Below are 111,006 nucleotides of genomic sequence, written 5' to 3'. Positions count from 1 at the left end.
GCCGTGGGGGTTGCGGAAGAGGTCCTCCAGGCTTCGGTCGGCCACCGCCGCGTCGCACGCCTCGACCTCGGCGCGGAAGGCGCTGAACGCCGCCTCCGCGCCCGCCGGATCGACGTCGTCGAAATCCGCGTCCGGATTCGCGTCCGTGCAGTAGCGGGCAGCGATCCGCTCACCGGCGAGACGCCGCCGGAACCAGGCACGCTCGACTTCCGTCATGTGCCGCACCACGCCGAGCAGAGTGAGGGTGGACGGCGGGGAACTCGCCTCGGCCAGCTGCTCCGGGGTGAGCCCGGCGCACTTGGTGAGCAAGGTGTCACGGTGCCAATCGAGCCAGCCTTGCAACATCTCCCGTTCGGCGGCCGCCGCCGGAAGGTCCCTGCGCTCGATATGTGGTGCGATCCATGTCATGAGGGCGAGTGTGACCGCCCCGAAGGGCTCGGCGCCACGGATTTACGCAGTCCGCGGGGCCGTGACCTGCGTCGCTGCGGGTGAGGGGGTGTTGACCTCGGCACCTGACACGGATAACTTCGCTATACGGATTGTTGATTCCGTTAGGCGGAAAACGCTCGATCGTCGGGCGTGAGCACCGGGAGGGTGTCGAATGGGGCAGCAGGAGACCGTGGCAACGAGCCTTGCGCACACCGTACGTGAGGGAATCGGAGCCGCTCTCGCCGAGGTCGACGCCGATCTGGCCCGGCGCTACCCGGGAGACCCCGGCACCCGCCAGCCCGTTCACACCGTCTACGTCCCCGGCGATGTCTTCACCGCGGGCACCCTGCGCTCCTGGGGCGACCAGGCCCTCGCCGCCCTCGACGAGCACGCCCCGGACGCCGGCGCGCTCGCCGCTGTCCTCGGCCTCTCCGACGAGCTCGCAGGGCCGGTCCACGACCGCGTCCGCGCCAAGCTGGAGCGCGAGCCCATCGAGGACCTGCGCATCGACTTCGAGGACGGCTACGGCCCCCGACCGGACGCCGAGGAGGACGAGGCGGCCGCGCGCGCGGCCGCCCTGGTGGCCGCCGCCTTCAAGGACGGCACCGCGGCTCCGTACATGGGCATCCGGATGAAGTGCATGGAGGCCGCCGTCCGCGACCGCGGCATCCGCACCCTCGACATCTTCCTCACCGGCCTGATGGAGGCCGGTGGCCTGCCCGACGGCCTGGTGCTGACGCTTCCCAAGGTGACGTACGCCGAGCAGGTCACCGCCATGGTGCGGCTGCTGGAAGCCTTCGAGAAGGCCCGCGGACTGGAGAGCGGCCGGATCGGCTTCGAGATCCAGATCGAGACCACCCAGTCGATCCTGGGCGCCGACGGGCGTGCCACCGTGGCCCGCATGATCGAGGCCGCCGAGGGCCGTGCGACGTCCCTGCACTACGGCACTTTCGACTACAGCGCCTCCTGTGGCGTCAGCGCCGCCCACCAGTCGCTCGACCACCCCGCCGCCGACCACGCCAAGGCCGTGATGCAGGTGGCCGCGGCGGGCACCGGCGTCCGCCTCTCGGACGGCTCGACCAACGTCCTGCCGGTCGGCCCGACGGCCCAGGTGCACGACGCCTGGCGGCTGCACCACGGCCTCGTCCGCCGGTCGCTGGCCCGCGCCTACTACCAGGGCTGGGACATGCACCCGGGCCACCTGCCCACCCGTTACGCCGCGGTCTACGCCTTCTACCGCGAGGGCCTGGAGCAGGCCGCGGCCCGTCTTACCGCATACGTGGCAAAGGCCGGCGGCGATGTCATGGACGAGCCGGCCACCGCCAAGGCGCTCAGCGGCTACCTGCTGCGCGGCCTCGACTGCGGCGCCGTCGACACCGCCGAGGTCGCCCGCCTCACCGGCCTGACCCGCGCCGACCTGGACGCCCTCGCCGGCCGCGCGGCCAAGACCGCCTGATCCTGGGCCGGCCCCTGGGTCGGTCGTTGCCCACTGCCCCGGTCGAAGCCCTCTGGCGCTGCGGCCGGGGCGGCGGCTTTCCGTGAGTCGGGGAGGGGAACTGTCGTGGGAATGCTGCCGCGTAGCGAGCGACACGGGTCGCCGACGGCCCCCCGCCTGGCCAGGGGCCGCCGACCCGGATCTGACCGCCCGTGATCCGCGCGCCGTCCACCCTCCCGCGCAGCGATCGGGTCGGGCCTCGTTCCCCGGCCGGCGGCGGGCCCGGCTGCTCCTCTGCCCGGCCGGGCCGCGCGTTTCCCGCCGCGGCGGGACGCTCGCTGTGAGGCGCGTCGACCGGGGGTGAACGCTTCACCCTCGCCCTACGTCTCAGCCCTACGTCTCAGCGAAAGGTCACGCCTGACGCATCGTCAAATGAGGTTGCAGCGAAGGTTCTTGAGGGTCGATTTTTTGCCGGCATCCCGCCCCCACGTCTTTCTCGCACGCGACGGTGGCGTCGGCGCTCTCCCTCCGTCAGCTCTCGACGCGCCGTCCGCGCTCCCTCAGCTCCCGGCGGGGCGCAGCTCGCCCGAGCCGCGGGCGATCAGCCGGGTGGGGATGTCCACCCGCCGCGGTGGGTCGTCGACGCCCTCCAGGCGGCGGAAGAGCAGCTGGGCGGCCGTCCGCCCGAGGCGGGCGGCGTCCTGTGCGACGACCGTGATCGCCGGCTGGACGAGATCGGCCAGCTCGAAGTCGTCGAAGCCCACCAGGGCGACCTGGCGCGGTCGTTCGCCGAGGACGCGTACGACGGTGACGGTGACCCGGTTGTTGCCCGCGAAGAGTGCGGTGACCGGCTCGGGGGAGTCCAGCATGTCGGTGGCGGCGCCCCGGACCCGCTCGGGGTCGGTGGGGCCGAGCGAGACCCAGGAGTCGTCCACCGGGAGCCCCGCCGCGGCCATCGCCGTGCGATAGCCGCGGAGCCGCTCCCGCGCGGTGTGGATCCGCGGCTGGTCGCCGATGAATCCGATCCGGCGGTGGCCGTGCGCGATGAGATGTGCCACCGCGTCCTGGGCGCCACCGAAGTTGTCGGAGAGCACGACATCGGCGTCGATCCTGCCGGCCGGGCGGTCCACGAAGACCGTCGCGATCCCGGCCGCGATCTCCGGCTCCAGATAGCGGTGGTCGTCGCCGGCCGGGATGACGACCAGGCCGTCCACCCGCCGCGCGCACAACGCCAGCGCCAACTCCTGTTCCCGGGCCGGGTCCTCGGCGCTGGAGCCGTTGATCAGCAGTGCGCCGTGGCTGCGGGCGACCTCCTCGACGGCGCGGCTGAGCGGGCCGTAGAACGGGTCGGCGAGATCTTCCAGCACCAGTCCGATGCTGGCCGTCCGCCCCTTGCGCAGAATGCGGGCGGAGTCGTTGCGGCGGAACCCCAGGGAGGTGATCGCTTCCTGGACGCGTCGTTCGGTGTCCGGAGTGACGCCCGGTTCGCCGTTGACCACGCGGGAGACCGTCTTGAGCCCGACCCCGGCGCGCGCCGCGACATCCTTCATCGTGGGCCGGGTGCCGTAGCGGCGGGAGGTGCCCCGGGCGGTGTCGCTCACGGTGTGCGGTCCTGTTTCTGTCGGCGTCGGGAGGTGCCGTCGAGCATAGCCTCTAGACAACGTTGTCAACAGGAGGAAGACTGGGTGTTCTCATGCCGGGCCGGCACCCCCGGCCCCCGGGCCCACCAGGAGATTCGACACCGATGCAGATGGACCTCAGCGCAGCGTTGGACATTGGCGGCACCAAGATCGCCGGCGCTCTGGTGGACGGACGCGGCAGGATGATCGTACGGGCGGCGCGGCCCACGCCCGCCGACAGGGACGGGGCGACCGTGATGCGCGCGGTCGCCGAGGTGGTGGCGGATCTGGCGGCGGGCCCCAACTGGGCGCGGGTGGCGGCGCTGGGTATCGGCAGTGCGGGCCCCGTGGACGCCTCGGCGGGCACCGTCAGCCCGGTCAACATCCCCGGCTGGCGCGACTTTCCGCTGGTCGCCGGTGTGCGGGCGCTGGTCGGGGAGCTTCCGGTGGTGCTGGTCGGCGACGGTGTGGCGATGACCGCGGCCGAGCACTGGCAGGGCGCGGCGCGCGGTCGTGCCAACGCGCTGTGCATGGTGGTCTCCACCGGCGTCGGCGGCGGCCTCGTCCTCAACGGCCGCTTGCATCCAGGCCCCACCGGAAACGCCGGTCACATCGGGCACATCAGCGTCGATCTGGACGGCGACCCGTGTCCGTGCGGTGGCCGAGGCTGTGTCGAACGGATCGCCAGTGGACCCAACATCGCCCGCCGTGCGCTGGCGAACGGCTGGCTGCCGGGCGCCGACGGTGACACCAGCGCCGCCGCGGTCGCCGACTCGGCGCATGCCGGCGACCCCGTCGCGCTCCGCTCCTTCGAACGGGCCGCGCAGGCGCTGGCCGCCGGGATCGCCGCCACCGCGACGCTGGTCGAGATCGACATCGCGGTCATCGGTGGGGGCGTGGCCGGCGCGGGAGACGTGCTCTTCGCCCCGTTGCGTGCCGCTCTGCGGAGTTACGCGACGCTGTCCTTCGTGGCGGATCTGACGGTGGTCCCCGCCCAAATGGGCACCGACGCCGGGCTGGTGGGCGCTGCCGCGGCCGCCGCGCAGCAGTCCCGTCTCGAAGCCTTCGCGCCCATGAGCTGAGCCCGCCCTCCAGAGGCCGAGGAAGCCTCGGGATCGGATGTCTTGGTGATGATTTGGGATGCCGGATGCTCACCGGGCGGACCAGGTCGTCTACGTTTTCCCCTGCCGCACTCATCACGCATGTCCACGGGGGAAGAATGTCCGCTCAGGAAGTCGACGGATCCCGTCCCGCACCGCCGGCCCGTTCCGGGCCCGCCGCCGCGCTCGGCTGGATCCTGACCATCGGCCTCAACGTCGTCGCACCGATCGTCACCTACAACGTGCTCACCGACCACGGCTGGAGCAACTTCTCCGCGTTGCTGCTCAGCGGCGCCTGGCCGGTGCTCGACAGTGCCGTGCACCTGGCCTGGCGCCGCCGTCTCGACGAATTCGCCGTCGTCACCCTGGTGTTCCTGGTCATCACGGCCGCCGTCTCGCTGATCGGCGCGCACTCGGAACGGGCGCTCCTCGTCAAGGACTCGGGTGTGACCGGGCTGTTCGGGGCCCTCTGCCTGGCCACCCTGCTCGCGCCGCGTCCGCTGATGTTCTACTTCGGCCGCAAGTTCGCCACCGACGGCACCCCGGAGAGCACCGCCTGGTGGAACGGCATGTGGCAGTACGACGGCTTCCGCCGCACCATGACGGTGATGACCGCCGTCTGGGGAGTGGCCTACCTCCTGGAGGCGGGGGTGCGGATCGCCCTGGCCTTCGTCGTGGACACCGGCACCATGGTGGTCATCAGCCCCGTCATGGCCTACGGGGTGCTCGGTGCGCTGAGCGTGTGGACCGCCCTCTACGCCAAGCGCTCGCAGGCCGCGGGCGAGCGGCGCGCCGCAGAGGCAGCGGCCGCTCAGGCCGCCGCTGCCTGACCGGAAGACATCGGGGGCCGGGCGAGAGGCAATCGCGCCCGGCCGCCGCGGAGGCGCGGGCTCTCCCGTACGGGGTGCCGGGCCGAATGGCGGTCCGGCCGTCCGCCGCGCTCACCGAAAGCAGGTGGTACGACGTTGCCTCCCGCGCGCGAGCGGAAAGTCTCTAGGCTGTAGCCCACGACGACGGGCAGTGCACGGGCTACGAGGGGAATCGGCGACGGTGACAGCGGGGGAGCGTGAGCAGCGCGGTGCGGATCAGGCCGGCGGGGCGGACGGCGTGAACGAGCCCGGTGCGGCGGGCGGTGCACCCGGGCCACAGGGCGGTGGCGCACCCGGTGCCGCCGCCGCGAGCGGCCCCCGGCGGGGGAAAGACGCCGATCTGACCGGCCACGTCCTGGGCGGCAGGTACCGCGTGACCGGCCGGATCGGGCGCGGCGGTATGGGCGTGGTGTGCCGCGCCGTCGACGAGGTGCTGGGCCGCGAGGTCGCGGTGAAGGTTCTGCGTGCCTACACCGATGCCTCGGCCCCGGAGCTGGCCGACCTGCGCACCCGTATGCAGCGCGAAGCGCGTGCCGCGGCCCGTATCCGGCACTCCGGTGTGATCACCGTCCATGACGTCATCGACGAGGACGGCCGGCCCGTCATCGTGATGGAGCTGGTGGACGGCCCGTCGCTGGATGACGCCATCGGCAGTCGCGGCGCCCTCGAACCCAGGGAGATCGCCAGGATCGGCGCCCAGGTGATGGACGCGCTGGACGCGGCCCACCGGGTGGGTGTCCTGCACCGCGATGTGAAGCCCGGCAATGTCCTGCTGGACAGCACCGGCCGGGTGGTCCTCACCGACTTCGGCATCGCCAGCATCGAGGCGCCGGGCGACGGCGCGTCGACGAACATCACCCGCAGCGGCGAACTGGTCGGCTCCCTCGACTACTTGCCGCCGGAGCGGGCGCAGGGGATGGATCCCAGCCCGGCCTCGGACATCTGGTCGCTGGGCATGACGCTGTACGCCGCCGTCGAGGGCAGCGGCGCGCCGTTTCGCCGGACGTCGGTCTGGTCGACGCTGACCGCGATCGTCACCGAGCCGCTGCCGGAGCCACGGCAGGCGGGTCCGCTCGCGCCGGTACTGCACGCGCTGATGGCGAAGAACCCGGCCGAGCGGCCGTCCGCCGCTGCGGCGCGGAGCATGCTGGAGGCGGTGGCCGAGGGCCGGGAGCCGGCGCCGGTGCCCGGGGCGGCGCCGGTGCCCACCGCGACGGATATCCGCGCGACTCCCGTGCCGCATCCGCCGCAGGACGCCGGCTCGCAGGGTGGAGAGCCGGCGGGCGGGCAGAGCGGGCAGGGCGCGGGAGACCCGGCCGCTGGGGGAGTGGCCGCAGGCGGTAGCGCGCCCGTCGGGCCGCAGAACGGTCAGGCACCGCCCATGAGTTGGCTGTCAGGGCCCGGTGCGCAGGCCGCGCCGGGGAGCCCGGCCCAGCCCGCGCCACCGCCCGCTCAGCAGGCCGCGCCCGGCGGCCGGGATGCCACGAGCGGCTCAGCTCTCGCCGGCTCGCCGACGGTCGGGGCGGGCCATTTGCCGGCGCCTCCCGCCACGGGCGCTCCCGACGGCGTTCCCGCGGGCCCGCCTGCTGCCGGAATCGGCTACGACCCGCCGGGCGTGGTCAGCGGCCCGCCCGTCGGCAGCACGGGCAGCTACCCGCACCCGTCCGGTCCGTCCGGGCAGGACACCGCGCGGTTGCCGGCCCGGCGTCGTCGCCGCGTGGTGTTCGCCGTGGCGGCGGTGCTCGCCGTGCTGGCGACCGGTGGCGGGACGTACGCGCTGGTCGGCGGGGACGCGGGGGAGAGCGTCGCGGAACGGGGCCGGCAGGCGGCGGCGTCGGCGGGGAAGCCGGCGCCGGCCAATGAGCAGAGCGCGACGGCCGACAAGGACGACGCCAAGGACACGGACAAGGGCAAGAGCCCGTCGCCCTCCGCGTCCGGGAAGCCCGCCGGTGGCGGGGCTTCCGAGGACCCCGAGTCCGGAGCCGCGGACGGCAGTTCGGGCGGGAAGGACGGCGGATCTGGCGACGGCGGTGACGAGGGCGGCACGGACGGCGGCGGCACGACCGGCGGTTCGGATGGGGGCAGCAGCACGTCCGGAGGTGGCGGCGACAGCGGCGGTGCGAGCGGCGGCAGCGGCGGCGACCCCACCGAGGGGCCGTCCTGCGTGGGCATCGGGGGCGGTAAGGCCAACTGCCAGGTGTGGCGGACCGCCAGCTCCTACACCGAGTCCTTCCAGCAGGTCGGCACGCTCAACGCGGGCACCAACTACTTCTACTGCCAGGCGAACCTGGGCCGCCGCGAGACGTACGGGAAGTGGACCAACGTCTGGTGGGCCAAGACCGACGACGACAGCGGCAACTCCGGCGTCTACGTCAGCGTCGTCTACCTCACCGGCGGTCAGAACGACCAGCCGGTCCCCGGGCTGCGCACCTGCTGAGCGCCGGGCGGGCCGTGGGCCCGCCCGGCGGCAGCTGCCCCCTCAGCAGCTGAACCTGGCGTCGCCCCAGTCGGCGTGGTCGTGGTCCACCCCGTCCCCGCCGTCGGTCACGACGAGGCGGACGGTGCGGGCCCCCGAGACGTCGGCGGCGACCGACTCGGCGGCGTCCTTGCCTGTCAGCGTGCCGCTCTCGGTCAGCCGCCTGCCGTCGGCCCAGACCTCGAAGCCGGCCGAACCCTTGTCGCCCGACTCGTCGTCGATACCGACCTGGGCGCGGAACGCGGTGCACCGCCCTCCGGTGTAGAAGCTCACCTCGCTCGGGGCGTGCGTGCCCAGGCCCTTGGCGAAGGTGGCTCCACCGATGGTGAGTTGCCTGCCGTCCCCGGCCGCGCTCTCCCCGACGCTGGTGTTCCGCTCCACCGGGCCCCAGCCGTTGGCGGAGGTCAGCCAGGGCAGCTCGGCGGCGTACGCCGTTCCGGCAGGCGGGGGCACCACCACGTGGGCGGAACCGGGCAGTGTCGTGGTGATCCGCTGTCCGCCCGGTGCGCGGTAAGCGGCGGTCAGCGTCAACTCGTAGGCGCCGGGCCGCGCCTGGCTCGGCGCGGTGATCTTCCAGTCGGTGCGCAGTGTGGCGCCACCGGGCAGCGCGCGGGCGGTGGCGGGCGAGGTCGCCTTGAGCTGCCAGCCGTTCGGGGCCTTGAGCGCGACCCGTACGTCCCTGGCGGTGGTGCCGCCCAGGTTGCCGACGGTGGAGCGCAGGCCGGTGGGGGCGCCGGTCTCGACCAGCGGCGTACCGTCGGTGCCGGCCTCGACGGCCGGCGGGTAGGTGGCCCAGCCCCGGTCGACGGAGATCCGGTAGACGGTGGTGCCGTGGGCCGGGACGGTGGCCGAGACGGTGCCGGTGGTGTGGAAGTCGCGGTGCTGCCACAGGTCGCGCAGGCGGTAGCCGTCCGCCTGCGGGAGACCCACCTCGCGGGCGCTGGTGGTGATGCGCTGCGGCTGCCCGGTCTCGTTGAACAGCGCGACCGCGCGGTCACCGTTCGCCAGCTCCTTGACCACAGTCCAGCGGCCACCCTCGGACGCCAGGACGGTGGCCTGCTTGCCGAGCGCGTCCTGATCCAGCGCGATGAGGTCCTTGTTGCTCAGGATCTCGAAGGTCTCCGGCGTCGCCTTGCGCAGATCGGAGCCGATCAGCAGCGGGGCGGACATCATCGACCAGAGCGCGAAATGGCTGCGGTACTCGGTATCGGTCATGCCGCCGTTGCCGACCTCCAGCATGTCCGGGTCGTTCCAATGGCCGGGGCCCGCGTGCGGCGCGAGCGGCAGGTTCTGCTTCAGGATCCCGAGCATGCTCGACCAGCTGTCGCTGATGTCGCCGGTCGTGCGCCACAGATGACCTACGTCCGACGCCCACTCCCAGGGCCTGTTCTCGCCCCATTCGCAGATGCTGTAGACGATGGGCCGCCCGGTGGCCTTGAGGGCGTCGCGCATGGCGCGGTAGCGGTACTCGGCGTCCACGCCCTGGTTGTTGCAGTTGTCGTACTTGAGGTAGTCGACGCCCCAGTCGGCGAACTGGCGGGCGTCGGAGACCTCATGCCCCAGTGAACCGGGGAATCCCGCCTCGTTGCAGGTCTTGGTCCCCGCGCTCGTGTAGATGCCGAACTTCAGGCCCTTGGAGTGGACGTAGTCGGCGACGGCCTTGATGCCGTGCGGGAAGCGACGGGGGTCGGCCACCAGCTTGCCGTTGGCGTCCCGCTCGGGCAGCGCCCAGCAGTCGTCGAGGTTGACGTACTGGTAGCCCGCGTCCTTGAGGCCCTTCGCGAGGAAGAGATCGGCGATGCCCTTGACCATGTCCTCGTTGAACTCCGCCCGGCAGTGGGTGGAGTTCCAGTTGTTGAAGCCCATGGGTGGCGTCTTGGCGAGCCCGTCGGGAAGCCGTGGTGCGGAGGTGGCGCCGGGGGAGCCGGCGGTGCCGGTGGGGCGAACGGTGTCGGTGGACACCTGGGTGGAGACCGGTGTGTCGGGCGTGCGGGCCGCGGCAGGCAGGGCGGTTACCCCTGCCGTGCAGAGCAGTGCGGCGGACAGCGCTCCGACGATTCTTCGATGACCTCGCAGTGGGGTGGTGCGGATATGAACGCGCATGCTTCGCGTCCTCCGTCCTCGCGAGAGGTGTGGGGAGTCGGGTACCGCTCACTGACGGGTGTTTACGGTAGGGCTTGTTGGACTCTGTTGTAAGGGGAGCGGTAACGGTTGTTGCCTCGCCTGCAAAAACCCTTGACTGGGCCTGCCGTTGAGAGTGAGATCCCACCACTCGCGTTCGGTTCTGTTGGTTCCACCCCTGAGGAGGGGGACATGGCCCAGTCAACGTTCAGCGGCTCAGGCTCATACGGGGAAGCGGCAGGACGTCGGATGTCCCGGCGGACGCTGCTGCGAGGTACGGCCCTCGGCGTGGGGGCGGTCGCCCTGCCGTCCGTCCTCGCGGCCTGCGGCAGCGGGCCGGGTGGCGTCTCGGTCGGTTCCAACGCCTCGGACGCGGTGCCGAAGAAGGCCTTCGCGGACGTCTTCCGGGCGTACGAGAAGAAGTCGAAGAAGACGGTGCGGGTGAACACCGTCAATCACGAGAATTTCCAGGAGAACATCAACCGCTATCTCCAGGGCACACCGGACGATGTCTTCATGTGGTTCGCGGGAAACCGCATGCAGTACTTCGCCCGCAAGGGCCTGCTCGCCGACATCAGTGACCTGTGGCGGGACTTCGACGGATTCTCCGACGCGCTGAAGAAGCAGTCGACGGGCGCGGACGGAAAGCAGTACTTCGTGCCGCTTTACTACTACCCGTGGGCGGTCTTCCACCGCAAGAGCGTCTTCCAGGAGAAGGGGTACGAGGTCCCCAAGACCTTCGACCAGTACCGTGCCCTCGCCCGGCAGATGGAAAAGGACGGGCTGGTGCCGTTCGCCTTCGGCGACAAGGACGGCTGGCCGGCGATGGGCACTTTCGACTACCTCAATATGCGGGCCAACGGCTACGACTTCCACCTGGCGCTGATGAGCGGCCAGAAGTCCTGGAACAGCCCGCAGGTCAAGCAGGTCTTCGACCTCTGGCGCGGCCTCATGCCGTACCACCAAAAGGGCGCCAACGGACGGACCTGGCAGGAGGCCACGCAGAGCCTGGCGCAGAAGAAGGCCGGTATGACGGTCCTGGGGCTGCCGCACCCGGGCCAGCAGTTCAGCGCCGCCGACCGTGCGGACCTCGATTTCTTCCCCTTCCCGGAGATCGACCCGTCCTTCGGCCAGGAGGCGGTCGAGGCGCCGATCGACGGATTCCTGATGTCGAGGAAGGCCAAGGACACGAGCGGGGCGAAGGACCTGCTGAAATACCTCGCCACTCCCCGAGCGGAGGACATCTATCTTCGCTCCGACCCGAACAACATCGCGGTCAACAGCGGTGCCGACACCGGCGCCTACACACCACTGCAGAAGAAGGCCGTCGAACTCGTCGCGGGCGCCCGGCAGATATCACAGTTCATGGACCGCGACACCCGCCCCGACTTCGCGTCGACCGTGATGATCCAGGCGATCCAGCAGTTCCTCAACAAGCCCGATGACATCGACGGATTGGTGAACGACATCGAACGCCAGAAGAAGCAGATCTTCGCGGCGGAATGACCGCCGGCCAGGACAGCCGCCGTATGACCACCACTGACGGGCCGCCGCCAACTAGCCACTGCCGCCGGGTCACCGCCGGGTGACCACGGACACGACGGGGAGCGAAGAGCCGTGCCGAACACCCGCACACCAGCCGCGCCGCACGCCCGCGTACGCCTCGCGCCCCGCACCCGTGTATGGCGCGCCGGGCGGCGGGGGCCACGTCGGTACACCCGCCGCGACCTGGCCGTTCTCGGTCTGCTGCTGGGCATTCCGATCCTGCTCGACCTCGCCCTGATATGGGGACCTACGCTCGCCTCCGTCGGGCTGTCCTTCACCGACTGGGACGGGATCGGCGACGTTCGCTGGGCCGGCCTCAAGAACTACGACAACCTCTTCACCAACTATCCCCAATTCTGGCCGGCGGTCCGGCACAACCTTCTCTGGCTGGTCTTTCTCGGATTCCTCGCCACACCCTTCGGGCTGCTGCTCGCCGTCCTCATCGACCGAGGTGTCCGCTTCAGCCGCTTCTACCAGTCGACGCTCTACATGCCGGTGGTGCTCTCGCTCGCCGTCGTCGGATTCATCGCCCAGCTCATCCTCTCCCGCGACCAGGGAGCGCTCAACGCCGTGCTCGGCGGCGACAATCCCACCGACTGGCTGGGAAACCCGGACCTCAATATCTGGATGGTGATGCTGGCGGCCTGCTGGCGGCACACCGGATACGTCATGATTCTCTATCTGGCCGGCCTGAAATCCGTTGACCCGAGCCTCAAAGAGGCCGCCGCCATCGACGGCGCGAGCGACCGGCAGACCTTCTTCCGCGTCGTCCTGCCCACGCTGCGTCCGGTGAACGTCATCGTCGGGGTCATCACCGTCATCGAATCACTGCGTGCCTTCGACATCGTCTACGCCATCAACAAGGGCCGCAACGGCCTGGAACTGTTGTCGGTGCTGGTGACCGACAACATCATCGGCGAGGCCGGCCGGATCGGATTCGGCTCGGCGATCGCCGTCGTCCTCCTCCTCGTCTCCATGGGATTCATCGTGACCTATCTCGTCCAGGAGCTGCGAGGGGAGAAGAAGCGATGACGGCCCCCGCCACCGCCCCGCCCCCTGCCGCACGGCCGGCGCCCGCCGTCGCATCCGCCCCGCGACGCCGCGGCCGCTTCGGCGTGCACGCTTTTCTGTTCGTCGTCTCGCTGGGCTTCCTCGCGCCGCTGCTGCTGGCCGTCTACGCCTCACTGCGCCCCTACGAGGAGACCGCGAAATACGGCTACTTCTCCCTCCCGCGGCATCTTTCCTTCGACTACTACGTGCAGGCATTCGTCGATTCCGGCATGACCAGGTACTTCATGAACTCACTGGTCATCGCGGTGCCCGGCGTCCTGCTCACACTGTTCCTGGCATCCTTCGTGGCATTCGCCGTGGCCCGGCTGCGGATGCGCGGCGGAATCGTCCTGCTGATGGTCTTCACCGCGGGGAACCTGCTGCCCCAGCAGGTCATCGTCACTCCGCTGTACGTCCTGTTCAACAAGATCCCGCTGCCCTATTGGATGTCCGACTCCATGACGATGTACGACTCCTTCTGGGCCGTCATCGCCGTGCAGATCGCCTTCCAACTCGGTTTCTGCGTGTTCGTGCTGGCCAATTTCATGCGGACACTGCCCCTGGAGATCCTGGAGGCCGCGATCGTCGACGGCGCGGGCGTCTGGGCGCAGTACTGGCGCGTCACCCTTCCGCTGTGCCGCCCCGCACTCGCCGCCCTGGGAACCCTCCAATTCACCTGGATGTACAACGACTTCCTCTGGGGCCTGGTCTTCCTCTCCGACGGCGACAAACTGCCCGTGACCTCGGCCCTGAACAATCTGCGCGGCCAGTTCTTCACGGACTACAACCTGCTGGCGGCCGGCTCCGTCCTCGTCGCGCTCCCCACGATCCTGGTCTTCCTGCTGTTGCAGCGGCACTTCATCGCGGGGCTGACCCTGGGGGCGAACAAGGGGTAGCGGAGCGGCCGGCAAACGGCTGGTGACGGCGTGATGCGCCGCCGTCATATGCGACGGACAGCGGGGTGTCCAGGGGGCCAACTTCGTTGTACGGATGGGGGTTTCGGTGCGGAAGGGGTGGGGGAGCGCTTGGTTGCCGGGGGCTTCGCGGCGGGGGATCGGTGACCGGCATCCTCCGTCGTGGCGCAGTGCGCGATCGGCGCGTCCACGGAGCCGCGAGGTCTCCCTGGCCGGGCCGCCCGTCGCAGATGTGCCGTCCCCGGTCGCGCCCGCGGCCCGTGGTCCCGAGGGGTTTCCGTGGCAGGGTGTTGCGGGCAACTCACCTGGGTCCTAGGGAAGAGGGGAAACCGTGATCGTCTGGCTGAACGGCACGTTCGGTGCGGGCAAGACCACTGCGGCTCATGAATTGCTCGACCTGCTTCCCGGAAGCACGCTCTACGACCCCGAAATCCTCGGCAGCGGACTGCGGCTGATGCTGCCCGCCAAGCGATTCGAGGAGATCGACGACTATCAGGACCTGCCGGCCTGGCGTCGGATGGTCGTGGACACCGCGGCCGCTCTGCTCACCGAGGTCCCGGGCCCCCTCGTGACACCGATGGCCCTGCTGCGCCAGGAGTACCGCGACGAGATCTTCGGCGCTCTCGCGGCCCGCCGCATTCCCGTGCGGCATGTATTCCTGGATGCGGAGGAAACGATCCTGCGGGAGCGAATATCCCGCCGCGCGAACACTGCCCCGGAGCCGGCGGCCGGCGCTTCGGCACACCAGGGACATCCCGGGCACCCGCCGTACGCCACCGCCCCCGACTGGATCAAGGACGACGCCCACGTCGTCGACACCACCCGGCTGACGCCCCGGCAGGCCGCCGAGCAGATCGCCGAGGCCGTACGCGTCGGCGCCGGCGCCTGCGACATCGTCCAGACACCCGAGCCGACCGCGGAGACGCTGGCCGCGGGTGTGCTGCTCTTCGACGACCAGGACCGGGTGCTCCTCGTCGACCCGACATACAAGCCGGGCTGGGAGTTCCCCGGCGGCATCGTGGAGCCCGGCGAGGCACCCGCCCACGCCGGAGTGCGCGAGGTCGCCGAGGAGCTGGGCATTCAACTGCCCCGCGCCCCCCGGTTGCTCGTCCTGGACTGGGAGGCGCCCAAACCCCCCGGCTACGGCGGCCTCCGGCTGCTCTTCGACGGCGGCACCCTGACCGCGGACCGCATCCGCGAGGTGCTGCTGCCGGGCGCGGAGCTGCGCGACTGGCGGTTCGCGACCGAGGCCGAGGCGGAGGACATGCTGCCGCCCGTGCGCTGGAACCGCCTCCGCTGGGCGCTGCGCGCCCGGGAACAGGGCTGCCCGCTCCACCTGGAGGCGGGCGTCCCGCTCGGCTGAGACGGCAGACCGGGCGCCGCGGCCGACGGGCCGCGGCGCCCGAACCCCCTCCGCCGACCCCGGGGGCGTCAGGCCCGGCTCTCCGCGTACCGCCGCAGGAACAGTGCCTCGGCCAGCGACAGCCGCTCCAGCTCCTGCGGCGAGACACTCTCGTTGACGGCGTGGATCTGCGCCTCGGGCTCACTCAGCCCGATCAGCAGTATCTCCGCCTCCGGGTAGAGACCGGCCAGGGTGTTGCACAGCGGGATCGAGCCGCCCATGCCGGAGGTCTGCATCTCCTCCCCGTCGTACGCCTCGCGCAGGGCGGCCGCCATCGACGCGTACGCCGGGCTCCCGGTGTCCGCACGGAACGCCTGGCCCTGCCCGATCTGCTCCACCGCGACCCGCACACCCCACGGCGCGGCGTTCTCCAGATGCGCCGCGAGCAGCTTCGTCGCCTCCCCGGCGTCGGTGCCCGGCGGCACCCGCAGGCTCACCAGCGCCCGCGCCCCCGCCTGCACGGACGGGGTCGCGCCGACCACCGGCGGGCAGTCGATGCCGAGCACGGTGACGGCCGGGCGCGCCCAGATCCGGTCCGCGATCGAGCCGCTGCCGATCAGCTCGACGCCGTCCAGCACCTTGGCGTCCTTGCGGAAGTCCGCCTCCGGGTACTCCAGCCCCTCCCAGGTCGCGTCCGCGGCAAGCCCATTGACCGTCGTCGAACCGTCCTCGGCGCGCAGCGAGTCCAGCACACGGATCAGCGCCGCCAGCGCGTCCGGGGCCGCGCCACCGAACTGCCCGGAGTGCAGATTGCCCTCCAGGGCGTCGACCCGCACCCGCACCAGCGTCATGCCGCGCAGCGTCGCGGTCACCGTCGGCAGGCCGACCCGGAAGTTTCCGGTGTCACCGATGACGATGGCGTCGGAGGTCAGCAGCTCCGGGTGTGCCTCGGCGTACCGCTCCAGGCCACCGGTGCCCTGCTCCTCAGAACCCTCCACGATCACCTTGACGTTGACCGGGACGCCGCCGTGCTCCTTCAGCGCGCGCAGCGCCGTCAGATGCATGATCAGGCCGCCCTTGCAGTCGGCCGCACCGCGTCCGTACCAGCGGCCGTCGCGCTCGGTCAGCTCGAACGGCGGCGAGACCCAGGCGGCCTCGTCCAGCGGCGGCTGCACGTCGTAGTGCGCGTACAGCAGAACGGTGGGGGCGCCGGCCGGGCCGGGCAGGAAGCCGTACACGGACTGGGTGCCGTCCGGGGTGTCCAGCAGCGCGACGTCCTCGAAGCCCTCCGCCCGCAACGCGTCGGCCGTCCAGTTGGCGGCCGCCTCGCACTCGCTCCTGGGGAACTGGGCCGGGTCCGCGACGGACTTGAAGGCCACCAGCTCGGCCAGCTCGGACAGGGCCCGGGGCTGCAGCGAGGCGACGGTGTGCGCGAGCGGGCTGTCAGACATGGAACGCTCCTTGTAGGCGCGGCGTTGTGTACCTACGGGCCGTCCGGCGGGGTGTGCGGACGGGCCGGACGTACGGGTATGGGTGCTCCCGATCTTCCCACAGGCGGTCCGCGCGACAGCGGCCCGTAGGATGCGGGCGGTACGCGCAGCCAGGCATCGAACAGGAGCAGAAGCACAGGTGAGCAGCGAGCAGGCAGCCGAGGACAACCAGCAGGTGTGGGACGTGGTGGTGGTGGGCGCGGGACCCGCGGGCGCCGCGGCCGCGCACGCCGCGGCCTGTACGGGTCGCCGGGTGCTGCTCCTGGAGAAAGCGGACCTGCCGCGGTACAAGACCTGCGGCGGCGGCATCATCGGCCCCTCGCGGGACTCCCTGCCCCCCGGTTTCGAACTGCCGCTGCGCGACCGCGTCCACGCGGTCACCTTCTCGCTGAACGGCAAGCTCTCCCGCACCCGCCGCTCCAAGCAGATGCTCTTCGGGCTGATCAACCGCCCCGAGTTCGACGCCGCGCTGGTCGAGTCCGCGAAGGACGCGGGCGCCCGGATCCGTACCGGCGTCGCGGTCTCCCGGGTGGAGCAGCACGGCGCCGAGGTCCCCGACCGGCGGACCGTCGCCGTGGTGCTCGGCGACGGCGAGGTGGTGCTGGCGCGGTCCGTGATCGGGGCGGACGGCAGCGCCGGCCGGATAGGCGCCCACGTCGGGGTCAAGCTCGACCAGGTCGACCTCGGCCTGGAGGTGGAGATCCCGGTGCCCGAGACGGTCGCCGAGGACTGGGCGGGCCGGGTGCTCATCGACTGGGGTCCGCTGCCCGGCAGCTACGGCTGGGTCTTCCCCAAGGGCGACACCCTCACCGTCGGCGTGATCTCCGCCCGCGGCGAGGGCGCGGCGACCAAGCGGTACCTGGAGGACTTCATCGGGCGGCTGGGGCTCGCGGGCTTCGAACCGAGCATTTCGTCGGGGCATCTGACGCGCTGCCGCGCGGAGGACTCGCCGTTGTCCCGGGGCCGGGTCCTGGTGTGCGGCGACGCGGCGGGACTGCTGGAGCCGTGGACCCGCGAGGGCATCTCCTTCGCGCTGCGCTCGGGGCGGCTCGCGGGGGAGTGGGCGGTCCGCGTCGCCGAGGCGCATGACGCGGTGGACGCACGCCGGCAGGCGCTGAACTACGCCTTCGCCATCAAGGCGGGCCTCGGCGTGGAGATGGGGGTGGGGCGGCGGATGCTGCAGGTCTTCTCGCGGCGCCCCGGCCTGCTGCACGCCGCGATCACCGGCTTCCGCCCGGCCTGGCACGCCTTCGCGAAGATCACCCGGGGCATGACGACGCTGGCCGAACTGGTCCGCACCCACGCGATGGCGCGGCGGGCGCTGGAGGCGTTCGACCGTTCCTGAGGAGGTCCCGGTGCCGGGTCCGGGTGCCGCGGTCGTGAGGTGGGGGTGTGCGGCGGGGCGTCAGGCGGGGGCGTCGGTCGTGGGTTTCGGCCGTGGGTTTCGGGCATCCGGCGGGGGCGTCCCGCCCGGGGCCGGGACGTTTGCCTGTCGGGGTTGCCGGGGGCGGGATATCGATCCGGGGCGCGTGTTCTGTGGTGCGTGCCGGTGCGTGCCGGTGCGTGCCGGTGCGGATGTGAGTCGCAAGCGCCGTTGCTCCCCGTTTCGCCGTTGGTGAAGTCGACCCCCGGAAGGGTGCGGCGGGCGGGCCGCCAAGCCGCCAACGACGCGCGCTGGGCAAGCGGGTGCGAACGGCGGGCGTAGCCGGAGGTGGGACTCCGGCGTCCGCACGAGCACCGGCGGGTTCGCCGGCGCTCAGGATTCGGTGATCCGGAAGACCGGGTGGCGCGGGGCCGCGGCGAGCAGTTCCTCGTCGGTGGAGTCGGCATTGATCTCACCGAAGAAGGACTTGACCTCCCAGCCCCAGCGCGCGAGATACGCCCGCAGCACCGCCGGGGTCTCGGCGGGCGGGAGCTCGACGGCGGTGAAGGGGCGGGTCCGGCGGCCGACGCGCAGTTCCCCGCCGCCCGCGGCACGCATGTTGCGCACCCATTCGGAGTGGCCGCGCGCCGAGACGAGATAGCGGCCGCCCTGGAAGGTCATCGGGTTCACGGGGACGCGGCGCCATTCCCCGCTCTTGCGGCCGCGGACGGCGAGGTCGGCCGCGCCGGCGAGGCTGATACCGCGGCGGGCGAGCCAGCCGATGGTGCTGTTGAGACGGGCGGCGAAACGGTTTGGCTTGAGGTACTGGGACATGGGTCCTCCTTCTCGGCGCCGACGTGGTGTGAGCGCCATTCCCATTCGAGAGCGGTGCTCTCGCTTATGAGCAGTGTGAAGTAGAGGTGTACTTCAAAGCAAGAGCACTGCTCTCGTTTTTGTGCGGTGCTCCGAAAGGTGGCAGACTGCTCCTCATGACGGCGATCCGAGGAGCCAGGGAACGGGCCCGCAGCGAAATCACCGCGGCCATCAAGGACGAGGCCCGCAGACAGCTGGCGGCGGAGGGTGCCGCCAAGCTCTCCCTGCGCGCGGTGGCCCGTGAGCTGGGCATGGCCTCTTCTGCGCTCTACCGCTACTTCCCCAGCCGTGACGACCTGCTCACCGCGCTGATCGTCGACGCCTACAACGCGGTCGGTGAGGCCGCGGAGACCGCCCGGGACGCGCTGCGCGGTCCCGGCGCGGCCGCCCCCGTCACCCGCTGGCGCACCGTCTGCGGCGCTGTCCGCGACTGGGCCCTGGCCCATCCGCACGAGTACGCCCTGATCTACGGCTCACCCGTCCCCGGCTACAGCGCCCCGCAGACCACGACCGAGCCGGCCGCGCGGGTCGGCCTCGCCTTGATCGGCGTGATCCGCGACGCGTACGCCGCGGGAACGCTCAAGGAGCCCGCGGAGCCGGTGCCCGACGAGGTGCTGGGGGAGGCGCTGACGCTCGCCGCCGGGCTGGGGGTGGAGCTGCCGGGAGCGGTGATGGTGCGGCTCGTGGCGGCCTGGGCGCAGCTCTTCGGGCTGCTGAGCTTCGAACTGTTCGGCCAGTTCAACGGGGTCATCGAGGCCCGCACGGAATTCTTCGACCAGGCGGTGCTCCAGCTCGCCCGCGGCGTCGGCCTCCCCACCCCCCGCTGACGGGCCGACGGCCCTGACGGCGGGTGCCGATCCGTCCGGGCCGCCACCCGCCGTATCCGCCTCTCCGCCCCACGCCGTTTTCTCGCCGCGCGCGATACCCGCTGCCTCGGTAGCCGCTGATCTTGTTCGCGCGACGGAGTTCGGCGCAACCGCTGCATGGCCCGGGGGTGCGCGGACGTGCGGCCGGGCTGCGCCCGCCGTTGGTGGGGTCGGCAGGGGCGCGTGCGCGGGCTGTCATGGGGGCGGGTCGCGACGGGCTCCTGGCGACGGGGCCTGTCTGCCCGGTGCGCCCGCTCGTCTGCCCCGACCGCAAGCTGCGCCCGTCCGCCGCACCCGCCCCTCCGCCCCACACCGATCCCTCGCCGCGCGCGATACCCGCTGCCCCGGTAGCCGATGACCTTGTTCGCACGACGGAATTCAGCTGACCGCCGCTGCATGGCCCGGGGGCGCCGGGAGGCGCGGCCAAGCTGCGGCCGGTGTCGGTGGGGTCGGCAGGGATGCCTTCGACGGCTGGGGGCGGGGCGCGACGGGGGCGTCTGCGCAGCGCGCCCGCCTGCTGCGCCCCGTCCGCCCGGCGCCCGCCCTCCGCGCCGGTCCCGCCCGCGTGGCCACCCTCCGCGCCCGTCCGCCGTCGTGCTGATCCGCCCCGCCGCGCGCCCACTTCGCGCAGCGCGTGAAATCCCCCCGGCCCTGCCGCTCCGCTGGCGGGGTCCGCAGTGGACCCACCGCCGGCGTCGCACGGAACTCGTCGCGACCGACCGCGCGGCCTCCCACGCACGCCCGGCCTCCCCACGCGCCCCGCGCCTGCCGCCCACCCCCCCTGCCGCCCACACCGCCTACTCCCGCAGGAGTACGGCTGATCACTGCGTCGGGGGGACGCCGTCGGGTGCCGTCCGGTCTAGCGTTACCGGCATGGACAACGCACGGCCGCCGTGGGCGCGGCGCCCCCTCGGTCGGCTGCGGGGGCGGTGGCCTTCGCCCGCCCAGGAGGAACCGAGAGGCTGGGTGGGCACCCGGCTGCCCTGGCTCTCTACTCTCGCGGTGACGGTCTTCGTCCTGGTCGGCTCGGGCTTCGCAGGGCACAACCAGCCCGATCGCGTCCCGCTCGATCCGCTCGGGCGGGCCCTGCTGGTCGTGGGTGCGGCCCTGCTGCTCTTCCGGCATCGTTTCCCGCGCGCTGTCTGTCTCGGCGTCGCGGCTTCCGTGGCGGTGTACTTCGCCGCGGGCTATCCGTACGGGCCGGTCTTCCTCCTCGTGGCGCTGGGGACCTTCGCCGCGATCGTCGCCGGGTACCGCATCGTCGCCTGGGGCGCGGTCGGCGGGCTCTGGCTCAGTCATCTCCTCGTCGCCCACTGGCTCTACCGCTGGCTGCCGCCGCACGACGGTCCGGCGCCGTGGAGTCAGGAACTGTTCATCGCCGTGCTGGTGGTGGCCGTGGTGGCCGTCTCCGAGCTGGTGCGGGTGCGCCGCGAGCAGCTCGCGAAGGCCCGGGCCGAGCGGGCCGCCGCCGAACGGCGCCGGGCCGATGAGGAACGCCTGCGGATCGCCCGCGAACTGCACGACGTCCTCGCCCACAGCATCTCCGTCATCAACGTCCAGGCGGGGGTGGGGCTCGCGCTCCTGGACAGCGACCCCGAGCAGGCCAGAAGCGCGCTGACCACCATCAAGGCCGCGAGCAAGGAAGCGCTCGGCGAGGTCCGGCAGGTTCTGGACACCCTGCGTGCCCGCGGGGCGGCGCCGCGCGCGCCCGCCCCCGGCCTGGATCGCCTGCCCGAACTCACCGAGCAGGCCACGGGGGCGGGGCTCGCCGTGAGCGTGCGTACCGAGGGCAGCCGCGTCGCCCTGCCGCCCGGAGCCGATCTCGCAGCCTTCCGCATCGTCCAGGAAGCGCTCACCAACATCGTCCGGCACTCCGGCTCGCGCACCGCCCTGGTCCGGCTCGGCTATGTCCCGTCGGCGCTGGAAATCCAGGTCGACGACGACGGGCCCGCGACCTCCGAGGCGGGGGAGCCCGCCGGTGGCGGAAACGGCCTGGTCGGGATGCGGGAGCGGGCCGCGGCGCTCGGCGGAACCGTCGAGGCGGGCCCGCGCCCGGACGGCGGCTTCCGGGTCGTGGCGCGCATTCCACTGGCCCCGGCGGAGAGCCCGCCCGGGGGCGCGGCTGCCGGTACGGTGGCTCCGACCGCCGAGGAGGAGTCGTGATCCGGGTACTGCTCGCCGACGACCAGTTGCTGGTCCGCGCCGGTTTCAAGGTGCTGCTTGACGCCCAGCCGGAGATCGAGGTGGTGGGCGAGGCGGCGGACGGCCAGGAGGCGCTGGCCGCGGTCCGCGAACACCGCCCGGACATCGTGCTGATGGACATCCGGATGCCGGTGGTGGACGGGCTGGTCGCCACCCGCCGCATCACCGAGGATCCGCAGCTGTCCGATGTGAAGGTCGTCATGCTGACCACCTTCGAGCTGGACGAGTACGTCTTCGAGGCGATCCGCTCCGGGGCGTCGGGGTTCCTCGTCAAGGACACCGAGCCGGAGGAGCTGGTGCGGGCGGTGCGCGCGGTCGTCGACGGTGACGCCCTGCTCTCGCCCGGGGTGACCCGTCGGCTGATCGCCGAGTTCGCGGCCCGTTCCAAGGAACCGGCGGCGGCCGACGCGCTGTCCGTACTGACCGAGCGGGAGCGCGAAGTCATGGCGCTGGTCGGGATCGGGCTGTCCAACGAGGAGATCGCCCGGCGGCTGGTCGTCAGTCCGCTGACCGCCAAGACCCATGTCAGCCGCACCATGGTCAAGCTGGGCGCGCGGGACCGCGCCCAACTGGTGGTGCTGGCCTACGAGTCGGGGCTGGTGCGCCCCGGCTGGCTGGGCTGACCCCGCCGCAGCACCCACACCAGGCGCAGGACGCCCACCGCCCCGCCGAGGGCGCCGCTCGCCGTCAGCCAAGGGCCTTTCCACGGCGGCGGGAGTGCGCCCCACAGCGCCGGGCTGCCCATCGCCAGGAAGCAGATGCCGCCCGCGAACGCGGCGCTGAGCAGTGCGAAAACGATCTCGACGGTGAGGGCGTCCTTCTCGGCCTGGCTGCGCGTGGGTGACATGTCACAAGTTTGCCCGCTGCACACCCATTGCCAGGGGAAGTGGCGCAAACCTAGCCTGTGTTCGTCATTTCGGCCAACGAGCGGCTGACCGAACGAAGGAGGGGGACGCACATGGGACGACTGGTACCCGCGGTGACCCGAGCCCTGGACGTGCTCGAACTGTTCCTGGAAGGCGACGGGACGCTGTCCGCCCCGGAGATCACCCGCAAGCTGCAACTGCCCCGCACCACCGTGCACGAGCTGGTCTCCACCCTCACCGCGCGCACCTACCTGGTGCCCGTACCGCAGCAGCCCGGACGCTACCGGCTGGGGGTCCGCGCCTATCAGCTCGGCAGTCGCTACGCCGAGCAGCTCGACCTCGCCGCCGAAGGGCAGCGGGTGGCGCGTACGGTCGCGGAGACCTGCGACGAGACCGTGCATGTCGCGCTCCTCGAAGGCGCCGATGTCATCTACGTCGCGAAGGTGGACTCCACGCACGCGGTCCGCATGGTCTCGGCCGCCGGCCGCCGGCTGCCCGCGCACTGCACCTCCGTCGGCAAGATGCTGCTGGCCTCGCTGCCGGAGGACGAACTCGCCGCCCGGATCCCGGACGGCGCCGAGCTGACCGCCATGACGGAGAACAGCATCACCGACCCCGCCACGCTGCACCGGCACCTCGCCGTGGTCCGCGAGCGCGGAATCGCCGTCGAGCAGCGCGAGTCCAACGCCGATGTGAGCTGTGTGGCGGCGCCCGTGAAGGACTCCGCGGGGCGGGTCGTGGCCGCGCTCAGCATCTCCGTACCGATGGTGCGCTGGAGCGAGGAGCGGCGGACGGAGCTGGAGGAACTGGCGGTGAAGGGCGCCGGGCAGCTCTCCGAGGCGCTCGGGCACCGGGGCCGGCGGTGAAGCCGTGGGAGGTGGCGGTGGCCGCGGGGGCGCGCCTGGGGGAGGGGCCGACCTGGGACGCCGCGGCCCGGCGGCTGATCTGGGTGGACATCCTCGCCTCCCGGGTGCACACCCTCGACCCGGCCACCGGCCGCCGCACGGTACTGGCCACCGAGCAGCACGTCGGTGCCGCGAAGCCGCGCGCCGGCGGCGGCCTGGTGGTCAATCTCCGTGACGGCGTGGCCTGTTACGACGCCGACGGCGCGCTGCGCTGGCTGCACCGCGAGGTGGTGCCGGGCCGCCGAGGCAACGACGCCGGCGTCGCCCCCGACGGATCGCTGTGGGCGGGCACCATGCGCTACGACGAGGCGCCCGGCGGCGGCACGCTGACCCGCATCGCGCCGGACGGCCGGGCCACGCCGCAGCTGTCCGGCGTCACGGTCAGCAACGGCATCGGCTGGAGCCCGGACGGCCGGCGCATGTACTACATCGACAGTCCGACCCGCCGGGTGGATGTCTTCGATATCGGGCCGGACGGCGAGCCGACCGGTCGTCGCCCGTTCGCCACCGTCGAGGAGGGGGCGGGCTTTCCCGACGGGCTGACCGTCGACGCGGCGGGCTGTGTCTGGGTGGCTCTCTGGGACGGTGCGGCGGTGCGTCGCTACGCCCCTGACGGGCGGCTCGACCGGGTGGTGGAACTGCCCGTACGGCGGCCGACGGCCTGTGCGTTCGGTGGCCGGGACCTGACGGATCTCTATGTCACCTCGGCGAGCGAGGGGGTGGCGCCGGACGGAACGGCGGGGGCGCTGCTGGTGCTTCCGGCAGCGGGGGAGGGACTGCCCCAGCCGGCCTTCGCCGGATGATCCCGCCGCGGCGCCGATCGAGATCCCGAACGGGGTCGGTGGGTGGCAAAGCGGGGCAATCACCCTGATCGGGCGGCGCGGCGCACGGATTCGGCGCGAAGTGTTGACGGGCCATCAGTCGGAATCTATTTTCACGGCCGGAGTTCCGATCGTCGTTCGAGATCACGAACGGCGGGGGTGGGCTCGCAGTGCTGCGATCCATCGCCAATCGCCGAGGCGTGTCGACCCGGCTGGGCGCAGGCGACCGGGCCCCGGTGGTGCCGAACACGGCGTGTGGGATGCGGGCAAGCGGCCACCGCGAGTGAGACGCCGGCATCCGGCCGCGAGGGGGCGGCCGGCTGACCGCGCGAGGCCGTGGCCGCGGGGGCTCCCCGCGGCCACGGCCGGGTGGCCCGCTGTCCGCGGGCTTCCGCCTCCTCGGGCGGCTCGACCCGCTCAGGAACCGACGCGCCGCTTGTTCCAGACGTCGAAGCCGACCGCGGCCAGCAGCACCAGCCCTTTGATGACCTGCTGGTAGTCGGTACCGATGCCGACCAGGGACATTCCGTTGTTGAGGACGCCGAGCACCAGGGCGCCGATGATGGCGCCCAGGACGGTGCCGACGCCACCGCTCATCGAGGCGCCGCCGATGAACGCCGCGGCGATCGCCTCCAGTTCGAAGTTGATGCCTGCCTGGGGCGTGCCGGCGTTGAGCCGGGCCGCGTACACACAGCCGGCCAGGGCCGCCAGGGTGCCCATGGTGACGAAGACCAGGAAGGTGACCCGGCGGTCCTTGACGCCCGACAGCTTGGCGGCCGCCTTGTTGCCGCCGAGTGCGTAGACGTGCCGGCCGATGACGGCGTTGCGCATCACGAAGCCCAGGGCGATCAGCAGCGCGCACATGATGAGCAGGACCACTGGCACACCGTGGTAGCTGGCGAGCGTCAGGGTGAAGGCGACCACCGCCGCCACGATCGCCACGCACTTCAGCAGCCAGAGGTTGAACGGCAGCACGTCCAGCTCGTACGCCAGCTGCCGGCGCCGGTCGCGCCACTCCTGGAGGAGGACGAGGGCGATCACCAGCAGGCCGATGACCAGCGTCGGGTTGTGGTACTGGGTGTAGGGCCCCATCTCGGGCAGGAAGCCCTGCGCGATGTTCTGGAATCCGCCGGGGAACGGCGCCAGCGACTGGCCCTCCAGCATGATCTGGGTCGCGCCCCGGAACAGCAGCATCCCGGCCAGCGTCACGATGAACGACGGGATGCCGACATACGCGATCCAAAAGCCCTGCCAGGCCCCGGCGATCGCCCCGATCAGCAGCGACACCACCAGGGCGAGACCCCAGGGCATGTCGTGCTTGACCATCATCACGGCGGCCGCGGCCCCGACGAAGGCGGCCAGTGAGCCGACGGACAGATCGATGTGCCCGGCGATGATGACGATCATCATGCCCATGGCCAGGATCAGGATGTAGCTGTTCTGCTGGACGATGTTGGACACGTTGTTGGGCAGCAGCAGCGTGCCGTCGGTCCAGATCTGGAACAGCACCACGATCAGCGCCAGCGCGATGATCATGCCGTACTGCCGCATGTTGGCACGCACGGTGTGCAGGAGCAGCGCCCCGGTCGAAGGACGGTCCGCGCGCGGTGGCGGCGCGGAGCCGGTGGAGTGTTGGGTTGCGGTCGTCATGGGTCGGGCCTCAGCTCTTGTCCATGGTCATATGGCGCATCAGTGCTTCCTGGGTCGCGTCCGCACGCGCGATCTCACCGGTCAGCCGGCCGGCTGCCATGGTGTAGATGCGGTCGCACATGCCCAGCAGCTCGGGGAGTTCGGAGGAGATGAAGACCACGGCCTTGCCCTGCGCGGCCAGTTGGTCGATCACCGTGTAGATCTCGTACTTCGCGCCGACATCGATCCCGCGCGTCGGCTCGTCGAGGATCAGCACGTCGGGATCGGCGTGGATCCACCTGCCGAGCACGACCTTCTGCTGGTTGCCGCCGCTGAGCCGCCCCACCTGCTCGTGGACGGTGGGTGTCTTGATGTTCAAAGACCGCCGGTAGCGCTCGGCGACCCGCCGTTCCTCGTGCTGGTCGACGATGCCGTGCCGGGCCATCGTCGGCAGCGAGGCGAGCGAGATGTTGCGGTGGACGGTGTCGATGAGGTTCAGCCCGTACGTCTTGCGGTCCTCGGTGACATACGCGATGCCGTGCGCCACCGCCTCCGGGACGGAACGGGGCGCCACCTCGCGGCCGCCGATGTGCAGGGTGCCGCCCGCGTAACGCCCGTAGGAACGGCCGAAGACGCTCATCGCCAGCTCCGTGCGGCCGGCTCCCATCAGGCCCGCGATGCCTACGATCTCGCCGCGCCGCACGTCGAGCGAGACATCGTCGACGACCTTGCGCTGCTGGTCGATGGGGTGGTGCACGGTCCAGCCGGACACCGCGAGCGCCCTCTCGCCGGCGTCCGCGCCCTCGTAGCGGGTGCGGTCGGGAAAGCGCTGGTCGAGGTCCCGGCCGACCATGCCGCGGATGATGCGGTCCTCGGAGACCTCCGGTGCGGCGTCCGGATCGGCCCGGACGGTCAGCGTCTCGATGGCCCGCCCGTCGCGCAGGACGGTGACGGAGTCGGCGACCCGCCGGATCTCCCCCAGTTTGTGGGAGATGAGGATGCAGGCGATGCCCTGCGCGCGCAGCTCCAGGATGAGGTCGAGGAGGTGCTCGCTGTCCTCGTCGTTGAGGGCGGCCGTCGGCTCGTCGAGGATCAGCAGCCGCACCTCCTTGGAGAGCGCCTTGGCGATCTCCACCAACTGCTGCTTGCCGACCCCGATATCGGCGACCCGGGTCTGCGGCGTCTCGTGCAGACCGACCCGCTTGAGCAGCGCCGACGCGTGCCGCAGCGTCTCGCTCCAGCTGATGACGCCGCGGCGGGCGCGCTCGTTGCCGAGGAAGATGTTCTCGGCCAGCGACAGATACGGAACCAGCGCCAGTTCCTGGTGGATGATGACGATGCCGCGCTGCTCGCTCGCGCGGATGTCCTTGAACGCGCAGCGCTCGCCCTCGAAGAGGATCTCGCCCTGGTAGCTCCCGTGCGGGTGCACCCCGCTGAGGACCTTCATGAGCGTCGACTTGCCCGCGCCGTTCTCACCGCAGATGGCGTGGATCTCCCCGGCGCGCACGGACAGCCGGACGTCGGACAGCGCGGTGACCCCGGCGAAGCTCTTGGTGATGCCGTGCATCTCCAGCACCGGGCCCGCCGTCTTGCCGGTGGGGGTGCTCTGCTCGCCCTGCACGCCGGTCACTTCAGCTCACCGGCCTTGAAGTAGCCCTCCTTGACGAGGAGTTCGGTGTTCTTTTCGTCGATGCTGACCGGGTCGAGGAGGAAGGCGGGGACCACCCGGGAGCCGTTGTCGTAGGTCGTGGTGTCGTTGACCTTCGGCTTCTTGCGGTGCAGCACGGCATCGGCCATCCGGACGGCCTGCCGGGCCAGCTTGCGGGTGTCCTTGTAGACGGTCTGGGTCTGCTGCCCGGCGCGGATGGACTTGATGGACGCCAGCTCCGCGTCCTGGCCGGTGACCACCGGAAAGGGCTTGTCCGCCGACCCGTAGCCGACGCTCTTGAGGGCGGAGATCACACCGATGGAGATGCCGTCGTACGGGGAGAGCACGGCGTCCACGCGCGCGTCGCCGTAGTTCTTGCTGAGCAGGTCGTCCATCCGCTTCTGTGCGGTGCCGCCGTCCCAGCGCAGCGTGGTGGCCTGGTTCATCTTCTTCTGCCCGCTGCGGACGGTGAGCTGACCGCGGTCGAAGTACGGCTTGAGGACGGCCATCGCGCCGCTCCAGAAGTACTTGGTGTTGTTGTCGTCGGGCGATCCGGCGAACAGCTCGATGCTGAACTTGTCGTCCTTCTCCTCGTCCAGGTGCAACGCGTCGACGATGTACTGGCCCTGGAGCCGGCCGACGCGCTCGTTGTCGAAGGAGGCGTAGTAGTCGACGTCGGGGGTGCCGAGGATGAGGCGGTCGTAGGAGATGACGCGGATGCCGGCGTCCTTGGCGCGGCGCAGCACATCGGTGAGCGCGGAGCCGTCGATCGCCGCGACGACCAGCAGCCGGTGGCCCTTGGCGATCATGTTCTCCAGCTGGGCGACCTGGTTCTCGACCTTGTCGTCGCCGTACTGCAGATCCGCCTTGTACCCCTTCGCCTCGAACTGCCTGGCCATGTTCCTGCCGTCGGCTATCCAGCGTTCGGAGGACTTGGTGGGCATGGCGATGCCGATGGTGCCGCCCCCGGTGCCGCCGGGCCGGTAGCGGCTGCCACCCCTTGCCTCCTGTCCGCAGGCGGTCGCGGAAAGGGCCAGCGCGGCCGCGAGAACCACGGCGGGGATGCGATGAACTCTGGTGAAAGCCATGGTCAGTTGGTCCTCTCGGGGAGCGGGAACCGGCGCAGCTCACCGGGCAGCCGGGACCCCAGCGGCGACATCCCGCCGTCCGCGCCCAGCCGGGCCAGCAGGTCGAGCACCAGCCGGCCGCGCCGCACCCGCTCGCGTGCGCTGCTCAGCGCGGTTTCGCGCAGCTGCGCGCCGTAGGGGTAGATGCCGGGGGAGCGGCTCAGGCCGAACTTGAGGTAGAGGGGGGCGCCGCGCCGGATGAGCTGCGCGGCGTCGTACATGCGGATATAGCCGCCGAGGTCGTCCGGTGCCTCGATGTAGAAGTCCATCGGGGCGCGCGAGACCCGCCGGATCTGCGTCAGATGATCGAGGGTGAGATCCGAGGGGACGTTGACGGAGTCCGCGCCCAGCCGCTCGTAGACCTCGTACGCGGCGGGGTTGACCGGCCCGATCAGTGCGGACACCTTGAGGGTGGTGTCGGCGGGGAGGGTGCCCTCGGCCCGCAGCCGGTGCAGCAGCCACAGCACGCCCTCGTCGGCGACGAGCAGGCAGCGGACGCCCAGTTCGACGGCGCGCAGCGCGTCCTCCACGCAGCCGGCGACGGCTTCCTGTCCCCGGGCGCGCAGCCCGCCGCCGCCGGAGTCGGAGCGGGTGGCCCCGCCGATGTCCCAGGTGCCGCGCGGGCCGGTGAACAGGCACAGCTCGGTGTCCCGTTCCGCACAGGACTCCACCATCTCCGTGATCTCGGCATCGCCGAGCATCCAGACGCCACTGCCCTGGCTGACGCGGTGGATCGGCACGTCCAGCCGCCCGGCCTCCTTGAAGACGGTGGCCAGCGCCTCGGGCCCTTCGACGGAGGGGACTTCGGTACGCCAGGTCCCGCCGTCGGGGAAGGCGTACGGAGAGGTGTCGGCGGGGTCGTCGGCGGGGGCGGCGTGCCCGAGCGGGGCGAGGACGTGGGCGGCGGGATGCCGGGGGTTGGTGCCGGCGCCGGGTCCGGGCCCGGCGGAAGGGGAGGGCGTGGGCATGGGGCTCCTCGGGAGACGGGGATGAGCTACGCGGCGTTGTGGAGGTGCGCGCGCCGTTCGATATTTCGTACAGCGTTCGGATTTTCGGGCATGCCGACGGCGGTCGTGGAGCGGGGCGCCGCAGGTCAGGGCCCGGCGCTGCCGCCGGGCTCCAGCAGGACCTTGCCGACCGACGCGTCACCGCCGCCGACCAGGGCGACGGCCGTGGCGAACTCCTCCAGCGGAAAGGTGTGGGTGATCAGCGGGGCCGGGTCCAGCAGCCCCGCGTCGAAGGCCCGCACGGCGTGCGTCCACGCGGCGGACGGGGCGCCGAACACGCTGCGCACGGTGATCTGGCTCATCGCGAGGTGGATCGGGTCGATGCCCTGCGCACCGGGCGCGGGCAGTCCGACGAGGACGACGCGGCCACCACGCCTGGCCATCAGCGCCGAGGCGGCGGCACTGCCCCGCGCACCGGCCGTCTCCACCACCAGGTCGAAGCCGGACGGCAGCCGGTCGTCCGCGGGGGTGTGGATCCGCGTCGCCCCCATCGTCAGGGCCTGCTCGGCGCGGGCCGTGCGGGGATCGACGACGACCAGCTCCGAAGGGGAGGCGGCCGCCAGCAACTGGACCGCGAGCAGCCCGAGCGTCCCCGCGCCCACCACCGCGACCCGCTCGCCGGGCAGCGCGTTGCCCATCAGCGCCGCCGAGGCGGCCACGGCGGCCGGCTCCAAAAGCGCCGCCGCCCGCAGGTCGGCGTCGCCGCGCAGCGGGTGCAGCAGACGGGCGGGCAGCACCAAGGTGTCGGCGAAGCCGCCGGGCTCGGTGAAGCCGGTCTCGGAGTAGCCCGCGGTGCACAGGGAGGTGTCGCCTGCCCGGCACCGGTCGCAGGTCCGGCAGTTGCGGAAGCCCTCGCCGACGACCTTGCGGCCCACCAGGGCCGGATCGACGCCGGGGCCCACCGCGTCCACCGTGCCGGACCACTCGTGGCCGGGCGTGACGGGGTAGCGGACATAGCCGGCCGGTCGCGTCCCGTCGTACACCTCGCGGTCGCTGCCGCAGATGCCCGCCGCCGACACCGTCACCCGGGCCTCGTCCGCGCCGGGCTCGCGCGGCGGGCGGGTCACCAGCCGGTGCTGCCCGGGGCCGTCGAGGACGACGGCGCGGGAAGGGCGGGAGCGGGCCGTCATGTCGCCACCGCCCCACCGGAACCCGGGGCGGCGGGCCGGGGGCGCCTCATGACCGCTTCCGGTCGGGGTCGCGCTGCTCCCAGCCGTCGGCCCAGAGGTCGAAGCGGGCCGCCTGCTGCGGGAATTCGGCCGCCGCGTCGGTGTCCAGCTCCACGCCGAGACCCGGCGCGTGCGACAGCGGGAAGTAGCCGTCCACGACCTCGGGTGCGCCCTTCACGACCTTCTTGATCTCCGCGTCGGCGAAGTCGTTGAAGTGCTCCAGGATCTTGAAGTTCGGTGTACAGCCCGCCAGTTGGAGCGAGGCCGCGGTCAGCACCGAGCCGCCGACATTGTGCGGCGCCACCATCATGTAGTGCGTCTCGGCGGTGGCGGCGAGCTTGCGGGTCTCCAGGATGCCGCCGATATGGCCGATGTCCGGCTGGATGATGTCCGCCGCCTGCGACTCGAACAGCTCCCGGAATTCGGTCCGGTCGTGGATGCGCTCGCCGGTGGCCACCGGCAGATCCACCTTCCCGGCGACCTTGGCCAGTGCCTTGAGGTTCTCCGGCGGAACCGGCTCCTCCAGCCACGCGGGCCGGAACGGCGCCATCTCGTGCGCCAGCCGCACCGCGGTGGACGGGCTGAAGCGCCCGTGCATCTCCAGCATCAGTTCCCGCTCCGGACCGATCGCGTCCCGGACCGCCTCGATGAGGGAGACGGCGTAGCGGGTCGCGGCGTGGTCCAGTTCGAAGTGCCCGGTGCCGAACGGGTCGATCTTCAGCGCCTGATAGCCGCGGTCCACCACGGCGCGGGCGGCGCGGTGATACGCCTCGGGAGTGCGCTCGGTGGTGTACCAGCCGTTGGCGTACGCCTTGACCCGGTCGGTCACCTTGCCGCCGAGCAGCTGCCACACGGGCACCCCGAGGGCCTTGCCCTTGATGTCCCAACAGGCCATTTCGATGCACGCGATGCCGGACATCACGATCTCGCCCGCCCGGCCGTAGTCGCCGTACTTCATCCGGCGTACGAGGTCCTCGACCGCGAATGGGTCGGAGCCCGCGATGTGATGCGCCTCGGCCTCGCGGAGATAGCCCACCAGCGCGTCCGTGCGGCCGAGCATCCGGGTTTCGCCGACGCCGGTGAGCCCTTCGTCGGTATGGACCTGCACATAGGTGAGATTGCGCCAGGGGGTGCCGACGACATGCGTGCTGATTCGCGTGATACGCACGGGAATTGCCCTTCGCCGTGTTCGATATTTCGTCACTCGTTCGAAATGGTGGCGTGACCGTAATGACGTGGCGAGAGCGGTGTCAATGGGTGTGCGCGGACGGCGCGTCGAACGACATCGCGGGCGCGGACACACCCCGGTGTGTCCGCGCCCGCGACGCCCGGCATCTCAGATGCCGCCGCGTTCCTGCCACAGCCGGGCCGCCGCGTCATCGCCTGTGACCTTCAAGGCGTCCCACGGCAAGCGGTTCCACAGCGCCAGATAGAGCTCCTCGGCAGGCCCCTCGACCGTGCAGTCCGCCGGGGGCCCGGCCTCGCCCTGCTCGGCGCCGGGGGCCGCGCGCACCGTGCGCGGCGGTGCCTCGGACAGATGCACCGTCCACTCCGCTCCGGCCTTGTCCGTGGCGCGCACCCGCAGCGTCCGGGGCACCTCCGTACGGACCCGGCTGCGGTCCCGGGAGTGGAAGCCGGACAGCAGCTCGTCGATGCCGTCGACGGCGAAGGCGGACGGCAGGGGAGTGAGGGAGGCGCCGGCCGCCTGCTGGGCGTCCACCCGGTGCACCGATGTCTCGTGCGCCTGCCGACGCGCCCAGAACGCCAGCGGGGACGGAGCGTCCAGGAACGTCCAGGCCGTCAGGTCGGCAGGCGCGGAGTCCAGCGCCAGCACGAGGAGGTGATGGCCTTCGCGCAGCCAGCTCACGAGTTCTTCGTCGTCCATCGCGGGGGCCTCGGCCGGCCGCTGGGGCTGCCGGATGCCCTTGGTGACGAACTCCGTCGCCCAGCGGTGGGTCTGCCCGACGTGGGTGACCAGATCCCGCATCTGCCACTCCGGACAGGCCGGAATCCGGGCCTCGGGCCCGGCCTCTTCCGCGGCGTTGGCGAGCAGCGCCCCGTCCAGCCGCAGCGTTTCGACGAACTCAGTGATCTCCATGTCGACGAGTGTGCCAGCCGGTACCGACAGCGGACCTCCTCGGGCCCCGCACCGCACGGTGGGCCAGCCCCAGCAGCAGGGCGTTGACCAGGGCCGCAACGGCGGCCGAGGCCATCAAGTAGCCGTCCGGGGCCCCGGATCCGCCCCAGAGCGCGTCTCCCGCGAGCCACAGCGGGAAGATCGTCGGGGCGGTGAGCAGGAGCGCCCAGACACCGGAGAAGGAGGCGTCGGCGGGCTCCGTGACCAGGCCGTCGAGCACCGCGAACGCCACCGCGGCCAGCACGAGCGCGAGATAGCCCAGCGACACCGGGTTGCCGAACGTCAGCCGCGCCAGACGGCGCAGCCCGCTCCGGCCGCCGGGCGTCGCCGCCGATCCCGTGGTCCCGGGCGATTCCTCTTCCATCGCGCTGCCCCCTCCGTCGGCCATGCCGTACGCCGGAATCATCCCGCGGACGGACATACGGTGCGCGTACCCCCGGGCCCGCCCGCGAATCAGACCCGCCCGGTGTGGTGTGCCCCGCGGGTCGTATACGACAGCACCACCGCGACCGCGGCCAGCACCGCCACCGACGTCAGTGCCGACGGGAGGGTGAACGCCTCGGCAAGGAAGCCGATGGCCGGCGGGCCGAGCAGCATGCCGCCGTACCCGACGGTGGACGCCACGGCGACGCCGTGCGGACCGCCGGCCTCGCCCGCCCGCGCGATGGCGATGGGGAAGATGTTGGCCAGCCCCAGGCCGGCGACCGCGAAACCGGCGCAGGCCGCCCAGGCGGTGGGCGCCCACGCCCCCAGCAGCATCCCGGCGGTCGCGGTCGTGCCGCCGGTGATCAGCGCGCGGGCCGGGCCGAAGCGCTGGACCACGGCCGTCCCGGACAGTCGCCCGATGGTCATCGCCAGCGCGAACACCGCATAGCCCGCGGCCGCGAGGCCGGGCCCGGCATGCAGATCCTCCGACAGATGGAGCGCGCCCCAGTCGGCCATCGCCCCCTCCCCGTACGCGGTGCACAGCGCGAGCAGCCCGAAGCCGAGGACCGGGCCGGAGAGCCGGCCGGTACGGCGCGATCGGCCTGCGTCCTCGGCCACCGCACCGTCGCCACGGTCTTCGGCGGGCAGCCGCTCCGGGGCGGTCGGTGCCGGGTGGGCGTGCAGCGCGCGACCGGCGACGGCCGTCACCACCAGTCCGGTCACGGCGAGCAGCAGCAGGTGGACGGTGGGGGTCACACCGCCGGCGATCAGCCCGCCGAGCCCCGCGCCGAGCATGCCGCCGAGGCTGAAGGCGGCGTGGAAGCTCGGCATCACGGGGCGCCGCAGTGCGGCGATCAGATCGACGGCGGCGCTGTTCATCGCGACGTTGAGCGAGCCGTAGGCGGCGCCGAAGATCAGCAGCACCAGTCCCAGCGCGATCGCCGAGTGGGTGAGCGGCGGCAGCACGATGCTCAGTGAGAGGGCGGCGGCCGAGGCGATCGTCACGGCATGGCTGCCGAAGCGGCGGCACAACCGCCCCGTGATCAGCATGAAGGCGACCGCGCCCGCCGACACGCCGAGCAGCGCGAGCCCGAGGGTGTTCGCGCCGGCGCCGGTCTGCGCCTTGATCGCCGGAATGCGGACGACCCATCCGGCGAAGAGGAAGCCGTCCACCGCGAAGAACGCGGTGATCGCGATGCGGAGCCGGACCAGCCGCGGATCGGTGGCATGCTGGGGTCCGGCACGGAAAAGAGCACTCCGTGTTTTGTTCAGCAGTGGCACAAAGTCAGAATAGAGCCGTGACCCAGACTCGGACAACCAGGCTGGAGCGGGGCCGTGGCGCCCTCGGACCCGCACTGGAGCTCGTACACACCCAACGCGCGCCCACCCGCGCGGTCCTCACCTCCGAACTCAGCGTGACCCGCGCGACGGCCGGAGCGGTGGCCGCCGAGCTCGAAGCGCTCGGCCTGATCACCGTCGACTCCCGGCCGACCGCCATCGCCGGCTCCCAAGGACGCCCCTCCCACCGGCTGTTCATCGACGAGCGCGGCCCCGTCGTGCTCGCCGCACAGATCCACGCCGACGGCTACCGCGTCGCCCTCGTCGGCCTCGGGGGCCGTATCGCGGCGACCGCGACCGGCCGCGGCGCCATCCCCGCCGACCCCGCCCACGTCCTCTCCGACGTCGTCGCGACCGGCTCGCGGCTGCTGCGCGAGACCGGCCGGCGCTGCCTGGGCGCGGGTCTCGCGGTGCCCTCCGCCGTCGCGGAGCCGGACGGCGAGGCCCTCAACCCGCTGCACCTCGCCTGGCCCTCGGGCGCCCCGGTACGCGAACTCTTCCTGCGCTCCCTCGCCGACGCGGGCATCCCCGGCGTGACCGAGCGGATCGGCTTCACGGGCAACGATGTCAACCTCATGGCGCTCGCCGAGCACCGCCACGGTGCCGGCCGCGGCGCCCGCGACCTGCTCTGCGTGGCGTCCGGCCACCGCGGTGTCGGCGGGGCGCTGGTGCTGGACGGGCGCCTGCACAGCGGCAGTTCCGGCCTCGCGCTGGAGGTCGGCCACCTGACCGTGCACCCCGAGGGCGCGCCCTGCCACTGCGGCAGCCGCGGCTGCCTGGATGTCGAGGCGGATCCGCTCGCCTTTCTCGGCGCCGCCGGCCGCGAGGCGGGCCCGGAGGTCTCCCTGCTCCAGCAGGCCGTCGATCTGCTGCGGCACGAGTACGCCGACCCGGCCGTACGCGGCGCCGCCGACCTCCTCATCGACCGGCTCGGACTGGGCATCGCGGGCCTGGTCAACATCCTCAACCCTGACCGGATCATCCTCGGCGGGCTGCACCGCTCGCTGTTGGAGGCCGACCCGGACCGGCTCCGGGCGGTGGTCGCCGACCGCAGCCTGTGGGGGCGCAGCGGCGGTGTGCCGATCCTGCCGTGCAGCCTGGACCACAACAGCCTCGTCGGGGCCGCGGAGCTGGCCTGGCAGCCGGTGCTCGACGATCCGCTGGTGGTCGTCGACCGGTAGACGGACGCGGCCCAGGGCCCGTCTCCAAGGCCCCGTCCGCCTCGCGGCGTCCGGCCGCCCAGAGGGGGACCGCCAGCGGCCTTGCCGGATCGTCCCGGTACACCCGGTACACCCGGTACCGGGACGACCCTCCGCCTTGCGATCGCGCTCGGCCTCCGAAGACGGCTCCGGGTCGAGACGGAGCGCGGGCGACGAGCGAGGTGCACCAGACGCCGCGCGGCCCGCCCTTCGGGCGAACGACGGGGCGGGGAAGAAAGGCTCCAGATCAATACATCTAGGCTGCGCCCATGATTCCCGAAGCGATCGCCCGCAGCCCCTACGTCAGCCTGGCCACCTTCCGCAAGAACGGCACCGCGGTGGCCACCCCGGTCTGGGCGGTCGCCGAAGGGGAGGAATTGCTGGTCTGGACGCGGGACGACAGCTGGAAGGTCAAGCGGCTGCGCAACGACACCCGGGCGGCCGTCACCCCGTGCGACGTCCGCGGCCGGATCGCCGAGAGCGCCCGGACCGCGGAGGGCACCGCCCGGCTGCTGGAGGGCAAGGCCGAACTCGGCCGGGTGCGCAAGGCGATGGCGCGCAAATACGGGCTGCGGTTCCGGCTGTTGGACACCGGCGGCGCGCTGCTGCGCGGCGGCAAGCGGCCGCATGTGGGGATCGCCGTCAGCCTCTGAGCGGCAGCCGGTCGGGCCCGGTCGGTCCCTCCGGCAAACTCGGCAGGGCACCTCGCGCGGCCGCTGTTCGCCTCCATTCGGCGGCGAACGCCCGTGCCGGGTTGGCCGTCAGGAAGCGCGTCACCATCTCCTCGCCCAGGGCGAGTGCGAGCCTTCGGCGGTGCCCGCGCAGCAAATACGGCATGCCGGGCCCGCCGTTCACCGACCTGGCGCCGGCCGTCGTGGTGTCACCGCCGAGCAGGATGCGCTCGCCGTGGCCCGCGTCGGCGAGCGCGGCCAGCGCGTCGGGCAGCCGCCAGTCGGTCGCGTGATGGGCGAGCGAGGGGCCGTCGAAGGCCAGGTACGCGCCCGCCTCGGCCGCCATCCGGTGCACGGCCGGGTCCGGCGAACGATTGAGGTGACCGAGGATCACCCGGTCCGGCGGGACAGCCAACTCCCCGCACAGCAGGTTCAGTACCTCCGGAGCCCCGGTGCCCAGGTCCAGGTGGACGCCGATGGCTGCCCCGGTGGCGTGCTGGGCCTCGGCGGCCGCGGTCATGGTGTGCCGGGCGTGCCGGTCCAGTCCGTGGAAGCCCCCCGCCACCTTGATCATCCCCGCGCGCGGCCCGCTGCCGCCGATACCCTGGGTCAGCTCGCGGACGAACAGACCCGCCAGGTCCGCCCCGACCCGCTCCAGAAGTTCGGGGGTGTACTGCGCCGCTTGGTGCAGCCCGGTCGCCGCGACCAGATGCACCCCCGACTCCCGTGCCAGTGAAGGGAGTTCGGCAGCATGGCGACCCATGCCGTACGGCGTCCACTGGATCACCGCGGCGCCACCTGCCGCGCGGAAGGCGGCCAGCTCCGCGGCCGCGAGCCGGGCGTCGGCCAGCTCCTGGCCCGGCAACTGCGGGCTGCGGAGGAAGAGGTGGTCGTGCGCGTCGCAGACGCCGAGAGTGTCGGGGGCGATATCACCGAGGACGGTACGGACGGTGCGGCCCGGTGCCACCTCCGGCACGTCCCGCTCGGCCCGCTCCGTGGTCACCACTGCCGCCCCGCGCCCAGCCGGCCGATGCCCGGCGCCGACAGGTGCAGTACCTGGTAGCGGTCGCCCGCGGCGGCGGGGACGGCGTCGGCCCAGAGGGTGAAGTGGACCAACTCCCAGTGTCGGGGGTCGAGGCCGAGCGCCGTGGAGTGGACGCCGTCCGCGGTGGCGAGTTCCTCGTGCCTGGCCACCGCCTCGGTGAGCACGGTGGCCGGGTCGGCGCTCTCGGGGACGGTCTCGGTCCGGAGGGAGAAGGCGGCCGGGAGCGTGCCGGCGGCCGGGCCCGAACGGTGGAACAGGCCCTGCCAGTGCTGGACGACCGGGCGCCCGAAGTCGCGGACCACCCCGCGAAATCCCTCACCGGTCAGGAAGCGGTTCATCGCCTGCGGATCGGCCCAGAGATAGAACGGCGCGTACTGGTTGACGGGCGACCCGTCGACGCCGCGCTCGCGGATTCCGTAGCCCTTCAGGCCGAGCCCCTCGAAGTCGTCCAGGAGATGGCCCCTGGATTTCACGCGGTGCCGGATGATCTCCATGTCGTAGTCGGCGGGCAGGGTGATGGCGTAGCGCATGGCGTGCATGGCGGGCTCCGATCGGGGCGGGAGGGGTGTCGGCGGTCCTTGACGGGCCGCCGGGGTCCGGTTGAGGCCGCTCGGCCCGGGGTGGGCCCCGGGCACTCGAAGCGCGGCCCAACCCCTCACCGGGCGACTGGCGTTGTCGCCGACGGGCTGGAAGGAGGGTCAGTCGGTGGCGGGCGGTGGGGGCGTGGGCGCCCCTCCGGGCGTGGCCTGGGCGGCGAGCAGCGCCAGCGCGCCCTGGACGGCGGCGTCGAACGGCGCGTTGTCATCGGCCGCCCGCGCGAGCACATAGCCGCCCTGGACGACCGCAGCGACGGTCGCCGCGGTGGCCGCGGGGTCCAGGCCCGCGGCCAGTTCGCCGCGCCGTCGGCCGTCGGCGAGCACCTCGGTGATCCGGGCCTGGAGCCAGCCGAACATCTCGTCCAGTGGCTGCCGCAGCTCCGGGCTCTCCGCCACGTCGCGGTCCTGGGCCATCCGGCCGATGGGGCAGCCGCGCAGCACCCGCCGCTCGCGCAGCAGGTAGGCCGCCACCCGCTCGTACGCCGTCCCGGGGCCGGAGAAGCACTCCTCGGCGGCGGCCCTCAGGTCCTCGGCGCTGCGCCGGATCGCCGCGAGCGCGAGGTCGGACTTGCCCGTGAAGTGGTGGTACATGCTGCCCTGGCCGACGCCCGCGCGCTCCAGGATCGCCTTGGGGCTGGTGCCGACGTAACCCCGCTCCCACAACAGTTCCTGGGTGCTGCGCACCAGTCGTTCCCGAGTGTCCATGGCGGCACTGTACATACTAGTAGTTACAGAATCCAGGGGAGGCCGGAGCAGTGCCGCACGCGCCGCGTACTTCCTGCGGGGTACGCGCGAAGCCGCTGGCCGTACGACGACTTGCGGCGCCCCGGGGACGAGGCTCGAAGACATCAGAACGCACCCCGTTCCCCGAGGAGCTGAGTCTCATGTTCGAGCTGGCACATCCCTGGTCCGACGGCGGCCCCGGCCTCTGGATCCTCTTCGTCCCCGTGCTCTGGGCGCTGGTCATCTTCGGCGTGGTGACCCTGCTGCGCCGCACCGGCAGGCGCCACGGTGGCCCCGGCCGGTACTTCCACGGCCCGCAGAGCACGGCCAGGAGCGACACCCCCACGCCCATCGCCGTACTCGGCCGTCGCTTCGCGGCAGGCGAGATCGACGAGGAGGAGTACTGGCGGCGGCTGAGTGTCCTTGAGGAGCACTTCGGCACCGGACCCAAGGGAGACACGGCATGACTTCCACCGGCCCCACCCCGCCTGCCGCCGCCCGCGTCGTCGACGCCGTCAAGATCTACGGATCCGGCGACGCGCAGGTACGGGCCCTGGACGGGGTGACGGCCGGTTTTCCGGCCGGCCGCTTCACCGCGATCATGGGCCCTTCCGGTTCCGGCAAATCCACGCTGATGCACGTCGCGGCCGGGCTGGACAGCCTCACGTCCGGGTCGGCCTTCGTGGCCGGCACCGACCTCACCACCCTCGACGACCGACGGCTGACCCTGCTGCGCAGGCAGCGCATCGGCTTTGTCTTCCAGGCCTTCAACCTGCTGCCCACCCTCACCGTCGCGGAGAACATCACCCTGCCGCTGGACCTGGCCGGGCAGCGGGGCGACTCCGAGTGGATCGACACGCTCATCGACGTCGTGGGCCTCCGGGACCGACTGCACCACCGGCCCGCCGAACTCTCCGGCGGCCAGCAGCAACGCGTCGCGGTCGCCCGCGCCTTCGCCGGCCGCCCCGAGGTGGTCTTCGCGGACGAGCCGACCGGCAACCTCGATTCCCGCTCCGGCGAGGAGGTGCTCGGCCTGCTCGGCCGGGCCGTGCGCACCATGGGCCGCACCGTCGTCATGGTCACCCACGACCCGGTTGCCGCCGCACACGCCGACGAGGTCGTCTTCCTCGCCGACGGGCGGCTGGTCGACACGATGGCCGATCCCACCGCGGAACGCGTCCTGGACCGGATCAAGGCGTTCGACACCGGGAACCACGACTCCGCGCCACACGCCGAACAGGCGGTCCCGTCATGACCACCCCGCCCGTACCCCTGCTCCTCGGCCGCTCCGCGCTGCGCGGCCACAAGCGCCGGTTCTTCGGCACCTTCCTCGCGGTGCTGCTCGGCGTCGCCTTCCTCAGCGGCACCCTCGTCATGGGTGACACCCTGCGCGGCAGCTTCGACACGATGTTCGGCGACGCCACCCGCGGCACCGCCGCGGTGGTGCGCAGTGCCGACGTCGTCACCGTGCCCGGCGCGGGCCAGGGCAGCCGCAGCCCCGTCAGCACCTCGCTGGCCGCGGCCGTCGAGAAGGTCCCGGGCGTCGCCGCGGCGGAGCCCGCCATCCAGGGCGAGGGACGGCTCGTCGGCAAGGACGGCAAGGTCGTCGGCGCCGGCCAGGGCCCGCCCTCGCGCGGCGCCAACTGGATCACCGATCCGCAGCTGAACGCCTATCAACTCGCCGAGGGCCACGCCCCCGAGGCGGCCGGCCAGGCCGTGATCAACAGGGGCGCGGCCAAGGCCGGTGACCTGCGGATCGGCGACCGCACCGTCCTGCGCACGCCCGACCCGGTCCCCGTCACGGTCGTCGGCATCGCCACCTTCGGCGGCGAGGACGGCATGGGACAGAGCACCTTCACCGCACTGACCCGGTCCGACGCGGAGCGCCACCTCGGCCCCGAGCCCGGCCGGGCGTCGAGCATCCTCGTGCGGGCCGCTCCCGATGTCTCCCAGCAGCAGCTGGTCGACGCGCTGCAGCCCACCCTGCCCGACGGCGTGGAGGCCATCACCGGCGACCGCTACACCGAGGAGAGCAGCGCCGTGGCCGGTGGATTCCTGAACCTCTTCACCACGCTGCTGCTGGTGTTCGCGGGCATCGCCCTGCTGGTGGCGACCTTCTCCCTGCACAACACCTTCGCCATCCTCGTCGCCCAACGCACCCGGGAGAACGCCCTGCTGCGCATCCTCGGCGCGTCCCGGCGCCAGCTCGTCGGCGCCACCCTCGTCGAAGCCGCGGTCGTCGCGGTCGTCGCCGGTGCCGTCGGGCTCCTCGCCGGTATCGGCATCGCGGCCGGTCTGCAGGCGCTGTTCCCCGCCATCGGCTTCCCCTTCCCGGGCGGCCCCTTGGTCATCAGCGCGCTGTCGATGACCCTGCCGGTCGCCGTGGGTGTGCTGGTCTGTCTCGGCTCCGCGCTGCTGCCCGCAGTCCGCGCCGGTCGCACCGCCCCGCTGGCGGCCCTGCGCGACGCCTCCGTGGACGCTTCCGGCAGCTCCCGCCGCCGCGCGCTGACCGGCGCGGTCATCGGCGCGGCAGGGATCGCGCTGACCGCACTCGGTGCCGCCGGCACCCCGAATGTCCTGCTCACCGGCGCCGGAGCGCTGCTCACCCTCATCGCGTTCGTCGTCCTGGGGCCGGTCGCGGCGACGCTCGCCGTACGGGTGCTGGGCGGCCCGGTCGCCAGGCTGCGCGGTGTGACGGGCGCCCTGGCGCAGCGCAACGCGCTGCGTTCCCCGAAGCGGACCGCGGCCACCGCCACCGCCCTGATGATCGGCGTCGCGGTGGTCTGCCTCTTCACCGTCTTCGGGGCCTCCCTCAAGGCCACCGCCGACCGGTCCGTCTCCCAGGCGTTCGCCGGCGACGTCGCGGTCGGCACCACGTCCTTCGGGCCCGGGGGCAGCGGCATCAGCCCGCGCCTCGCCCCGGCCCTCGACCGGCTGCCCGAGGTGGACGCCGCCCTCGGCCTGGGCAAGGGCGTCGCGAGGGTCGACGGCGGCGGGCGTTCGCTGACCGTCACCGACCCGGGCGCACTTCCCGAGGTCCTCGATCTGGGCGCGGTCCAGGGCTCGTTGAAGGGCCTCGGGGACGACGGTCTGGCCGTCGCCAAGGAGGAGGCCGACAAGAAGGGCTGGCGGCTGGGCAGCACCGCCGAGCTGACCTTCACCGACGGCGACCGCGTGCCCTTCACCGTCCGCGCCGTCTACGAACAGCCCGACCTCACCGGGGACTACGTCATTTCCCGCCAGGCGTGGCAGCCGCACCGCGTCCAGGACTCCGACAACCTGGTCGCGGTCGTCCTCAAGGACGGTGTGACGACGGCCGAAGGACAGGCTGCGGTCCAGCACACGGCCGCCGCCCACGGCAACCCCGAGGTGCAGACACGGGACGCCTACGCCGCGTCCGCCGCGAACGGGGTGGACACCTTCCTGACCCTGGTCTACGCCCTGCTCGCGCTGGCCGTGCTGATCGCCCTGCTCGGCATCGCCAACACCCTCACGCTGGCCCTGCACGAGCGCACCCGCGAACTGGGCCTGCTGCGCGCAGTCGGCCAGACCCGGGCGCAGCTGCGGGCCATGGTCCGGTGGGAGTCGGTGCTGGTCGCCGCCTTCGGCACGGCCGGCGGGCTGCTGCTCGGCGGATTCCTCGGCTGGGCGCTGGTGCGGGCGTCCGACAGCGCGGGCGGCAGCGTGTTCGCGGTGCCGCCGGTGCAGCTGGCGGCGGTTGCGCTGATCGGGTTGGCCGCGGGGGCGGTGGCCGGGCTGCGTCCGGCGCGCCGGGCCGCGCGGCTCGATGTGCTCCGGGCCGTGGCCACCGAGTGAGGCCGTCCCGCCGGCGGGACGGCGCGTGCTCAGCCGACCTTCGCGCTCCGGACCGGGGCGAGGGGGTCGGCCGGCGCACCGGTGGGCTCGGGCTCCAGCGTCACGGTCCCCCAGTGGGTGGTGACCGCGCGGGCCTCCTCGACGGCGGGCGTGAGGGCCGGCAGGGTGAACCAGACGACCTTGCCCTCCCCGTCCGGGCGTACCCCCCAGCTCTCGCTGAGCGCCGCGATCAGCGCCAGACCGCGCCCGCACGTCTCCCAGCTGTCGGCGGAGCGGAGGTGCGGCAGCCGCGGATCCAGATCGTGTACGGAGACCGTCAACTGGTCCAGCAATACGCAGAGTTCGACCGTGCACTGCTTACTGGGTCGGGCGTGCCGGTGCACATTGGCGAGGAGTTCGGTCACGCCGAGCGTCGCGGGGTCCACCAAGGCGTCGAGACGCCAGTAGCACAGCTGCGCGGAAACGATTCTGCGCACATGTCCGATGCGGGACGGCAGGGCATGGAGCCCCACCGTGCAATGCCTGCTGGGCTGCCTGATCACGACCACGACTCCCTGATGGGCCGGGCGCCCCCCGAACCGGGCAGGGGCGAAGATCGGATCCAGCGATATCTGCTGCACCACAGCGTCACCGCTGGTGAACCCTCAGTGATACGTGTCCAGGGTCGGGCAGGTGGTGCGCTCCCGCAACCGCACCACCCCGGCCGGAGCAGGTGTCAGGCGCGTGGCGGGCGTGCCGCCTCCAGGGCCTTCAGGAAGAGTTCCGGGGCGCCGAGAGTGAGCGAGTAGCGGTGGCCGTTGAGTGTGGCGAACGCCCGGTCCCGGGCCGCGAACAGCGGTTTGTGTGCCTGCACGGCCGTCAGTGGCGCGCTGTCGATCTCCGTGCCGTAGCTCGTCAGGAGCGCCAGTCTGCCGTCCGCGATGACGACCTGCCCGGCGCGGGTCAGGGACCGCAGCCACCGCTCGATCCGTACGCCGGTCGCGTTGTACTCCGGCTCCGCCATGGCCACCACCTCCTCGGTGACACGGGCAGGTGCCCTCCACCGCCCCTTGGTGGGAGTCTGCCGGTAGGACGGCCCGGACACCAGTGCCTCTGGGGCCCGGCACCCGCAACAGCCCTCTCCCAGGGCTTCCTTGGGGGCACTCAAAGGCTTGTTTATGCAGGTGAGAAGCGTGCCGGAGGTGGCTATAGTCGAAATCGGCCCGGCGTTCCCGCGCGGGCTCACGAACCCTGAGGAGCGCCGGTGAGCACCGCACAGCAGCCGCAGAGCCGGCCGGACCGTACGGCCGCGGACGACACCCCGATGCCGACCGTCGACGTCGACCGCACCGATCCGGACTACCGGGCCTGGCTCAAAGAAGCCGTCCGCAAGGTGCAGGCCGATGCCAACCGCACCGCCGACACCCACCTCCTGCGCTTCCCGCTGCCCGAGCGGTGGGGCATCGACCTCTACCTCAAGGACGAGTCGACGCACCCCACGGGCAGCCTCAAGCACCGGCTGGCCCGCTCGCTGTTCCTCTACGGCCTGTGCAACGGCTGGATCCGTCCCGGCAAGCCGGTCATCGAGTCCTCCAGTGGCTCCACGGCCGTCTCCGAGGCGTACTTCGCGAGTCTGATCGGGGTGCCGTTCATCGCGGTGATGCCCGCGACGACCAGCCGCGAGAAGACCCGGCTGATCGAGTTCCACGGCGGCAGCTGCCACCTGGTCCAGGACCCGCGGACGGTCTACGAGGTCTCCGCCCGACTCGCCGCCGAGTCCGGCGGCCACTACATGGACCAGTTCACCTATGCCGAACGGGCCACGGACTGGCGCGGCAACAACAACATCGCCGAATCGATCTACCAGCAACTGCGGCTGGAGCGCTATCCCGAGCCCGCCTGGATCGTCGCGACCGCCGGCACCGGGGGCACCTCCGCGACGATCGCCCGGTACGTCCACTACATGCAGCACGACACCCGCGTCTGCGTCCCCGACCCGGAGAACTCCTGTTTCTTCGACGGCTGGCTCACCGGCGACGCCGGGACCGACTGCGCGACCGCCTCCCGCATCGAGGGCATCGGGCGGCCGCGGATGGAGCCGAGCTTCGTGCCCGGCGCGATCGACCGGATGATGAAGGTGCCGGACGCGGCCAGTGTCGCCGCCGTACGCACCCTGGAGAAGGCCATCGGCCGCAAGGCGGGCGGCTCGACCGGTACCGGGCTGTGGAGCGCCCTGAAGATCGTCGCGGAGATGGTCGCCGAGGGCCGTACGGGATCCGTCGTCACGCTGCTCTGCGACCCCGGTGACCGCTACCTCGACAAGTACTACTCCGACGAGTGGCTGGCCTCCCAGGGCCTGGACATCGCACCGTACGCACGCACCCTCGACACCTTCCTCGCCACCGGCGCCTGGCCGGCCTGAGGCGGCCGGCCCGCCGGTGCCTCAGGAGTCGGCGAGCCGGCGATCCAGCGACCGCACCGACTGACGGAAGGCGCGCCCCAGGCCCGGCCTGGCCAGCGGCATCACGAAGCGGAACGCCGCCGGGCCGTCCGCCGCGAACATCCAGCGCACCCGGGTCCCACCGCCCACGGGTGTCAGCCGCCAGTCCTCCAACAGGGCTTGCAGGCCAGGGGCGTTGGTGCGGTCGCCGCGGTAGGCGTAGTGGGCGCCGGGCTCGGCCGCCAGGACCGTCTCCACGAAGCGGGTGCCGCCGGTGAGGTGGATGTCGCGGCCCCGGCCGCCGTCCGTGGACGCCGAGCGGGCGACGCCGGAGAACCAGCGGGACCAGCCCGCGACGTCGTCCGCGAGCGCGGCGTACACCTCCTCGGGCGGCGCGGCGATCTCCTCGGCGAACACCAGCCGCACGGGGGCGGACGCGGTGAAGTCGAGTTCTACGGGGCGGAGTCGGTGCGCCATGGGACGAGCACCCCTTCACGGCGGCGGCGGTGGATCTGCGCCGCACACCCTAGCTGACGAGTTATCAGATGTCTGCGTCGTCCGGCTGCTCGCCCGCCACCAGCAGCTCGGGCGGCAGCTCGGCGAACTGCGCGCGCGCCTCGGCGGACAGCCCGGCATCCGTCACCAGCACATCCACCTCCTCCAGCGACGCGAACGAACTCAGGCCGACCGTCCCCCACTTGGTGTGGTCGGCGACCACCACCACCCGCCGCGCGGACCGGACGAAGTGCCGATTGGTCTCCGCCTCCGCGAGGTTGGGCGTGGACAGACCCGCCTCCACCGATATGCCGTGCACACCAAGGAACAGCACATCGAAATGCAGCGACCGGATCGCGGCGTCCGCCACCGGGCCCACCAGGGTGTCCGAAGGCGTCCGCACCCCGCCGGTCAGAACGACCGTCGCGGCGCCCGCCCGCGGGCCCGTGCCGCCGGTCGCCGCCGCCCGCTGCGCGGTGTAGAACACATCGGCCACCCGCACCGAATTCGTCACCACCGTCAGATCCGGCACCTCCAGCAGCTGCTGCGCCAGCGCGAACGCCGTCGTGCCGCCCGCCAGCGCGATCGCGCTGCCCGGCGCCGCCATCTCCGCCGCCGCCCTGGCGATGTCCTCCTTGGCGCTCAGCTCCAGCGCCGACTTCGCCTCGAAACCCGGCTCGTGCGCGCTCGGCTCGCTGACCGGCACCGCGCCGCCGTGCACCTTCTCCACCATGCCCCGGCGGGCGAGCGCGTCCAGGTCGCGACGGACCGTCATGTCCGAGACGTTCAGCTTGCGGGTCAGCTCGTTGACCCGCACCCCGCCGCGCCGCCTGACCTCGTCGAGGATCAGGGCCCGTCGCTGCTCCGCGAGCAGGTTCTGGTTGTCGCTCACCCCGGCCCGTCCCTTCCGCCCGGCTCGCTGTGTCCGGTCTCTCGCGCCGGCTGCCGCCCGCGATCACTGGTCCCCTCATCCTCGCACGACGCGCCGACAGCCGGACCCGGTCCGCCGCTGCCTCCGGGAGGACCGTGACGTGTGTCGCAGAGGTGGATGGACGCCCGCGCAGGGGAAAGGGACAATCCTGAGGGCGCCGCACCGCACAGCGCCGCACGGACAAACGGGGGAAGACCAGTGGAGACCGCGGACACGACACCGCATGCCCGCCCAACACCGCACCGGAACACGGCAGATGGACCGCCGGGCGAAGCCCCGCAGCTCGCCCTGGAACTGCTGGTGCACGGCGTCGGCGGCACGACCCCGGCGGAGATGCTCGGCGACCCGCGCGTCCAGCGGATCACCGGCGACGACACCGCCGCCTGCTACCGCCGCACCGACGACGCGGACGCCGAGGAACGGCCCGGCGACTACCGCGACCAGCCCGTCCGCGAGGCGTACTGCTGGTCCAACCTCACCTCCGGCAACGGCGCCCGCGCCCTCTGGCTGATCCTGGTGCCCTTCATGGTCGCCAACCTCGCCCACTGGATGCGCCCGGCCGCGCCCCCCGAGCACCCCGCACAGCGGCTCTATGACGTCCTGGTACGGATCCTGGCGCTCACCCTCACCGTCCTGCTCGCCGCCGCGGCCTGCGAGGTCGCCCTGGACCTCATGGCCTGGCAGTGCGCGGGCACCACGGTCTGCGTCGCCGGCAAGTCCTGGATGGGCTTCCTCAGCCCCGACAACGGTGGCTGGTGGAGCGCCCCCGGCCGCCGCCTCGTGCTCGCCTCGGTGCTGCCCCTGCTGGTCATCGGCTTCCTGTGGTGGCTGTCGTACCGCACCTGGAGTGCGTACGAGTCGGCCTCGCCGCCGCCCCGCCGCCCCGGCACCTCCCGCCACACCCCCGCCGCCGAGCGCACCACGCTGAGCCTGGACGGCTTCTGGTACGGCCGTCGGCTCGTCGCCCGGCTGCGCGCCGCGCACACCGCCGCCGGTGTGCTGACCATCGCCGCCGCACTCCTCGTCGCCACCGCCGAGGCCGACCGGCGCACCGGCACCGTTTTGACCTTCACCGGCCGGGCGCTGACCGTCCTGATCGTGCTGCTGGCCGCCGCCACCCTCGCCGTCGTCTGGCGCACCGCCCGCAGCGAGGCCGCACCGGACGACGAGTCCGACCGCCTGGTCGTGCGGGCGCTGCCGTACGCCTCTCTCGCCGCGCTGGTGCTCGTCGCCGTGCACACCGCCTGGGCGCGCCCCGGAGCGCACAGTTCGGGCCCGTTGCCCGGCGCCTCGGCCTTCGGCGCGATCGCCGTCTTCCAAGGCGCCATGGTCCTCGCGCTGGTCGTGACCGCATGGGTGTTGCAGCGCGCCGCCCGCGACGACGCACGCACGGCCCTGCGCGGTATGGGCGGCCCGGCCGTCGCCCTGCTGGCCTGTGCCGTCGGCGGGGTGCTCTCCGGGGGAGTGGCCCAGCGGTTCGCCGACTGGCTGGACGGCGGCGCGACCCCCGGCCAGGCGCACGCCCCCATCGCCGGCCCGCCGGTGCTCCTCTCCTGGCAGGCCGCGGTCATCCCGGCGCTGCTGGTCGTCGTCGCCGTCGTCGTGGTGCTCGCCGGTATCCGGGTGCTCGTCGTCCGCCGCACGGTCTCCCGGGACGTCCCCGGGCTCTTCGACCCGCAGGAGCGCCCCGACGACCTGCGCACCAAGCGGATCGCCGGCACCATCGCCCGCGCCGGTCTGACCGACGCTGCGCCCGTCCTCGTCGCGGCCACCGCCGCCGTCACCCTCGTCCTCGGGGCAGGCGCCGTGGCCGGCGCCTGGCTCACCAGCCGCGCGCCCGGCCGCGCAACCGAGGCGGCGCCGCCCTTCGTGCACGCCGCCGCGCAAACCGCAGAGGCGCTCGGCTCCTGGCTGATGGGCGCCGGCGTCATAGTCCTCGTCGCCATGGGCCGGCGCGCCTACCGCGATCACTCCGCCCGTCGCACCATCGGCATCCTCTGGGACGTCGGCACGTTCTGGCCCCGCGCCGCCCACCCCTTCGCGCCGCCCTGCTACGCCGAGCGCGCCGTCCCCGACCTCACCTGGCGGATGGCGACGTGGACGGAGCGGTTCGACGGGCGTCTGGTCATCTCCGGGCACTCCCAGGGCAGTGTGCTGGCCGCGGCCGCCGTCTGGCAGCTGGACCTGGTCACCCGCAGCCGCGTCGCCCTGCTCACCTACGGCTCCCCGCTGGAACGCCTCTACGGACGCTGGTTCCCCGCCTTCTTCGGTCCGCCCCTCCTCGCCGGCCTGCACCGCGAGATGGACGACTGGCGCAACCTGTGGCGCTTCACCGACCCCATCGGCGGCCCGATCCGGCTGACGTGCGACGACGGCTGCCCCGTCGACCAGGGGCCGTTGCGTGACCCGTTGGCCTTCGGCCGCACCCTGCAGAGCCCGCTGCCCGCCCAGATCCTCGGCCACGGCGACTACCAGGCCGACCCGGTCTTCGAAACCGTCCGCGCCGAGCTCATCGCCCGGCTCAGCCCGTGCGTACCCGCCCAGCGCCCGCAGGGCGAGCCCGATCAGGGCAGCTCGGGCAGATCCTCGGCGTAGAGCAGCGTCAGGTCGTCGGTGTTGGTGTCGGTGAGCTGCGCGACCCGGCCCGCGTGCCGCTCGACCATCGCCTCGAACGTCTGCCGCGCGGTACGGCCGTTGCCGAAGGAGGGGCCCTTCGGCAACGCCGTGAAGTACTTCAGCAGGGCCTCGCCGGTCCCCTCGGCGAGGCGGTACTCGTGCTCCTCGCCCTGCTGCTCGACGATGCGCAGCAGCTCCTCGGGCGCGTAGTCGCCGAAGGTGATGGTCCGTGAGAACCGCGAGGCCACACCGGGGTTGACGGCGAGGAAGCGGGCCATCTCGGCGGTGTAGCCCGCCACGATCACCACCACCGCCTCCCGGTGGTCCTCCATCAGCTTCACCAGCGTGTCGATCGCCTCCCGGCCGAAGTCCCGCCCGGAGTCCTCGGGGGACAGCGCGTACGCCTCGTCGACGAACAGCACCCCGCCCCGCGCCCGGTCGAAGGCTTCCTGGGTACGGATCGCCGTCGAGCCGATGTGCTCGCCCACCAGGTCCACCCGCGACACCTCGACCAGGTGCCCGCTCTCCAGCACCCCCAGCGAGGCCAGGATCTCGCCGTACAGGCGCGCCACGGTCGTCTTGCCCGTACCGGGGGAGCCGGTGAACACGAGGTGCCGGCGCACCGACGCGGCCTTCAGCCCGGCCTCCTGCCGACGGCGCCCCACCTCGATCATGTTGATCAGGCTGCGCACCTCACGCTTGACGCTGTCCAGGCCCACCAGGGTGTCCAGTTCGCCCAGCACCTCCTCGGAGGGCCGGCTGACGACGGGCGGCTCGGGGGCCGCCACCGGGGCCTGTGGGGCGCTCTGCGCCGGTACGTTGCCCAGCAGCCCGGCGGTCTGCGAGGCGGTCTGCACGGCGGGAGCGGTCACGGCCCCGGCCGCCGGGGCGGTGGTCGCCCGGCTCTCGTCGCTGGTGCAGTCCTGGACGGTGGGTCCGCCGGCCGTGCCGTCGCCGAACCCGGTGCCGCCGTCGGCGAACTCGTAGCCGCCGCGGGCGCACCGCTCCGTACGGCAACGCGTCAGGGTCGTACGGCAGCCGTCGATCACATGGAAACCGAAGCCGGAGCTACCGGTGACCCGGCAGCCGTGGAACGTGCCGCGGCCCTCCGCCGAGACGTAGAACCCGGCCTCGGCCGGTGAACTGACCGTGCTGCCCTCGATGGTGGGGTCGGCGCCCTTGGTGACGATCACGCCGGTCTGGGCGCCGTCGATGGTGCAGTTGGCGAGGGTGCCGCCGCTGCCGTGGTCCCGGAACCAGGCGCCGGTCGCCGCCTCGCGGATCCGGCAGTCGTCCAGCTGCACGGTGGCCCCGTCGCTCACCGACACCGCGGTGTTGCGGACCTGGGAGATGTCGCAGTCCACCACATCGGCCCGGGAGCCACGGTCCAGCACGAACAACGCATCCGGCACGTCGTGCACCCGCGTCGAGTCCAGCACCGCGGTGGCGCCGTCGCTCACCCACACCGCCGGGTAGTCGCCCGTACTGTCGTGGATCTCGCACTGGTTGGCGTCCACGCGGGTGCCCGGGTCCCAGACCGACAGGCCGTTGCGGCCGAAGTGCCGCACCGTGCTGCGGGTCAGCGTCAGCACCGACCGGGACCGCAGATCGATGGCGTTCTCCGGGATGTCGTGGATGTCGCAGTCGGCGAGGGTGAGGACCGCATCGGTGTCCAGGGTGACGCCGTCCGCCGAGGTGCGGTGCACGGTGCAGTCGGTGAGATGGCCGGTGGCCCGCGCCGCGACCTGGATGCCCGCACCCTTGATCTCGTACAGCTCGCAGCCCACCGCCTCGACCGCGCTGCCCTCGCCGTTCAGCGACAGACCGGCGCCGGAGGCATGGTGGATCCGGCAGTTCTCCAGCCGCGGGTGGGCTCCGCCGCGCACCGCCACCCCCGCCTGCCCCGCGGCCACCACCTCGCACTCCTCGAAGACGCCGCCGGCGCCGTCCAGGACGCTGATGCCGACGCCGCCGGCATTGTCGACCGTGCAGCGGCGCACCGTCGGCCGGGCACCGCCGCGGACCTCGATGCCCGACGCGGACCGGGTCACCACGCGCAGACCGGACAGCTCCGGTGCGCCGTCCTCGACCAGCAGCGCGGGCGCGGCCGAGTCCGTCGCCTCCAGATGCAGATCGTGGACGATGGCCGAGGCACGTATGGTCAGCGCCACGCCGTCGGCCGGGGCGATACGCACCGAACCGCGCGCCCCGTCCGGCCCGCGCAGCGTCACCGCGCGCACCAGCACCAGATTCTCGCGGTAGGTACCTGCCGGGACGGTGAGCACATCACCGTCCCCTGCGGCCTCCAGGGCGGCGGCGAGCGAGCTGTACTCCCCTGTGCGGCGCCGCCAACGCGACGTTCCGGAGTGCGTCACCTGGACCGAGCCCTGTGCCATGGCGCTGTCGTGCCCCCACCTCGTGCGGCTGTTGTCGGCCCGGCAGGCATCCGTCCGCGGATGTCCGCATTCGGGTCTGCGAGGCCCCAGCCAGGAGGCTGGATGCACCACCGTAGCGCGCCCGACGGGGGGCAGTTGACATGGTCAGCCGGTTGGTCAGCTGCCCGCGCCGGCGCGTCCCCAGTCCTGGCCCGCGCGCTCCCACGCCTCGTCCCAGCGGCGGTAGCGGCGCACCCACAACCGCCAGACGATCAGCCGCCGGCCCCCCTCGATCAGGCCCCCGGCGGCCGCCGCGGCACCCAGACCGGCCAGCACCGCGTGGGTACCGGCAGTGCTGACGTCCATCGGCCGCGGCATCACCCGGCCGCCGTGGTCGGTCCAGATCCGGAAACGCTCGCCGGGCTCCACCGGCCGAGGGGAGGAGAGTCGGCCGGTGTGCTGACTGCCGTCGTGCGCGGTCCACCGGGCGATGACCCGACGGTGCGCGTCGCGCTGCGAAGAGGTCTCCGGATCGGGGTCGAGCGGCGTACGGGAGACCAGCCGGTCGACGGTGACCCACACCAGGTGCCGCTGCGCGTGCTGGAGGCGGACGGTCTCCAGGAGCGCGACGTGCGCCGCCTGCCCGGTGAGCCGGCCCACGGAAGTCGCCCCGAGCGTGATCAGGAGGGCGGCGGCCAGCGCCACCCACGCCTCGATCCGATCCGTCCGGCGCCGCAGCGGATTGCGCCGCCAGCGCCACATACCTGCCATCGCTCGCATCGCTGCACCCCCTTCCGTGTCCGTGAATACCGCATCGCGCCTCGTCCATGCGCGAGTTCCGCAAAGAGAGAGGAACATCACTTTGCGAGAGGCGGACCGGCCGGAGCGCGGACACTGTACTCCTGCCCCGCCAGGGCGCTCCCGGCGCGTGAACGCCCGGGTGTGCGGGGCTTGTTAGGGCGTGCCGTGACAGGCGGACCGAGTGGCGGGCGAGCCGGGAGGCGGACCGGAGCGGTCCGGAGGACCGGGACGCGCGGAGGGTGTCCGGCTCGGTGCCGACGAGCCAGGCCAGGGGCCTGACGCGACGGCCGTCGACGCCTCAGGAGCTGGGCCGGCGTCCGCGAGGTTCGGCCTGGCCGTGACCCGCCGGCCACCGCGGGGAGCGTCCCCAGGCGCGCACTTCCCGGGACATCGCGGCCCGGCCTAGGGCAGCCGCACCGCCACCGTCACCACGGCGCCGCCCCCCATTCCCGTGTCCGTCGTTCCCGCCGCGACCACGAACCGGTCCGTCACCAGGCGCGCCAGCCACAGGCCGCGCCCCTTCGGCGCCCCGTCAAGGCCCGGCAGCAGTTCGGGAATCACCGCCTCGCTGAAACCGGGCCCCGCGTCGCTGATCCGGCACTCCAGCTCATCGCCGACCCGGCTCAGCACCAGCCGGCCGGAACCGCCCGCGTGCTCCACGGCGTTGCCCGCGATCTCGTCCACGGCCAGCACGAACTCACCGCGCCGCGGCTCGCCCAGACCCTCGCGGGCCGCGCACTCCTCCACCAGCAGCCGTAGCTGGGGCAGCAGTCGCGCGGTGAAACGACGCTGGAGCAATCGGCGGCCGGCTTCCTCCGGCGGCGACTGCGCCGGCCCGACCGGTTCGTGACTCACCACGGCCGCGACACCTCCTTCGCGGCCAGCCGCGGCACCGTCCCGGCACCGAGCCGCCGCAGCATCCGGGACTGCACCTGGTCGCAGCGCACCTCGACCAGGTCGTGCCCGACGGCGTCGCGCACCAGGGAGAGCAGGCCGGTCGCGCAGCCGACCGACAGGAAGTGCAGCCGGGTCAGATCGATCGTCAGGCGGCGGCTTCGCGTCGTCCGGGCCAGCGCGATCTCCAGGGATCTGGTGAACGCGGCCCGGTTCGCGGTATCGGCCTCGCCGATGAAGTGCAGCGCGTCGTCCGGGCCCCGCTCGGATCGCATGCTGCCGATGCGCTCCAGGAGGGCGCGCGGATGCGCCCGTTCCATGGCGCAGAGCATCGAGCGGTCGAACCGCCGGCGGTCGTAGGCGCAGATCTCGGTGTACGGCCGGCCGGTGAACAGGTGGTCCGCGTGCGTCTCGCGGTGGGCCATGGCGCTGACGTCCGTGCCGAGCGCGGCCACCCAGCCCATGTCGATGAACGCGCGCAGGCCGGTGTACCCCTCGGCGGTCGCCCGGTCGGTCTCCTCGCTCAGCCGGCCCATCTGGCGCGCGGCGGTGAACTCCGTGTCCGGCTGGATCACTTCCCGCATGCTGGTCAGCACCAACTGGCCGCGTTCGCGGGCCGGGACCGTACTGCGGCTGGGGAAGTCGATCCGGGCCAGCACCTCCGCCTCGGGCACGCCGGGGCAGGGGAGGAGCAGGACCTTCTCGCCGCGGGCCAGTCCGAGCCGCACGAAGGCCGTGACGACCTCCCAGCGCACTTCGTCATTGCCATAGCTCACAAAGGCGTGGTCCCCCGGTCGCAGATGCTGGACAGGGATGAGGTGATCGCTCCCGGTGCCCCTCTCAGGCATCGACACCTGGCTGTTCGTCTCCCCCCGTACGGCCCTCCCGCAGGTGGCGTGGAGCGCTCACTCTAGGCAGCGGGTGGGCGGCCCGCAATGTGCCCGGCGGCCGTCGTCGAAGCCCGCCGCGGGGTGCCGGCGTAAGGCCCGCCGGCCACGTCAGCCGAGTATCTCGAAGGGGTCACCGACGCGGATGGTGCCCACCCCCTGGGGGACCAGATTCTGGCCGAAGACCAGCCGGTCACCGAAGCGGCGATGGCGGGCGAGGGTGCGCAGCGGTTCCTTGCCGCGCTGGGCGGTGCGCTGATCGGTGGTGGTGACGACACAACGGGAGCAGGGCTTGGCCACCCGGAAGACCACCTCGCCGATGCGGACCGACTTCCAGTCGTCCTCGGCCCAGGGCGCCGTGCCGTCGACGACCACATTGGGCCGGAAACGGTTCATCGGCAACGGGCCCTCGTCGGCGTGGTCGCCCTGCGCGATGCGGGAGTTGAGGGCGTCCAGTGACGAGGTGGTGGTGATCAGCAGCGGATAGCCGTCGGCGAAGCTCACGGTCTCGCCGGGCAGGGCGAACTCCGGGTCGACGGGGCGGCGCATGTCCGGTGCGTCCAGATGCACCAGCTCGACCTCGACACCCAGATACGCGCGAAACCAGTCCGCTGCCTGCCGGCCGGCGGGCACCGCCTCGACCTTGTCCCTCCAGACCTCGACCGTGACCGTCTCCGCGGGCTCGGGAACCTCGACCGTCAGCGGCTCCATTCCGGGCGCGGTCAGCCCGAGGGCGCCGCCCGGCAGCTCCTCGGCCGAGGCCAAAGCCAACGTCGGCTGCTGCCGTTGGGACAGCATCCTGCGCTCGGTGTCCACGACCATCCACCGTCGGTCCCCGGCGAGCCCCCACGGCTCCACGACCGCCTCGCCGGGTCCGGACCCCGCAATGGATTTGACCGGATAGAGATGGATCGACTGCAGCGCTGGCTTCGGCATGGATCCATCCTGCCAGCCACCTCGGACAGTTGGCCGAGCGGCCGGTTCAGTACCCCCGCGGGTACTGGCGGCCGTACGGATCGTCGTACGGCGCGGCCGGGCGGGGCGCGGCGGGACGCGGTGCGACGGGCGCGGCCGGGCGCATCGCCTCGTAGCCCGTGCCGGCCGGACGCTGCTGGTACTGCTGGTGCTGCTGCTGCGATGGGTAGCCGCGGTTGCCGGCCTGCTGCGGGATGTACGGCGCCGGGGCCTGCTGGAGCGGCGGGGCGGCCTGCTGTCCGGCGCCGGGGTAGCCCTGGCCCGCCGAGGGATAGGAGGGAGCGGCGGGAAGCGCGGGCAGCGCCGAGGGGAGGGCGGGCAGGTAGGACGAGCCGGTGTCATACGGGGAGGGAGATACCCGGATCGGGGCGATCTGAGGGGTACCGCGTTCCGCGACGAGGCTGTCGTAGATCGGAGTGTCCGGGAAGGAGGGCGAAGCGTAGTAGCCGCCGCCGTAGGTAGAGCGGGGGGAGGTCATGCCTCTTAAGTTAAGCCCACGATGTGCCGATTGGGGAGCCTGAAAAGAGGGTTGTTTTACGGGCCGCGAGTGGCCCAGGTTCCTCAATGTGAGCGAACTTGGGAAAATCGGTCGCGATCGACCGTAGGAATCCTGTAAAGGATCGGCTTCCCGCAGGTGAACACGGGGCACTCGCAGGGACGTCGGCCCAGTAGGTTGGAGGTGCCACCACCGACGGGGCACCGCGAACGACAGAAAGGGCGCAGCGATGTCGATGCTCAAGGGCAGCAACGTTCCGGTTCCGGCCCCGGCGGTCCGGGTGGAACTGGGCTGGCAGGCTGCTCCGGGGATTCCGGATGTGGACGCCTCCGCGCTGCTCCTGGTGTCGGGAAAGGTCCGCGACGACACCGACTTCGTGTTCTACAACCAGGCCGTGCACGCCTCCGGCGCCGTACGCCACGAAGGCAAGCGGCCGGTCGGCGGCGCGATGACCGACAGCGTCGCCGTCGACCTGGCAGCCGTCGAGGGCGGCGTCGAGAAGGTCGTGCTCGCCGCCTCCTCCGACGGCGGCACCTTCGGAAGCGTTCCCGGGCTGTACATCCGGGTGCTGGACGCGGCGAGCGGCTCCGAGATCGCCCGCTTCGACAGCCAGGACGCCACCGCGGAGACGGCCTTCGTGCTCGGCGAGCTCTACCGGCGACAGGACGCCTGGAAGTTCCGTGCCGTCGGACAGGGCTACGACACCGGTCTCGCCGGCCTGGCAACCGACTTCGGCATCAGCGTCGAGGAGGAGCCGGCGGCGGCTCCCGCCGCCGGTCCGTCGGCCCCGCCCGGGTCGGTGTCGGCCACCCCGCCGGCTGCGCCGGCACACTCCGTGCCCCCGATGGCGCCGCCGACCGTGGCCCCCGCGCCCCCGTTGCCGACCGGTCAACCCGCGGCGTCAATTCCCCCGCCGCCAGGTCAGGCGGCGGCGCCCCCCGCCCCGGCTCCCGTTCGTCTGACAAAAGTCACCCTCACGAAGGATGCCCCGGCCGTCTCCTTGACGAAGCAGGGCGGCACCTCGGGCGCGATGCGGGTGAATCTCAACTGGCGTGGCGGCAAGGCCGCCAAGAGCCTCGGCAAGAAGCTCGGCCGCAAGGCCATGGAGGCCATGGGCGCCCGCGGCGCGCTGCTGCCGCAGTCCGGGGAGCTCGACCTCGACCTGTGCGCGCTGTACGAACTCACCGACGGCAGCGCAGGCGTGGTGCACCCGATCGGCAACAACTTCGGCTCGCTGCACGCCCCGCCGTTCATCCAGCTGGACGGCGACGACCGCACCGGCGCCGTGCAGGCGGGCGAGAACCTCACCATCAACCTCGACCACCAGGCCCGCATCAAGCGCATCCTGATCTTCGTGACCGTCTACGCCGGCGCCCGCAGCTTCGAGGGGCTGGACGCGACCGTCACCCTCCAGCCGCAGCACGGCGCTCCCGTCGATTTCGCCCTCGACGCGTGCACGGTCCCCTCCAACGTCTGCGCCCTGGCCCTGATCACGCACACCGGCAGCGAACTCGTCGTCCAGCGCGAGTCCCGGTTCCTCGTTCCCCCGCCCGGCATCAGCCCGCAGCGCACCGTCGACCAGGCTTACGGGTGGGGCCTGGACTGGTCCCCGGCCCGCAAGTGACGCCCTTTCGCGGCTCGTGGGGGAGACCGCGGCCGCGCCTTCCTCGGAGGCGCGGTCAGGACGGCGCTCCGTACGTCCGGCCCTTCCACGCCGCCCCGCGCCCCCGGTAGTGCTGCACTGCCGAGTCCACCGTCATCAGCAGATAGAGCACCGCGGTGAACGGCAGCAGCAGCGCGATCCACGGCGGCTGCCGGTAGTAGCGCAGCATCGGCAGATACGTCCCGCACATCACCAGCCACGCCGCGCCGCCCAGCGCCGAGGCCGTCACCTCACCGCCGGCCGCCCCGGCCACCAGCACGGCGGGCGGCGCGAGATAGACCAGCGCGAGGCCCACGACGGTCCCCAGCAGGAGTAGCGGCTGGTGCAGCAGCTGGGCGTAGGCGCTGCGCGCGACCATCCGCCACAGCTCCGCGAGCCGGGGATACGGGCGGACGCTCGTCACCCGGTCCGCGAGGCCCAGCCAGATCGTGCCCCCGGAGCGCTGGACCGCGCGGGCCAGCGTCACATCGTCGATCACCGCATGCCGGATCGCCTCCGGGATGCCCGCCCGCTCCGCGGCCTCCCGCCGCAGCAGCACACAGCCGCCGGCTGCCGCGGCGGTCCGTGCCCCGGGGCGGTTGACCCATCGGAAGGGATAGAGCTGCCCGAAGAAGTACACGAAGGCCGGCACGATCAGGCGCTCCCAGAACGTCACGACCCGCAGCCGGGTCATCTGCGAGACCAGATCGAGGTCCGCCGACCGCGCGGCGGCCACCAACTCCCGCAGACTGTCCGGCTCATGGGCGATGTCCGCGTCGGTCAGCAGCAGATACTCCGGCGCGAGCCGCTCCCGCGCCTGCGCGATGCCGTGCCGTACGGCCCACAGCTTGCCCGTCCAGCCCGGCTCCGGCTCACCGGGGGAGGAGACGGTCAGCGTCAGCCCGCCCCGCTCGGCCGCCAGCGCGCGGGCCACCGTGCCCGTCCCGTCCGTACTGCCGTCGTCCACCAGGAACACCTCGGCCCGTCCTGGGTACTTCTGCGCCAGCAGCGAGGGCAGGCTGTCCGGCAGCACCTCGGCCTCGTCCCGCGCGGGCACCACCACCGCGACCGACGGCCAGCGCGCCGGGTCCCGGCGCGCCGGGAGCCGCTGGTCCGTCCGCCAGAAGAAGCCCTGTCCCAGCAGCAGCCACGCCCAGGCCAGCAGCGACCCCGCACCGATCCACTCCATCGCTCCCACGGCCGCAGTCTGCCGCACCGGACCCGCCGCGCGGCGGTCATCGACGCGGTGTCCCGGACCGGCCGGCACGGGAGCGGGGCGACGGGCGCCACGGGACCCAGCGGCGTCCTCCGGCTGCCGCACACCGCGCCCGCCTCCGGACGGGCGGACGGGGCCGGTATGACAAGTCGGGCGCTCTCCTGAGTAAAGTGTCCGCGTGAAGATCGCGCTCATGGACTCCGGGACCGGGCTGCTCGCGGCGGCCGCCGCCGTGCGGCGACTGCGGCCGGACGCAGATCTCGTCCTCTCCTCCGACCCCGACGGCCTGCCCTGGGGCCCGCGCACCCCCGACGATGTCGCCGCGCATGCGCTGGCGGTCGCCCGTGCCGCCGCCACGCACCGCCCCGACGCCCTGATCGTCGCCTGCAACACCGCCTCCGTGCACGCCCTGCCGGTGCTCCGCGCCGAACTGGAGCCCGCGGTGCCGGTCATCGGCACCGTGCCGGCCATCAAGCCCGCAGCGGCCGGCGGCGGCCCCGTCGCCATCTGGGCCACCCCGGCCACCACCGGCAGCCCCTACCAGCGGGACCTCGTGGAGCGGTTCGCCCGTGGCGTGGAGGTCACGGGCGTGCCCTGCCCCGGGCTCGCCGACGCCGTGGAGGAGGCGGACGGCAGGGCGATCGACGCCGCCATCGCCGCCGCCGCGGACCTCACCCCGCGGGACGTCAAGGCCGTCGTCCTGGGCTGCACCCACTACGAGCTGGTCGCCGAACGGATCCGGGCCGCCCTGCAGCAGCCCGGCGCCCCCGCCCTCGTCCTGCACGGTTCCGCGGAAGCCGTCGCCGCCCAGGCGCTGCGCCGCATCGGGGCCGAGCCCGCACCCGCGGCGGCTCCGACCGGCAGGGTGAGCGTGCTCCTCAGCGGCCGCCCGGGCGGGATGCCCACCGCGGCCCTCGCCTACGCGGAGGGGCGGCTGCTGGCGGACAGCGGCACCGAGGCCGGCCCCGGTGCGGATCCGGCTCCGGGCCAGGCCGCGGCGGCCCTCCGCGGCTGACGTCGGCCATGATGCCGGCGCCCCGGGTTCCGGGCCGCGCGGGCCGGGCGCACCACGGTGCCGTGCTGTGCAAAGACGCGTACGCTGCGATCCATGAGGGACCACCCCCCGGAGGGGGCAGCAGCCCCCGATCAGTACGACAGCCCCGTAGGTGACAGCGGCCTGCCCCCCATCAGCGGCGCCCACGCGGAACTTCCCGAGGTCTGGCACGGCGGCGCCACCAACCGTGTCCAGTGGCTGCTCGCCGGTGTGGGCGCGGCCTGCCTGGCGCTCGGCGTCGAACTCGCCGTCGACAGCTCCTGGACATCGGGCCTGGCGCCCCTGGTGATGTCGGTGGTTGGCTGTGTCGCGGCCGGCCTGTTGGTGATCTTCGGGACGATCGCCTTCGTCCATGTGGCGGTGCGCGTCGACAAGGACGCCCTGGAAGTGCGCTGCGGCCATATAGGGGTACCCCGTCGCCGGATCCCGCTCGACGAGGTCGTCGGCGCCGTGTACGCGCCGCAGGTCACCCCGCGGCACTGGGGTGGCTGGGGCTACCGCTGGCGTCCCGAGCAGGGCACCGCCGTGGTCGTACGCCGTGGTGAGGCCCTGGTGCTGGAGCTCCACGACGGCCGCACCTTCACCGTCACCGTCGACAACGCCGAGGGGGCCGTCCGCTACATCCGCGGCCGGCTCAGCGTGCGGGCGAACGGCACTCCGGCAGGCGCCTGAGCGCCGGAGCGGGCCGTCCCCGCCCGGCGCGCGCCGCGGAAACGGCGACGCTTTCCTTTAGGCTTCATCGCATGGCAACACCCGAATTCATCCGTGACCTCCGCTCGTCCGTCGGCCACCAGCTCCTGTGGCTGCCCGGGGTCAGCGCGGTCGTCTTCGACGACGACGGCCGGGTGCTGCTGGGCAAGCGCGTGGACACCGGCGGCTGGTCGGTGATCGGCGGCATTCCCGAGCCCGGAGAGCAGCCGGCGGAGACCGCGGTGCGCGAGGTGTACGAGGAGACCGCGGTGCGGGTCGTCCCCGAGCGGGTCGTCCTCGTGGAGACCATGCCGCCGACCCGGTACCCCAACGGGGACGTCTGCCAGTTCATGGACGTCACGCTGCGCTGCCGGGCCATCGGCGGCGAGGCCGAGGTCAACGACGACGAGTCGCTGGAGGTGGGCTGGTTCGACCTGGACGCCCTGCCGGCGCTGGAGGACTACGCGCTGATCCGCATCAAGCGGGCGCTGGAGGCCGGGCCGACGTGGTTCAGGGGCATGTCGGAGGCGGACGCGTAGGACACGCTCCCCGGCTACAGCTCCTCCGTCGACGGCTCGTCCAGCGGGTCTCCGGGATCCTCCGGGATCGGCGGCAGCTGGGACTCGTCCGGGCTCTCCCCGGGTTCCTCGGGTTCCTCGGACGGGTCGGGCGCCGGGGGCTGACCGGACGGCTCCTCGGTGTGCATCTCCAGGGTGTCCTTGCGGCAGCTGGTGACCCAGGTGCCGGTGGGCCCGCTTTCGTACTGGCAGAACCAGCCCCGCACGGCCAGCGTCCCCTCGCTGCCACCACCGGCCTGCGGCGCCCGCAGAAAGAACTCCGCCATCACGTCATGGGCTTCCTCGCAGCCCACCATGCCGCCGGCGCCGGGGTCCGCGAACAGCGCGACGTTCCGCGCCTTGCCCAGCGCGTCGGGGATCTCCCCGCAGCTGACCGGCTGCCCGGGGACGGTGGGGGAGTCGGGGTCCGGCATTCCGCTCCCGCCGGTGGAGCCGTCCGGGTCGGGGGTTTCGCCCTCGTCGGGCCCGGTGCCGGTGCCCGACGAGGTCGTGGCGGAGGTCGTGGCGTCCGCGTCGTCGCCCGCCCCGCATCCGGCGGCGGCGAGGGCGAGCAGTACGGTCGGCACGGCGATGAGCCTACGCATGATCGAACTCCCTCGTGGCGGCGGTCGCAGGCGGCGCGCTGCGTCGTCTGACGCTAGGAGGCCGCGAGGTGCTCGGCGATCCGGGACGGCTGATCGGGTGACCGTGGGACACGAGTGGCGTCGAGAAGATGCGGCGCCCGGCGGCAGGGTGTGCGGACACGGGCCGGCGCACCACCGTCCGCGGCAGGGGTGTGCGGACGCCACCCGTGGCTCGGTAAGTATGGGGCGGTGGCACATCGGTGTGGCGCAGGCGGCTGCCTAGGGTGCGGTCATGACCGTGATCGGCACCCCAGGCCAGGTATCCCTCGACCTCGACGGCCGCACCGCCCTCGTCACCGGCGCCGCCAGTGGCATCGGACGCGCCTGCGCCCTGCGGCTGGCGGCGGCCGGCGCCACCGTACGGGCCGTGGACCGCGACGCGGCGGGGCTCGCCGGCCTCGCGGAGGCTCTCCCCGCCGGCAGCCCCGGCAGCATCGAGCCCCGACCGCTGGACCTCGCCGATCTGGACGCCGCCGAGCGGGCCGCCGCGGGCAGCGATCTGCTGGTCAACAACGCGGGGATCCAGCTCGTGCGACCGATCGAGGAGTTCCCGCCCGAGGTCTTCCACGAGGTGCTGACCGTCATGCTGGAGGCGCCCTTCCGGCTGCTGCGCGGCGCCCTGCCGCACATGTACGAGCGCGGCTGGGGCCGGATCGTCAACATCTCCTCCGTGCACGGCGTCCGGGCCTCCCCGTTCAAATCCGCGTACGTCGCCGCCAAGCACGGTCTGGAGGGCCTGTCCAAGACCGCCGCGCTGGAAGGCGCCCCCCACGGCGTGACCTCCAACTGCGTCAACCCCGGATATGTCCGCACCCCGCTGGTCGAGCGGCAGATCGCCGACCAGGCCGCGGCGCACGGCATCCCCGAGGAACGCGTCCTGGCCGAGATCCTGCTCGCGGACTCGGCCCTCAAGCGGCTGGTCGAACCGGCCGAGGTCGCCGAGGCCGTCGCCTATCTCTGCACCCCGCAGGCGTCCTTCGTCACGGGTACCTCACTCCTCATGGACGGCGGCTGGACCGCGCACTGACGCGCGCCCACGTGTGGTGGGCCGGGATGGGACGGGGAGCGCCCGGACACCGGCGGGCTGCGACGCACCCGGGCAAGGGAAGGGGCGGCGGAGGCTGGCGCGCCGCGATGGACCGGAGGTATCCCTGTGACCATGTCCACCGAACAGCCGATGCCCGAGCCCGATCAGCCGTCCGGGCGCCCTGCCGAGGCCCCGGCCGCCCCGGACGACGCCGCCGAGACGCCCTTCCTCGGGCTGCTGGCCACCGGCGCCTCCGCGGAGGAGTACGAGCGGGCGGTGCTGCGTGCCCGCGCGGAGGGGGCGACCGCCGAGCGGCTCGCCGCCCTGGAGCGGGCCAAGCTGCTGGCGCTGCGGGTACGGACCGAGCTGGAGGGCCGGCGGAGGCGCGAGGCGGAGCTGTCCGCGCTCTACGCCACCGCCCACGACCTCGCCGGACTGCGGGACCTCGACGCGGTGCTGCGGGCGATCGTGCGCCGGGCCCGCTCCCTCCTGGGCACCGAGGTCGCCTATCTGACGCTCAACGACCCCGCGGCCGGCGACACGTACATGCGCGTCACCGACGGCTCCGTCTCCGCCCGGTTCCAGCAGCTGCGGCTCGGCATGGGGGAGGGGCTCGGTGGGCTCGTCGCGCAGACCGCCCGCCCGTACGTCACCGACAGCTATTTCCACGACGAGCGCTTCCGGCACACCGGCACCATCGACTCGGGTGTGCAGGACGAGGGCCTGGTGGCGATCCTCGGAGTGCCACTGATGCTCGGCAGCGGCGTCATCGGCGTGCTGTTCGCCGCCGACCGGCGCGAACGGGTCTTCGAGCGCGAGCAGATCGCCCTGCTCGCCGCCCACGCGGCACACGCCGCCGTCGCCATCGACACCGCCAACCTGCTCGCCGAGACCCGCAAGACGCTCACCGAGCTGGAGGACGCGACCGCGATCATCCGCGACCGCAGTGCGGTCATCGAGCGGGCCTCCGACATCCACGACCGGCTGACCGAGCTGGTGCTGCGCGGCGGCGGGGTGCAGGACGTGGCTGCCGCGGTGGCCGAAGTCCTGCGCGGCGAGGTGGAGTTCACCGATCCCGAGCGGGCACCGGCCGAGGCGCTGGACCGCTCCCGCGCCGACGGCCACGCCGTGCGGGACGGCGCCGACTGGGTCGCGGCGGTGTGGGCCGGCGGCGAGGTCCTCGGCGCCCTCGTCCTGCGCGGCCACCCGGAACTGGACCCCGTGGACCAGCGGACCCTGGAGCGCGCCGCGATGGTGACGTCCCTGCTGCTGATCGCCCGGCGGAGCGCGGGCGAGGCCGAGCAGCGGGTCAGGGGTGAGCTGCTGGACGATCTCCTCGACGCGCCCGACCGTGACCCGCGCCTGCTGCGTGAGCGCGCCGCCCGGGTCGGCGCGAACCTCGACGCACCGCATGTCGTCCTGGCGGCGCGCGTCGAGGGCCCACCGGACGCGCCCCGGACACCGCCCGCAGCCGTGGCCCCGGCGTATGAGCCCCCTCGGCAGGACGGCCACCGGCCCGGCTCACCCGCCCCTGCCCCCACGGGCGCGGCACCCGGCACGGCCACCGCCGGAACCGGCTACGCCTGCCCACCGCCCCGCGCGCCGCACGGAGTCCGTCCGGACGAGATGAGGGAGGCACCGGCCGACGCCCCCTCCGGCCGGCCACTCGCCCCCGAAAGGCGGATCGCCGCCGACCCTGCCACGCCACTTCCCACCGCGGGCGCTCCGGTGGCCCCGACCGGGTCGTCCGACGCGCCGTACGGATACGAAGCCGCGGCCCACACCGGCGGCGCCGACCGGCAACGGCTGTGGTCGGCGGCCTCGCATCTCGCCGCCACCCGCCACGGGCTCGCCGCCGTACGTGACGGTGGCGCGGTGCTGCTGCTGCCGCTGGGGACCGACGGCGACCCGGCGCGGGCCGCCCGGGAGGTCGCCGGCCGGCTCGGCGACGCCCTGCACGTCCCCGTCACGGTCGGTGCGTCGGAGCCCGTCCCGGCCCCGTCGGCCAGGCCCGCCGCGGTGGCGGACGCGTACGCGGAGGCCAGGCGCTGCCGGGAGGCGCTGCGGGTGCTGGGCCGGGACGGCGAGGGAGCGGCCGCCGCAGACTTCGGGTTCCTCGGCCTGCTGCTCGCCGACACCCGCGACGTGGACGGCTTCGTACACCGCACTCTCGGCGAGGTGGCGGACTACGACGAACGCCGCGGCACGGACCTGCTGCGCACCCTGGGCGCGTACTTCGCCAGCGGGATGAGCCCGGCGCGTACCAAGGACGCCTTGCACGTCCATGTGAACACCGTCGCCCAGCGCCTGGAGCGGATAGGCCGTCTGCTCGGCCCCGACTGGCAGTCGCCCGCCCGCGCGCTGGAGATCCAGCTGGCCCTGCGGCTGCACCAGCTCTCGTCCGCCGTCGCACGGCACCCGGAGGGGTGACGGGCGCCATCCGGCGCATCGCGGCCGGGCGGGTGCGTACCGATGGCCTCCTCCAGGTGCGGACCGCACCGACCTGCGGCAGCGTGGTGCCGGAACTTCCACTCCGCCCCACCGAACAAAGGAGTTCGACATGGCTGACAAGAGCGGCATGAACAAGATGAAGGGCAAGGCCAAGGAGGCTGCCGGCAAGGTGACCGGCAACGACCGGATGGAGAGCGAAGGGCGCGCCGACCAGGCCAAGGCCAAGGCCAAGGACGCCATGTCCAACCCGAAGGAGAAGGCCGCCGGGATGAAGGACTCGCTGAAGGACCGCGACGACTCCTGACAGCAGGGACGCCAGGGCCCGCCGCCCCGCTTCCACGGAGCCTGCCGGGCCCGCGGCGCCCCGCCGCACGAACGCCGCGTATCCCGGCCCGCCCGTACGGGCCTGCCGGGATACGCGGCGCTTTCTCGTCACTACCGGTGGCGCGGCGCCCGGCGACCGTCACTTCCCGACGGTCGCCTCCGCATCCGCCGCGTCGTCCGCCCCACGGGAGTCGACCGCCCCGAGATCCCGGCTGCGGGTCTCCTTGGCCACCCCCACCGCGATCAGCGTGAGCACCGCCGCGGCGATGACGTACAGGGCGATCGGCGTCGGGCTGTCGAAGTCGGCGAGCAGCGCCGTCGCGATGAGCGGGGCGGGCGCGCCGGCCGCGACGGAGGAGAACTGGGCGCCGATCGACGCGCCCGAGTACCGCATCCGGGTCGCGAACATCTCCGCGAAGAACGCCGCCTGTGGCGCGTACATCGCGCCGTGGAAGACCAGCCCGACGCTCACCGCGAGCAGCAGCAGCCCGAAGTTGGCGGAGTCCACCAGCGCGAAGAACGGGAACGCCCAGATCGCGACGCCGGCCGCGCCCAGCAGATACACCGGCCGCCGCCCGATGCGGTCCGACAGGGCGCCCCAGGCGGGAATGACCGCGAAGTGCAGGGCGGAGGAGATCAACACGGCGTTCAAGGCCGTCTGTTGGGACAGGCCGGTGTGCGAGGTCGCGTAGACCAGGACGAAGGCCGTGATGACGTAGTACGAGATGTTCTCCGCCATCCGGGCGCCCATCGCCACCAGCACATCGCGCCAGTGGTACTTCAGGACCGCGACCAGTGGCATCTTCTCCACCGCTCCGCCCTTCGCCCGCCGGGCCGCCGCGCTCGCCAACGCCGCGCGGAACACCGGCGATTCATCCACCGACAACCGGATCCACAGCCCGACGATCACCAGCACACCGGAGAGCAGGAACGGCACCCGCCAGCCCCAGGCGAGGAACTGCCCTTCCGACAGCAGCGCGGTCAGCGCCGACAGTACGCCGGTCGCGAGCAACTGGCCCGCGGGGGCTCCGGTCTGCGGCCAGGACGCCCAGAAGCCGCGCCTGCGCGCATCGCCGTGCTCGGACACCAGCAGCACCGCGCCGCCCCACTCGCCGCCCAGCGCGAACCCCTGCACCAGCCGCAGCACCGTCAGCAGCACCGGCGCCGCCGAGCCGATCGTCGCATGCGTCGGCAGTAGCCCGATCGCGAAGGTCGCGCCGCCCATCAGCAGCAGGCTCAGCACCAGCAGCTTCTTGCGGCCCAGCCGGTCGCCGAAATGCCCGAAGACCAGGGCGCCGATGGGTCGCGCGGCAAAGCCGACCGCGTACGTCAGGAAGGACAGCAGCGTGCCGACCAGCGGATCGGACCCGGGAAAGAACAGCTTGTTGAAGACGAGTGCGGCGGCGGATCCGTAGAGGAAGAAGTCGTACCACTCGACGGTCGTGCCGATGAGACTCGCGGCGACGATGCGCTTGAGCGAGGCGGGGGCTGGGGGAGCGGATGCCGAGGCAGCCATGGTCACCACTTCCGGGTGCGGGTCGGGTCGGGGACGATTCAGGTCTCGCCACACCGTAGGAATGCACTGGTCACCGGCACATGTGGTGGGACACCACACTTCGGCGGACAGGGGTGCGCGCGACCGCCATGAGCCCGCGATGCGGGCCGGTGTGCATCCTTCCCCCTCCGGGAATGCGGCCTCCGTCGCGTTTCCGGCCTCGGACGACGCCACATACATCACCGCAACGAACCTTGCCGTGGGCCGCGGCGGCCTGCGAAAAGGAGCCCGAGTGAAGATCACATCCCTGCGCACCTACCTGGTCGACCCGCGCTGGTGCTTCCTCCGCGTCGACACCGACGAAGGGATCACCGGCTGGGGCGAGCCCGTGGCCGAGGGGAGGGCGCACACCGTCGCCGCGGCCGTGGACGAACTGGCCGACCATCTCGTCGGCAAGGACCCGACGCGCATCGAGGACCACTGGCAGGTGCTCACCAAGGGCGGGTTCTACCGCGGTGGCCCGGTGCTCTCCAGCGCGGTCGCGGGCATCGACCAGGCACTGTGGGACATCACCGGCAAGGCCCTGGGCGTGCCCGTGCGGCAGCTGCTGGGCGGCAACGTCCGCGACCGGGTACGGGTCTACAGCTGGATCGGCGGAGACCGTCCGGACGAGGTCGCCGAGGCGGCGCTCGACCGCAAGGAGCAGGGGTTCACGGCGATCAAGATGAACGCCTCGGCGCAGCTCCGTCCGATCGACACCCCGGAGGCTGTCCGAGGCATAGTGGAACGGGTCGCCAACGTCCGCGAGGCGGTCGGGGACCGTTTCGACATCGCGGTGGACTTCCACGGCAGGCTCAGCGGCGCGATGGCCCGCCGGGTCCTTCCGCTGCCGGAGCCGTATCTGCCGTTCTTCGTCGAGGAACCGCTCGTCCCCGAGATGAGCGACGGCGACGGCAGGGGAGGCAGGAGTCGAACCTGCGGCATCCGGTGTTGGAGACCGGCGCTCTGGCCTCTGAGCTACACCCCTTCGGTGGCGTCAGCTTGGCATGACGGCGGCCGCGAGTTCCACCAGGTTTCCGGCCCGGGGAGGTGGCCGCGCACGCCCTGGCAGGGGGGCGCCGGTCGGCGGGGCCGGCGGGCGGTAGGCGCTCTGGACCAGCCCCTGCGCATGCCCTAACTTCGAGGTGCATCGAAGCCGGCACGTGCCGGCCGTTCAGCCGTCAGCCGTCAACGGGCCGCTCCACCAGCGCCGTTGACCGAAGCCGGCCAACTCCCGACGCCGTTGCCGATCCCGTCACCCACGCGATCACACGCCCGCTCACGAACAACTCCCGACGGACCCCGAAGCAGCTCCCGGAACGGATCCAGAGGGGGGCCGGGGCCCCGCGCAGGGAAGACGAGGACATGCCGTGACCACTCTTCCGCAGCCGCCAGACATCCTCTCCGCGGAATTCGCGGCGGACCCCTACCCGGCGTACCGCGTACTGCGGGAGCACTACCCGCTCTTGCACGACAAGGGCACCGACAGCTATCTGCTCTCCCGCTACGAGGACGTCCAACGCGCCTTCCGCGAACCGGTGTTCACCACCGACAACTACGCCTGGCAGCTGGAACCGGCGCACGGCGGCCGCACCCTCCCGCAGATGAGCGGGCGCGAACACTCCGTTCGCCGCGCCCTGGTGGCGCCGGCCTTCCGTGGCCGGGAGCTGCAGGAGCGGTTCCTGCCGGTGATCGAGCGCAACGCCCGCGAGCTGATCGACGGCTTCCGGGACTCCGAGGAGGCGGACCTCGTCGCGCAGTTCGCCACCCGCTTCCCGGTCAACGTCATCGTCGACATGCTCGGCCTGGACCGGGCCGACCACGACCGCTTCCACGGCTGGTACGTGGCGGTCGTCGCGTTCCTGTCCAACCTCGCCCAGGATCCCGTCGTCGCTGCCGCCGGCCGGCGCGCCGGCGAGGAGCTGGCCGCCTATTTGCGCCCGGTCCTGCGCGAGCGGCGCGCCGCACCCGGGGGCGACCTGCTGTCCGTGCTGTGCACCGCCGAGATCGACGGCACCCGCATGAGCGACCAGGACATCACCTCGTTCGTCAGCCTGCTGCTCGCCGCCGGTGGCGAGACCACGGACAAGGCCATCGCGGGCACTTTCCGCAACCTGCTGAGCCATCCCGACCAGTTCGCGGCGGTGCGCGCCGACCGCGCCCTGGTACCGGTGGCCTTCGCCGAGACCCTGCGGTTCAGCCCACCGGTCCAGATGATCATGCGGCAGCCCGCCGAGGACGTCACCGTCAGCGGTGGGACCGTCCCGGCCGGCTCCACCGTCACCTGCCTCATCGGCGCCGCCAACCGCGACGAGCGGCGCTACGCCAGGGCCGACGCGTTCGACATCTTCCGCACCGACCTCACCGCGGCCAACGCCTTCTCTGCCGCCGCCGACCACCTGGCCTTCGCCCTCGGCCGGCACTTCTGCGTCGGCGCGCTCCTCGCCAAGACCGAGGTGGAGGTCGGCATCAACCAGCTGCTCGACGCGTTCCCCACCATCGATTTCGCCGGCGGCACCGCGCCCGCGGAGGCCGGGGTCTTCACCCGCGGGCCCCAGGACCTGGCGCTGCGGCTCACACCCGCCGAGGCCGCGCCGGGGGCCGCCGGCCAGGGCTGACGCCCTGCGGCCCCAGGGACGTACCCGCGGGCGGGGGCGCTGCACGGCGACGTGCGCACCCCTGCCCCGGGGTGCACCAGGGAGCTGCCGCCGCTCGGGCAAGGATGCGGTACGACGGGCCCGGTCGGCGCGCTCACCAGCGGAAACGTCGGCGCGCCCGCGCTTCTTCCGGCGTCTGCCGGGCCCACCGGGACGCCGCGCCGTGCCCCGTCCCAGGTGCCATCCGGACCGTTCCCAGGGCCGAACGACCCAAGGACGGCGGTGCGCCGTGGTGTCACAGTGAGTGCAAGGTTGCTGACGAGAGCCCGCAGGTCAGTGACGTGGCATCCGCATCGAAGGAGCTAGACATGGTCACTCATGTCGGAACCGGGCACGGGCACTCAGGTGCTGCCCGCCGTTCCTCGAGTACCGCGATATCCGGCTGGACCGCCTTCGCCGGCACCCTGATGATCTTCGGCGGAGCCATGGCGATCCTCGAGGGAGTCTCGGCCATCGCCAAGGACAATGTCTTCGTCGCGACGAACGACTACACGTTCGCGTTCAATGTGACCGGCTGGGGCTGGGTGCACCTCATTCTCGGCATCGTGATCGCACTGGCCGGCATCGCACTCTTCACCGGGGCGTTCTGGGCCCGTGTCGTCGGTGTCACCCTCGCGGGGCTCGGAATGATCGCGAACTTCCTGTGGGCTCCGTACTACCCGTTCTGGGCCGTGGCGCTCATCGCCGTGAACGCCTTCATCATCTGGGCCCTGTGCACCGGGAGCAGAGAGGCGCGAGCCCGGTAGGTCACGACCTGCGCCGCATCCGGGTACCACCGGAGAGATCGGGGAGGGAGGCCGGAAGGCCTCCCTCCCCGATGTCGGTGCAGCGGGCGGAAGCGCGGTGAGCCGTGAGGTGCGTAACGGACGGGCGCGCCCACGGCTCGGGGGGTCATCGCACGCGCCGCGTGCCTCCGGGCACGTGGTGCGACGCGGTCGGGGTGGTGAGCGGGAACAGCTCCAGCAGCCGGGCGCGCTGGCGGGACCCCAGCCCCTTCACACGACGGGTCCCGGAGATGCCGAGCTCTTCGAGGTACCGCGCGGCCCGGACCTTGCCGACGCCGGGCCGGCATTCCAGCAGCCGCCGCACCAGCGTCCTGCCGACCATCTCGTCCTTGCGCTCCAGGACGTCCCGCAGTGTGATGCGGCCGGCTGCCAGGTCGGCCAGCATCTCGCTGCGCTCGCGGCGGACCTCGGCTGCCCGCTGCAAGGACCTGGCACGTTGCGCGGGGGTCAACGGGGGAGGAGGAGCGGCCATGTGTGGGGTTCCTTCATCTCGGTCCGGCACCTGCCCCGCGCCGGGCGGGGTCTCGCCGCCTGGGTCCGCACTTCGGTCCGTCTCGGAGCAGCGCTGCCCGAGCTGCCGCGCCCGGCCGGCCGGGGGACTGCACCGACCGGCGGCGCGCCCCGCCATTGGCCACGGGGCGGAGAGCAGGGCGCACCAGGCCGTACCAGCGGGGGAGTTGGGACGGCCGGGCACGAGAATGGCACAGCGAGGCGTAGGCGAAGATCGACCGGAGCGACTTCGGTCATCCGAACCCGGGGCACGGGCGGGCCGGGGAAGCCGCTCCCATGGGCGCGACACCGTGTCCGGGCCGGTCACGGGCCTGCCGGAACCTCACGACCGCGTGGATGGGGGTTGTTCGGCGCCCAGTTCGGTCAGGAATCGGTCATCGCTGAGCATCATTCGGGCATGCCCGGGGGCTGGTGGGGCGCCCAGCGGGGAGGGGTGTTGGGTGGGGAACACACAACGACGGCGAAGAGGTGGGATCACGGCGTGAGCGACAGTGGTGACAACGGCAGTGGCGACAGCGACAGCGGGGCGTCTTCCGGCGGCCCCCTGCGGCATGGCGGGTCCTCCGGCACGGACCAACTGAGCCTGCTGCGCAGGGCGATGCGCTGGGAGACCCTGGTGATCCTCCTGATTCTCATCGTCCTCGCGGCGGTCGCGTCCTAGGGCGTCTCCGACGGGCGCGTGACGGGAACACGCCTGATCGGTCACCCCGCTGCGGGCTCCGCCGCCATCACACGCACCGGGCGTGTCTCCGGCAGCAGCGCGAAGCAGCCCAGACTGAGCAGGGCGATCCCCGTCAGATACGCGGCCACGCCCCAGGGCACCGGGCCGCCCTGCTCGGCTAGCGCCGTCGCCACGATCGGCGTCAGCGCGCCACCCAGAACCCCGCCGAGGTTGTAGCCGACCGCGGCCCCCGTGCAGCGCACGCGCGGCTCGTACAGCTCCGCCAGATACGCGGCGATCACGGCGAACATCGTGATGAACGCCAGCATCGCCCCCAGAAGGCCGACGAACATCAATAGCGGAGCCCCCGTGGCGAGCAGCGCGACCATCGGGAACATCCACAGGGCGGAGCCCGCGCATCCCGCCAGGCACAGGGGCCGCCGGCCGATGCGGTCGGCCAGCAGCGCCACCAGCGGCGTGAGTGAGCCCTTCACCACCACCGCGGCCATGATGCAGGTCAGCATGACCGTACGGCTCACGCCCAGTCGCTCCGTCCCGTAGGCGAGGGACCAGGTGGTCACGGCGTAGAAGATCGCGTATCCCGCCGCGAGCGCGCCGGCGGTGAGCAGGACGAGCCGCCAGTGGTCGCGCACGACTTCGGCAAGCGGCACTCGTGCGCGGTCGCCGATTTCGAGGAACCGCGGGCTCTCGGCAAGCGACGACCGCAGCCACAGCCCCGCCAGCGCCAGCAGCCCTGCGGCCCAGAAGGGCACGCGCCACCCCCAGGACGCGAACTGCGCGTCGGACAGCGTCACCGACAGCGCCAGCATCACGCCGTTGGCGAGCAGGAAGCCCAGTGACGGCCCGACCTGGGGAACGCTCGTCCACAGCGCGCGCCGTTCGGCGGGCGCGTGCTCCGCGGTCAGCAGCACGGCCCCGCCCCACTCCCCGCCGAGCCCGAGCCCCTGCAGAAACCGCAGGACGAGCAGCAGCACGGGAGCGGTCACCCCGATCGTGTCGTATGTCGGCACGCAGCCGACCGCGACCGTGGAGGCACCGGTGAGGAGCAACGACGCGATGAGTACCGGGCGTCTGCCGTGCCGGTCGCCGATGTGTCCGAACAGCACCGCGCCCAGTGGCCGGGCGACGAAGCCCACGCCGAAGGTTCCGAAGGCGGCCAGCGTCCCGGCGGCCGATGAGAACGTGGGGAAGAACAGCGGCCCCAGGACCAGCGCCGCAGCGGTCCCGTAGACGAAGAAGTCGTAGAACTCGATGGCCGTCCCGGCGAGTGAGGCGGTCGCGAGCCGCAGCATGGAGGGCGCCCTTACGGTGCGTACGTCGTGCATGCCACGTCAACTACTCACGGTGACCGACGGTTACGGGGGGTTCGGGGGCTCCGGGGCTCGGGGGTGCGGACGCAGCAGTACGTCACGGCGATGCCCAGCGAGATCGTGGACGCGGGTCGTGCCACACCGGGGACGACAAGCCGGCGGCCGGTGTGTCCGAGCAGAAGCTGATCGACCGGGCCGCGGCGTGGCTCGACGGCGAGCAGTAGCCGTTCAAGACCGCCGCTACGGGGCCGATGGGTTGCGGACGGCAGCACCGCCACGGGCGCCAACGTCGTCCAACGGCATGCCCACGGCGGCGACAGTCGGGGCGGCGGCTGACCGCACCTCGCGTCCTCGACCTCGCCACTGGTGGAATGCGCGCTCCGAGGCGCCATCAGCTCCTCGCCGAGGTCACGCATGGCTGGCTTGATCGCGGCGGTATCCGCGCCGCACGGGTTTTGGTCCGGGTGACCGGGAGATGCGCAGTGGACGGGGGTTGGGAAGCGCAGGGAAGGCAACGGACGGAGGCGACGTGGCTGACGAGGTGCGAGGACTGTCCGGGATAGCCGACGGGAGCGGCGGCCGTAAGGCCGTGCCGGCGGGGGCGCGACGTCGCAGTGTGCTCGCGGTCACGGCTGCGGCGGGCCTCGGGCTGTTCGCCGGATGCGCCAGGCCGTCCGCGCGTGCCGACCCCGCCCCTGGCGCGTCGCCGCCCGAAGGGCGCAGTCATGCTCCGTCGGCGACCACCAGCCCCTCGGCGCGGCCGACGAAGCGACGCCCTGAACTTCCGCGTGGAGGACGGGAATTGTTTCCCCGGTACCGCCTCGTGGGGTTCTGCGGCCTGCCCGGCGCCGCGGCGCTCGGCCGACTCGGTACCGGCGACCCCGGCAAGCGGGCCACCGAGATCGAGAAGGTGGCAGGCTCCTACGCCGCGGGGCGTGAGCCGCTGCCCGTCTTCGAACTCCTCGCGGTGGTGGCGAATGCCGCGGCGGGCCCGGACGACACCTACCGCTCACGGACGCCCGCCGCGACCGTTCGCCGCTTCCACGAACTGGCCCGGGAGCACCGTGGTCTGCTGCTGCTGAACATCCAGCCGGGCCGCGCGGCGATGCTCGACGAGGTCAAGGCGTTGCGGGAGTGGCTGGTCCACCCCGACGTGGGTGTCGCGCTCGACCCGGAATGGGAGATGGGTCCGGGTGAGGTGCCGGGCGACACCTACGGCCACACCAGCGGCCAGGAGCTGACGGAGGTCGCCCGCTACCTGTCCGACCTGGTCGACGCGCACGACCTGCCGCAGAAGCCCCTCGTCTTCCATCAGGTCGCCAGGTCCGTGGTGCGCGAGGAATCCGCGCTGCGCCCGCAGCCCGGCGTCGCGCTGATCAAGAGCGCGGACGGCCTCGGCTCGCCGGGGCTGAAGCGCGGCACCTGGCGCCAGCTCGTCAGCGACCTGCCCGACGGCCTGCACACCGGCTTCAAGCTCTTCTACGACGAGGACGCCGAGGGCAGTCGCCTGATGACGCCCAAGGAGGTCCTGGCGCTCCGGCCGCAGCCGGAGTACGTGATGTACGAGTGACCGGGCGACCGGGTGGCCGCGTGACCGGACGGCCGGGTGACGCGTGACCGTCTGAGCCGGGGCGGGCCGGGGCGTCAGTCGTCGGTCCGGGCGATCAGCCGTTCCGCCGCCGAGCGGGCCACGGTCAGCGCCTGCCGGCGATCCGTGCCCCGCTGGCCCAGGACTACCCGGGTGCTCAAACCGTCCAGCAGTGCCAGGAGTTCGCCCGCGCGCGCCGAGACGTCCATCGGCGCGAACCGGCCCCGGTCCACGCCCTTCGCGAGCAGCGTCTCCAGGTCGTCCTGCCAGCCCTGGTCCATTTCCTCCTGGGCCTGGTGCAGCGACTCGTTCGACGGCGTACGGGCCCACAGCTCGATCCAGAGCATCCAGCGCGCGTCGCGGGGGCCGCGCGGAAGGTAGAGCCGCAGGAACAGGTCGAGTTTGCGCTCCGCGGCGAGCCGGCGGGCGAGCAGGGCCTGTCGCTCGCCGGTGAGTGCGGCCTCGCTCCAGCGCAGGGCCTCCAGCAAGAGCAGGTCCTTGCTGCCGAAGTAGTACAGGATGTGGCCGCCGCTGGTGCCCAGCCGCTCGGCGAGCGCGGACATGGTGAGCGGCGCCAGGCCCTTCTCCGCGATGGCCGCCATGGCCCCCTCCAGGATCCGCTCCTGGGTGAGGTGCCCGTCGCGTCGTCGTACCGCCCCTGCCACCCGTTCCGCCTCCGCTCTCACCTTGCGTGGTCCCGACCCTATCCGTGGATTCGCGCAGGGGTCTTGACGGGTGGGGGAGGCGTCGCACATCTTGAATGTCGTTCTAAAAGTTAGAACGGCATTCAAGGTATGGCGGAGAAGGGCGGGACGCGGATGGCACAGCAGCAGCCGGAATCCGGCAGATTCGGCGGCACCGGCACCGGCATTGGTGGGGACCCCGGCCACACGGGCCCGCCGGCCCCCACCGCCGCGACCGAGCCCCCGGCCCCGGCCGCCGACGAGGTATTCCGGGTCGAGCGGCACGGCATCGACCCGATCCCCGACGACGAGCGGCACGGCAGTGCCAAGGACCTGTTCTGGCTCTGGTTCGGCTCCAACCTCACCTTCACCTACGTGATCAACGGTGCCCTCGCCGTCGCCTTCGGCCTGTCCTTCTGGCAGGCGACCGCGGTCGTCGTCATCGGCGGCCTGGCGTTCTTCGCCATCAGCGCCGCGGGTCTGAGCGGCATCCGCACCGGAACCGCGACCCTGGTGATCTCCCGCGCCGCCTTCGGCGTGCGCGGCAACTGGCCGGCCGGCCTGCTCAATTGGGTGGTCAGCATCGGCTACACCATCGTCAACACGGTCGTCGGCACCCTCGCCCTGGAAGCGTTCTTCGCGGACCTGGGCCTGCGCGGCGGCGACCTCATCCGTGCCCTCGCGCTGCTGATCACCCTCGCCCTCACCTTCGCGGTGGCGATGTGGGGCCATGCGACCGTCCAGTTCGCCGAGCGCTGGATGGCGTACGTCCTCGCCGTCGGCTTCGCCGCGCTGCTGGTCTTCGTCGTCCCCGGCGCGGAGACCGCCGCGCCCGCGGCCGGCCCGGGGGCGGCAGGCTGGAGCCTGGCGTTCGTCGTGATGCTGGCCGGCCCGTTCTCGTATCTGCCGATGCCCGCCGACTACACCCGCTACCTGCCGCGGACCACCTCGCTGCGCGCCATCACCTGGAGCGGCGCGCTGGGCGGGTTCGTCTCCTCCGTGGCGCTCGGCGTCATCGGGGTGGCCGCCGCGACCCGAACCGACATGACCGACGCTGTCGCCGGCACCGAGCAACTGCTGCCGGGCTGGTTCCAGCCGGTCTTCCTGGCCCTGGTCCTGGGCGGGTCGGTCACCAACTCGATCATCACGCTCTACTCCTCCAGCCTGAACCTCCAGGTCCTCGGTATCCCCTGGACCCGCGCCAAAGCCATCGTGATCAGCGCCGTCGTCACCGCCCTCGGCTCGCTCGGCGCCCTCTTCCTCGCCGATTTCACCGCGTCGCTGCTGTCCTTCCTCTCCCTGCTGATCATCGTCTTCGCTCCCTGGGGCGGCGTCTTCCTCGCCGACATGCTGCTGCGCCGCTGCCGTTACGACACCCGCGCCCTGCATCTCGGGCGCGAGGGGCGGTACTGGTACCGCGCCGGCTTCCACCCCGCGGGGCTGACCGCGCTGCTCTCCGGCATGGTGTTCGCCGCCCTGACCTGCGACTCCGAGCTGTGGACCGGCCCGCTGGTCGCACCGCTGGGTGGCGCCGACCTCACCCTGCTCGGCGCGGTCGTCGCCGGCCTCGTCCACGTGGTTCTCGCCCGCCGGGCATGCACCCCCGTCGCCACCTCACCGAAGGAACCGGCCTGACCCGCCGTCCACACCCCCCTTTCCCCGTACCAGCCCAGGAGTTCACGCCGCATGTCCCGCACCGCACCACCCGCCGGCCCCGCAGACCTTGTCCTCACCAGCGCCCGGATCCACACCGTCGACCCCGCCCTCCCCGAGGCGCAGGCGCTCGCCGTACGCGACGGCCGCCTCGTCTGGCTCGGCTCCGACGACGGTGCGGCACGTTGGATCGGACCGGACACGAAGGTGATCGACGCGGGCGGCCGACTGGTGCTGCCCGGCTTCATCGACGCCCACAACCACGTCCGGCTCGGTTCCGACGACGCCTGCGTCCAACTCGCGGGCGCCCGCAGCCTCGACGTGATCCACCAGCGCCTGCGCACCTGGCACGCCGCCCACCCGGGCGCCGAGTGGATCGAGGGCGAGGCATTCGACTACTCGGCGATCCCCGGCGGCCGGATGCCCACCGCCGCGGACCTCGACCCGGCCACCGGCGACACCCCCGCCTTCGTCCTGAGCTACGACGTGCACACCGCCTGGCTCAACACCGCCGCCCTGCGCCGCCTGGGCGTCGACCGGGACCGCACGAGCCTGCCGTTCGGCGAGGCCGAGACCGACCCGGCGACCGGCGAACCCACCGGCTTCGTCAAGGACTTCGCGGTCAAGGGCCTCTCCCGGGACGGCCACCGCGCCCTGCGGGCGCTCGGCGTGCCGTGGGCCTCCACCGACCGCCAGTACGGACGCCTCGCCAAAAGCCTCGACGACGCCATCCGCTTCGGGATCACCACCGTCGTCGAACCGCAGAACTCCCTCGACGACCTCGCACTCTTCGACCGCGCCCGCGCCGAGGGCCGGCTCAGGTCCCGGATCGTCGCGGCGCTCTTCCACCCGCGCGGCACCACCGACGCCGATCTCGACGACTTCGCGGCGGCCGCGCGGCGCTACGACGACGACCGGCTGCGGGTCGGCCCGCTCAAGCTCTACATCGACGACGTCGTGGAACCGCGCACCGCCGCCCTGCTGGAGCCCTACGCGGGCTGCCGCCATCACCGCGGGGACACGTTCTACCCCGCGGCGGACTTCGGTGAGCTGCTCACCGCGCTCGACGCCCGCGGCTTCCAGTGCTTCGTGCACGCCACCGGCGACCGCGGTATCCGTACCGTCCTCGACGCCGTCGAGCAGGCCCGCACGCGCAACGGCCCGCGCGACGCACGCCACCAGGTGGTGCACGTGGAGTGCCTCGACCCCCGCGACACCCCACGCTTCGCCGAGCTGGGTGTGGTGGCCTGTATGCAGCCCCGGCACTGCGCCCCGGAGATCGCCGGACCCGGACAGGACTGGGCGGAGAACGTCGGCCCCGACCGCTGGCACAAGGCCTGGCCGATGCGCAGCCTGCACGAGGCCGGGGCGGTGCTCGCCTTCTCCAGCGACTGGAACGTGGCCGAGATGGACCCCATGGTGGGCATCTACACAGCCGTCACCCGGCGCTCCCTCGGCGGGGGTGAAGCCTGGCAGCCGGGCGAGACGGTGGACGTCGAGACCGCCGTGCACGCGTACACGATGGGCTCCGCCCACGCCAACTTCCTGGAGAAGCAGCGCGGTTCACTCACGGTCGGCAAGGTCGCCGACTTCGTGGTGCTCTCCCGCGACATCCTGCGTGTGGCACCCGAGGAGATACCGGGCACCGTCGTCGAACGGGCCGTCGTGGGCGGCGAGACCGTACACGAAGCCTGATCGGCCCTCGCACACGCAGCAGCCCCCGGCAGCCGTGCGACGCACGGCTCCCGGGGGCTGCTCAAGGCCGGGGTCTCAGGAAGTGGCGGCGTTCCTGCGCGGCGCCGAACGGTCCCCGCCGCCGGCGCGGCGGGCCTGGGCGGGGCGGCTGCGCCGGCCGCGCGAGGAGGAGGCGCTGCGCTTGGGGCGCTCGGTGACCGGTGCGGTGATGGTGACGGGGATGCCGGAGGGTGCCTGGGCGCCGGTGATGCGGCTGAGTTCGGCGTCACCGGCGCGGACCTGGGTGGTCTGCGGGGTGATGCCGGCGGTCGTCATCAGGCGGGTCATCTCGCGGCGCTGGTTGGGCAGGACGAGGGTGACGACGCTGCCGGACTCGCCGGCGCGGGCGGTGCGGCCGCCGCGGTGCAGGTAGTCCTTGTGGTCGGTGGGCGGGTCGACGTTGACGACGAGGTCGAGGTTGTCGACGTGGATGCCGCGGGCGGCGACGTTGGTGGCCACCAGCACCGTCACATGCCCGGACTTGAACTGCGTCAGGGTGCGGTTGCGCTGCGGCTGGGACTTGCCGCCGTGCAGCGCGGAGGCCCGGACACCGCTGGCGAGCAGGTCCTTGGTGAGGCGGTCCACGGCGTGCTTGGTGTCCAGGAACATGATCACCCGGCCGTCACGGGCCGCGATCTCGACCGTGGTGGCGTGCTTGTCCGCGCCGTGCACGTGCAGGACGTGGTGCTCCATCGTCGTGACCGCACCGGCCGAAGGGTCGACGGAGTGCACGACGGGGTCGTTGAGGAAGCGCCGGACGAGCTTGTCGACGTTGCGGTCGAGGGTGGCCGAGAACAGCATCCGCTGCCCGTCCTCCCGGACCTGGTTGAGCAGCTCGGTGACCTGCGGCATGAAGCCCATGTCGGCCATCTGGTCGGCCTCGTCCAGCACGGTGATCTTCACCTGGTCCAGGCGGCAGTCACGGCGCTCGATGAGGTCCTTGAGCCGGCCCGGCGTGGCCACAACGACCTCGACGCCGCCGCGCAGCGCACTGGCCTGACGGCCGATGGACATGCCGCCCACGACCGTGGCCATCCGCAGGTGGAGGGCCTGGGCGTAGGGGGTGAGGGCGTCGGTGACCTGCTGGGCCAGCTCGCGGGTGGGCACCAGGACCAGCGCGAGCGGCTGACGCGGCTCGGCGCGCTGACCGGCGGTGCGGGCCAGCAGGGCCAGTCCGAAGGCGAGGGTCTTGCCCGATCCGGTGCGGCCGCGGCCCAGCACGTCGCGGCCGGCGAGGGAGTTGGGCAGCGTCGCCGCCTGGATCGGGAACGGCGCGGTCACGCCGAGCCGGGCCAGGGTCGACAGCAGGGGCGCCGGCATGTCCAGCTCGGCGAACGTCTCGACGGCGGGCAGCGGCGGGGTGACGGTGACGGGCAGCGCGAACTCGCCCTGCGGTGCTGCCGACTTGGGACGGCGCGGGCCCTGCGAGCGGAAGCGGCCGCCGGAGCCGGAGCCGCCGGAGCCGCTGCCGCCGGAGCGGCCGGCGTAGCCACCGGAACGGGAGCCGCCGGAGCCACCGGTGCGGCTGCCGGAGCCGCCGGCGCGGGCGGAGCGGTCATTGGAACGGGTGGTGCGGTTCATGCGGAACCTTCCTCGATGCGGCGCGTATCGAGGGAGACCCGGCGGACTGGAGCCGCACGGAGAATCGCAAGAACGAGCCGGAAAAGTGGAGACCGGAGCGGACGACGCAGTCGTCGCGTCCGGAGCCTCGAAAAGCGGTCGGCGCCCGCCGGGAATGCGGCGGTCGAAGAGCCGGACCGGAGACCGGGCAGCCACAGTGCTGCGCTGCCGGTCGGTGAGCGGAACGTCATTGTCCGCTGCCGGGTGCTGCGAGGCCGTCGTACGGGGCGTCCCAAGGGAAGCCCCGCCGGGCCGTCGGTCCGACGGGAGGGCCCCGCACCGGTGAGGTGCGGGACCCGGGGTATTACCGTCCGGGTCAGGCCGGGACGATGTTCTCCGCCTGGGGGCCCTTCTGGCCCTGGGTGACGTCGAAGCTGACCTTCTGGCCTTCCTGAAGCTCGCGGAAGCCCTGCGTGGCGATGTTCGAGTAGTGGGCGAAGACGTCAGCGCCGCCACCGTCCTGCTCGATGAAGCCGAAGCCCTTTTCCGCGTTGAACCACTTCACGGTGCCAGTCGCCATGTGAAATCTCTTTCGATAGGGAGTGCCAGGGCCCACCAGGTGCGGGTCCTGAGTCGCTGATGAGCCCATCCGGAGATGACCGGCAACAAAAAATGCGCCCGCGGGTCACTGCCCGTCAGGCGCACACAAAGTCATGGGTACCAAAACTGCAACTGATATGAACGTAGCACGGATCTTGTCGACGTGGGGGCCGGACGGGGGAAGGGGGCAGGTGGCGGGCGTCACGGACAGGCCCACGGAGGGGTGCCGGGAGCGACCGCAGGTGTGTACCGGTAGGTCCTTGATACTCCGGGTGGCCGGGAGAAGACTCGAAGGCGGGGAGTGGCGCGGAGCGAACACCGGACGTTGACGCCGTCGGGGGCGAGGAGGCCTCGTATGTTCATCCACCGGCTGGGACGGGACATCACCGTCCTCAATGACTGCCTGCCCATACCCGGCATCGGCTTCCTGACGGTGAACGCGTTCGTGCTGCACGCCGCTGAGCCCGTGGTCGTCGATACCGGGCTCAGCCTGCCCGACCGGGGCTTCATGGACGCGCTCGGTTCCACGGTCGACGTCAGCGACGTGCGGTGGATCTGGCTGACGCATCCGGACCGGGACCACACCGGGGCTCTCTTCGAGCTTCTCGCCGCCGCCCCCGAGGCGAGGGTGGTGACCACCTTCCTGGGCGCGGGGATCATGTCGACCGAGCGCCCGCTGCCGATGGACCGGGTCTACCTTCTCAATCCCGGGCAGAGCCTCGACGTGGGTGACCGGACGCTGGTCGGTTTCCGGCCGCCGCTGTTCGACAACCCGGCGACCGTGGGGTTCTTCGACACCGCCTCCCACACCTGCTTCAGCTCCGACTGCTTCGGGGCGCCCATGCCCACCGCCGACCTCGCCACCTGTGACGATGTGGCGGTCGTCCCGGCGGACGACCTCCGGGCCGGTCAGCTCCTGTGGGCGACGGTCGACAGTCCCTGGGTGCACCTGATCGACCCCGTGGCGTTCCTCAGCTCGGCCGGACCGCTGCGCGCGATGAAGCCCGTACGCATCCTGAGCACCCACCTGCCGCCCTCCACGGGGCGCGGGCAGGAGTTCCTCGACATGCTCGCCGCCGCACCGGGGGCCGACCCGTTCGTCGGCCCGGACCAGCGCGGCCTGGAGGAGATGCTGGCCGGCTTCGAGCCCACGGCCGCACCGAGCGTCCAACCCACCGTGACGTAGCCCGCGAGTCCACCGGGACGACGCGGGTCGGGCATCGAAGACGGCCCGGCCCGCGCGGGTCTCGTGTGGGCAGGACCGCCCGCCCGTAGGGGGCGGGGACGGCGCCGCGGGGGCAGGATGACCGTATGTTGCTGGCCGAGCTCGCACGGGTGTCGAAGGACGTCGCAGGGACCTCGGCGCGGTCACGGAAGACCGCGCTGCTGGCCGGGCTCTTCCGGGACGCCGCACCGCAGGACGTACCGGTGGTCATCCCCTACCTCGCCGGGCGGCTGCCGCAGGGACGGATCGGGATCGGGTGGAGCGTCCTGCGTGAGCCCGTGGCGGCCGCGGAGACCCCCACCCTGACGGTGCGCGACGTGGACACGGCGCTCGACGCGCTGGCGGAGGTTTCGGGCGCTGGTGCGCAGGGTGAGCGCCGGCGCCTGGTCCGGGAGCTGATGGCCGCGGCGACCGAGGAGGAGCAGCGGTTTCTGGTCGGCCTGCTGACCGGCGAGGTACGCCAGGGTGCCCTCGACGCCCTCGCCGTCGAGGGGCTCGCCGCGGCGACGGACGCGCCCGCGGCGGACGTGCGGCGCGCAGTGATGCTGGCAGGCTCACTGCAGGACGTCGCGCGGGCGCTGCTGGCCGAGGGGCCGCGGGCACTGGCGGAATTCCGGCTCACCGTCGGGCGGCCGGTCGGGCCGATGCTCGCGCACAGCGCCAAGACGGTGGGGGAGGCGGTGGACAAGCTCGGGGCGTGCGCCGTGGAGGAGAAGCTCGACGGCATCCGGGTGCAGGTGCACCGGGACGGGCCCGAGGTGCGGATCTACACCCGCACCCTGGACGAGGTCACCGACCGGCTGCCGGAGGTCACCGCCGTCGCCCGGGACCTCCCGGTGGGCCGCTTCATCCTGGACGGCGAGGTGATCGCCCTGGACGCCGAGGGCCGCCCGGTGCCGTTCCAGCGGGTCGCGGGCCGCTTCGGCTCCCGGGTGGATGTCGCGGCCGCGCAGGCCGCTCTGCCGCTGTCCCCGGTGTTCTTCGATGTGCTCTCCCTGGACGACCGTGACCTGCTGGATCTGACCGCCGCCGAGCGGCACACGGAGCTGGCCGGGCTGGTGCCCGAGCATCTGCGGGTGCGCCGCACCTTGGTCCGGGACCCGGCGGACGGGGCGGAGCGGGCCGCGGCGGAGGAGTTCTGGGCCAGGACCCTGCGGCGCGGACACGAGGGTGTCGTCGTCAAGGGCTTGGACGCCCCGTACAGCGCGGGCCGCCGGGGTGCCTCCTGGCTGAAGGTGAAGCCGGTGCACACGCTGGACCTGGTCGTTCTGGCGGCGGAATGGGGGCACGGCCGGCGCACCGGCAAGCTGTCCAACCTCCATCTCGGCGCGCGGGCCCCGGACGGCGGGTTCGTCATGCTCGGCAAGACCTTCAAGGGCCTGACCGACGCGACCCTCACCTGGCAGACCGAGCGGCTGCGGGAACTGGCCGTGGAGGAGAGCGGCCATGTCGTGACCGTGCGGCCGGAACTCGTCGTTGAGATCGCCTACGACGGCCTCCAGACGTCCTCGCGGTATCCGGCGGGGGTGACCCTGCGGTTCGCGAGGGTGGTGCGCTACCGGGAGGACAAGACGGCGGACCAGGCGGACACGGTGGAGAGCGTGCTCGCCGCGCATGCCGGTGATGTGGCGTAGGCCCGCCGGAGACCGTGCCGTCCGTTCGCGGACCGGCCGGGCAGACTGACGCCATGGCGGGAAGACGAAGTGCCGGGCTGCTGCTGTTCCGCGGGGGCGGTGACGGTGGCGGTGGCGATGACGGGGTCCAAGTGCTGCTGGCCCATATGGGCGGCCCGCTGTGGGCCCGGCGGGACGTGGGCGCCTGGTCCGTACCCAAGGGCGAGTACGTCCCGCCGGAGGAGCCGCGGGCGGCGGCCCGGCGGGAGTTCGAGGAGGAGCTCGGGCTGCCGCCGCCGGACGGCCCGTACGTCCCGCTGGGTGACACCCGCCAGTCCGGCGGCAAGGTCGTCACGGTCTGGGCCGTCGAGAGCGACCTCGACCCGGAGCGCATCGTGCCCGGCACCTTCACCATGGAGTGGCCCAAAGGCTCCGGGGAACAGCGCAGCTTCCCGGAGATCGACCGGGTGGCGTGGTTCTCCCCGGACCGGGCCCGGGAGCTGATGGTGGCCGGCCAGCGGGTCTTTCTGGAGCGGCTGGCCGCGCACCTCGCGGGGTGAGCGGAGGGCCGGGCCGCCCGGGGCCGCGCGGTGCTGCCGGCGAGGGCCGGGGCAGCACCCCTCCCCCGCCCGGCGCCCCCGCCCTCCCTACGGCTGGATCTGGATCTTCCTGCCCTGTCCCGCCTTGAAGCGGTCCAGCGCGTCCGCGTATCCGTCCAGCGGAAGGCGGTCGCTGATGAAGATCTCCGGGTCCAGCGCGCCGGCCGCGAAGAGCTCGGCGGCGCGTTCGTAGCTGTGCAGTACCGCCATCGATCCGGTGATGGTGATCTCCTGGTTGTAGATGCGGTACGGCTCGATGACGGCGCGGGCGGCGTAGTCGGCCACGCCGAACTGGAGGAAGGTGCCGCCCTTGCCGACCCGCCCCAGCGCGTCCTGGATGGCGCGCTCGTTGCCGGTGGCGTCGATGACCACGTCCCAGCCCCGCGGCCGGTCCAGCTCGTCGGCCGAGCCCGCCGCGTTGCTGCAGCCCAGGGTGCGGGCGGTGGCCAGGCGCTCGGGGTTGATGTCGACGACGTCGACGCCCGCGGCCCCGGTGCGCTTGGCCAGTTCGAGCATCATCAGGCCCATCGTGCCGGAGCCGTAGATCAGGACCTGGGTGCCCAGCTGCTGGGAGCGCAGGATGTCGTAGCCGCGCACGGCGCAGGAGAGCGGCTCGATCAGCGCCGCGTCCTCGGTGCGGACGTGGTCGGGCAGCTTCACGCAGTTCGCGGCGGGAGCGACCGCGAACTCGGCGGCGCCGCCCGCGGTGGTCACGCCGATCGCGGCCCACCGCTCGCAGAGATTGTTGCGGCCGATGCGGCAGTAGTGGCAGGCGAAGCAGTACAGGGACGGATCGACCGCGACCCGGTCGCCCTCGGCCAGCCCGGTGACCGCACTGCCGGTCGCGACGACCGTGCCGGCGAACTCGTGCCCCGGCACCACCGGCAGAGTGGGCGCGAACTCGCCCTGGAGGATGTGCAGATCGGTGCCGCACAGCCCGCAGGCGGCGACGGCGACGACGACGTCCCCGGGCCCCGGCGTGGGGTCCTTTACGGTGGCGACCTCGACCTTGCCGGGTGCGCTGATCACTGCGGCTTTCATTTCACGGCTCCAAGCGAGAGGCCCTGGACGAGCTTGTCCTGGGCGGCGAACCCGGCGATGAGCACCGGGAGGGAGATGACGGTGGCGGCGGCGCACACCTTGGCCAGGAACAGGCCCTGGCTGGTGACGAATCCGGTCAGGAAGACCGGCGAGGTACCGGCCACGATCCCGGTCAGTACCCGGGCGAACAGCAGCTCGTTCCAGCTGAAGATGAAGGAGATCAGTGCGGTGGCCGCGATGCCCGGCATGGCCACCGGCGCGACGATGCGCGTCAGGGTGGTGGTCAGCCCCGCACCGTCGATGGAGGCGGCCTCCAGCATCTCCACCGGTACCTCGGCGAGGAACGAGCGCATCATCCACACCGCGATCGGCAGATTCATCGAGGTGTAGAGGATGACCAGCAGCCAGATGCTGTCGAGCATCCCGGTGTTCTGCGCGACCAGATAGAGCGGCAGCAGGCCGGCCACCAGCGGCAGCATCTTCGTGGAGAGGAAGAAGAACAGCACATCGCTCCACTTGCGCACCGGCTTGATCGACAGCGCGTACGCCGCCGGGATGGCCAGCAGCAGAACCAGCAGGGTGGAGACGACCGACGCGGTGAAGGAGTTGATCAGCGGCGGCCACGGGCTGATGCCGGTGCCCGCGCCGAAGAACTCCCGGTAGCCGTGCAGGCTCAGCCCCGCGCCGACGCTGGGCGGGTTGGTCGCCGCGTCCGTCTCGCTGTGGAAGGACGTCAGCACCATCCAGGCGACGGGCAGGAAGAAGGCGATCCCGCACAGCCAGGCCACCAGGCCCAGCAGAGGGCCGGTGCGCCGGCGGCGCCGCGCGTCCGGTGACGCCGGTCGCGGGGACCGGCGCAGGGTCAGGGGTGCGCTGCTCATCGGGTGGCCTCCTCACGCAGCAGGGACGACACCGCACGCAGCGCGAAGGTCGCCACCAGCAGCGAACACAGCACGACGACGACGCCCTGCGCGGACGCCCGTCCGTAGTCATGGGCCTGGTAGAAGGTCTGGTAGATGGTGTACGGCAAATTCGCCGTGCCGAGCCCGCCCGAGGTGATGGTGAACACCGCGTCGAAGTTCTGCACCACGTACACGGTGCCCAGCAGGGCGGCCAGTTCGAGGTAGCGGCGCAGATGCGGCAGGGTCAGATAGCGGAAGATGTCGAAGGTGGACGCGCCGTCCATCCGGGCCGCCTCGACCGCGTCCGTCGGCCGGCTCTGCAGCCCGGCCAGCAGGATCAGCATCATGAACGGCGTCCACTGCCAGATCAGCGACACCTCGACCGCGGCGAGCGGGGAGTCGGTCATCCAGTCCGGCTGCGGCGGATCGTCACTGCCGAACACCCCCCAGATCCAGGTCAGGGAGCCGTTGAGCAGGCCGTACGAGGCGTTGTACAGCGCGTGCTTCCACAGCAGCGCGGAGGCGACGGGGACCACCAGGAACGGTGTGATGAGCAGGGTGCGGACGAGGCCGCGCCCGCGGAACCCGCGGTCCAGCAGCAGCGCGAGGCCCAGCCCCAGCAGCAGGCTCACCAGGACCACGGTCACCGTCAGCAGCACCGTGGTGAGCACCGACTCGCGCATCGCGGGGTCGGTGAAAACCGCCCGGTAGTTGTCGAAGGCGGCGAAGCCGCGGTTGTCGGGGGCCAGCGCGTTCCACCGGACGAAAGAGATCACCACGGTGGCCAGGAACGGCAGTTGGGTCACGATGATCAGGAAGACCAGCGCGGGCAGCAGCGGCGCGCGCCGGGCCCAGTTCTTCGCCCGCTCCGTGCGCCGGGCGCGCGCCGCCGGGCTGCCGGACGGCGGGCCGGCGGCCTCGACGGGCCGGGGCGGCTCAGTGGTCTGCGTACGCATCGGTCACCTCCTGCGCCAGCCGCTGGCTCTTCTTCAGGGCCTCCGGCACGCTCTGCTTGCCGGCGATGGCCGAACTCACCTCGTGGGAGACCTTGGTGCCCAGGTCGGAGAACTCGGGGATGCCCACGAACTGGATGCCGGGGGCGGGGCGTTGCTGGACCCCGGGATCGTCGGGCCGGGCCGTGCGGATGGCCCGCTCCGTCGCCTCGGCGAAGGCGCCGGACTCCTCGGTGTACTCCGGGTCGCGGTAGATCGACGCGCGCTTGCCGGCCGGCACCTTCGACCAGCCCAGCTCCCGGCCCACCAGCCGCTCGTACTTCTTGCCCGACGCCCAGCGGATGAACTTCCACGCCGCGTCCTGGTGCGTGCTGGCCTTCTGCACGCCCCACGCCCAGGTGTAGAGCCAGCCCGCGCTGCGCGTCCGCTCGACCGGCGCCGGCGCGTAGCCGACCTTTCCGGCGACCTTGGAATCGGCGCTCTCCAGCGATCCCGCTCCGGCGGTCGCGTCGTACCACATGGCGACCTTGCCCTGCTGCATGTCGTTGAGGCACTCGGTGTAGCCGGCTTGCGGCGCGCCGGACTGGCCGTGCTTGCGCACCAGATCGACGTAGAAGCGGGTGGCCTCGGTGAACCGGGGGCTGTCGAGCCGGGCCTGCCAGTCCTTGGTGAACCAGGTGCCGCCGAAGGTGTTGACGACGGTGGACAGCGGCGCCGCGAGCTGCCCCCAGCCGGGCTGGCCGCGCAGGCAGATCCCCTTCATGCCCGGACGGGCCCCGTCCAGCTTCGCGGCCAGTGCGGCGACCTGGTGCCAGGTCGGCCGCGCGGGCATCGTCAGGCCCTCGGCCTCCAGGACGTCCTTGCGGTACATCAGGAACGACGACTCGCCGTAGAACGGCTCCGCGTAGACCTGGCCGTCGTCGGCGGTGAGCGAGGAGCGGACCGGCGCGAGGATGTCCTTCTGGTCGAACTCCGGGTCCTTCGCGGCGCGCCGGCCGAGCGGGGAGAGCCAGCCGTTGCGGGCGTAGATCGGGGTTTCGTAGTTGCTGAGACTGGCGACGTCGTACTGCCCGGCCTGGCTGGAGAAGTCCTGGCTCATCTTGTCGCGCAGGTCATCCTCGGGCAGCACGGTGTAGTTCACCTTGATGCCGGTCTGCCGGGTGAAGTGCTCGGCGGTCAGCCGCTGCAGGTCCGTCATCTGCGGGTTGTTCACCATCAGGACGTTGATGGTGTCGGCGCCCTCGTTGCCGGCGTCGCCGGCGCCGCGATAGCAGCCGGCGGTGGACAGTGACAGGACCAGGGCGGCCGCGGTCGGCCATATGACGCGGCCTGCGCGGCCTCGTCCGGGGGATCGTGCTCTCACGGCTCGTACCTTTCTGGGACATCCGGGGCGGGCCGGTCGCGCTCCGGCGGGGACCGGAAGCGGGGGAGCGGCCCGCCGTGAGTGCGTTCGCGCGTCTTCGGCGGGGTGTGCCGCTCGGCTGAGGGCATGCTCGGGGGACCGTCCGCGGACCGGGTGCGGCCTACGGCGGTGTGCGGTGGTGCGTCTTCACGGGGCCGTTCGTCCCGGGCGGCCCCTGCCCGGTCAGACCCGGAGCACCTGCGGCCCCAGGAGGGAGTAGCGGTGGGCCTCCGGCGCGGACAGGCCGGCGTCGGTGACGATCGTGTCGAAGTCGCCGACCTCGGCGAACCGGCAGAAGCTGCTCGCGCCGAACTTGCTGTGCACCCCGACCAGCACCCGCCGCCGCGACGAGCGGACGGCCTGCGCCTTCACGTCCGCGACTGCGGGATCGGGGGTGGTCAGGCCGTGCTCGCGGGAGACGCCGTTCGCACCCAGGATCGCCAGGTCGATCACGAACCGCGCGAGCATGTCCCGGGCCCAGGACCCCACCGTCGCCTGCGTCCCGGAGCGGACCCGGCCGCCGGCCAGCAGCACGGTGGTGGAATCGGACGCCGAGACCAGTGAGGCGGTCCGCAGCGAGGCGGTGAGGACGGTCAGCGGACGGTCGGTGGGCAGCAGCATGGCCACCAGCTCGGGGGTGTAGCCCTCGTCGACGAAGACCGTCTCGGCCTCGCCGACCAGTTGGGCGGCCGCCGCGGCGATCCTCCTCTTCTCCGCCACCTGCTGGGTTTCCCGCCGGGCCAGCGTGGTCTCGAACCCGGCGCTCTCGACGGGGTAGGCCGCGCCGTGCGTACGCCGGACCAGCCCTCGGCGCTCCAGTTCGCTCAGATCGCGCCGCACGGTCTCCCGCGAGACCGCGAATTCCTCCGCCGCGTCGGCGACCTCGACCCGGCCCGACTGCCGTGCGAGCACGAGGATGCGGTGCTGGCGTTCCTCGGCCCTCATGTGTCTGCTCCCTCGCCATCTCCGTGCCATGTCCGCGGCCCTGTCCACGTCATGTTCACGTTCCGTACGGTCACGGGCCTGCCCGTTTCTGCCCGCATGAAGGTTTATAGCAAGCGCGAAGCCGCTCGTTGCTGCCCGTGGCAGGGAAAACCTTGCCCGTTTCTGCCCGCTCCGGTCGCCCGCCGGACCGGTGTGACGGCCTTGGCGGGGCCCGTACGGCGCCCAGGAACGTTCCGCGCGCCCGTCTGCCCGCCTGCCACACGGCCGGTGTCACCCGTTCGGCGTACGGGGCGATCCCCGTCCGGAGTAGCCGGAAACCGGGGGCGGACCGCGTACGCCGACGGCCCGGACCGATGGTGTGAAGGAAAAGTGCGCTTAGTCTGGACGGCATGAGTGCGGAAATGCGGTCGTTGGCGGTCACTGCGATCGTGCAGGAGGAGCAGTGCGCCGTCCTGCGCGTCAGCGGAGAGCTGGACCTCCGCACCGAACAGGCTTTTCTGGCGGAGGCGCGGGCTGTCGTCTCGGCCGGGCACCGCTTTCTCGTGCTCGATCTGACGGCCCTGCGTTTCTGCGACTCGCGGGGCCTGAGTTGCTTGCTCGCCCTGGAGTGGCTGTGCCGCCGACTGGAGGGCCGGCTGCTCCTGGCGTCGCTCGGCGTACGGATGCTGCGGCTGCTGATCGGCACCCAGTCGCTCGGCGTCTTCTCGTGCTTCCCCACGGTCGGCCACGCCCTGGCCGCGGTCCCGGACGGCAGCCGTCCCGCCTGGCCGCCGGCTGTCGAGGACCCGCCGGTGTGACCTGCCGCCCGGGCGGCCCGCCGGTGTGAGCTGCCGGCCGGTGTGACCGGCACCTTCACCCGGCGGGCCGCCGGTCCGGGCGTCACCCGGTCGGGCACTTCACCCCGAGCCGGGCACCGTCGAACCGCGTGCACGTGATCTCGTCAGTGGGCGCGTCCGAGGTCCTCGACGAGGGTCGGGGACGGACGGGGGATCTCGCCGAAGTCCTCGTCGTCGCTGTCCACGACGAGGCGGTTGATGACGCTCTCCAGGGCGGTCGGCAGGGTCGGGGCGAGTCCGCTGTGCCACTGGACGAGCAGATTGTGCCGGGCGTCGTCCGGCAGCAGCTGCCGCTCGTCGAAGGCGGCCGCGGCCGGGCGGTCCTCGTCCGGCGCGTGCGCGGCCTGCTCGCGCCAGTACGCCGCGTCGCGGTACTCGCCGTTGCGACGGTGCGCGAGATACAGGCAGTAGGCGGCCGTGCGGCTACCGGCGCCCGCCCCGAAGTGCCACCAGAAGTGCGCCGCGTCGCCCCGCCCGGTGATGTGCAGCAGACACGCGAAGACCAGCGCGCCCTCGGGGTCGATGTGGTGGTCGTCGACCAGCCGCTCCAGGCTGGCCGCGGCGGCCGCGGCGTTGACGACCAGCGCGCAGGCCAGCTCCAGCTCGTGGGTGGCCTCGTCGCGGGCGCTGGGGTAGGAGGTGGGCGCCCCGCGGTCCGCGCGGGACGCCCCCGGCGGGCGGCCCCCCGCGCGGGCGGCGTTGTCGAGGCAGCCGAGGCCGTCGAGCGTCCCCGCGTCGTCGAGGTCGCTGAAGTCCGCGAGGCCGTCGATACCGGCCACATCGGCGGCGGCGCTGAGCAGCGTCTCGACGGTGTCGCGACGTCCGGGGTGCGGGCTGTGCGGGCTGTACGGCATGGTCAGTTCCCCCTGGTGGTTCCTTGGTCGATGCCGAGCGCGGCGGCGAGTTTGCGCTTGCCGCGGCTCGCGTGGGAGCGGACGGTGACTTCGTCGACGCCGAGAAGTGCGGCGATCTGCCCGTCGCAGTACCCGATGACATGCCGCAGCACGATCACGTCGCACTGCCGCTCCGGTAACCTCGCGATCGCCGCATACAGGCCCAACTGGCTCTCCAGGAGAGCGAATTGCTGCTGGCATTCGCGGAGCAGGGCTTGGGTGACGACGGCGAATGCGGCGGTCTCGGTGAGCGCGGTGGGCCGCTGGTGGTCGTAGAGCCACTCCACGACGCGTTCCTTCAGCACCGACCAGGCGAAGGCTTCCACCGACGCCTGACGCAGCGCGTGCGGCCACAGCCGGGCCAGCTGCTGGTAGGCGGAGCGGGTCACCTGACGGGCCGCCGCCTCGTTGCCGGTGTGCAGATAGGCGTAGGTCAGCCATTTGCGGGCGTGCGTCGCGTGGAAGGCCTCGAAGGTGATCGACAGATGGTGGCGCGAGGGTTCGGAGCGGCCGGGTGTCCGCCCGTCGTGCTCCTGGAGCGGCGCACCGGTCGTGCCGCGGCGGTTCATGCGCGCTCCTCGGCGGAGCGGAGGTGGCGGCTCCCGGGCGCGCGACCGGCAGTCCGCGGCCGCCCGGCTATCGCTCGGCACGGGCCGGCGGCCGTACCGGGACGGCGGGGGAGTGCGGCTGAGTCTGCGGTGATGGCGCGCGCTTGCGCGCACGCCGGCAGAAGTCGGTCCCGGTCTGTGCCCACGAGCCGTCCTCGTTCCGTTCGCCGTGCGCCGCCGTTCCGGCACCTGGCCGGTGACGGCGGGAGGGCGGATTGCCCTCACCTCCAATGAACCCGAAAGCGGGCCCATTTGTGGCACGGGCGGGAAAGAAATCTTGCCCAGCGTATTCATATGACTACGCGTGACCGGGGCATGGTCGGATGTCATACCTGCCCAACGGGTGCGTGGCGCGGAGGCGGACGCCCACCGTACGCGCCCGCCAGGTGCCGAATACGCCGCGCCGGGGCGCGTTGCCCGTCAGGCGCGCCGCCGGGAGCCGCCGGGGCACCGGACCGTTGGCCGCATGATCCGGAGGCTATGGGGAAGGGTCCAACAGCCGTGGCCGAAGGGCACGTTCGGTAGCACCCGGGGAGGGCGCGGCGCACGGCGGCACCGGACCGCCGGGAGAGCCGGGCCACCGGGAGGCGGAGCGAGATGAGTGACCACGACGAGGCCGTGGTGGACCTGCAACTGGACCGGGCCCACTCGTCCCGCATCTATGACTATTTCCTCGGGGGCAAGACCAACTTCCTGGCCGACCGAATGGCCGCCGGCAGTGTGCTGGGGGTGTTGCCCGCCGCGCTGGTCGCCGCCCGCATCAACCGCGAGTTCATGCACCGCGCCACGCGTCTGCTCGCCCGGTCGGGGATGCGGCAGTTCCTCGACATCGGCACCGGCATCCCGACCCCGCCCAACCTCCATGACATCGCCCAGGGCATCGCCCCGGAAGCCCGCGTGGTCTACACCGACAACGACCCCATCGTCCTCGCGCACGCCGCGGCGCTGTTGCTCAGTACGCCCGAGGGACGCACGGCGTACGTCCAGGCGGATGTCACCGACCCCGCCGGCATCCTCACCGCGCCCCAGCTCCTCGACACCCTCGATCTGCGCCGTCCGGTCGCGCTCAGCCTGAACGCGCTGATGCACTTCGTCACCGACGACGGCCGGGACCGTGCGCACACCATCGTCGAGAGCCTCAAGGACGCGCTGCCCAGCGGCAGCACCCTGGCCATGACACATGCGACGCCCGACTTCGACGCCGCGGCGATGCACAAGATCATCAAAATCTACGCGGACGCGGGGACACCTCTGCAGTTCCGCTCGCGCGCCGAATTCCGCCGCTTCTTCGACGGCTGGGAACTGCTGGAGCCGGGCGTCACGCTCTCCCACCAGTGGCGCCCCGACCGCCCGGAGGACGCCACCCACGTCACCGACGCCGAGGCGGCCTGCTACGCCGCCATCGCCCGCAAGCCCTGACGGCGCCCGGGAAGCGCGGCCCCGTCGCCGGAGCCGTGCCGCCCGTCGGTCCCCCGGTCATTCCTCCCGCTCATTCCTTGCGATAGCCGTACGCTTCCTCGGCCGCGGCAGCCACCGCCGCCACGTCGGCGCCCGAGGAGGCGGTCACCACGGCCGCCACCGCGCCCTCCACGAACGGCGCGTCCACCATGCGTGCTCCGTCGGGGAGTTCGTCTCCCTCGGCGACCAGGGCCTTGACGGTCAGTACGGCGCTCCCGAGGTCGACCAGGATCACCACGCCCGCACCCCGGTCCACCTTCCGCGCCGCCTCGGTGATCAGCTCCGAGCTCGTACCGAGGCCCCCGTCCGGGGTACCGCCCGCGGCGGCGATGGGCGCCTTGGAGCCGCCGCCGGCGAGCCCGGTGGCCATGGACGCGACGGACTCGGCGACCGGCCCGCTGTGCGAGACGAGCACGATGCCGACCAGTGGGGCGCCGTCCTGCGCCGCTCCCTCGCTCACTTGGCCACCTCCGCAAGGGTGCTGAAGAACAGGGCGGAGGACGTCGCGCCGGGGTCCTGGTGCCCGATGCTGCGTTCGCCCAGGTAGCTGGCCCGGCCCTTTCTGGCCTGCATCGGCACGGTCGCCACCGCGCCTTCCTCGGCCGCGGCCGCCGCCGCCTCGAAGGACGTCGCCAGTGCCTCGACGCCCGGGATGAGCGCGTCGAGCATGGTCTTGTCCCCCGCTGCCGCGCCGCCGAGCTGCGCCACCGCGTCCACCCCGGCGCCCAGGCCCGTCCGCAGCTCGTCCGCGTTCACCTCGGGCGCCTCGCCCAGGGCCTTGCCGGTGCGCCGCAGCAGGCTTCCGTACAGCGGCCCGGACGCGCCGCCCACCGTCGAGATCAGCTGGCGTCCGGCCGTCATCAGGACGGCGCCGGGCGTCGCCGGCGGCTCCGCCTCCAGCGTCGTGACGACGGCGGCGAACCCGCGCTGCAGGTTGCTCCCGTGGTCGGCGTCGCCGATGGCCGAGTCGAGTTCGGTGAGCCGGTCGGCCTCCTCGTCGACCGCGGCGGCGGTCGCCGTCATCCAGCGGATGAAGAACGCGGCGTCCAGGGCTGTCTCTGACACGTATTACTCCTCTGTTCGTGCACGGCACGCGGGCATGCCGCGGTGCTGCGGTGCGGGCGGGTGGCGCGGGTAAGGCGCGCGGGACCGGCTCAGCGACCCCAGCGCAGCCCGGCTGTCTGCACCGGCGCGTCCCACAGTCGCAGCAGCTCCCCGTCGACCTGGCACAGCGTCACCGAGCAGCCCGCCATGTCCAGCGACGTCACATAGTTCCCGACGAGGGTACGGGCCACCGTGACCTCGCGTTCGGCGAGCACCCGCTGCACCTCGGCGTTGAAGCCGTACAGCTCCAGCAGCGGCGTCGCGCCCATGCCGTTGACCAGCACCAGAACCGGCAGGTGGGGCTGGAGGTCCTGGAGGATCGCGTCCACCGAGAAGTCCGCGATCTCGCGCGAGGTCATCATCGCGCGGCGCTCCCGGCCCGGTTCGCCGTGGATGCCGACGCCCAACTCCAGCTCGCCGGACGGCAGGTCGAACGTGGGGCTGCCCTTCGCGGGCGTCGTGCAGGCGCCGAGCGCCACACCGAAGCTCCGCGAGGCGCCCACGACCTGACGGGCCAGCGCCTCCACCCGCTCCAGCGGCGCACCCTCCTCGGCGGCCGCGCCCGCGATCTTCTCGACGAAGAGCGTCGCCCCGGTTCCGCGCCGCCCCGCGGTGAAGGTCGAGTCGGTCACCGCGACATCGTCGTCGACGAGGACGCTGGCGACCTGCACGCCCTCGTCCTCGGCCAGCTCCGCGGCCATCTGGAAATTGAGCACGTCGCCGGTGTAGTTCTTCACGATGAACAGCACGCCGCTGCCGCTGTCCACGGCCGCCGCGGCCCGCACCATCTGATCGGGCACGGGGGAGGTGAAGACCTCGCCGGGACAGGCGGCGTCCAGCATGCCGGGGCCGACGAACCCGCCGTGCAGCGGCTCGTGCCCGCTGCCGCCGCCGGAGATCAGGCCCACCTTGCCCTCGACGGGCGCGTCCCGCCGCACGATCACCCGGTTCTCGGCATCCACCACGAGTTCCGGGTGCGCCGAAGCCATCCCGCGCAGCGCGTCGGCCACGACCGTCTCGGCGACGTTGATCAACATCTTCATCTGTACCTCCTGGTGAGGCTGGCGGTGCGGCGGGCTCTGACGCGGCTTCACGCAGGTCGGCCCGCTCGCGTACTGATGCTGTGCCAGCTCCTGCTCGTCGGGATCTCTCGGCCCGGACCCAGTATCGAGCCAAGGTCGTCCAGGGTCACGGACTGCGCCACGCGTCCCGCGGCCAACACGCCGGGACGGGCGCGCCGATCACGCGCCCACCGTGTCGCCGATGCCCCGCACAGGGCAGTCCCCGGGCAGGGCAGGGCAGGGGACAGGGCCCGGGCGTATCGGCCCGGGCCCTGTCTGCGAGCTGTCGCGCAATACCTACGCGCACTACCTACTGGCAATACCTACGCGTACTACCCATGAGGGCTGCCCTCTAGTACCGGTGTTCCTCGACGTCGACCACGGGAGCGCCGGGAGACGGGGGCTGGGTGCGCCGCCGCTTCAGGATGCTCACATAGGTCGCGAGCCCGATGATGCCGACGATCATCATGATGAGGCCCACCAGGTCGAGGTTGATCCCGGCCATGTGCCAGTCCACTGCAAAGGTGAGAATGGCCCCCACCGCGAGCAGGCCGATGCACCCGCCGATTCCCATGGTGTCCGCCTCCAATAACTCTCTGGACAGAAAGGTCTGTTGACACAGCGCGTACCCCCGGCCGGGCGCCTCATGTCCCGGCGGGTGACCCGGGCCGCCGGCGCGGGCGCGATGCGGGCGGCCAGTGTCGCCCGGGTGGCGTAACCGGCCGCTGCCGTCCGGCGTCTTGCCCGGGCCCGTGACCAGGCGCAACATAAGGGCAGAACGCCACCGGGAGGTCGTATGGAAGCGCCGGGCCCGCCCCGCCTGTCCCGTGGCCGGCACGAGACGGAGGAGCAGCGTGCCGACCGGCGCTGGAACGAGCTGCTGCAGGAAGTGCGGGTGACCCAGACCGGTGTGCAGATCCTGTTCGGCTTCCTGCTGACCGTGGTCTTCACCTCCCGGTTCGCGACCCTGGAACAGACCGACAAGACGATCTACGTCGTCACCGTCCTCCTCGGCGCCGCCACCACGGGCGCGCTCATCGGGCCGGTCACCCTCCACCGCCTTGTCACCGGACGCCGGATCAAGCCGCAGACCGTCATCCTCGCCTCACGGCTGACCGTCGCGGGAGTGTTCCTGCTGTTGGCCACCGTCACCTCGGCGCTGCTGCTCATCCTGCGCGTCGCGATGCACAACAGCGCCGTCCCCTGGATCGTCGGGGGGCTCGTGGGGTGGTTCGTCCTCTGCTGGTTCGCGCTGCCCCTCTGGGCCCGCCACCGCTACGCCGCGGACGGGTCCGACGCCGCGGGCCCGACCGACGCGGACGGCCCCGAGGGCAGTTGACGGCACGGGCGGGCTCAGCCGGCCCGGCGTCCCCTGCTCGTGGACTTCTTCGCCGCTGCGGTCTTCTTGGCCGTGGTCTTCTTCGCCGTGCTGGTGGACTTCTTGCCGCCGGTCGCCTTCGGCGCACGTGCCGCGGACTTCTTCGTGGCGGAACCGCCGGATGCCGTGCTCCCGGTCGTCTTCTTCGCGTCCGTCTTCTTGGCCGCGGTCTTCTTCGCGGGGCGGCCCGACGGCCCGGACAACGACGTGACGGTGGCGTGCTCGGCGTCGTCCTCACCGCGTGACTTCTTGGCCGCACGGACGCTGTCCTGCAGCGCCGCCATCAGGTCCATCACCTGCCCGGCGGGCTTCTCCTCGGTCTCCTCGAAGTGCGGCTCGCGGTGCGCCAGCTTCGCCGCGACGATCTCTTCGAGCGCCTCTCGGTAGTGGTCGTGCACATCCTCCTCGGACAGGTCACCGTAGGAGTCCATCAGCGTCTCCGCGGCCTCCACCTCATCGGCGGGGACCTCGACCTCGCGGTCGGGCAGTACCCCCTCCATCGGCCGGATCTGATGCGGCCACAGCAGCACCTGCATCACCAGGGCGCCCTCGACCGGACGGATCATCGCCAGCGTCTCCCGGCCGTGCAGAGCGACCTTGCCGAGTCCGACTCGTTCATGGCGCTCCATGGCGTCGCGGAGCAGCACATACGGCTTGGCGGCGGCAGCGCCGTCGGCTGCCAGGTAGTAGCCCTTGTCCATCTGGAGGGGGTCGATGTCGCCGCCGGCGACGAAGGCCAGGATCGTCAGGGTCTTGGCGGTCGGCAGCGGCAGCGCGTCCAGATCGTCGTCGCTGAGGGGTACGACCGTGTCCTTGTCGACCTTGTATCCCCGGCCGATCTCGTCGGGGGTGATCTCCTTGCCTTCCAGCGAGCACACCGGCTGATTGCGTACCCGTCCGCCGTCCGCCGTGTGGATGCGTACGAAGGACACCGAGGCGGAGCTGTCCGTGGCGTTGTAGGCGGACACCGGGATGGTGACCAGCCCGAAGCTGATGGAGAACTTCGCCGTGGGACGCATGGGGCCCGCCTTCATCGGTGGCTGCGCGGTGAGGGAGTGGTGGGGCGGCAGGCACCACAGGGACGGCCTCGATCGCGGCCGGGCGGCTCTGACGGCCTGGCTGAAAACCATGCTAGGCGGGACGTTCGGGGTGCACATCCCGGCCGAGGCCGTACGGACCCCCGGGCGAGCCGGGCGGCTCCGTACGGCCTCCGTCCCGCGGCCTCGCGGCCCGGTCAGCGGGGTGAACCGCTCCGGTGCTCGGCGGTGTGCTGGGCGGCGAGGCGGACGGTGGCGTTCTGCGCGCCGTATCCGCGGTAGCCGCCGGTGCGCTGGACGATCTCGAAGAAGACCCGGCCGACGGTGGCGGTGTAGCAGTGGTGGAACTCGCCGTACTCGTCGCGGTCGTAGAGGATGCCCAGCTCACGCAGGGTGGACAGGGCGCCGGGGGCCATGTCGTAGCGGGCTTCGAGGTCGTCGTAGTAGTTGTCGGAGATGGGTAGCAGTCCGGCGCCGTGGTCGCGGATCCGGCGGGCGGTGGCGGCGATGTCGTCCGTGGCCAGCGCGATGTGCTGCGGGCGGACCTCCTGGTCCCCGGGGCCCGGCGCGACATTGAGCGCGATCCGCAGACCGCCGTCGGCGCCGGCCACGGCCCGGCTGCGGAACAGGCCGTAGGGGTCGGCCAGATCCAGGCTCTCCTTCGGCTGGAGACCCAGCACGCTGCGGTAGAAGAGGGACGCCTCGTCGAAGTGGTGCCAGGGCTGGGTCAGCGCGACATGGTCGATGTGTGTGACGCCGGCCGTCGGGGCGCCCGCGGCGGCCCGGCCCGGCCGCCGGTCCGTGACCGGTGCGAAGTCGTCCGTCCAGTCGGCGTGGTCGGCCTGCGCGGTGCGGCAGAAGAACAGCTCGGTGCCGTCCGGGGCGGCCACCGCGTCGAGCGGGACGTCCTGCCCGGTCCTGCGGCGCGGGAGGACGGGCGCGAGCAGCGATTCGGCCCGGCGCACGGCTGCCGCGGGCTCGGGGGTCTCCAGGCCGAGCGCGACCAGCGCGGGGCCTTCCCGGCGGTCGGCTCCCGCGGCGTTGAGCAGGATGCGGGCGTCGCCCTGCTCCCACAGCTCCACCGGTTTGCCCAGGTGCCGGCCGGTGCGGCTGAAGCCGAGGGAGTCCAGCAGCAGCCGCACCGGCTCGGTGTCCACGGCGGCCAGCTCGGCGAAGGCGAAGCCGCTGGGGACGACGGGCGCCGGGGGCGAGGTCAGCCGCGCGGACTCCTCCAGGCTGATCAGCGAGCGCAGCGCGTCCACCGCGGTCCGGCTGGCGTCCGCCTGCCGGAAGACGTCGTTGAACACCTCCAGGGAGAGCGGTCCCGTGTAGCCGGCCCGGACGGCGTGGCCCACCAGTCCGGCCAGGTCGAAGCTGCCCTGGCCGGGGAAGCAGCGGTAGTGGCGGCTCCACTGCAGGACGTCCAGCGCCATATGGGGCGCGTCCGCGAGCTGGAGGAAGAAGATCTTCTCCCCGGGAATGTCCTCGATGCCTTTGGGGTCCGAGCCGCGGGAGAGGATGTGGAAGCTGTCCAGGCAGGTGCCGAGCGCGGGGTGGTCCGCCTGCTGGACGATGCGCCAGGCGTGGTCGTAGGTGTTGACGTGCCGGCCCCAGGCGAGAGCCTCGTACGCGATGCGGATGCCGTGTGCCTCGGCCCGCTCGGCGAGCCGGCGCAGCTGCGCGGCGGCGAGCGCGTCGTCGTCGCGGGCCGCGGGCGAGACGCTGGAGCAGACCAGCAGCAGATCCGCCCCGAGCCGTTCCATCACGGCGAACTTCCGCTCCGCGCGCCGCAGGTTGGCGTCGAGGGTGTCCGGCGGGACGGCCTCGAAGTCGCGGAAGGGCTGGTAGAGGTCGATGCCGAGCCCCAGGTCGGCCGCGCGGGCGCGGACCTCCTCCGGGCCGAGGGGGGAAGCGATCAGATCGTTCTCGAAGATCTCCACGCCGTCGAAACCGGCTGCCGCGACGGCGGTGAGTTTCTCGGAGAGCGAGCCGCTCAGGGAGACCGTGGCGATGGACTTGCGCATGGCGGAGGTCCTCACAGACTGGGGGTGGCGACGAGGTCGGCGAGATCTTCGAGCATCCGCTCGGCGTGCGGCTCCCGCCCTGTGAACAGCCGGAAGGCGTCGGCGGCCTGGAAGACGGCCATGCCGCCTCCGTCGAGTGTGCGGCAGCCCAACTCGCCTGCCAGGAGCAGCAGTTCGGTCTCCAGTGGACGGTAGACGACCTCCGCGACCCAGAGTTCCGGGCGCACCAGGGCGGCCGGCAGGGGCAGGCCCGGGTGGGCGGCCATACCGGTGGGCGTGGCGTGCACCAGGCCGTCGGCGTCGGACAGTGCGGTGGGCAGCTCCGCCATCGTCCCGGCGACGGCGCGTCCCTGGCCGAACCTGTCGTTCAGTGCTTCGGCCAGGGCCGCCGCGCGGGCCGGGTCCCGGTCGGCGAGGGTCAGCCGGTCCGCGCCGAGGGCGAGCAGGGCGTGGGCGACGGCCGCGCCGGCGCCGCCCGCGCCGAGCTGTACGACGTGGCCGGTGGCGGCGCCTGGCAGGCCACGACTGAAGGACTGCGCGAAGCCGGTGACGTCGGTGTTGTGGCCGATCGCCCGCCCGTCGCGGAAGACGACGGTGTTGACGGCGCCCAACGCCGCGGCCTCCGGGGCGAGTTCGTCGAGGTGCTCGATCACCAGCTGCTTGCAGGGGTGGGTGATGTTGAGGCCGTCGAAGCCGAGGGTGCGGGCGGCGCGGACGATGTCGCCGACCGACTCCGGTCCGGTGCCGAGCACGTCGATGTCCAGGGTGCGGTAGAGCAGCCGCAGGCCGTGGCGGTCTGCCTCGCGCTCGTGCAGGGCGGGGCTCAGCGAGGGGCCGATACCGGAGCCGACCAGGCCGGTGAGGTAGGCGGACATCGTCACCGGGTCCCTTCCAGCAGGCGGGCCAGGTGGGCCAGGGCGAGGGCGTAGCCGTGCGGGCCCGCCCCGCAGATCACGGCGTCGGCGACCCCGGAAACGTAGGAGAAGTGCCGGAATTCCTCGCGCCGGTGAATGTTCGACAGATGCACCTCGATGACGGGCAGGTCCGCCGCCGCGAGGGCGTCGCGCAGGGCGACGGAGGTGTGGCTGTAGCCGGCCGGGTTGATCACGATGCCGCGGTGCGCGGTGCGCGCCTCGTGGACGGCGTCGATCAGCTCGCCCTCGTGGTTGCTCTGACGCAGGTCGGCCAGGAGCCCGTGCTCGGCGGCGGTGGTGCGGCACAGCGCCTCGATGTCGGCGAGGGTGTCGTGCCCGTAGATCTGGGGCTCCCGCAGGCCGAGCAGATTGAGATTGGGCCCGTTGAGGACCAGCACGGGGGCGGCGGGCGCCCCTTCGGCCGGGTTCGGCATGTTCTCTCCAGTGAATGTACGAACTAGTTAGTTCATTGTGCCCGCAGTGCGGCGCCGAGCAAAGCCACGCGGGGGGGAGGGGGGTCAGGCCGAGGGGGTCGGCACCGAGGTCACCCGCTCCGTCGCCACCTCGGCCGGCTTCACGCCCAGCTCCGCGGTGGGCACCCGGTGCGTCTCCCGGCCGGTGAGTGCGGCCACCGCGCTGATCAGGCAGATGGCCGCGGTGAAGCCCGCGACGCCCAGCCAGTTCTTCCCGTCCGGGCCGGCGATCTGCTCCGCGAAGGAGACCGCGAAACCGGCGACCGCGAAGCCGATCTGGGTGCCGATGGCCATGCCGGACAGGCGGACCCTGGTGCTGAACATCTCGCCGTAGAACGCCGGCCAGCTGCCGTTGGCCGCGCTGTAGACGACGCCGAAGAAGACGATGCCGGCGAGGAACACCAGCGGGTAGCTGCCGGTGGAGATCGCCCACAGGTAGACGAAGATCATCACGGCCGAGCCGATGGCGCCGGTGAGGAAGACGGGCTTGCGGCCGATCCGGTCCGACAGCCGCGCCCACAGCGGAATGGCCAGCAGGGCGGCGGCGTTGGCGAGCGCGCCGACCCACAGCATGGCCGACTTGTCGAGGCCGACGCTGTCGCTGGTGGCGTAGGCCAGGGCCCAGACGGTGAAGATGGTGCTGACGGTGGCGATGAGGGAAGCGGCGACCACGCGCAGTACGTCGGCCCAGTGGTGACGCAGCAGGTGGGCGAGCGGCAGCTTGGCCACGTCCGCATCCGCCGACGCCTTCAGGAACGTCGGCGTCTCCTCCAGCTTCCGGCGGATGACGTAGCCGACGACCGCGACGACGGCGCTCAGCAGGAACGGGATGCGCCAGCCCCAGGTGTAGAGCTGCTCCTCGGGCAGTGTCGCGACGGGGATGAAGGCCAGCGTCGCGAGGATCTGGCCGGCCTGGGTCCCGTTCAGCGTGAAGCTCGTGTAGTAGCCCCGCCTGGTTTCCGGGGCGTGCTCCAGGGTCATCGAGTTCGCGCTCGCCTGCTCGCCCGCCGCGGAGAGGCCCTGCAGGACGCGCATCAGGACGAGCAGGACGGGGGCGGCCGTCCCGACCTGGGCGTAGCTGGGCAGGCAGCCGACGAAGAAGGTCGAAAGGCCCATCAGCATCAGCGTGAAGACCATGATCTTGCGTCGGCCGAGCCGGTCGCCGTAGTGCCCGAGGACCAGCGCGCCCAGCGGCCGGGCCGCGTAGGCCACACCGAAGGTGCCGAGCGAGATCAGGGTCGCGGTCGCCGGGTCGTCGGGGCTGAAGAAGACGTGCGGGAAGACCAGGGCGGCGGCGCTGCCGTAGATGAAGAAGTCGTAGTACTCCAGGGCGCTGCCGATCCAGGCGGCGATGGCGGCCTTGCGGGGCCTGCCTTGCGGGGGTGCGGACGGTGCCGGGTCATCGAGCGGGTGAGCGGACACACGTGCTCCTGTGGGAACGGCCACCGGGCTCCGACGGAGAGCCGCCGGGTGGCGGGAGGGAGGGCAGAAGGTCGGGCAAGGGGAGGGCGGCGACGGCTTGCTGACGGGGGTGACCGTGCGAGGGCGACGTCGGGCGCTCCGGGCCGCTGGGTGTCACGGCGAATTAACGTACTAGGTAGTTAGTTGCGTTCCAGGGATCGTGCTGTTCGGCGGCTGTCACTGTCAAGACATCCGGCGGAAACTTTTGCGACGGACTCGGAACGCCCGGCGGGGGAGCGGACGTGCGCCGGGGGGCGCCTGCCGGGAGTGGGTGGCCGGCCGCTCGCGCCTGTGCCGGGCGAGCGGGTACGGGCGAGCCGGTCGCCCAGGTGCTGCATAGGAGCGGTGGACGAGGGGCCGTACGGGCACATCAGCCCTCGGCGGGGGCGCTTCCGGTCAGATACGCCAGCACCATGTCGCCGAGCATCGTGCGGTAGTGGTCGCGGCGGTCCTTGGCGGTCAGATCGCGTCCGAAGAGCGCGCCGAAGGTATGCCGGTTGGCGACCCGGAAGAAGCAGAACGAGCTGATCATCGCGTGCAGGTCGACGGCGTCCACCTCGGCCGTGAACACGCCCTGCGCGCGGCCCTCCGCGAGGATGCGGCCGATGACCTCGATCGCCGGGGAATTGAGTTCGCCGAGCGTCGGCGAGGCGGCGAGGTGCTGCGCCTCGTGGATGTTCTCGATGGTGACCAGGCGGATGAAATCCGGGTGCGCCTCATGGTGGTCGAAAGTCAGCTCGGCGAGGTGCCGGATGGCGGCCGCCGGGTCGAGATGCCCGACGTCGAGCCGCTGCTCCTGCTCGCGGATCACGGCGTACGCCCGCTCCAGCACCTCGCTGAAGAGCTGCTCCTTGCCACCGAAGTAGTAATAGATCATCCGCTTCGTGGTGTGGATGCGCGCGGCGATCTCGTCGATACGGGCGCCGGTGTAGCCCAGGCGCGCGAACTCCTCCGTGGCGACGTCCAGGATCTCCGCCCGGGTCCGCGCCGCGTCGCGCTGCCGTCCGGCGGGGCGGGACGGCGGGCGAACGGCACTCATACGGCTCCTCGGGCTGGATCAGTGCCGGTCAGTCTAATGGCCGAGGTCTCCGGACGGCCCGGAGACCTCGGCTGCCGCCGCTCGGTACGCGCGGGCACACGGCCGGTGGAGCTAGGCGGGGCCCGGTGAGGGGGTGTGTGGCGGCGGGACCGGGTCGGGGGCGGGACCCGGCGTGGGGCCCGGTGTCGGTGGCGCCGGGTTCGGGGGGATGGGGTCCGGCTCCGGGTGCGGTGCCGGCGGGGGCACCGGGTCGGGCCCCGGGGCCGGCACGGGGCCCGGGCCGGGACCCGGCGTGGGGCCCGGCGGGCCGGGACCGGGACCGGGGGTGGGTGGCACCGGGTCCGGATGCGTGGGCCCGGGCGGCCCGGGAGGCTGGGGCACCGTCATGGCGTTTCTCCAATCGCCGATGGCACGACTCGGCAGCGATCGCGGCCCATGGCGCGGACACGCGTCGCTCCGGCGTTCTTCGCCCTACGCCCCTCGGGTTCCCGGGCGACGTGGCTCCATGCCTTCCGCGTTCGGGGGCGGTGCGAAACCGCCCGCCCGGGTGTGCGGCACGGACCGCGGGGCCACCCGTCCGCCGGGAGTACGCACCCGCCGAGCGGGTACCCCGGCCGGCATGAGTGATAAGGACACCGGCACCGAAAAGGTGCGGGCGGGTCGCCGCACCGTGGAGATCCACCGGCCGGACAAGGTGCTGTTCCCCGACGACGGTCTGACGAAGGCCGACGTCGTCGGCTACCAAGAGCAGGTGGCGGCGTTCATGGTGCCGCACCTGCGGGGGCGGCCCCTGATGCTGGAGCGGCTTCCCGGGGGCCTCGACGGTCCGCACTTCATGCAGAAGGAGACCCCCGCCCACTACCCCGACTGGATCCGGCGCGAGACGGTCACGAAAGAGGGCGGGACGGTCACGCACACCGTCTGCGACGACAAGGCGACCCTCCTCTTCCTCGCCGACCAGGCGTGTCTGACGCTGCACCGCTGGCTCTCCCGCGCCGAGCGGCCCGACCACCCCGACCGGCTGGTGTTCGACCTCGACCCGCCCGGCCCCGACTTCGAGGCCGTCCGCGAGGCGGCCCGCCACCTGACGGAGCTGCTCGACGAACTCGGGCTGCCGGCCGTCCTGATGACCACCGGCTCGAAGGGGCTGCACATCACCGTCCCGCTCGACGGCAAGAGCGACTTCGACACCGTTCGGGACTTCGCCCAGCAGACGGCCGAGGTGCTCGCCGGGCGGTACCCGGACCGCCTCACCACCGCAGTCCGCAAGCAGGCCCGCGAGGGCCGGCTCTACCTCGACGTGCAGCGCAACGCCTACGCGCAGACGGCCGTCGCCCCCTGGTCGGTGCGGCCGAAGCCGGGCGCCCCGGTCGCCACGCCGATCAGCAGGCAGCAGCTCGACGACCCCGAACTCACCGCGCAGAGGTGGTCGTTGAGGGACGTCGAGGGGGTGCTGCGGCAGGCGCGGTCGCGCCCTTGGGCGGAGGTGACGAGCCGCGGCCGCTCCCTGAAAACCGCGGCGAAGCGCTTGGACGGCCTGCGGTGACCGGGCAGCGGGTGGGTGGTTCGTACGACCGGTGAGGCACCTGCGCGGTCAGCGCCGGCTGTCCTCCGTGCTCTCCGGCCCGGAGGTCCCCGCGTCGTCGGCCGCCACCGCCTCGTCGAGGCGCTTGCGCTCCAGCCGGGCCCGCGCCCGGTCCCTGGGCGAGGCATCGGTGATGTCGAGGAAGATCTGGTCGGCGACCGGCCACCGCTGGTGCAACTGCCCCTTCACCCGCACCAGCACCTCTTCCACCTCCTCGCTGTCGAGCCCGCCGACCAGATCGATACGGGCCGCGACCAGCGTCGACTGCGTGCCCATCCGCATCGTCAGCAGCATCGTCACCGTGTCGATCTCCGGCTGCTCGTCCAGGAACTCCTGAATCGCCTTCCGCAGCGCCGGGTCGGCGGCCTCCCCGATGAGCTGTCCGCGCGACTCCTTGGCGAGCTGGTAGGCCACATACACCAGCAGCGCGCCGATGATCAGCGAGGACCACGCCTCGTACTGCACGTCGCCTGTGGCCATGTGCAGGCCCATGCCGGCCATGGCGACCAGCACCCCGAAGCAGGCGGTGGAGTCCTCGGCGAGCACCGTCCGCAGCGCGGGGTCATCGCCCGTGCGGATCGTGGCGAGCATGCCGCGGCCGGTCCTCCGTGCCTGGCCGCGGACCTGCACCAGCGCACGGACGAGCGAGGAGCCCTCGGCGAGCAGCGCGACGGCGAGCACGAGGAGACCGGCGATATACCCGCTCCGGGTTTCGGAACTGCCCGAGCGAATGGCCTCGATGCCCTGGAAGAAGGAGAAACAGCCGCCCATGACGAAAATTCCGACGGCGGCGAGCAGGGACCAGAAATAGCGCTCCTTTCCATAGCCGAACGGGTGCTGGGCGTCCGGGGCGCGTTTGCTGCGCTTGAGCGAGGCGAGCAGAAATACCTCGTTCAGCGAGTCGGCGACGGAGTGGGCGGCCTCGGAAAGCAGGGCGGGGGAGCCGGCGAAGAATCCACCGAGTGCCTTCGCTACGGCGATGACCAGGTTGGCGGCCAGCGCGACGAGGACGGTGACCGCGGTCCTGGAGTCGTCGGAGGCGGGCGCTTCCCCTCGCGCTTCCGTTGGCGCCGCGCCGGAGCGGGCGGTGGTATCGGCCTGCTGGGACAAGCGGTTTCTCCCCCCGAGGTCGGACGGCCGGCGCGAGCGCTGCGCTCCGTGCGGCCGGCACATTCCTTGCGCCGCCTGTGCGCCGCAAGGACGCGTACCCGTTTCCGTGTCCGCGAACCGGGGACTCCTGGAGGGAGGGATCCGTGCATGCCGCGACAATGGAGGGCACCGTGAGCGTTTTTCCGGCGATCGGCGAGAAGGGCTGCGGGGATTTCCGCACGGCCCGGAAGCGCGGTGGCGCACGGTGAGCCGGCGAGGTGGACAGCAGGAAATTGCCCGGATTCTGCTGGACCGGCACGGCCGGACGTATGCCGAGGAAGCCGGTATCCGCGTGCGGGACACCCCTCAGCCGCTTTATCAGGTACTCGTCCTGGCCATCCTCCTCAGCGCGCGCATTCGCGCGTCGGTGGCGGTCGCCGCGGCACGCGCTCTGTTCGGCGCGGGCATGCGCACCCCGCGCCGGATGGCGGAGGCGACGTGGCAGCAGCGCGTCGACGCCCTGGGCGCGGGAGGCTACCGGCGTTACGACGAGCGCACCTCCACCCAGCTCGGCGACGGGGCCACGCTTCTGCTGGACCGGTACGGCGGCGATCTCCGCCGCATGCGGGACGCGGCCGACGGCGATCTCGACGCGCTGCGCCGCGTGCTCCAGGAGGTGCCGGGCCTCGGCCCCGCGGGTGCGGACATCTTCCTCCGCGAGGTGCAGCACGTCTGGACCGAACTCGCGCCGTACCTCGATGCCAAGGCCGTGCAGGGCGCGGAGCGGCTGGGCCTGCCGGCGGACAGCGAGAAGCTCTCCCGCCTGGTCACCGACGACGACGCCGCGGCCTTCGCTTCGGCGCTGGTGCGCGCGGCGCTGGACCGGTCGGTCGTCGACGACGTGCTGCCGGCCTCCGCCAAGTGACCGCCCCACGCCCGCCGGGTTCGCGCGCGACGGGCCCGCGTTCGGCCGCACACCTCACACGATCAGCGCCGCGACCAAGGTGATGCCCGCCAGGAACCAGGCGACGTAGTCGCCCACATGGCCCGAGTGCAGGCGGCGCAGCGGTCCGGTCCACCCGGCGGGCTCGCGGCGTACCGGCGCTCGCACCGCAAGCGCGGCGAGCGCCACCGCCAGGACGGCGGACAGCAGCCCCCACAGGACGCCCGTCGCCGACCAGTGCGGCGGCGGCGTGGCCACCGGAGCCGCCGCGCCGCCGCGCAGGACGGACGCCGCGTAGCCGGCGTGGTCGGTGAAGGCGTCCGCGGCCCGGCCCACGGGCGGCAGCAGGGCGGGCACCACGCCGACCGCCAGCGCGCCGGCCAGCAGCACCGCGGGCACCGCGAGCATGGTGTCCGGGATCCGGGAGAGCCGGCCGCCGCGGGTCTCCGGCTCCTCCTCCTTGCCGGTGGTCTCGTGGGCTGCTTCGGCCGGACGCGGGCCGAGCCCGAGGAACACCCGTGCGGCGGCGCGCAGTACCGCCCCGCCGGTGGCCGCCGAGACCAGCACGAACAGCGCGGTCGCCCAGCCGCCCGCCGCCTCTTCCGTGACGGCCTTGCCCAACGCGGTGCCGAACGGCGGGAGCCCGGCCAGCGCGAGCCCGCCGAGCCCGAACAGCACACCCAGGCCGGGGAGTCCGCGGCCTCGGCCGTGCAGCTCGTGCTCGTCGACGCTCCCCAGCCGGTCCAGGAGAAGGCCGACGCAGGCGAAGAGCGCGGCCTTCACGCCCGCGTGCGCCAGCACGTACAGGGCCACACCGCCGAGGCCCTGCGGGGTGAGGACCGCGAGTCCGACGAGGAACAGGCCGGTGTGCGCGACGGTGGAGTAGGCCAGCAGGCGTTTGAGGTGGCGCTGCAGCCAGCACATCACCGCGCCGAGCGCCGCCGTCAGCACCCCCAGGGCCAGCAGCGCGCGGTGCGCGTCGGGAGCCGGGACGCCGCCGGGACCGGCGAAGACCGTCCAGTAGACGCGGGCCGTGCCGTACACGCCCAGTTCGACCATGACCGCCGACATCAGCATGCACACGGGCGTCGGGGCCACCGCGTGCGCGTCGGCGAGCCAGAAGTGGAAGGGCACCGCCGCGGCCTTGACCAGGAGACCGGTGACGACGAGCACGAAGCCGGCGGTCACCAGGGCGTCCGGGCCGCCGGGGTGCGCGTCGAGACGGCTGCCGATCTGCGCGAAGCCCAGTTCACCGGTGCGCGCGTACAGCAGGCCGATGCCCAGCAATGTGGTGTAGCCACCGAGGGAGTTGACGATGCCGAAGACCAGGCCGCCCTGGACCGCGCGGGCCTCCTCGACGCGGTAGCCCGTCAGCGCGTAGGCGACGACGCTCATCAGCTCGAAGAAGACGAAGGCGTTGAAGAGGTCACCGGTGAGCACGAAGCCGCACATGCCCGCCTGGAAGAGCAGCACCAGGGCGGGAAACGACCCCGCGTGGCGCACCGGCGGTTCGTCGAAATACCGCCAGGCGTAGACGAGGGCGGCCAGGACCAGCAGCGAGATCAGGGCGGCCAGGCCCAGTCCGATGTGGTCGCCGACCAGCACGATGCCCACGCTCGCGCCACCGTGCGGACGCCAACCGCCCAGCCACTCGACGGACCGTCCCGCGGGGCCCGCCGTGCCGCTCAGCGCGAGGAGCGCCGCGGCGGCCGTGCCCCCGGCGAACAGGCACCCCGCCACCTCGGCGGCGAACCGCGGCAGCCGCCGGCCCGCCCCGACCAGGAGCGCCGCCCCGAGCAGCGGGATCGCCACGATCAGCGGAAGGAGCCCCGCGACGCTCACCCCCGCAGCTCCGACAGCTCATCGGGGTCCACCGTGCGGTGCCGTTTGGCGACCTGGATGACCAGGGCGAGCAACAGCGCCGTCACGGTCGCCCCGATCACCACGTCCGTGAGGACCAGGGCCTGCACGACGGGGTCGACGACGGGGCGGGAGCCCGGCGTGATGTCGGAGAACACCGGTGCGGTGGCGCCGTCGCGGTAGCCGACGGCGAGCAGCAGGACGTACGTCGAGGACTGACAGACGGCCAGGCACCCCACGGCGTGGATGAGGTTCCGGCTGGTGGCCAGCCCGTAGCAGCCGATCAGGAAGAGCCACCCCGCGATGACATAGGGCAGTACGCTCATTCGCCCGCCTCCGCCTTCTCGCCGTGGGCGTCGTCCTCGATCTCGACGGCCTGGTCGAGGAAGCGGGCCAGCAGGACGACGACCCCGCACGCCACCTCCACTCCGATGGCGGCGTTGAGCAGCGGCACGGTGCCGCCCGAGGAAAGGGTGTTGAAGGTGCCGAAGGGGAGGAAGTTGGCGAGGAACGCCGATCCGGCCACCAGCGCCGCCGCGCCCATCAGGATGTAGGCGGCCTCGCCCGCGGCGTCCGCGACCTCGTACAGGCCGATCGGCCGGATCCGCTCCAGCGCGCGGTAGTCCACGGCGATGTAGAGCAGGTGCAGCGCCGTCGCGACGACCAATCCGCCCTGGAATCCTCCGCCGGGGCTGAGTTGGCCGTGCGCGACGATGTACAGCCCGACCAGCAGGGCCACGGGCAGCGCCATCAGCGCATAGCGGCGCACCGGCCGCGCGACCCGGAACGGCTCGGGCGGCCGCCGGTTCTCGTCGCGGGTCTGGCGGAGCAGCACCACGGTGCCCAGCACGGCCCCGAACAGGATGGTCTCCTCCCCGAGGGTGTCGAAGGCGCGCTGATCGAAGTTCACCGACGCGATGGAGTTGGCGGTGCGGTGGTCGAGGGCGGCGCGGACGGCCCGTTCGCCGTAGGGATGCCACGCCCCGCCGAACCGCGGCAGATCGAAGCAGGCCGCGACGAAGAGGACGGCCACACCCAATGCGCCGACGGCCAGCACCCAACGCCGCAGCGTCATGCTCACTCGTGCTCCTCCCGGCTCTCACTGCGCGCCCGTCGGCGCACCTTGCGTACGGACAGCAGCACCATCAGCGGAGTCAGCGCGGAGCCGACCGCGAGCTGGGAGAGCGCGACATCGGGCGCCTGGAGGAGCAGGAACAGCACCGCGAGCGCCAGGCCGAGCAGGGACAGCAGGAAGGACTGGCGCACCGGGTCACGCACCAGCACGGTGGCGGTCCCGGCGGCGGCGACCAGGACGAGTCCGAGCAACAGCGGCAGATCAGCCATCCGACATCCCTTCGGCGGGCCCGCCCAGCCCGTGGCCGGTGGCAGCCGCGGCGGTCACCGCACGGGACGAGACCCAGCTGCCCCACAGCAACAGCGCCCCGATGAACAGCAGTTTCACCAGGGCACGGCCGGGTCCGGTGACCACGCACAGCGGCAGCACCACCAGGGTCACGGAGCCGTAGCACAGCCACGTCATCGCCCGCAGCGGGCGCGGGCGCGGCGGGGCGGCGGCCAGCTCGTCCGCCAGCAGCCGCACATACAGCAGTGTCCCCGCGGGGCCGAGCACCGCGAGAACCAGCGCCAGGTCCTGGTAGGCGGTGCGGTCGTAGCCCTGCGCCAACAGCAGGATGACCAGGGCGACCAGAGTGGTCGTCAGGTTCTGCGCCGGGACCCTGCGCCGGACGCGGCCGGTGGCGGCGCCGACCGCCGCCGGCGCGGCGCCGCACAGGAGCAGCGCCGTGCCCGCCGCGGTCCAGCCGTTCACCGGCGGCCGGCCGCCCGCCGGGCCCCGCAGGCCGCGCAGGCGGCGAGGAACGCGGAGGCGGCACCGACCAGCCACTCCAGCCGGTCGACGGTGGAGATCAGCACGAGCCAGAGGCCGGTCAACGCCGC

General features: G+C 72.5%; 102 protein-coding genes, 1 tRNA gene and 1 pseudogene (2 of these 104 only partly in view). 43 read left to right on the top strand and 61 right to left on the bottom strand.

The features are described 5' to 3' along the window. Positions 1-408: the 5' portion of a DinB family protein gene (locus tag ACH4FH_RS26840; RefSeq protein ID WP_398558463.1), read on the bottom strand. The gene continues 114 nt to the left of window position 1, outside the view; 408 of the gene's 522 nt are visible here — the first part of the coding sequence; it begins with the start codon at positions 406-408; its stop codon lies off the left edge, out of view. A 193-nt stretch (positions 409-601) separates the two neighbouring features. Here ACH4FH_RS26840 and ACH4FH_RS26835 point away from each other — a divergent pair, with 193 nt between their 5' ends. Next, complete coding sequence (locus ACH4FH_RS26835; protein WP_398558462.1) at positions 602-1,885, top strand: DUF6986 family protein; 1,284 nt, start codon at positions 602-604, stop codon at positions 1,883-1,885. A 539-nt stretch (positions 1,886-2,424) separates the two neighbouring features. On the opposite strand, the gene ACH4FH_RS26830 is transcribed toward ACH4FH_RS26835, so the two are convergent. Then, positions 2,425-3,465, bottom strand: a complete 1,041-nt coding sequence (locus ACH4FH_RS26830) for a LacI family DNA-binding transcriptional regulator (RefSeq protein WP_398558461.1) — start codon at positions 3,463-3,465, stop codon at positions 2,425-2,427. A gap of 143 nt (positions 3,466-3,608) precedes the next feature. On the opposite strand from ACH4FH_RS26830, the gene ACH4FH_RS26825 reads away from it, so the two are divergent. The 3 genes from ACH4FH_RS26825 (at position 3,609) to ACH4FH_RS26815 (ending at position 7,889) form a co-directional block, all read left to right on the top strand. Next, positions 3,609-4,565: an ROK family protein gene (locus ACH4FH_RS26825; protein WP_398558460.1), complete on the top strand. Its 957-nt coding sequence runs from the start codon at positions 3,609-3,611 to the stop codon at positions 4,563-4,565. A gap of 137 nt (positions 4,566-4,702) precedes the next feature. After that, positions 4,703-5,413, top strand: coding sequence for a VC0807 family protein (locus ACH4FH_RS26820; RefSeq protein ID WP_398558459.1), 711 nt, complete (start codon positions 4,703-4,705; stop codon positions 5,411-5,413). 379 nt (positions 5,414-5,792) lie between these two features. Then, positions 5,793-7,889, top strand: a complete 2,097-nt coding sequence (locus tag ACH4FH_RS26815; RefSeq protein WP_398558475.1) for a protein kinase — start codon at positions 5,793-5,795, stop codon at positions 7,887-7,889. A gap of 42 nt (positions 7,890-7,931) precedes the next feature. On the opposite strand, the gene ACH4FH_RS26810 is transcribed toward ACH4FH_RS26815, so the two are convergent. Continuing rightward, positions 7,932-10,031: an NPCBM/NEW2 domain-containing protein gene (locus ACH4FH_RS26810; protein WP_398558458.1), complete on the bottom strand. Its 2,100-nt coding sequence runs from the start codon at positions 10,029-10,031 to the stop codon at positions 7,932-7,934. Between the two features lie 267 nt (positions 10,032-10,298). Here ACH4FH_RS26810 and ACH4FH_RS26805 point away from each other — a divergent pair, with 267 nt between their 5' ends. The 4 genes from ACH4FH_RS26805 to ACH4FH_RS26790 all read left to right on the top strand — a co-directional run bounded on the left by ACH4FH_RS26805 (position 10,299) and on the right by ACH4FH_RS26790 (position 14,921). Continuing rightward, positions 10,299-11,555: an ABC transporter substrate-binding protein gene (locus ACH4FH_RS26805; protein ID WP_398558457.1), complete on the top strand. Its 1,257-nt coding sequence runs from the start codon at positions 10,299-10,301 to the stop codon at positions 11,553-11,555. A 111-nt stretch (positions 11,556-11,666) separates the two neighbouring features. After that, on the top strand, positions 11,667-12,626 hold the full coding sequence (locus ACH4FH_RS26800; protein ID WP_398558456.1) for a carbohydrate ABC transporter permease: 960 nt from the start codon (positions 11,667-11,669) through the stop codon (positions 12,624-12,626). Then, on the top strand, positions 12,623-13,540 hold the full coding sequence (locus tag ACH4FH_RS26795; RefSeq protein ID WP_398558455.1) for a carbohydrate ABC transporter permease: 918 nt from the start codon (positions 12,623-12,625) through the stop codon (positions 13,538-13,540). The genes ACH4FH_RS26800 and ACH4FH_RS26795 overlap by 4 nt, the downstream gene beginning before the upstream one ends. Before the next feature lie 349 nt (positions 13,541-13,889). Further along, the gene (locus ACH4FH_RS26790; RefSeq protein ID WP_398558454.1) at positions 13,890-14,921 is read left to right on the top strand and encodes an NUDIX domain-containing protein; all 1,032 of its coding nucleotides are present in this window, start codon (positions 13,890-13,892) and stop codon (positions 14,919-14,921) included. 68 nt (positions 14,922-14,989) lie between these two features. Here ACH4FH_RS26790 and ACH4FH_RS26785 read toward each other — a convergent pair whose 3' ends face one another. Continuing rightward, positions 14,990-16,351, bottom strand: coding sequence for a dipeptidase (locus ACH4FH_RS26785; RefSeq protein ID WP_398558453.1), 1,362 nt, complete (start codon positions 16,349-16,351; stop codon positions 14,990-14,992). A 178-nt stretch (positions 16,352-16,529) separates the two neighbouring features. On the opposite strand from ACH4FH_RS26785, the gene ACH4FH_RS26780 reads away from it, so the two are divergent. After that, on the top strand, positions 16,530-17,735 hold the full coding sequence (locus ACH4FH_RS26780; protein ID WP_398558452.1) for a geranylgeranyl reductase family protein: 1,206 nt from the start codon (positions 16,530-16,532) through the stop codon (positions 17,733-17,735). A 411-nt stretch (positions 17,736-18,146) separates the two neighbouring features. Here the strand turns inward: ACH4FH_RS26780 and ACH4FH_RS26775 are convergent, their stop codons facing one another. Continuing rightward, positions 18,147-18,587: a nitroreductase family deazaflavin-dependent oxidoreductase gene (locus tag ACH4FH_RS26775; RefSeq protein ID WP_398558451.1), complete on the bottom strand. Its 441-nt coding sequence runs from the start codon at positions 18,585-18,587 to the stop codon at positions 18,147-18,149. A 155-nt stretch (positions 18,588-18,742) separates the two neighbouring features. Between ACH4FH_RS26775 and ACH4FH_RS26770 the strand changes: the two genes are divergently transcribed. The 3 genes from ACH4FH_RS26770 (at position 18,743) to ACH4FH_RS26760 (ending at position 22,317) form a co-directional block, all read left to right on the top strand. After that, positions 18,743-19,453, top strand: a complete 711-nt coding sequence (locus ACH4FH_RS26770) for a TetR/AcrR family transcriptional regulator (RefSeq protein ID WP_398558450.1) — start codon at positions 18,743-18,745, stop codon at positions 19,451-19,453. A 912-nt stretch (positions 19,454-20,365) separates the two neighbouring features. After that, positions 20,366-21,655: a sensor histidine kinase gene (locus ACH4FH_RS26765; RefSeq protein ID WP_398558449.1), complete on the top strand. Its 1,290-nt coding sequence runs from the start codon at positions 20,366-20,368 to the stop codon at positions 21,653-21,655. Continuing rightward, on the top strand, positions 21,652-22,317 hold the full coding sequence (locus ACH4FH_RS26760) for a response regulator (RefSeq protein WP_398558448.1): 666 nt from the start codon (positions 21,652-21,654) through the stop codon (positions 22,315-22,317). Before ACH4FH_RS26765 ends, ACH4FH_RS26760 begins: the two co-directional genes overlap by 4 nt. On the opposite strand, the gene ACH4FH_RS26755 is transcribed toward ACH4FH_RS26760, so the two are convergent. Continuing rightward, the gene (locus ACH4FH_RS26755) at positions 22,278-22,541 is read right to left on the bottom strand and encodes a DUF6332 family protein (protein ID WP_398558447.1); all 264 of its coding nucleotides are present in this window, start codon (positions 22,539-22,541) and stop codon (positions 22,278-22,280) included. The two genes, ACH4FH_RS26760 and ACH4FH_RS26755, sit on opposite strands and share 40 nt — an antisense overlap. 111 nt (positions 22,542-22,652) lie before the next feature. Between ACH4FH_RS26755 and ACH4FH_RS26750 the strand changes: the two genes are divergently transcribed. Together ACH4FH_RS26750 and ACH4FH_RS26745 are read left to right on the top strand one after the other, a co-directional pair. Next, a complete protein-coding gene (locus tag ACH4FH_RS26750; protein ID WP_398558446.1) occupies positions 22,653-23,426 on the top strand; it encodes an IclR family transcriptional regulator in 774 nt (257 codons plus the stop codon). After that, positions 23,423-24,268 (top strand): SMP-30/gluconolactonase/LRE family protein, encoded by an 846-nt coding sequence (locus ACH4FH_RS26745; RefSeq protein WP_398558445.1) that lies wholly within the window; start codon positions 23,423-23,425, stop codon positions 24,266-24,268. The genes ACH4FH_RS26750 and ACH4FH_RS26745 overlap by 4 nt, the downstream gene beginning before the upstream one ends. A 435-nt stretch (positions 24,269-24,703) precedes the next feature. Here ACH4FH_RS26745 and mmsB read toward each other — a convergent pair whose 3' ends face one another. The 9 genes from mmsB to ACH4FH_RS26700 form a co-directional block, all read right to left on the bottom strand. Continuing rightward, complete coding sequence (gene mmsB, locus ACH4FH_RS26740; RefSeq protein ID WP_398558444.1) at positions 24,704-25,936, bottom strand: multiple monosaccharide ABC transporter permease; 1,233 nt, start codon at positions 25,934-25,936, stop codon at positions 24,704-24,706. A gap of 10 nt (positions 25,937-25,946) precedes the next feature. Further along, complete coding sequence (mmsA, locus tag ACH4FH_RS26735; RefSeq protein WP_398558474.1) at positions 25,947-27,482, bottom strand: multiple monosaccharide ABC transporter ATP-binding protein; 1,536 nt, start codon at positions 27,480-27,482, stop codon at positions 25,947-25,949. Positions 27,483-27,541: 59 nt separating this feature from the next. Further along, positions 27,542-28,651, bottom strand: a complete 1,110-nt coding sequence (chvE, locus tag ACH4FH_RS26730) for a multiple monosaccharide ABC transporter substrate-binding protein (protein WP_398558443.1) — start codon at positions 28,649-28,651, stop codon at positions 27,542-27,544. A 2-nt stretch (positions 28,652-28,653) separates the two neighbouring features. Further along, on the bottom strand, positions 28,654-29,658 hold the full coding sequence (locus ACH4FH_RS26725; RefSeq protein WP_398558442.1) for a hypothetical protein: 1,005 nt from the start codon (positions 29,656-29,658) through the stop codon (positions 28,654-28,656). Positions 29,659-29,783: 125 nt separating this feature from the next. Continuing rightward, positions 29,784-30,827 (bottom strand): zinc-binding dehydrogenase, encoded by a 1,044-nt coding sequence (locus ACH4FH_RS26720; RefSeq protein ID WP_398558441.1) that lies wholly within the window; start codon positions 30,825-30,827, stop codon positions 29,784-29,786. A gap of 46 nt (positions 30,828-30,873) precedes the next feature. Continuing rightward, positions 30,874-32,034, bottom strand: a complete 1,161-nt coding sequence (locus tag ACH4FH_RS26715; RefSeq protein ID WP_398558440.1) for a mandelate racemase/muconate lactonizing enzyme family protein — start codon at positions 32,032-32,034, stop codon at positions 30,874-30,876. A 168-nt stretch (positions 32,035-32,202) separates the two neighbouring features. Then, positions 32,203-32,964, bottom strand: coding sequence for a maleylpyruvate isomerase family mycothiol-dependent enzyme (locus ACH4FH_RS26710; RefSeq protein WP_398558439.1), 762 nt, complete (start codon positions 32,962-32,964; stop codon positions 32,203-32,205). Further along, a complete protein-coding gene (locus tag ACH4FH_RS26705; RefSeq protein ID WP_398558438.1) occupies positions 32,951-33,424 on the bottom strand; it encodes an SCO4225 family membrane protein in 474 nt (157 codons plus the stop codon). Before ACH4FH_RS26705 ends, ACH4FH_RS26710 begins: the two co-directional genes overlap by 14 nt. Positions 33,425-33,456: 32 nt before the next feature. Beyond that, positions 33,457-34,710, bottom strand: coding sequence for an MFS transporter (locus ACH4FH_RS26700; RefSeq protein WP_398558437.1), 1,254 nt, complete (start codon positions 34,708-34,710; stop codon positions 33,457-33,459). Positions 34,711-34,727: 17 nt separating this feature from the next. Here ACH4FH_RS26700 and ACH4FH_RS26695 point away from each other — a divergent pair, with 17 nt between their 5' ends. Continuing rightward, a complete protein-coding gene (locus tag ACH4FH_RS26695; protein WP_398558436.1) occupies positions 34,728-35,948 on the top strand; it encodes an ROK family protein in 1,221 nt (406 codons plus the stop codon). A 287-nt stretch (positions 35,949-36,235) separates the two neighbouring features. Continuing rightward, the gene (locus tag ACH4FH_RS26690) at positions 36,236-36,619 is read left to right on the top strand and encodes a PPOX class F420-dependent oxidoreductase (protein WP_398558435.1); all 384 of its coding nucleotides are present in this window, start codon (positions 36,236-36,238) and stop codon (positions 36,617-36,619) included. On the opposite strand, the gene ACH4FH_RS26685 is transcribed toward ACH4FH_RS26690, so the two are convergent. The 3 genes from ACH4FH_RS26685 to ACH4FH_RS26675 form a co-directional block, all read right to left on the bottom strand. Continuing rightward, on the bottom strand, positions 36,609-37,640 hold the full coding sequence (locus tag ACH4FH_RS26685) for a phosphotriesterase (RefSeq protein WP_398558434.1): 1,032 nt from the start codon (positions 37,638-37,640) through the stop codon (positions 36,609-36,611). The genes ACH4FH_RS26690 and ACH4FH_RS26685 overlap by 11 nt on opposite strands. Next, entirely contained in the window at positions 37,637-38,221 is a 585-nt protein-coding gene (locus tag ACH4FH_RS26680) for a DUF4865 family protein (protein ID WP_398558433.1), read from the bottom strand. Before ACH4FH_RS26680 ends, ACH4FH_RS26685 begins: the two co-directional genes overlap by 4 nt. Before the next feature lie 159 nt (positions 38,222-38,380). Further along, positions 38,381-38,983 carry a TetR/AcrR family transcriptional regulator gene (locus tag ACH4FH_RS26675; protein ID WP_398558432.1) on the bottom strand — a complete coding sequence of 201 codons (603 nt, stop codon included), beginning with the start codon at positions 38,981-38,983 and terminating at the stop codon, positions 38,381-38,383. A gap of 179 nt (positions 38,984-39,162) precedes the next feature. Here ACH4FH_RS26675 and ACH4FH_RS26670 point away from each other — a divergent pair, with 179 nt between their 5' ends. From ACH4FH_RS26670 to ACH4FH_RS26660, 3 genes are read left to right on the top strand one after another with little or no spacing between them, the layout of a single operon-like run. Then, positions 39,163-39,468 carry an SHOCT domain-containing protein gene (locus ACH4FH_RS26670; RefSeq protein ID WP_398558431.1) on the top strand — a complete coding sequence of 102 codons (306 nt, stop codon included), beginning with the start codon at positions 39,163-39,165 and terminating at the stop codon, positions 39,466-39,468. Next, positions 39,465-40,256, top strand: coding sequence for an ABC transporter ATP-binding protein (locus ACH4FH_RS26665; RefSeq protein WP_398558430.1), 792 nt, complete (start codon positions 39,465-39,467; stop codon positions 40,254-40,256). Before ACH4FH_RS26670 ends, ACH4FH_RS26665 begins: the two co-directional genes overlap by 4 nt. Continuing rightward, positions 40,253-42,817 (top strand): ABC transporter permease, encoded by a 2,565-nt coding sequence (locus tag ACH4FH_RS26660; protein WP_398558429.1) that lies wholly within the window; start codon positions 40,253-40,255, stop codon positions 42,815-42,817. The genes ACH4FH_RS26665 and ACH4FH_RS26660 overlap by 4 nt, the downstream gene beginning before the upstream one ends. A gap of 29 nt (positions 42,818-42,846) precedes the next feature. Here the strand turns inward: ACH4FH_RS26660 and ACH4FH_RS26655 are convergent, their stop codons facing one another. Both ACH4FH_RS26655 and ACH4FH_RS26650 read right to left on the bottom strand, forming a co-directional pair. Then, positions 42,847-43,359, bottom strand: coding sequence for an ATP-binding protein (locus tag ACH4FH_RS26655; protein WP_398558428.1), 513 nt, complete (start codon positions 43,357-43,359; stop codon positions 42,847-42,849). 173 nt (positions 43,360-43,532) lie between these two features. Continuing rightward, positions 43,533-43,820 (bottom strand): hypothetical protein, encoded by a 288-nt coding sequence (locus tag ACH4FH_RS26650; RefSeq protein ID WP_398558427.1) that lies wholly within the window; start codon positions 43,818-43,820, stop codon positions 43,533-43,535. Between the two features lie 300 nt (positions 43,821-44,120). On the opposite strand from ACH4FH_RS26650, the gene ACH4FH_RS26645 reads away from it, so the two are divergent. Then, positions 44,121-45,218 (top strand): PLP-dependent cysteine synthase family protein, encoded by a 1,098-nt coding sequence (locus tag ACH4FH_RS26645; RefSeq protein WP_398558473.1) that lies wholly within the window; start codon positions 44,121-44,123, stop codon positions 45,216-45,218. A gap of 21 nt (positions 45,219-45,239) precedes the next feature. Here ACH4FH_RS26645 and ACH4FH_RS26640 read toward each other — a convergent pair whose 3' ends face one another. Together ACH4FH_RS26640 and ACH4FH_RS26635 are read right to left on the bottom strand one after the other, a co-directional pair. Continuing rightward, positions 45,240-45,713 carry an SRPBCC family protein gene (locus ACH4FH_RS26640; RefSeq protein ID WP_398558426.1) on the bottom strand — a complete coding sequence of 158 codons (474 nt, stop codon included), beginning with the start codon at positions 45,711-45,713 and terminating at the stop codon, positions 45,240-45,242. A 64-nt stretch (positions 45,714-45,777) separates the two neighbouring features. Continuing rightward, complete coding sequence (locus ACH4FH_RS26635) at positions 45,778-46,623, bottom strand: DeoR/GlpR family DNA-binding transcription regulator (protein ID WP_398558425.1); 846 nt, start codon at positions 46,621-46,623, stop codon at positions 45,778-45,780. A gap of 237 nt (positions 46,624-46,860) precedes the next feature. Between ACH4FH_RS26635 and ACH4FH_RS26630 the strand changes: the two genes are divergently transcribed. Further along, positions 46,861-49,257, top strand: coding sequence for a hypothetical protein (locus ACH4FH_RS26630; protein WP_398558424.1), 2,397 nt, complete (start codon positions 46,861-46,863; stop codon positions 49,255-49,257). Here ACH4FH_RS26630 and ACH4FH_RS26625 read toward each other — a convergent pair. The 6 genes from ACH4FH_RS26625 to ACH4FH_RS26600 form a co-directional block, all read right to left on the bottom strand. Further along, positions 49,227-51,674: a right-handed parallel beta-helix repeat-containing protein gene (locus ACH4FH_RS26625; protein WP_398558423.1), complete on the bottom strand. Its 2,448-nt coding sequence runs from the start codon at positions 51,672-51,674 to the stop codon at positions 49,227-49,229. The genes ACH4FH_RS26630 and ACH4FH_RS26625 overlap by 31 nt on opposite strands. A 156-nt stretch (positions 51,675-51,830) precedes the next feature. Next, the gene (locus ACH4FH_RS26620; protein ID WP_398558422.1) at positions 51,831-52,433 is read right to left on the bottom strand and encodes a hypothetical protein; all 603 of its coding nucleotides are present in this window, start codon (positions 52,431-52,433) and stop codon (positions 51,831-51,833) included. A 423-nt stretch (positions 52,434-52,856) separates the two neighbouring features. Then, positions 52,857-53,312: an ATP-binding protein gene (locus tag ACH4FH_RS26615; protein WP_398558421.1), complete on the bottom strand. Its 456-nt coding sequence runs from the start codon at positions 53,310-53,312 to the stop codon at positions 52,857-52,859. Next, positions 53,306-54,124, bottom strand: coding sequence for an MEDS domain-containing protein (locus ACH4FH_RS26610; RefSeq protein ID WP_398558420.1), 819 nt, complete (start codon positions 54,122-54,124; stop codon positions 53,306-53,308). Before ACH4FH_RS26610 ends, ACH4FH_RS26615 begins: the two co-directional genes overlap by 7 nt. A gap of 222 nt (positions 54,125-54,346) precedes the next feature. Further along, on the bottom strand, positions 54,347-55,171 hold the full coding sequence (locus ACH4FH_RS26605; protein ID WP_398558419.1) for an MOSC domain-containing protein: 825 nt from the start codon (positions 55,169-55,171) through the stop codon (positions 54,347-54,349). 46 nt (positions 55,172-55,217) lie between these two features. Continuing rightward, positions 55,218-55,688: a DUF6643 family protein gene (locus ACH4FH_RS26600; RefSeq protein ID WP_398558418.1), complete on the bottom strand. Its 471-nt coding sequence runs from the start codon at positions 55,686-55,688 to the stop codon at positions 55,218-55,220. 247 nt (positions 55,689-55,935) lie between these two features. Here ACH4FH_RS26600 and ACH4FH_RS26595 point away from each other — a divergent pair, with 247 nt between their 5' ends. Continuing rightward, on the top strand, positions 55,936-57,330 hold the full coding sequence (locus ACH4FH_RS26595; protein WP_398558417.1) for a TerD family protein: 1,395 nt from the start codon (positions 55,936-55,938) through the stop codon (positions 57,328-57,330). 55 nt (positions 57,331-57,385) lie between these two features. On the opposite strand, the gene ACH4FH_RS26590 is transcribed toward ACH4FH_RS26595, so the two are convergent. Continuing rightward, positions 57,386-58,537: a glycosyltransferase gene (locus tag ACH4FH_RS26590; RefSeq protein WP_398558472.1), complete on the bottom strand. Its 1,152-nt coding sequence runs from the start codon at positions 58,535-58,537 to the stop codon at positions 57,386-57,388. 205 nt (positions 58,538-58,742) lie between these two features. On the opposite strand from ACH4FH_RS26590, the gene ACH4FH_RS26585 reads away from it, so the two are divergent. The 3 genes from ACH4FH_RS26585 to ACH4FH_RS26575 all read left to right on the top strand — a co-directional run bounded on the left by ACH4FH_RS26585 (position 58,743) and on the right by ACH4FH_RS26575 (position 60,847). Beyond that, a complete protein-coding gene (locus tag ACH4FH_RS26585; protein ID WP_398558416.1) occupies positions 58,743-59,579 on the top strand; it encodes a glutamate racemase in 837 nt (278 codons plus the stop codon). A gap of 93 nt (positions 59,580-59,672) precedes the next feature. Beyond that, complete coding sequence (locus tag ACH4FH_RS26580; protein ID WP_398558415.1) at positions 59,673-60,290, top strand: hypothetical protein; 618 nt, start codon at positions 59,673-59,675, stop codon at positions 60,288-60,290. Positions 60,291-60,361: 71 nt separating this feature from the next. Further along, complete coding sequence (locus tag ACH4FH_RS26575; protein WP_398558414.1) at positions 60,362-60,847, top strand: NUDIX hydrolase; 486 nt, start codon at positions 60,362-60,364, stop codon at positions 60,845-60,847. Between the two features lie 14 nt (positions 60,848-60,861). On the opposite strand, the gene ACH4FH_RS26570 is transcribed toward ACH4FH_RS26575, so the two are convergent. Then, a complete protein-coding gene (locus tag ACH4FH_RS26570; RefSeq protein WP_398558413.1) occupies positions 60,862-61,470 on the bottom strand; it encodes a hypothetical protein in 609 nt (202 codons plus the stop codon). A 271-nt stretch (positions 61,471-61,741) separates the two neighbouring features. Here ACH4FH_RS26570 and ACH4FH_RS26565 point away from each other — a divergent pair, with 271 nt between their 5' ends. From ACH4FH_RS26565 to ACH4FH_RS26555, 3 genes are all read left to right on the top strand, one after another. Then, complete coding sequence (locus ACH4FH_RS26565; protein ID WP_398558412.1) at positions 61,742-62,536, top strand: 3-hydroxybutyrate dehydrogenase; 795 nt, start codon at positions 61,742-61,744, stop codon at positions 62,534-62,536. A gap of 150 nt (positions 62,537-62,686) precedes the next feature. Next, positions 62,687-64,966 carry a GAF domain-containing protein gene (locus ACH4FH_RS26560; protein ID WP_398558471.1) on the top strand — a complete coding sequence of 760 codons (2,280 nt, stop codon included), beginning with the start codon at positions 62,687-62,689 and terminating at the stop codon, positions 64,964-64,966. A 130-nt stretch (positions 64,967-65,096) separates the two neighbouring features. Next, positions 65,097-65,291 (top strand): CsbD family protein, encoded by a 195-nt coding sequence (locus ACH4FH_RS26555; RefSeq protein WP_398558411.1) that lies wholly within the window; start codon positions 65,097-65,099, stop codon positions 65,289-65,291. Positions 65,292-65,450: 159 nt separating this feature from the next. Here ACH4FH_RS26555 and ACH4FH_RS26550 read toward each other — a convergent pair whose 3' ends face one another. After that, positions 65,451-66,827 (bottom strand): MFS transporter, encoded by a 1,377-nt coding sequence (locus ACH4FH_RS26550; protein ID WP_398558410.1) that lies wholly within the window; start codon positions 66,825-66,827, stop codon positions 65,451-65,453. Here ACH4FH_RS26550 and dgoD point away from each other — a divergent pair. Continuing rightward, positions 66,760-67,740, top strand: a pseudogene (dgoD, locus tag ACH4FH_RS26545) (galactonate dehydratase); the annotation flags it as partial. The gene ACH4FH_RS26550 and the pseudogene dgoD sit on opposite strands and share 68 nt — an antisense overlap. Before the next feature lie 20 nt (positions 67,741-67,760). On the opposite strand, the gene ACH4FH_RS26540 reads toward dgoD, so the two are convergent. Further along, positions 67,761-67,833, bottom strand: a tRNA-Trp gene (locus tag ACH4FH_RS26540). A 382-nt stretch (positions 67,834-68,215) separates the two neighbouring features. Between ACH4FH_RS26540 and ACH4FH_RS26535 the strand changes: the two genes are divergently transcribed. Both ACH4FH_RS26535 and ACH4FH_RS26530 read left to right on the top strand, forming a co-directional pair. After that, positions 68,216-69,463 (top strand): cytochrome P450, encoded by a 1,248-nt coding sequence (locus tag ACH4FH_RS26535; protein ID WP_398558409.1) that lies wholly within the window; start codon positions 68,216-68,218, stop codon positions 69,461-69,463. A 347-nt stretch (positions 69,464-69,810) separates the two neighbouring features. Further along, on the top strand, positions 69,811-70,248 hold the full coding sequence (locus ACH4FH_RS26530) for a hypothetical protein (protein ID WP_398558408.1): 438 nt from the start codon (positions 69,811-69,813) through the stop codon (positions 70,246-70,248). Between the two features lie 145 nt (positions 70,249-70,393). Here ACH4FH_RS26530 and mihF read toward each other — a convergent pair whose 3' ends face one another. Then, positions 70,394-70,759, bottom strand: a complete 366-nt coding sequence (mihF, locus tag ACH4FH_RS26525) for an integration host factor, actinobacterial type (protein ID WP_398558407.1) — start codon at positions 70,757-70,759, stop codon at positions 70,394-70,396. Positions 70,760-71,278: 519 nt separating this feature from the next. On the opposite strand from mihF, the gene ACH4FH_RS26520 reads away from it, so the two are divergent. Further along, the gene (locus ACH4FH_RS26520; RefSeq protein ID WP_398558406.1) at positions 71,279-71,458 is read left to right on the top strand and encodes a hypothetical protein; all 180 of its coding nucleotides are present in this window, start codon (positions 71,279-71,281) and stop codon (positions 71,456-71,458) included. A 41-nt stretch (positions 71,459-71,499) separates the two neighbouring features. On the opposite strand, the gene ACH4FH_RS26515 is transcribed toward ACH4FH_RS26520, so the two are convergent. Then, entirely contained in the window at positions 71,500-72,804 is a 1,305-nt protein-coding gene (locus ACH4FH_RS26515) for an MFS transporter (protein ID WP_398558405.1), read from the bottom strand. A gap of 787 nt (positions 72,805-73,591) precedes the next feature. Here ACH4FH_RS26515 and ACH4FH_RS26510 point away from each other — a divergent pair. After that, complete coding sequence (locus ACH4FH_RS26510; protein ID WP_398558404.1) at positions 73,592-74,359, top strand: hypothetical protein; 768 nt, start codon at positions 73,592-73,594, stop codon at positions 74,357-74,359. Positions 74,360-74,433: 74 nt separating this feature from the next. Here ACH4FH_RS26510 and ACH4FH_RS26505 read toward each other — a convergent pair whose 3' ends face one another. Beyond that, on the bottom strand, positions 74,434-75,042 hold the full coding sequence (locus ACH4FH_RS26505; protein ID WP_398558403.1) for a TetR/AcrR family transcriptional regulator: 609 nt from the start codon (positions 75,040-75,042) through the stop codon (positions 74,434-74,436). A 129-nt stretch (positions 75,043-75,171) separates the two neighbouring features. Here ACH4FH_RS26505 and ACH4FH_RS26500 point away from each other — a divergent pair, with 129 nt between their 5' ends. Continuing rightward, positions 75,172-76,695 (top strand): purine-cytosine permease family protein, encoded by a 1,524-nt coding sequence (locus ACH4FH_RS26500; protein ID WP_398558402.1) that lies wholly within the window; start codon positions 75,172-75,174, stop codon positions 76,693-76,695. A gap of 51 nt (positions 76,696-76,746) precedes the next feature. Continuing rightward, positions 76,747-78,408, top strand: a complete 1,662-nt coding sequence (locus ACH4FH_RS26495) for an amidohydrolase (RefSeq protein WP_398558401.1) — start codon at positions 76,747-76,749, stop codon at positions 78,406-78,408. Positions 78,409-78,483: 75 nt separating this feature from the next. On the opposite strand, the gene ACH4FH_RS26490 is transcribed toward ACH4FH_RS26495, so the two are convergent. Next, positions 78,484-80,028: a DEAD/DEAH box helicase gene (locus tag ACH4FH_RS26490; protein WP_398558400.1), complete on the bottom strand. Its 1,545-nt coding sequence runs from the start codon at positions 80,026-80,028 to the stop codon at positions 78,484-78,486. 355 nt (positions 80,029-80,383) lie between these two features. Next, complete coding sequence (locus ACH4FH_RS26485; protein ID WP_037915390.1) at positions 80,384-80,587, bottom strand: cold-shock protein; 204 nt, start codon at positions 80,585-80,587, stop codon at positions 80,384-80,386. A gap of 375 nt (positions 80,588-80,962) precedes the next feature. Between ACH4FH_RS26485 and ACH4FH_RS26480 the strand changes: the two genes are divergently transcribed. The 3 genes from ACH4FH_RS26480 (at position 80,963) to ACH4FH_RS26470 (ending at position 84,005) form a co-directional block, all read left to right on the top strand. Then, the gene (locus tag ACH4FH_RS26480; RefSeq protein WP_398558399.1) at positions 80,963-81,793 is read left to right on the top strand and encodes an MBL fold metallo-hydrolase; all 831 of its coding nucleotides are present in this window, start codon (positions 80,963-80,965) and stop codon (positions 81,791-81,793) included. 125 nt (positions 81,794-81,918) lie between these two features. Then, positions 81,919-83,466 carry an ATP-dependent DNA ligase gene (locus tag ACH4FH_RS26475; RefSeq protein ID WP_398558398.1) on the top strand — a complete coding sequence of 516 codons (1,548 nt, stop codon included), beginning with the start codon at positions 81,919-81,921 and terminating at the stop codon, positions 83,464-83,466. Between the two features lie 53 nt (positions 83,467-83,519). Then, on the top strand, positions 83,520-84,005 hold the full coding sequence (locus ACH4FH_RS26470) for an NUDIX domain-containing protein (RefSeq protein ID WP_398558397.1): 486 nt from the start codon (positions 83,520-83,522) through the stop codon (positions 84,003-84,005). Between the two features lie 87 nt (positions 84,006-84,092). Here the strand turns inward: ACH4FH_RS26470 and ACH4FH_RS26465 are convergent, their stop codons facing one another. From ACH4FH_RS26465 to ACH4FH_RS26445, 5 genes are all read right to left on the bottom strand, one after another. After that, a complete protein-coding gene (locus tag ACH4FH_RS26465) occupies positions 84,093-85,085 on the bottom strand; it encodes a zinc-dependent alcohol dehydrogenase family protein (RefSeq protein ID WP_398558396.1) in 993 nt (330 codons plus the stop codon). Further along, a complete protein-coding gene (locus tag ACH4FH_RS26460; RefSeq protein ID WP_398558395.1) occupies positions 85,082-85,966 on the bottom strand; it encodes a carbohydrate ABC transporter permease in 885 nt (294 codons plus the stop codon). Before ACH4FH_RS26460 ends, ACH4FH_RS26465 begins: the two co-directional genes overlap by 4 nt. After that, on the bottom strand, positions 85,963-86,943 hold the full coding sequence (locus tag ACH4FH_RS26455) for a carbohydrate ABC transporter permease (protein ID WP_398558394.1): 981 nt from the start codon (positions 86,941-86,943) through the stop codon (positions 85,963-85,965). The genes ACH4FH_RS26460 and ACH4FH_RS26455 overlap by 4 nt, the downstream gene beginning before the upstream one ends. Then, positions 86,924-88,303 carry an ABC transporter substrate-binding protein gene (locus tag ACH4FH_RS26450; RefSeq protein ID WP_398558393.1) on the bottom strand — a complete coding sequence of 460 codons (1,380 nt, stop codon included), beginning with the start codon at positions 88,301-88,303 and terminating at the stop codon, positions 86,924-86,926. The genes ACH4FH_RS26455 and ACH4FH_RS26450 overlap by 20 nt, the downstream gene beginning before the upstream one ends. Positions 88,304-88,525: 222 nt before the next feature. Continuing rightward, positions 88,526-89,287, bottom strand: coding sequence for a DeoR/GlpR family DNA-binding transcription regulator (locus tag ACH4FH_RS26445; RefSeq protein WP_398558392.1), 762 nt, complete (start codon positions 89,285-89,287; stop codon positions 88,526-88,528). Positions 89,288-89,676: 389 nt separating this feature from the next. Here ACH4FH_RS26445 and ACH4FH_RS26440 point away from each other — a divergent pair, with 389 nt between their 5' ends. Further along, a complete protein-coding gene (locus tag ACH4FH_RS26440) occupies positions 89,677-90,084 on the top strand; it encodes an STAS domain-containing protein (RefSeq protein WP_398558391.1) in 408 nt (135 codons plus the stop codon). 143 nt (positions 90,085-90,227) lie between these two features. On the opposite strand, the gene ACH4FH_RS26435 is transcribed toward ACH4FH_RS26440, so the two are convergent. Together ACH4FH_RS26435 and ACH4FH_RS26430 are read right to left on the bottom strand one after the other, a co-directional pair. Then, a complete protein-coding gene (locus ACH4FH_RS26435; protein ID WP_398558390.1) occupies positions 90,228-90,977 on the bottom strand; it encodes a hypothetical protein in 750 nt (249 codons plus the stop codon). Between the two features lie 2 nt (positions 90,978-90,979). Continuing rightward, positions 90,980-91,585, bottom strand: coding sequence for an RNA polymerase sigma factor (locus ACH4FH_RS26430; RefSeq protein WP_398558389.1), 606 nt, complete (start codon positions 91,583-91,585; stop codon positions 90,980-90,982). Positions 91,586-92,221: 636 nt separating this feature from the next. Here ACH4FH_RS26430 and ACH4FH_RS26425 point away from each other — a divergent pair. Then, complete coding sequence (locus ACH4FH_RS26425; RefSeq protein ID WP_398558388.1) at positions 92,222-93,043, top strand: SAM-dependent methyltransferase; 822 nt, start codon at positions 92,222-92,224, stop codon at positions 93,041-93,043. Between the two features lie 70 nt (positions 93,044-93,113). Here ACH4FH_RS26425 and dhaM read toward each other — a convergent pair whose 3' ends face one another. The 4 genes from dhaM to ACH4FH_RS26405 all read right to left on the bottom strand — a co-directional run bounded on the left by dhaM (position 93,114) and on the right by ACH4FH_RS26405 (position 95,821). Then, a complete protein-coding gene (gene dhaM / locus ACH4FH_RS26420; RefSeq protein ID WP_398558387.1) occupies positions 93,114-93,542 on the bottom strand; it encodes a dihydroxyacetone kinase phosphoryl donor subunit DhaM in 429 nt (142 codons plus the stop codon). Beyond that, positions 93,539-94,105: a dihydroxyacetone kinase subunit DhaL gene (gene dhaL, locus ACH4FH_RS26415; RefSeq protein WP_398558470.1), complete on the bottom strand. Its 567-nt coding sequence runs from the start codon at positions 94,103-94,105 to the stop codon at positions 93,539-93,541. The genes dhaM and dhaL overlap by 4 nt, the downstream gene beginning before the upstream one ends. A gap of 131 nt (positions 94,106-94,236) precedes the next feature. Further along, entirely contained in the window at positions 94,237-95,229 is a 993-nt protein-coding gene (gene dhaK, locus ACH4FH_RS26410; RefSeq protein WP_398558386.1) for a dihydroxyacetone kinase subunit DhaK, read from the bottom strand. Between the two features lie 370 nt (positions 95,230-95,599). Then, positions 95,600-95,821 carry a DUF6458 family protein gene (locus tag ACH4FH_RS26405; RefSeq protein ID WP_393896133.1) on the bottom strand — a complete coding sequence of 74 codons (222 nt, stop codon included), beginning with the start codon at positions 95,819-95,821 and terminating at the stop codon, positions 95,600-95,602. Positions 95,822-96,043: 222 nt separating this feature from the next. Between ACH4FH_RS26405 and ACH4FH_RS26400 the strand changes: the two genes are divergently transcribed. Then, positions 96,044-96,586 carry a DUF6328 family protein gene (locus ACH4FH_RS26400; protein WP_398558385.1) on the top strand — a complete coding sequence of 181 codons (543 nt, stop codon included), beginning with the start codon at positions 96,044-96,046 and terminating at the stop codon, positions 96,584-96,586. A gap of 14 nt (positions 96,587-96,600) precedes the next feature. Here ACH4FH_RS26400 and ACH4FH_RS26395 read toward each other — a convergent pair whose 3' ends face one another. The 6 genes from ACH4FH_RS26395 to ACH4FH_RS26370 all read right to left on the bottom strand — a co-directional run bounded on the left by ACH4FH_RS26395 (position 96,601) and on the right by ACH4FH_RS26370 (position 103,573). Continuing rightward, entirely contained in the window at positions 96,601-97,644 is a 1,044-nt protein-coding gene (locus ACH4FH_RS26395; protein WP_398558384.1) for a Ku protein, read from the bottom strand. A 215-nt stretch (positions 97,645-97,859) separates the two neighbouring features. Further along, the gene (locus ACH4FH_RS26390) at positions 97,860-99,686 is read right to left on the bottom strand and encodes a bifunctional sugar phosphate isomerase/epimerase/4-hydroxyphenylpyruvate dioxygenase family protein (RefSeq protein ID WP_398558383.1); all 1,827 of its coding nucleotides are present in this window, start codon (positions 99,684-99,686) and stop codon (positions 97,860-97,862) included. 11 nt (positions 99,687-99,697) lie between these two features. Beyond that, positions 99,698-100,561: a shikimate dehydrogenase gene (locus ACH4FH_RS26385; RefSeq protein WP_398558382.1), complete on the bottom strand. Its 864-nt coding sequence runs from the start codon at positions 100,559-100,561 to the stop codon at positions 99,698-99,700. A gap of 2 nt (positions 100,562-100,563) precedes the next feature. Then, positions 100,564-101,034, bottom strand: coding sequence for a type II 3-dehydroquinate dehydratase (gene aroQ / locus ACH4FH_RS26380; protein ID WP_398558381.1), 471 nt, complete (start codon positions 101,032-101,034; stop codon positions 100,564-100,566). Between the two features lie 84 nt (positions 101,035-101,118). After that, positions 101,119-102,495, bottom strand: a complete 1,377-nt coding sequence (locus ACH4FH_RS26375) for an MFS transporter (RefSeq protein ID WP_398558380.1) — start codon at positions 102,493-102,495, stop codon at positions 101,119-101,121. A gap of 409 nt (positions 102,496-102,904) precedes the next feature. After that, positions 102,905-103,573 (bottom strand): TetR/AcrR family transcriptional regulator, encoded by a 669-nt coding sequence (locus ACH4FH_RS26370; RefSeq protein ID WP_398558379.1) that lies wholly within the window; start codon positions 103,571-103,573, stop codon positions 102,905-102,907. 619 nt (positions 103,574-104,192) lie between these two features. Here ACH4FH_RS26370 and ligD point away from each other — a divergent pair. After that, positions 104,193-105,119, top strand: a complete 927-nt coding sequence (ligD, locus tag ACH4FH_RS26365) for a non-homologous end-joining DNA ligase (protein WP_398558378.1) — start codon at positions 104,193-104,195, stop codon at positions 105,117-105,119. A gap of 48 nt (positions 105,120-105,167) precedes the next feature. On the opposite strand, the gene ACH4FH_RS26360 is transcribed toward ligD, so the two are convergent. Beyond that, the gene (locus ACH4FH_RS26360; RefSeq protein WP_398558377.1) at positions 105,168-106,268 is read right to left on the bottom strand and encodes a cation diffusion facilitator family transporter; all 1,101 of its coding nucleotides are present in this window, start codon (positions 106,266-106,268) and stop codon (positions 105,168-105,170) included. A gap of 244 nt (positions 106,269-106,512) precedes the next feature. Here ACH4FH_RS26360 and ACH4FH_RS26355 point away from each other — a divergent pair, with 244 nt between their 5' ends. Beyond that, positions 106,513-107,172: an endonuclease gene (locus tag ACH4FH_RS26355; protein WP_398558376.1), complete on the top strand. Its 660-nt coding sequence runs from the start codon at positions 106,513-106,515 to the stop codon at positions 107,170-107,172. 54 nt (positions 107,173-107,226) lie between these two features. On the opposite strand, the gene ACH4FH_RS26350 is transcribed toward ACH4FH_RS26355, so the two are convergent. The 6 genes in view from ACH4FH_RS26350 to ACH4FH_RS26325 are tightly spaced (at most 2 nt apart) and all read right to left on the bottom strand, a layout consistent with a single transcriptional unit that may run on beyond the window. Next, on the bottom strand, positions 107,227-109,032 hold the full coding sequence (locus tag ACH4FH_RS26350; RefSeq protein ID WP_398558375.1) for a complex I subunit 5 family protein: 1,806 nt from the start codon (positions 109,030-109,032) through the stop codon (positions 107,227-107,229). After that, entirely contained in the window at positions 109,029-109,376 is a 348-nt protein-coding gene (locus ACH4FH_RS26345) for a sodium:proton antiporter (RefSeq protein ID WP_398558374.1), read from the bottom strand. Before ACH4FH_RS26345 ends, ACH4FH_RS26350 begins: the two co-directional genes overlap by 4 nt. Then, positions 109,373-110,125: an MnhB domain-containing protein gene (locus ACH4FH_RS26340; RefSeq protein WP_398558373.1), complete on the bottom strand. Its 753-nt coding sequence runs from the start codon at positions 110,123-110,125 to the stop codon at positions 109,373-109,375. Before ACH4FH_RS26340 ends, ACH4FH_RS26345 begins: the two co-directional genes overlap by 4 nt. A gap of 2 nt (positions 110,126-110,127) precedes the next feature. Then, entirely contained in the window at positions 110,128-110,394 is a 267-nt protein-coding gene (locus ACH4FH_RS26335; protein WP_398558372.1) for a hydrogenase subunit MbhD domain-containing protein, read from the bottom strand. Next, complete coding sequence (locus ACH4FH_RS26330; RefSeq protein ID WP_398558371.1) at positions 110,387-110,878, bottom strand: monovalent cation/H+ antiporter complex subunit F; 492 nt, start codon at positions 110,876-110,878, stop codon at positions 110,387-110,389. The genes ACH4FH_RS26335 and ACH4FH_RS26330 overlap by 8 nt, the downstream gene beginning before the upstream one ends. Next, positions 110,875-111,006, bottom strand: partial view of a hypothetical protein gene (locus ACH4FH_RS26325; protein ID WP_398558370.1) — the 3' portion only. Its footprint extends 45 nt past the window's final position; only the last 132 of its 177 coding nucleotides appear in the window; its start codon lies off the right edge, out of view; the stop codon is at positions 110,875-110,877. Before ACH4FH_RS26325 ends, ACH4FH_RS26330 begins: the two co-directional genes overlap by 4 nt.

It is taken from the genome of Streptomyces sp. NPDC017993 (assembly GCF_044328065.1).
Taxonomy (GTDB): domain Bacteria; phylum Actinomycetota; class Actinomycetes; order Streptomycetales; family Streptomycetaceae; genus Streptomyces.
This window is presented reverse-complemented; position numbering and strand designations above follow the sequence as displayed.

Excerpts from the sequence above, each read along its gene's own strand:
- ACH4FH_RS26835 (WP_398558462.1), top strand. The coding sequence starts at position 602 with ATGGGGCAGCAGGAGACCGTGGCAACGAGCCTTGCGCACACCGTACGT.
- ACH4FH_RS26825 (WP_398558460.1), top strand. The coding sequence starts at position 3,609 with ATGCAGATGGACCTCAGCGCAGCGTTGGACATTGGCGGCACCAAGATC.
- ACH4FH_RS26820 (WP_398558459.1), top strand. The coding sequence starts at position 4,703 with ATGTCCGCTCAGGAAGTCGACGGATCCCGTCCCGCACCGCCGGCCCGT.
- ACH4FH_RS26810 (WP_398558458.1), bottom strand. The coding sequence starts at position 10,031 with ATGCGCGTTCATATCCGCACCACCCCACTGCGAGGTCATCGAAGAATC.
- ACH4FH_RS26805 (WP_398558457.1), top strand. The coding sequence starts at position 10,299 with ATGTCCCGGCGGACGCTGCTGCGAGGTACGGCCCTCGGCGTGGGGGCG.
- ACH4FH_RS26795 (WP_398558455.1), top strand. The coding sequence starts at position 12,623 with ATGACGGCCCCCGCCACCGCCCCGCCCCCTGCCGCACGGCCGGCGCCC.
- ACH4FH_RS26785 (WP_398558453.1), bottom strand. The coding sequence starts at position 16,351 with ATGTCTGACAGCCCGCTCGCGCACACCGTCGCCTCGCTGCAGCCCCGG.
- ACH4FH_RS26775 (WP_398558451.1), bottom strand. The coding sequence starts at position 18,587 with ATGTCCCAGTACCTCAAGCCAAACCGTTTCGCCGCCCGTCTCAACAGC.
- ACH4FH_RS26770 (WP_398558450.1), top strand. The coding sequence starts at position 18,743 with ATGACGGCGATCCGAGGAGCCAGGGAACGGGCCCGCAGCGAAATCACC.
- ACH4FH_RS26765 (WP_398558449.1), top strand. The coding sequence starts at position 20,366 with ATGGACAACGCACGGCCGCCGTGGGCGCGGCGCCCCCTCGGTCGGCTG.
- ACH4FH_RS26755 (WP_398558447.1), bottom strand. The coding sequence starts at position 22,541 with ATGTCACCCACGCGCAGCCAGGCCGAGAAGGACGCCCTCACCGTCGAG.
- ACH4FH_RS26750 (WP_398558446.1), top strand. The coding sequence starts at position 22,653 with ATGGGACGACTGGTACCCGCGGTGACCCGAGCCCTGGACGTGCTCGAA.
- mmsB (WP_398558444.1), bottom strand. The coding sequence starts at position 25,936 with ATGACGACCGCAACCCAACACTCCACCGGCTCCGCGCCGCCACCGCGC.
- mmsA (WP_398558474.1), bottom strand. The coding sequence starts at position 27,482 with ATGCACGGCATCACCAAGAGCTTCGCCGGGGTCACCGCGCTGTCCGAC.
- chvE (WP_398558443.1), bottom strand. The coding sequence starts at position 28,651 with ATGGCTTTCACCAGAGTTCATCGCATCCCCGCCGTGGTTCTCGCGGCC.
- ACH4FH_RS26725 (WP_398558442.1), bottom strand. The coding sequence starts at position 29,658 with ATGCCCACGCCCTCCCCTTCCGCCGGGCCCGGACCCGGCGCCGGCACC.
- ACH4FH_RS26720 (WP_398558441.1), bottom strand. The coding sequence starts at position 30,827 with ATGACGGCCCGCTCCCGCCCTTCCCGCGCCGTCGTCCTCGACGGCCCC.
- ACH4FH_RS26710 (WP_398558439.1), bottom strand. The coding sequence starts at position 32,964 with ATGGAGATCACTGAGTTCGTCGAAACGCTGCGGCTGGACGGGGCGCTG.
- ACH4FH_RS26705 (WP_398558438.1), bottom strand. The coding sequence starts at position 33,424 with ATGTCCGTCCGCGGGATGATTCCGGCGTACGGCATGGCCGACGGAGGG.
- ACH4FH_RS26690 (WP_398558435.1), top strand. The coding sequence starts at position 36,236 with ATGATTCCCGAAGCGATCGCCCGCAGCCCCTACGTCAGCCTGGCCACC.
- ACH4FH_RS26680 (WP_398558433.1), bottom strand. The coding sequence starts at position 38,221 with ATGCACGCCATGCGCTACGCCATCACCCTGCCCGCCGACTACGACATG.
- ACH4FH_RS26675 (WP_398558432.1), bottom strand. The coding sequence starts at position 38,983 with ATGGACACTCGGGAACGACTGGTGCGCAGCACCCAGGAACTGTTGTGG.
- ACH4FH_RS26670 (WP_398558431.1), top strand. The coding sequence starts at position 39,163 with ATGTTCGAGCTGGCACATCCCTGGTCCGACGGCGGCCCCGGCCTCTGG.
- ACH4FH_RS26665 (WP_398558430.1), top strand. The coding sequence starts at position 39,465 with ATGACTTCCACCGGCCCCACCCCGCCTGCCGCCGCCCGCGTCGTCGAC.
- ACH4FH_RS26660 (WP_398558429.1), top strand. The coding sequence starts at position 40,253 with ATGACCACCCCGCCCGTACCCCTGCTCCTCGGCCGCTCCGCGCTGCGC.
- ACH4FH_RS26650 (WP_398558427.1), bottom strand. The coding sequence starts at position 43,820 with ATGGCGGAGCCGGAGTACAACGCGACCGGCGTACGGATCGAGCGGTGG.
- ACH4FH_RS26645 (WP_398558473.1), top strand. The coding sequence starts at position 44,121 with ATGCCGACCGTCGACGTCGACCGCACCGATCCGGACTACCGGGCCTGG.
- ACH4FH_RS26640 (WP_398558426.1), bottom strand. The coding sequence starts at position 45,713 with ATGGCGCACCGACTCCGCCCCGTAGAACTCGACTTCACCGCGTCCGCC.
- ACH4FH_RS26625 (WP_398558423.1), bottom strand. The coding sequence starts at position 51,674 with ATGGCACAGGGCTCGGTCCAGGTGACGCACTCCGGAACGTCGCGTTGG.
- ACH4FH_RS26620 (WP_398558422.1), bottom strand. The coding sequence starts at position 52,433 with ATGCGAGCGATGGCAGGTATGTGGCGCTGGCGGCGCAATCCGCTGCGG.
- ACH4FH_RS26605 (WP_398558419.1), bottom strand. The coding sequence starts at position 55,171 with ATGCCGAAGCCAGCGCTGCAGTCGATCCATCTCTATCCGGTCAAATCC.
- ACH4FH_RS26600 (WP_398558418.1), bottom strand. The coding sequence starts at position 55,688 with ATGACCTCCCCCCGCTCTACCTACGGCGGCGGCTACTACGCTTCGCCC.
- ACH4FH_RS26595 (WP_398558417.1), top strand. The coding sequence starts at position 55,936 with ATGTCGATGCTCAAGGGCAGCAACGTTCCGGTTCCGGCCCCGGCGGTC.
- ACH4FH_RS26590 (WP_398558472.1), bottom strand. The coding sequence starts at position 58,537 with ATGGAGTGGATCGGTGCGGGGTCGCTGCTGGCCTGGGCGTGGCTGCTG.
- ACH4FH_RS26580 (WP_398558415.1), top strand. The coding sequence starts at position 59,673 with ATGAGGGACCACCCCCCGGAGGGGGCAGCAGCCCCCGATCAGTACGAC.
- ACH4FH_RS26575 (WP_398558414.1), top strand. The coding sequence starts at position 60,362 with ATGGCAACACCCGAATTCATCCGTGACCTCCGCTCGTCCGTCGGCCAC.
- ACH4FH_RS26570 (WP_398558413.1), bottom strand. The coding sequence starts at position 61,470 with ATGCGTAGGCTCATCGCCGTGCCGACCGTACTGCTCGCCCTCGCCGCC.
- ACH4FH_RS26565 (WP_398558412.1), top strand. The coding sequence starts at position 61,742 with ATGACCGTGATCGGCACCCCAGGCCAGGTATCCCTCGACCTCGACGGC.
- ACH4FH_RS26560 (WP_398558471.1), top strand. The coding sequence starts at position 62,687 with ATGCCCGAGCCCGATCAGCCGTCCGGGCGCCCTGCCGAGGCCCCGGCC.
- ACH4FH_RS26555 (WP_398558411.1), top strand. The coding sequence starts at position 65,097 with ATGGCTGACAAGAGCGGCATGAACAAGATGAAGGGCAAGGCCAAGGAG.
- ACH4FH_RS26550 (WP_398558410.1), bottom strand. The coding sequence starts at position 66,827 with ATGGCTGCCTCGGCATCCGCTCCCCCAGCCCCCGCCTCGCTCAAGCGC.
- ACH4FH_RS26530 (WP_398558408.1), top strand. The coding sequence starts at position 69,811 with ATGGTCACTCATGTCGGAACCGGGCACGGGCACTCAGGTGCTGCCCGC.
- mihF (WP_398558407.1), bottom strand. The coding sequence starts at position 70,759 with ATGGCCGCTCCTCCTCCCCCGTTGACCCCCGCGCAACGTGCCAGGTCC.
- ACH4FH_RS26515 (WP_398558405.1), bottom strand. The coding sequence starts at position 72,804 with ATGCACGACGTACGCACCGTAAGGGCGCCCTCCATGCTGCGGCTCGCG.
- ACH4FH_RS26500 (WP_398558402.1), top strand. The coding sequence starts at position 75,172 with ATGGCGGAGAAGGGCGGGACGCGGATGGCACAGCAGCAGCCGGAATCC.
- ACH4FH_RS26495 (WP_398558401.1), top strand. The coding sequence starts at position 76,747 with ATGTCCCGCACCGCACCACCCGCCGGCCCCGCAGACCTTGTCCTCACC.
- ACH4FH_RS26490 (WP_398558400.1), bottom strand. The coding sequence starts at position 80,028 with ATGAACCGCACCACCCGTTCCAATGACCGCTCCGCCCGCGCCGGCGGC.
- ACH4FH_RS26485 (WP_037915390.1), bottom strand. The coding sequence starts at position 80,587 with ATGGCGACTGGCACCGTGAAGTGGTTCAACGCGGAAAAGGGCTTCGGC.
- ACH4FH_RS26480 (WP_398558399.1), top strand. The coding sequence starts at position 80,963 with ATGTTCATCCACCGGCTGGGACGGGACATCACCGTCCTCAATGACTGC.
- ACH4FH_RS26475 (WP_398558398.1), top strand. The coding sequence starts at position 81,919 with ATGTTGCTGGCCGAGCTCGCACGGGTGTCGAAGGACGTCGCAGGGACC.
- ACH4FH_RS26470 (WP_398558397.1), top strand. The coding sequence starts at position 83,520 with ATGGCGGGAAGACGAAGTGCCGGGCTGCTGCTGTTCCGCGGGGGCGGT.
- ACH4FH_RS26465 (WP_398558396.1), bottom strand. The coding sequence starts at position 85,085 with ATGAAAGCCGCAGTGATCAGCGCACCCGGCAAGGTCGAGGTCGCCACC.
- ACH4FH_RS26460 (WP_398558395.1), bottom strand. The coding sequence starts at position 85,966 with ATGAGCAGCGCACCCCTGACCCTGCGCCGGTCCCCGCGACCGGCGTCA.
- ACH4FH_RS26455 (WP_398558394.1), bottom strand. The coding sequence starts at position 86,943 with ATGCGTACGCAGACCACTGAGCCGCCCCGGCCCGTCGAGGCCGCCGGC.
- ACH4FH_RS26445 (WP_398558392.1), bottom strand. The coding sequence starts at position 89,287 with ATGAGGGCCGAGGAACGCCAGCACCGCATCCTCGTGCTCGCACGGCAG.
- ACH4FH_RS26440 (WP_398558391.1), top strand. The coding sequence starts at position 89,677 with ATGAGTGCGGAAATGCGGTCGTTGGCGGTCACTGCGATCGTGCAGGAG.
- ACH4FH_RS26435 (WP_398558390.1), bottom strand. The coding sequence starts at position 90,977 with ATGCCGTACAGCCCGCACAGCCCGCACCCCGGACGTCGCGACACCGTC.
- ACH4FH_RS26430 (WP_398558389.1), bottom strand. The coding sequence starts at position 91,585 with ATGAACCGCCGCGGCACGACCGGTGCGCCGCTCCAGGAGCACGACGGG.
- ACH4FH_RS26425 (WP_398558388.1), top strand. The coding sequence starts at position 92,222 with ATGAGTGACCACGACGAGGCCGTGGTGGACCTGCAACTGGACCGGGCC.
- dhaL (WP_398558470.1), bottom strand. The coding sequence starts at position 94,105 with ATGACGGCGACCGCCGCCGCGGTCGACGAGGAGGCCGACCGGCTCACC.
- dhaK (WP_398558386.1), bottom strand. The coding sequence starts at position 95,229 with ATGAAGATGTTGATCAACGTCGCCGAGACGGTCGTGGCCGACGCGCTG.
- ACH4FH_RS26405 (WP_393896133.1), bottom strand. The coding sequence starts at position 95,821 with ATGGGAATCGGCGGGTGCATCGGCCTGCTCGCGGTGGGGGCCATTCTC.
- ACH4FH_RS26400 (WP_398558385.1), top strand. The coding sequence starts at position 96,044 with ATGGAAGCGCCGGGCCCGCCCCGCCTGTCCCGTGGCCGGCACGAGACG.
- ACH4FH_RS26395 (WP_398558384.1), bottom strand. The coding sequence starts at position 97,644 with ATGCGTCCCACGGCGAAGTTCTCCATCAGCTTCGGGCTGGTCACCATC.
- ACH4FH_RS26390 (WP_398558383.1), bottom strand. The coding sequence starts at position 99,686 with ATGCGCAAGTCCATCGCCACGGTCTCCCTGAGCGGCTCGCTCTCCGAG.
- ACH4FH_RS26385 (WP_398558382.1), bottom strand. The coding sequence starts at position 100,561 with ATGTCCGCCTACCTCACCGGCCTGGTCGGCTCCGGTATCGGCCCCTCG.
- aroQ (WP_398558381.1), bottom strand. The coding sequence starts at position 101,034 with ATGCCGAACCCGGCCGAAGGGGCGCCCGCCGCCCCCGTGCTGGTCCTC.
- ACH4FH_RS26370 (WP_398558379.1), bottom strand. The coding sequence starts at position 103,573 with ATGAGTGCCGTTCGCCCGCCGTCCCGCCCCGCCGGACGGCAGCGCGAC.
- ligD (WP_398558378.1), top strand. The coding sequence starts at position 104,193 with ATGAGTGATAAGGACACCGGCACCGAAAAGGTGCGGGCGGGTCGCCGC.
- ACH4FH_RS26345 (WP_398558374.1), bottom strand. The coding sequence starts at position 109,376 with ATGAGCGTACTGCCCTATGTCATCGCGGGGTGGCTCTTCCTGATCGGC.
- ACH4FH_RS26340 (WP_398558373.1), bottom strand. The coding sequence starts at position 110,125 with ATGACGCTGCGGCGTTGGGTGCTGGCCGTCGGCGCATTGGGTGTGGCC.
- ACH4FH_RS26335 (WP_398558372.1), bottom strand. The coding sequence starts at position 110,394 with ATGGCTGATCTGCCGCTGTTGCTCGGACTCGTCCTGGTCGCCGCCGCC.